The 114,337-nt window shown below is 67.2% G+C and carries 96 protein-coding genes, 2 tRNA genes, 3 rRNA genes and 1 pseudogene (1 of these 102 only partly in view); 49 read left to right on the top strand and 53 right to left on the bottom strand.

Annotated elements, in window-relative coordinates; all coding sequences use genetic code 11:
* The first annotated feature begins 19 nt into the window (after positions 1-19).
* From LPA45_RS23730 to LPA45_RS23670, 13 genes are all read left to right on the top strand, one after another.
* On the top strand, positions 20-904 hold the full coding sequence (locus LPA45_RS23730; RefSeq protein ID WP_116322659.1) for an alpha/beta fold hydrolase: 885 nt from the start codon (positions 20-22) through the stop codon (positions 902-904).
* Between the two features lie 235 nt (positions 905-1,139).
* Complete coding sequence (locus LPA45_RS23725; protein WP_376790677.1) at positions 1,140-1,445, top strand: recombinase-like helix-turn-helix domain-containing protein; 306 nt, start codon at positions 1,140-1,142, stop codon at positions 1,443-1,445.
* Positions 1,446-1,479: 34 nt separating this feature from the next.
* Entirely contained in the window at positions 1,480-2,541 is a 1,062-nt protein-coding gene (locus tag LPA45_RS23720; protein ID WP_317924843.1) for an aromatic ring-hydroxylating dioxygenase subunit alpha, read from the top strand.
* On the top strand, positions 2,534-3,307 hold the full coding sequence (locus LPA45_RS23715; protein WP_317924844.1) for an SDR family oxidoreductase: 774 nt from the start codon (positions 2,534-2,536) through the stop codon (positions 3,305-3,307). The genes LPA45_RS23720 and LPA45_RS23715 overlap by 8 nt, the downstream gene beginning before the upstream one ends.
* A gap of 43 nt (positions 3,308-3,350) precedes the next feature.
* Positions 3,351-3,887 (top strand): cupin domain-containing protein, encoded by a 537-nt coding sequence (locus LPA45_RS23710; RefSeq protein ID WP_116322663.1) that lies wholly within the window; start codon positions 3,351-3,353, stop codon positions 3,885-3,887.
* 31 nt (positions 3,888-3,918) lie between these two features.
* The gene (locus LPA45_RS23705) at positions 3,919-4,785 is read left to right on the top strand and encodes an IclR family transcriptional regulator (RefSeq protein WP_317924845.1); all 867 of its coding nucleotides are present in this window, start codon (positions 3,919-3,921) and stop codon (positions 4,783-4,785) included.
* Positions 4,786-4,790: 5 nt separating this feature from the next.
* Complete coding sequence (locus tag LPA45_RS23700) at positions 4,791-5,594, top strand: SDR family oxidoreductase (protein ID WP_317924847.1); 804 nt, start codon at positions 4,791-4,793, stop codon at positions 5,592-5,594.
* Positions 5,587-7,296 (top strand): thiamine pyrophosphate-binding protein, encoded by a 1,710-nt coding sequence (locus LPA45_RS23695; RefSeq protein ID WP_116322666.1) that lies wholly within the window; start codon positions 5,587-5,589, stop codon positions 7,294-7,296. The genes LPA45_RS23700 and LPA45_RS23695 overlap by 8 nt, the downstream gene beginning before the upstream one ends.
* Positions 7,297-7,309: 13 nt before the next feature.
* Complete coding sequence (locus LPA45_RS23690; protein ID WP_029047256.1) at positions 7,310-8,110, top strand: aspartate dehydrogenase; 801 nt, start codon at positions 7,310-7,312, stop codon at positions 8,108-8,110.
* Between the two features lie 118 nt (positions 8,111-8,228).
* Positions 8,229-9,707: an aldehyde dehydrogenase gene (locus tag LPA45_RS23685; RefSeq protein ID WP_317924850.1), complete on the top strand. Its 1,479-nt coding sequence runs from the start codon at positions 8,229-8,231 to the stop codon at positions 9,705-9,707.
* Between the two features lie 23 nt (positions 9,708-9,730).
* Complete coding sequence (locus LPA45_RS23680; protein ID WP_317924851.1) at positions 9,731-10,705, top strand: VOC family protein; 975 nt, start codon at positions 9,731-9,733, stop codon at positions 10,703-10,705.
* Between the two features lie 30 nt (positions 10,706-10,735).
* Positions 10,736-11,692, top strand: a complete 957-nt coding sequence (locus tag LPA45_RS23675) for a PDR/VanB family oxidoreductase (protein WP_317924852.1) — start codon at positions 10,736-10,738, stop codon at positions 11,690-11,692.
* A 138-nt stretch (positions 11,693-11,830) separates the two neighbouring features.
* A complete protein-coding gene (locus LPA45_RS23670) occupies positions 11,831-13,246 on the top strand; it encodes an MFS transporter (protein ID WP_376790678.1) in 1,416 nt (471 codons plus the stop codon).
* A 70-nt stretch (positions 13,247-13,316) separates the two neighbouring features.
* Here the strand turns inward: LPA45_RS23670 and LPA45_RS23665 are convergent, their stop codons facing one another.
* Together LPA45_RS23665 and LPA45_RS23660 are read right to left on the bottom strand one after the other, a co-directional pair.
* Positions 13,317-14,270 carry a tripartite tricarboxylate transporter substrate binding protein gene (locus LPA45_RS23665; protein ID WP_317924853.1) on the bottom strand — a complete coding sequence of 318 codons (954 nt, stop codon included), beginning with the start codon at positions 14,268-14,270 and terminating at the stop codon, positions 13,317-13,319.
* Between the two features lie 61 nt (positions 14,271-14,331).
* The gene (locus LPA45_RS23660; RefSeq protein WP_317924855.1) at positions 14,332-15,504 is read right to left on the bottom strand and encodes a TauD/TfdA family dioxygenase; all 1,173 of its coding nucleotides are present in this window, start codon (positions 15,502-15,504) and stop codon (positions 14,332-14,334) included.
* Between the two features lie 106 nt (positions 15,505-15,610).
* Here LPA45_RS23660 and LPA45_RS23655 point away from each other — a divergent pair, with 106 nt between their 5' ends.
* The gene (locus tag LPA45_RS23655) at positions 15,611-16,510 is read left to right on the top strand and encodes a LysR family transcriptional regulator (protein WP_317924857.1); all 900 of its coding nucleotides are present in this window, start codon (positions 15,611-15,613) and stop codon (positions 16,508-16,510) included.
* Between the two features lie 25 nt (positions 16,511-16,535).
* Here LPA45_RS23655 and LPA45_RS23650 read toward each other — a convergent pair whose 3' ends face one another.
* Positions 16,536-17,051 carry a MarR family winged helix-turn-helix transcriptional regulator gene (locus LPA45_RS23650; RefSeq protein WP_116322674.1) on the bottom strand — a complete coding sequence of 172 codons (516 nt, stop codon included), beginning with the start codon at positions 17,049-17,051 and terminating at the stop codon, positions 16,536-16,538.
* A gap of 382 nt (positions 17,052-17,433) precedes the next feature.
* On the opposite strand from LPA45_RS23650, the gene LPA45_RS23645 reads away from it, so the two are divergent.
* From LPA45_RS23645 to LPA45_RS23615, 7 genes and pseudogenes are all read left to right on the top strand, one after another.
* Complete coding sequence (locus tag LPA45_RS23645; protein ID WP_317924869.1) at positions 17,434-18,378, top strand: tripartite tricarboxylate transporter substrate binding protein; 945 nt, start codon at positions 17,434-17,436, stop codon at positions 18,376-18,378.
* A 63-nt stretch (positions 18,379-18,441) separates the two neighbouring features.
* Positions 18,442-20,751, top strand: coding sequence for a xanthine dehydrogenase family protein molybdopterin-binding subunit (locus LPA45_RS23640; protein ID WP_317924859.1), 2,310 nt, complete (start codon positions 18,442-18,444; stop codon positions 20,749-20,751).
* A complete protein-coding gene (locus LPA45_RS23635; RefSeq protein ID WP_116322676.1) occupies positions 20,744-21,610 on the top strand; it encodes a xanthine dehydrogenase family protein subunit M in 867 nt (288 codons plus the stop codon). Before LPA45_RS23640 ends, LPA45_RS23635 begins: the two co-directional genes overlap by 8 nt.
* 9 nt (positions 21,611-21,619) lie before the next feature.
* Positions 21,620-22,096, top strand: a complete 477-nt coding sequence (locus LPA45_RS23630; protein ID WP_010811673.1) for a (2Fe-2S)-binding protein — start codon at positions 21,620-21,622, stop codon at positions 22,094-22,096.
* Positions 22,086-22,832, top strand: a complete 747-nt coding sequence (locus tag LPA45_RS23625) for a CoxG family protein (RefSeq protein WP_317924860.1) — start codon at positions 22,086-22,088, stop codon at positions 22,830-22,832. Before LPA45_RS23630 ends, LPA45_RS23625 begins: the two co-directional genes overlap by 11 nt.
* 115 nt (positions 22,833-22,947) lie before the next feature.
* Positions 22,948-23,775 (top strand): IclR family transcriptional regulator, encoded by an 828-nt coding sequence (locus LPA45_RS23620; RefSeq protein WP_116322678.1) that lies wholly within the window; start codon positions 22,948-22,950, stop codon positions 23,773-23,775.
* Between the two features lie 28 nt (positions 23,776-23,803).
* A pseudogene (locus tag LPA45_RS23615) lies at positions 23,804-24,202 on the top strand (tripartite tricarboxylate transporter substrate-binding protein); the annotation flags it as partial.
* A gap of 18 nt (positions 24,203-24,220) precedes the next feature.
* On the opposite strand, the gene LPA45_RS23610 reads toward LPA45_RS23615, so the two are convergent.
* The 6 genes from LPA45_RS23610 to LPA45_RS23585 form a co-directional block, all read right to left on the bottom strand.
* Positions 24,221-25,063, bottom strand: coding sequence for an IclR family transcriptional regulator (locus tag LPA45_RS23610; protein ID WP_317924862.1), 843 nt, complete (start codon positions 25,061-25,063; stop codon positions 24,221-24,223).
* A 169-nt stretch (positions 25,064-25,232) separates the two neighbouring features.
* Complete coding sequence (locus tag LPA45_RS23605; protein ID WP_317924863.1) at positions 25,233-26,369, bottom strand: FAD-dependent monooxygenase; 1,137 nt, start codon at positions 26,367-26,369, stop codon at positions 25,233-25,235.
* Between the two features lie 156 nt (positions 26,370-26,525).
* Positions 26,526-27,869 (bottom strand): amidase, encoded by a 1,344-nt coding sequence (locus LPA45_RS23600; RefSeq protein WP_317924864.1) that lies wholly within the window; start codon positions 27,867-27,869, stop codon positions 26,526-26,528.
* Positions 27,870-27,871: 2 nt separating this feature from the next.
* Positions 27,872-28,252, bottom strand: a complete 381-nt coding sequence (locus LPA45_RS23595; RefSeq protein WP_271815870.1) for a cupin — start codon at positions 28,250-28,252, stop codon at positions 27,872-27,874.
* 44 nt (positions 28,253-28,296) lie between these two features.
* Positions 28,297-29,781: a 4-hydroxyphenylacetate 3-hydroxylase family protein gene (locus LPA45_RS23590; protein WP_367395115.1), complete on the bottom strand. Its 1,485-nt coding sequence runs from the start codon at positions 29,779-29,781 to the stop codon at positions 28,297-28,299.
* Between the two features lie 36 nt (positions 29,782-29,817).
* Positions 29,818-30,354: a flavin reductase family protein gene (locus LPA45_RS23585; RefSeq protein WP_116323874.1), complete on the bottom strand. Its 537-nt coding sequence runs from the start codon at positions 30,352-30,354 to the stop codon at positions 29,818-29,820.
* Between the two features lie 399 nt (positions 30,355-30,753).
* On the opposite strand from LPA45_RS23585, the gene LPA45_RS23580 reads away from it, so the two are divergent.
* The gene (locus LPA45_RS23580; protein ID WP_116323873.1) at positions 30,754-31,977 is read left to right on the top strand and encodes an IscS subfamily cysteine desulfurase; all 1,224 of its coding nucleotides are present in this window, start codon (positions 30,754-30,756) and stop codon (positions 31,975-31,977) included.
* Between the two features lie 13 nt (positions 31,978-31,990).
* Here the strand turns inward: LPA45_RS23580 and LPA45_RS23575 are convergent, their stop codons facing one another.
* On the bottom strand, positions 31,991-32,533 hold the full coding sequence (locus LPA45_RS23575) for a MarR family winged helix-turn-helix transcriptional regulator (RefSeq protein ID WP_116323872.1): 543 nt from the start codon (positions 32,531-32,533) through the stop codon (positions 31,991-31,993).
* Between the two features lie 113 nt (positions 32,534-32,646).
* On the opposite strand from LPA45_RS23575, the gene LPA45_RS23570 reads away from it, so the two are divergent.
* Complete coding sequence (locus LPA45_RS23570; RefSeq protein ID WP_317924311.1) at positions 32,647-33,210, top strand: nuclear transport factor 2 family protein; 564 nt, start codon at positions 32,647-32,649, stop codon at positions 33,208-33,210.
* A 39-nt stretch (positions 33,211-33,249) separates the two neighbouring features.
* On the opposite strand, the gene LPA45_RS23565 is transcribed toward LPA45_RS23570, so the two are convergent.
* Entirely contained in the window at positions 33,250-34,485 is a 1,236-nt protein-coding gene (locus LPA45_RS23565) for an acyl-CoA dehydrogenase family protein (protein WP_317924312.1), read from the bottom strand.
* A gap of 39 nt (positions 34,486-34,524) precedes the next feature.
* Positions 34,525-35,670 (bottom strand): acyl-CoA dehydrogenase family protein, encoded by a 1,146-nt coding sequence (locus LPA45_RS23560; protein WP_317924313.1) that lies wholly within the window; start codon positions 35,668-35,670, stop codon positions 34,525-34,527.
* Between the two features lie 258 nt (positions 35,671-35,928).
* Between LPA45_RS23560 and LPA45_RS23555 the strand changes: the two genes are divergently transcribed.
* Positions 35,929-37,476, top strand: a complete 1,548-nt coding sequence (locus LPA45_RS23555; protein ID WP_317924314.1) for an AMP-binding protein — start codon at positions 35,929-35,931, stop codon at positions 37,474-37,476.
* Between the two features lie 214 nt (positions 37,477-37,690).
* Positions 37,691-40,471, top strand: coding sequence for a LuxR C-terminal-related transcriptional regulator (locus LPA45_RS23550; RefSeq protein ID WP_317924316.1), 2,781 nt, complete (start codon positions 37,691-37,693; stop codon positions 40,469-40,471).
* Between the two features lie 75 nt (positions 40,472-40,546).
* On the opposite strand, the gene LPA45_RS23545 is transcribed toward LPA45_RS23550, so the two are convergent.
* Positions 40,547-41,218, bottom strand: a complete 672-nt coding sequence (locus tag LPA45_RS23545; protein ID WP_116323866.1) for a nitroreductase — start codon at positions 41,216-41,218, stop codon at positions 40,547-40,549.
* 62 nt (positions 41,219-41,280) lie between these two features.
* A complete protein-coding gene (locus LPA45_RS23540) occupies positions 41,281-42,156 on the bottom strand; it encodes a crotonase/enoyl-CoA hydratase family protein (RefSeq protein ID WP_317924317.1) in 876 nt (291 codons plus the stop codon).
* A gap of 202 nt (positions 42,157-42,358) precedes the next feature.
* Between LPA45_RS23540 and LPA45_RS23535 the strand changes: the two genes are divergently transcribed.
* The 3 genes from LPA45_RS23535 (at position 42,359) to LPA45_RS23525 (ending at position 45,150) form a co-directional block, all read left to right on the top strand.
* A complete protein-coding gene (locus LPA45_RS23535) occupies positions 42,359-43,330 on the top strand; it encodes a nitronate monooxygenase family protein (RefSeq protein ID WP_317924318.1) in 972 nt (323 codons plus the stop codon).
* 4 nt (positions 43,331-43,334) lie between these two features.
* Positions 43,335-43,796 carry a PaaI family thioesterase gene (locus LPA45_RS23530; RefSeq protein ID WP_116323863.1) on the top strand — a complete coding sequence of 154 codons (462 nt, stop codon included), beginning with the start codon at positions 43,335-43,337 and terminating at the stop codon, positions 43,794-43,796.
* Between the two features lie 178 nt (positions 43,797-43,974).
* Positions 43,975-45,150, top strand: coding sequence for an acetyl-CoA C-acetyltransferase (locus LPA45_RS23525; protein WP_317924319.1), 1,176 nt, complete (start codon positions 43,975-43,977; stop codon positions 45,148-45,150).
* A gap of 206 nt (positions 45,151-45,356) precedes the next feature.
* Here LPA45_RS23525 and LPA45_RS23520 read toward each other — a convergent pair whose 3' ends face one another.
* The 3 genes from LPA45_RS23520 to LPA45_RS23510 form a co-directional block, all read right to left on the bottom strand.
* The gene (locus LPA45_RS23520) at positions 45,357-46,031 is read right to left on the bottom strand and encodes a histidine phosphatase family protein (protein ID WP_116323861.1); all 675 of its coding nucleotides are present in this window, start codon (positions 46,029-46,031) and stop codon (positions 45,357-45,359) included.
* Between the two features lie 169 nt (positions 46,032-46,200).
* Positions 46,201-46,887 carry a TetR/AcrR family transcriptional regulator gene (locus LPA45_RS23515; RefSeq protein WP_317924320.1) on the bottom strand — a complete coding sequence of 229 codons (687 nt, stop codon included), beginning with the start codon at positions 46,885-46,887 and terminating at the stop codon, positions 46,201-46,203.
* 293 nt (positions 46,888-47,180) lie between these two features.
* Positions 47,181-48,083 carry a LysR family transcriptional regulator gene (locus LPA45_RS23510; protein WP_317924321.1) on the bottom strand — a complete coding sequence of 301 codons (903 nt, stop codon included), beginning with the start codon at positions 48,081-48,083 and terminating at the stop codon, positions 47,181-47,183.
* 98 nt (positions 48,084-48,181) lie between these two features.
* On the opposite strand from LPA45_RS23510, the gene LPA45_RS23505 reads away from it, so the two are divergent.
* Together LPA45_RS23505 and LPA45_RS23500 are read left to right on the top strand one after the other, a co-directional pair.
* Positions 48,182-48,832, top strand: a complete 651-nt coding sequence (locus LPA45_RS23505) for a glutathione S-transferase family protein (protein WP_317924322.1) — start codon at positions 48,182-48,184, stop codon at positions 48,830-48,832.
* Between the two features lie 58 nt (positions 48,833-48,890).
* Positions 48,891-49,862, top strand: a complete 972-nt coding sequence (locus LPA45_RS23500) for a pyridoxamine 5'-phosphate oxidase family protein (RefSeq protein ID WP_317924323.1) — start codon at positions 48,891-48,893, stop codon at positions 49,860-49,862.
* A 79-nt stretch (positions 49,863-49,941) separates the two neighbouring features.
* Here the strand turns inward: LPA45_RS23500 and LPA45_RS23495 are convergent, their stop codons facing one another.
* Positions 49,942-50,382, bottom strand: coding sequence for a hypothetical protein (locus LPA45_RS23495; RefSeq protein WP_116323855.1), 441 nt, complete (start codon positions 50,380-50,382; stop codon positions 49,942-49,944).
* A 122-nt stretch (positions 50,383-50,504) separates the two neighbouring features.
* Positions 50,505-52,100, bottom strand: coding sequence for a 3'-5' exonuclease family protein (locus tag LPA45_RS23490; protein WP_317924324.1), 1,596 nt, complete (start codon positions 52,098-52,100; stop codon positions 50,505-50,507).
* A 491-nt stretch (positions 52,101-52,591) separates the two neighbouring features.
* On the opposite strand from LPA45_RS23490, the gene LPA45_RS23485 reads away from it, so the two are divergent.
* The 5 genes from LPA45_RS23485 to rrf all read left to right on the top strand — a co-directional run bounded on the left by LPA45_RS23485 (position 52,592) and on the right by rrf (position 57,779).
* Positions 52,592-54,125: ribosomal RNA gene (locus LPA45_RS23485) — 16S ribosomal RNA — on the top strand.
* A 62-nt stretch (positions 54,126-54,187) separates the two neighbouring features.
* A tRNA-Ile gene (locus LPA45_RS23480) sits at positions 54,188-54,264 on the top strand.
* A 12-nt stretch (positions 54,265-54,276) separates the two neighbouring features.
* Positions 54,277-54,352: transfer RNA gene (locus LPA45_RS23475), tRNA-Ala, on the top strand.
* Positions 54,353-54,657: 305 nt separating this feature from the next.
* Positions 54,658-57,538, top strand: a 23S ribosomal RNA gene (locus LPA45_RS23470).
* A gap of 127 nt (positions 57,539-57,665) precedes the next feature.
* Positions 57,666-57,779 (top strand): 5S ribosomal RNA (gene rrf, locus LPA45_RS23465).
* The 16S, 23S and 5S rRNA genes sit together here with 2 tRNA genes alongside, the layout of an rRNA operon.
* Before the next feature lie 392 nt (positions 57,780-58,171).
* On the opposite strand, the gene LPA45_RS23460 is transcribed toward rrf, so the two are convergent.
* The 6 genes from LPA45_RS23460 to LPA45_RS23435 all read right to left on the bottom strand — a co-directional run bounded on the left by LPA45_RS23460 (position 58,172) and on the right by LPA45_RS23435 (position 67,433).
* Entirely contained in the window at positions 58,172-60,895 is a 2,724-nt protein-coding gene (locus LPA45_RS23460) for a nitrate reductase (RefSeq protein WP_317925356.1), read from the bottom strand.
* Between the two features lie 40 nt (positions 60,896-60,935).
* Positions 60,936-62,177: an NAD(P)/FAD-dependent oxidoreductase gene (locus LPA45_RS23455; protein WP_116319883.1), complete on the bottom strand. Its 1,242-nt coding sequence runs from the start codon at positions 62,175-62,177 to the stop codon at positions 60,936-60,938.
* A gap of 75 nt (positions 62,178-62,252) precedes the next feature.
* Positions 62,253-62,636, bottom strand: coding sequence for a nitrite reductase small subunit NirD (gene nirD / locus LPA45_RS23450; protein WP_116319882.1), 384 nt, complete (start codon positions 62,634-62,636; stop codon positions 62,253-62,255).
* A gap of 26 nt (positions 62,637-62,662) precedes the next feature.
* Positions 62,663-65,224, bottom strand: a complete 2,562-nt coding sequence (nirB, locus tag LPA45_RS23445) for a nitrite reductase large subunit NirB (protein ID WP_367395114.1) — start codon at positions 65,222-65,224, stop codon at positions 62,663-62,665.
* 84 nt (positions 65,225-65,308) lie between these two features.
* The gene (locus tag LPA45_RS23440; protein WP_317920006.1) at positions 65,309-66,628 is read right to left on the bottom strand and encodes an MFS transporter; all 1,320 of its coding nucleotides are present in this window, start codon (positions 66,626-66,628) and stop codon (positions 65,309-65,311) included.
* 334 nt (positions 66,629-66,962) lie between these two features.
* Positions 66,963-67,433 (bottom strand): helix-turn-helix domain-containing protein, encoded by a 471-nt coding sequence (locus tag LPA45_RS23435; RefSeq protein WP_317920007.1) that lies wholly within the window; start codon positions 67,431-67,433, stop codon positions 66,963-66,965.
* Positions 67,434-67,523: 90 nt separating this feature from the next.
* Between LPA45_RS23435 and LPA45_RS23430 the strand changes: the two genes are divergently transcribed.
* Positions 67,524-68,123: a GNAT family N-acetyltransferase gene (locus LPA45_RS23430; RefSeq protein WP_116319879.1), complete on the top strand. Its 600-nt coding sequence runs from the start codon at positions 67,524-67,526 to the stop codon at positions 68,121-68,123.
* Between the two features lie 15 nt (positions 68,124-68,138).
* Here the strand turns inward: LPA45_RS23430 and LPA45_RS23425 are convergent, their stop codons facing one another.
* Positions 68,139-68,951 carry an EamA family transporter gene (locus LPA45_RS23425; RefSeq protein WP_376790695.1) on the bottom strand — a complete coding sequence of 271 codons (813 nt, stop codon included), beginning with the start codon at positions 68,949-68,951 and terminating at the stop codon, positions 68,139-68,141.
* Positions 68,952-69,142: 191 nt separating this feature from the next.
* On the bottom strand, positions 69,143-69,577 hold the full coding sequence (locus LPA45_RS23420; RefSeq protein ID WP_116319877.1) for a Fur family transcriptional regulator: 435 nt from the start codon (positions 69,575-69,577) through the stop codon (positions 69,143-69,145).
* Between the two features lie 87 nt (positions 69,578-69,664).
* Between LPA45_RS23420 and LPA45_RS23415 the strand changes: the two genes are divergently transcribed.
* On the top strand, positions 69,665-71,827 hold the full coding sequence (locus tag LPA45_RS23415) for a TonB-dependent siderophore receptor (protein WP_233528139.1): 2,163 nt from the start codon (positions 69,665-69,667) through the stop codon (positions 71,825-71,827).
* Between the two features lie 205 nt (positions 71,828-72,032).
* Here the strand turns inward: LPA45_RS23415 and LPA45_RS23410 are convergent, their stop codons facing one another.
* From LPA45_RS23410 to LPA45_RS23365, 10 genes are all read right to left on the bottom strand, one after another.
* The gene (locus tag LPA45_RS23410; RefSeq protein WP_116319876.1) at positions 72,033-73,697 is read right to left on the bottom strand and encodes an efflux transporter outer membrane subunit; all 1,665 of its coding nucleotides are present in this window, start codon (positions 73,695-73,697) and stop codon (positions 72,033-72,035) included.
* A 38-nt stretch (positions 73,698-73,735) separates the two neighbouring features.
* Positions 73,736-75,697, bottom strand: a complete 1,962-nt coding sequence (locus LPA45_RS23405) for a glycosyltransferase family 2 protein (RefSeq protein WP_317920008.1) — start codon at positions 75,695-75,697, stop codon at positions 73,736-73,738.
* Between the two features lie 2 nt (positions 75,698-75,699).
* Positions 75,700-77,055 carry a hypothetical protein gene (locus tag LPA45_RS23400; protein ID WP_116319906.1) on the bottom strand — a complete coding sequence of 452 codons (1,356 nt, stop codon included), beginning with the start codon at positions 77,053-77,055 and terminating at the stop codon, positions 75,700-75,702.
* Positions 77,056-77,145: 90 nt separating this feature from the next.
* Positions 77,146-78,552: an HlyD family secretion protein gene (locus tag LPA45_RS23395; RefSeq protein WP_116319874.1), complete on the bottom strand. Its 1,407-nt coding sequence runs from the start codon at positions 78,550-78,552 to the stop codon at positions 77,146-77,148.
* A gap of 550 nt (positions 78,553-79,102) precedes the next feature.
* Complete coding sequence (locus tag LPA45_RS23390; RefSeq protein WP_317920009.1) at positions 79,103-80,593, bottom strand: MFS transporter; 1,491 nt, start codon at positions 80,591-80,593, stop codon at positions 79,103-79,105.
* Between the two features lie 33 nt (positions 80,594-80,626).
* On the bottom strand, positions 80,627-82,555 hold the full coding sequence (locus LPA45_RS23385; RefSeq protein WP_317920010.1) for a TRAP transporter large permease subunit: 1,929 nt from the start codon (positions 82,553-82,555) through the stop codon (positions 80,627-80,629).
* Positions 82,552-83,178: a TRAP transporter small permease subunit gene (locus tag LPA45_RS23380; protein ID WP_116319871.1), complete on the bottom strand. Its 627-nt coding sequence runs from the start codon at positions 83,176-83,178 to the stop codon at positions 82,552-82,554. The genes LPA45_RS23385 and LPA45_RS23380 overlap by 4 nt, the downstream gene beginning before the upstream one ends.
* 19 nt (positions 83,179-83,197) lie before the next feature.
* On the bottom strand, positions 83,198-84,343 hold the full coding sequence (locus tag LPA45_RS23375; RefSeq protein ID WP_116319870.1) for a TRAP transporter substrate-binding protein: 1,146 nt from the start codon (positions 84,341-84,343) through the stop codon (positions 83,198-83,200).
* A 298-nt stretch (positions 84,344-84,641) separates the two neighbouring features.
* Positions 84,642-85,334 carry an intradiol ring-cleavage dioxygenase gene (locus LPA45_RS23370; RefSeq protein WP_317920011.1) on the bottom strand — a complete coding sequence of 231 codons (693 nt, stop codon included), beginning with the start codon at positions 85,332-85,334 and terminating at the stop codon, positions 84,642-84,644.
* 77 nt (positions 85,335-85,411) lie between these two features.
* On the bottom strand, positions 85,412-85,621 hold the full coding sequence (locus tag LPA45_RS23365) for a hypothetical protein (RefSeq protein ID WP_063241939.1): 210 nt from the start codon (positions 85,619-85,621) through the stop codon (positions 85,412-85,414).
* Between the two features lie 555 nt (positions 85,622-86,176).
* Here LPA45_RS23365 and LPA45_RS23360 point away from each other — a divergent pair.
* Together LPA45_RS23360 and LPA45_RS23355 are read left to right on the top strand one after the other, a co-directional pair.
* Positions 86,177-86,848 (top strand): ankyrin repeat domain-containing protein, encoded by a 672-nt coding sequence (locus tag LPA45_RS23360; RefSeq protein ID WP_116319868.1) that lies wholly within the window; start codon positions 86,177-86,179, stop codon positions 86,846-86,848.
* A gap of 96 nt (positions 86,849-86,944) precedes the next feature.
* Positions 86,945-87,475: a MarR family winged helix-turn-helix transcriptional regulator gene (locus tag LPA45_RS23355; protein WP_317920012.1), complete on the top strand. Its 531-nt coding sequence runs from the start codon at positions 86,945-86,947 to the stop codon at positions 87,473-87,475.
* A gap of 85 nt (positions 87,476-87,560) precedes the next feature.
* Here the strand turns inward: LPA45_RS23355 and LPA45_RS23350 are convergent, their stop codons facing one another.
* The 10 genes from LPA45_RS23350 to LPA45_RS23305 all read right to left on the bottom strand — a co-directional run bounded on the left by LPA45_RS23350 (position 87,561) and on the right by LPA45_RS23305 (position 97,542).
* Positions 87,561-88,076, bottom strand: a complete 516-nt coding sequence (locus LPA45_RS23350; RefSeq protein WP_317920013.1) for a nuclear transport factor 2 family protein — start codon at positions 88,074-88,076, stop codon at positions 87,561-87,563.
* Positions 88,077-88,113: 37 nt separating this feature from the next.
* Positions 88,114-89,403, bottom strand: coding sequence for an aromatic ring-hydroxylating dioxygenase subunit alpha (locus LPA45_RS23345; protein WP_317920014.1), 1,290 nt, complete (start codon positions 89,401-89,403; stop codon positions 88,114-88,116).
* 11 nt (positions 89,404-89,414) lie between these two features.
* Entirely contained in the window at positions 89,415-90,695 is a 1,281-nt protein-coding gene (locus LPA45_RS23340; protein WP_317920015.1) for an NAD(P)/FAD-dependent oxidoreductase, read from the bottom strand.
* Positions 90,696-90,706: 11 nt separating this feature from the next.
* Entirely contained in the window at positions 90,707-91,012 is a 306-nt protein-coding gene (locus LPA45_RS23335) for a non-heme iron oxygenase ferredoxin subunit (RefSeq protein WP_116319864.1), read from the bottom strand.
* Positions 91,013-91,094: 82 nt separating this feature from the next.
* Complete coding sequence (locus tag LPA45_RS23330) at positions 91,095-92,144, bottom strand: branched-chain amino acid ABC transporter permease (protein ID WP_367395113.1); 1,050 nt, start codon at positions 92,142-92,144, stop codon at positions 91,095-91,097.
* Complete coding sequence (locus LPA45_RS23325) at positions 92,141-93,025, bottom strand: branched-chain amino acid ABC transporter permease (RefSeq protein WP_116319862.1); 885 nt, start codon at positions 93,023-93,025, stop codon at positions 92,141-92,143. The genes LPA45_RS23330 and LPA45_RS23325 overlap by 4 nt, the downstream gene beginning before the upstream one ends.
* Positions 93,026-93,037: 12 nt before the next feature.
* Positions 93,038-93,775, bottom strand: coding sequence for an ABC transporter ATP-binding protein (locus LPA45_RS23320; protein WP_317920017.1), 738 nt, complete (start codon positions 93,773-93,775; stop codon positions 93,038-93,040).
* Positions 93,772-94,545 carry an ABC transporter ATP-binding protein gene (locus LPA45_RS23315; protein ID WP_317920018.1) on the bottom strand — a complete coding sequence of 258 codons (774 nt, stop codon included), beginning with the start codon at positions 94,543-94,545 and terminating at the stop codon, positions 93,772-93,774. The genes LPA45_RS23320 and LPA45_RS23315 overlap by 4 nt, the downstream gene beginning before the upstream one ends.
* Before the next feature lie 8 nt (positions 94,546-94,553).
* Positions 94,554-95,771: an ABC transporter substrate-binding protein gene (locus tag LPA45_RS23310; RefSeq protein WP_317920019.1), complete on the bottom strand. Its 1,218-nt coding sequence runs from the start codon at positions 95,769-95,771 to the stop codon at positions 94,554-94,556.
* 166 nt (positions 95,772-95,937) lie between these two features.
* Positions 95,938-97,542 carry an MFS transporter gene (locus tag LPA45_RS23305; protein ID WP_317920020.1) on the bottom strand — a complete coding sequence of 535 codons (1,605 nt, stop codon included), beginning with the start codon at positions 97,540-97,542 and terminating at the stop codon, positions 95,938-95,940.
* Between the two features lie 451 nt (positions 97,543-97,993).
* Here LPA45_RS23305 and LPA45_RS23300 point away from each other — a divergent pair, with 451 nt between their 5' ends.
* From LPA45_RS23300 to LPA45_RS23265, 8 genes are all read left to right on the top strand, one after another.
* Entirely contained in the window at positions 97,994-98,956 is a 963-nt protein-coding gene (locus LPA45_RS23300; RefSeq protein WP_317920021.1) for an amidohydrolase family protein, read from the top strand.
* A gap of 21 nt (positions 98,957-98,977) precedes the next feature.
* Entirely contained in the window at positions 98,978-99,730 is a 753-nt protein-coding gene (locus LPA45_RS23295; protein WP_317920022.1) for an Asp/Glu racemase, read from the top strand.
* Between the two features lie 9 nt (positions 99,731-99,739).
* Positions 99,740-100,606, top strand: a complete 867-nt coding sequence (locus LPA45_RS23290; RefSeq protein ID WP_317920023.1) for an alpha/beta fold hydrolase — start codon at positions 99,740-99,742, stop codon at positions 100,604-100,606.
* A complete protein-coding gene (locus tag LPA45_RS23285; RefSeq protein ID WP_317920024.1) occupies positions 100,597-101,655 on the top strand; it encodes a 2,5-dihydroxypyridine 5,6-dioxygenase in 1,059 nt (352 codons plus the stop codon). Before LPA45_RS23290 ends, LPA45_RS23285 begins: the two co-directional genes overlap by 10 nt.
* Complete coding sequence (locus tag LPA45_RS23280; protein WP_317920025.1) at positions 101,652-102,281, top strand: N-carbamoylsarcosine amidohydrolase; 630 nt, start codon at positions 101,652-101,654, stop codon at positions 102,279-102,281. Before LPA45_RS23285 ends, LPA45_RS23280 begins: the two co-directional genes overlap by 4 nt.
* Before the next feature lie 127 nt (positions 102,282-102,408).
* Entirely contained in the window at positions 102,409-104,802 is a 2,394-nt protein-coding gene (locus tag LPA45_RS23275) for a xanthine dehydrogenase family protein molybdopterin-binding subunit (protein WP_376790694.1), read from the top strand.
* 3 nt (positions 104,803-104,805) lie between these two features.
* Positions 104,806-105,633 carry a xanthine dehydrogenase family protein subunit M gene (locus tag LPA45_RS23270; RefSeq protein WP_317925967.1) on the top strand — a complete coding sequence of 276 codons (828 nt, stop codon included), beginning with the start codon at positions 104,806-104,808 and terminating at the stop codon, positions 105,631-105,633.
* A gap of 8 nt (positions 105,634-105,641) precedes the next feature.
* The gene (locus LPA45_RS23265; protein WP_116319850.1) at positions 105,642-106,808 is read left to right on the top strand and encodes a 2Fe-2S iron-sulfur cluster-binding protein; all 1,167 of its coding nucleotides are present in this window, start codon (positions 105,642-105,644) and stop codon (positions 106,806-106,808) included.
* Positions 106,809-106,886: 78 nt separating this feature from the next.
* Here the strand turns inward: LPA45_RS23265 and LPA45_RS23260 are convergent, their stop codons facing one another.
* Positions 106,887-107,483 carry a helix-turn-helix domain-containing protein gene (locus LPA45_RS23260; RefSeq protein WP_116319849.1) on the bottom strand — a complete coding sequence of 199 codons (597 nt, stop codon included), beginning with the start codon at positions 107,481-107,483 and terminating at the stop codon, positions 106,887-106,889.
* 123 nt (positions 107,484-107,606) lie between these two features.
* Here LPA45_RS23260 and kbl point away from each other — a divergent pair, with 123 nt between their 5' ends.
* A complete protein-coding gene (gene kbl / locus LPA45_RS23255; RefSeq protein WP_116319848.1) occupies positions 107,607-108,806 on the top strand; it encodes a glycine C-acetyltransferase in 1,200 nt (399 codons plus the stop codon).
* Complete coding sequence (locus LPA45_RS23250; RefSeq protein WP_116319847.1) at positions 108,806-109,762, top strand: L-threonine 3-dehydrogenase; 957 nt, start codon at positions 108,806-108,808, stop codon at positions 109,760-109,762. Before kbl ends, LPA45_RS23250 begins: the two co-directional genes overlap by 1 nt.
* Positions 109,763-109,765: 3 nt before the next feature.
* On the opposite strand, the gene ccmI is transcribed toward LPA45_RS23250, so the two are convergent.
* The 5 genes in view from ccmI to ccmE are tightly spaced (each overlapping or abutting the next) and all read right to left on the bottom strand, a layout consistent with a single transcriptional unit that may run on beyond the window.
* The gene (ccmI, locus tag LPA45_RS23245) at positions 109,766-110,965 is read right to left on the bottom strand and encodes a c-type cytochrome biogenesis protein CcmI (RefSeq protein ID WP_317925961.1); all 1,200 of its coding nucleotides are present in this window, start codon (positions 110,963-110,965) and stop codon (positions 109,766-109,768) included.
* Positions 110,962-111,429, bottom strand: coding sequence for a cytochrome c-type biogenesis protein (locus tag LPA45_RS23240; RefSeq protein ID WP_116319845.1), 468 nt, complete (start codon positions 111,427-111,429; stop codon positions 110,962-110,964). Before LPA45_RS23240 ends, ccmI begins: the two co-directional genes overlap by 4 nt.
* Complete coding sequence (locus LPA45_RS23235; RefSeq protein ID WP_317923569.1) at positions 111,422-111,964, bottom strand: DsbE family thiol:disulfide interchange protein; 543 nt, start codon at positions 111,962-111,964, stop codon at positions 111,422-111,424. Before LPA45_RS23235 ends, LPA45_RS23240 begins: the two co-directional genes overlap by 8 nt.
* Entirely contained in the window at positions 111,961-113,988 is a 2,028-nt protein-coding gene (locus LPA45_RS23230; RefSeq protein WP_317923570.1) for a heme lyase CcmF/NrfE family subunit, read from the bottom strand. Before LPA45_RS23230 ends, LPA45_RS23235 begins: the two co-directional genes overlap by 4 nt.
* Positions 113,985-114,337 carry the 3' portion of a cytochrome c maturation protein CcmE gene (gene ccmE, locus LPA45_RS23225; RefSeq protein ID WP_116319842.1) on the bottom strand. It continues 118 nt past the right edge of the window, so the window shows 353 of its 471 coding nt (coding positions 119-471); its start codon lies beyond the right edge, outside the window; its stop codon occupies positions 113,985-113,987. Before ccmE ends, LPA45_RS23230 begins: the two co-directional genes overlap by 4 nt.

Genomic DNA, 114,337 nt, shown 5'->3' with positions numbered 1-114,337 from the left:
GCAAACCTAAGTTTTATATATGGAACAAAATCAACCCCCCATTCCTCCGCAGCCGGATCGGCAGCTACTGGAGGCCCTGAGCAGCGGGTTTGCGGAACGCGTGGTGACCGTCGATGGCGGCGCGCAGGTGGCGTACCGCAGTGGCGGAACCAGCGGGCCCGCCATCGTGCTGCTGCATGGCATCAGCTCCGGTGCGGCCTCGTGGCTGCCTTGCGCCAGCCTGCTGGCCGCGCAGGCGCGCGTGATCGCCTGGGACGCGCCGGGCTACGGCAATTCGACGCCGCTGGCGCAGCAGCGCCCCATGGCGTCCGACTACGCGCAACGGCTGGACGGCATGCTGCAGGCGCTGGCGATACAGCCCACCCTGATCGTCGGCCATTCGCTCGGCGCGCTGATGGCCGCGGCCTATGCCGCCAACGCGCGCAACCTGCCGGCGCGGCTGTTGCTGCTGAGCGTGGCCCAGGGCTACGGGGCGGCGGGCAAGGAAGCGCAGGCGCAGCAGGTGGCCCAGCAGCGGCTGGCGGCGCTGGACACGCTCGGCGTGGAAGGGCTGGCGCAACGCGGGCCGTCCCGGCTGCTGAGCGAGCTGGCCGATGCCGGCGCGCACGCGTGGGTGCGCTGGAACATGCAGCGGCTCGACCCGGACGGCTATCGCCAGGCGGTGGCGATGTTGTGCGGCGACGATATCGACCGTTATCTGTCGCGCCGTCCGGCGTCGCTGCCCATACGCATTGCCTGCGGCAGCCGCGACGTGGTGACCACCCCGCTGGCCTGCGGCACGCTGGCCGAACGCTTCGACCTGCCGCTGGCGCTGATCCCCGACGCCGGCCATGCCTGCTACATCGAGCAGGCCGCCGCGACCGCGCGGCTGATCCGCTCGGCGCTGCCCCAGGGCACCGCCTGATCCTTTCCGGCGCCGCCACCCGCGCGGCGCCGCTTGGCGCGCCGCTTGCGCCGCCTGATCTGAATTTTCGGGTTTACCCCAGTCAATTTTTACGGTTGCGTTGTCTATAGTCGTACCTGTGTTCAATATCTAAACCAGTGTTTCATTAGTAAAACACGACGGACGCAAGAGCAGGTCGCATCCGGACGGCGTCGGAACACGGTCCCCCAAGCTGCAAGACATGGAGCAAAGCGCAATGGAAAGCCTCTCGTACAACCCGAACCTGGTGCCCTGGGAGCGTCCGGCGCCGAACAACGTCGCAGGCAAGGGCCATATCGAACAACCCGGCAAGGTCGCCAACATCGTCTGGCAGACCCGTGCCGCCGCCGCGACCGCCTACGAGAACGCGCTGGGCGACGCCATCGAAGCCGCCTTCGAAGGCGGTGCCCAGAACCCGCAGGACATCGTGCGCGCGTTCAACGCCGCCGGCTTCCTGGGCGTCGACGGCCAGCCCTGGACCGAAGAGCGCTTCCTCTCCGAAATGCGCCGCCTGGGCGCCTGAACCACGCCAGAACCGCGTCCCTAGCGAGAACAAGATGGAATCGAACAAGCAAGCCCGCGCCGAAGCCCGCCTGAACACCGGCCTGCGCAACTACTGGTACCCGGTCGCCGCCTCGTGGGCGGTGAGCCATGCCCCGATCGGCATCACCCGCCTGAGCCAGAACATCGTGCTGTGGCGCGACGGCGCCGGCCAGGTCCACGCGCTGGAAGACCGCTGCCCGCACCGCGGCGCGCGCCTGTCGATGGGCTGGAACCTGGGCGACCGCGTCGCCTGCTGGTACCACGGCGTGGAAGTCGGCGGCGACGGCCAGGTCAAGAGCGTGCCGGCAGTGGAAAGCTGCCCGCTGGAAGGCCGCACCTGCGTGCGCAGCTACCCGGTGCAGGAAAAGGCCGGCGCGATCTTTTTGTGGTTCGGCGACCAGGCACCGCAGGGCGAAGGCAGCCCCGACGAGCTGCGCCTGCCGGAAGAGCTGGCCAGCGAGGAACACAGCAACTTCCTGTGCGTGGCGCACTGGGACTGCAACTACCGCTACGCCATCGACAACGTGATGGACCCGATGCACGGTGCCTACCTGCACGCGGTGTCGCACTCGATGGCTTCGGGCGAGAAGTCGGCCGTGATGCAGATCCGCGAGACCGAGCACGGCCTGGTGTTCGAGAAGACCGGCCAGCGCGGCGTCAACTTCGACTGGGTGGAATTCGGCGAGACCGGCACGCTGTGGCTGCGCCTGGCGATCCCGTACCGCGCCAAGGTCGGCCCCGGCGGCCCGTTCGGCATCGTCGGCATGGCCACGCCGGTGGATGAAGACCACTGCATGGTGTTCTTCTGGCGTACCCGCCACGTGCAGGGCTGGGAGCGCGACGTATGGCGCTTCCTGTATCGCAACCGCCTGGAGCAGCTGCACTGGGACGTACTCGAGCAGGATCGCGTGGTGCTGGAGATGATGGCCCCCAACGCCCGCGACCACGAGATGCTGTACCAGCACGATGCCGGCATCACGCGCGTGCGCCGTCTGCTGAAGCGCCGCGCCGACCAGGAAGTCGCCGACGAGCCGGTGGCGATGCTGAAGCCCGCCGGAGCCGCCAGCCATGCCTGAAGCCCTCACCAACAACACGCTGCTGGCCGGCCGCAAGGTGCTGGTCACCGGTGCCGCGCGCGGCCTCGGGCTGGCCTTCGTCAAGTCGCTGGCCGAAGCCGGCGCCAGCGTGGCGATGGCCGACATTTTGGCCGAGCGCCTGCAGCAAGAAGCCGACACACTGCGCGCCCGCGGCCTGAAGGTGGTGCCGGTGGTGCTGGACCTGGCGGATCCCGCCTCGGTGCAGGCTTGCGCCGAGGCCGCGGTCAAGGCCCTGGGCGGCCTTGACGGCCTGGTCAACAACGCCGCCGTGACCGACTCGGGCGGCCGCGATGCCAGCGCCATCGACATCGCCACCTGGGATCGCGTGATGAACGTCAACGTGCGCGGCACCTGGCTGATGACCGCTGCCTGCCTGCCGGCGCTGCGCGCCAGTGGCCGTGGCGCGGTGGTCAACCTGGCGTCGGACACGCCGCTGTGGGGCGCGCCCAACCTGCTGGCCTATGTGGCGAGCAAGAGCGCCATCATCGGCATGACCCGCTCGCTGGCCCGTGAAATGGGCAAGGACCAGATCACCGTCAACGCGGTGGCCCCGGGCCTGACGCTGGTGGAAGCCACCGAATACGTGCCGCAGCATCGCCACGACCTGTACCGCGAGCAGCGCGCGATCCCGCGCGAGCAACTGCCCGACGACGTCTGCGGCGCGGTGCTGTTCGCCCTCTCCGACCTTGCCCGTTTCGTGACCGGCCAGACGCTGGCGGTCAACGGCGGCTTTGTCATGCATTGATCCAACTGATCCAACTGATCCACTGAAAACAGAAGGAATCCAAATGAGCGATCTTTCCCAACCAGCCAACATCAAGCGTTCGTGGGACCAGCCGGACGGCGCCTCGTTCGACCAGTGGATGGAAAGCCGCGTCGCGCGCTTCTCCACGCGCAAGTACGACTGGGACGCGCTGAAGTTCCAGGCCGACTACGACCCCAAGTACCGCCGCGCGCAGATGCGCTACCTGGGCACCGGCGGCACCGGCGTGGCCGCGGACACCAACACCGTGCCGTCGGAGCACTTCACCTTCTCCACCATGATCATCCCGGCCGGCCATGAAGGCCCGTCGCATATCCACACCGACGTGGAAGAGGTGTTCTTCGTCATGCGCGGCAAGATCAAGCTGATCCTGGAAAAGGACGGCGAGCGCTTCGAGACCATCCTGACCGACCGAGACCTGGTCTCGGTGCCGCCGGGCGTGTATCGCGAGGAAATCAACATTGGCGAGGAAGACGCGCTGATGTGCGTGATGCTCGGCGCCAAGAAGCCGATCACGCCGACCTACCCGCCCGAGCACCCGCTGACGAAGATCAAGCGGTGATGCGCCATCGGCCCGTCCGCACGCACTGACCATGAGCACCAACGCCTTCCCGACGACGCCAGCCGCCAACGAGACCCAGGACAAGTACATCGTCCCGGGCCTGGAGCGCGGCCTGCGCCTGCTCAGCGAGTTCAGCAGCAAGGACCGCACCATGTCGGCCGCCGAACTGGCGCGCCGCCTCAAGGTGCCGCGCTCCACCGTGTTCCGCCTGCTGGCCACGCTGGAAATGCTGGGCTTCGTCGAGCGCGCCGATGGCGGCCGCGATTTCCGGCTGGGCATGGCGGTGCTGCGGCTGGGGTTTGAGTACCTGGCGTCGCTGGAGCTGACCGAGCTGGGCCGCCCGCTGCTGGAGCGGCTGCGCGACGAGATCGGCTACCCGACCAACCTGGTGGTGCGCGACGGGCGTTCGATCGTCTACGTGGCCAAGGCGGTGTCGCCGCGGCCCTTCGCCAGTTCGGTCAATGTCGGCACGCGTCTGCCGGCGCATGCCACGGTGCTGGGGCGCGTGCTGCTGGAAGACCTGTCGCTGGCGGAATTGCGCGCGCTGTACCCGGAGGCGCAGCTGGAAGTGTTCTCCGACAGCACGCCGCGCACGGTTGATGCGCTCTTTGCCATCGTCCAGCGCGACCGCGAGCGTGGCTACGTGCTGCAGGAAGGCTTTTTCGAATCGAGCATCTCGACCATTGCCGCGCCGGTGCGCGACCGCACCGGCAAGGTGGTGGCGGCGCTGGGGGCCACCATCCCCGCCGCGCATATCGATCCGGCGCATTTCGATCCGGATCAACTGGACGCGATGGTGGAGAAAGTGCGCAACACCGCGGGCGAGCTGTCGCGCCTGCTCGACTACCGGCCGTCGCTGTACAGCGCCGGCAAGGTCGTGAATCTGTATCGGGAGTGAGGACAATGTCCATGATTGAACTCGGCGGCAAGGTTGCCGTCGTTACCGGCGGATCCTCCGGCATCGGGCTGGCGACCGTCGAACTGCTGCTCGAAGCGGGCGCCGCCGTCGCCATGTGCGGCCGCGACGAAGCCCGCCTGCGCGGCGCCGAAGCACAGCTGCGCGAGAAGTTCGCCGGCTGCCGGCTCCATGCCGCGACCTGCGACGTGCTCAAGCCGGAACAGGTCGCCGCCTTTGCCGCCGACGTGCAGGCCACGCTGGGCAACGCCGACATGCTGGTCAACAACGCCGGCCAGGGCCGCGTGTCGACCTTCGCCAATACCGAAGACGCGGCCTGGATGGACGAACTGCAGCTCAAGTTCTTCTCGGTGATCCACCCGACGCGCGCCTTCCTGCCGCAGCTGGAGAAGTCGGCCCAGGGCGCGATCGTCTGCGTCAACTCGCTGCTGGCGCAGCAGCCGGAGCCGCACATGGTGGCGACCTCCGCCGCGCGCGCCGGCGTGCTCAACCTGGTGCGCTCGATGGCCACCGAATTCGCGCCCAAGGGTGTCCGTGTCAACGGCATCCTGATCGGGCTGGTCGAGTCGGGCCAGTGGCGCCGCCGCTTCGAGGCGCGTGCCGAAGAAGACCGCCACCTGGACTGGGCCGCGTGGACCGCGCGCCTGGCCCAGCAGAAACATATTCCCCTTGGCCGCCTGGGCCTGCCTGTCGAGGCAGCCCGCGCCATCCTGTTCCTTGCCTCGCCGTTGTCTTCGTACACCACGGGCAGCCATATCGATATCTCCGGAGGACACTCCCGTCATGCCTAATCAACAACAGTACGAACAACAGCAGGTCACCGTTGGCTGCGCCATCACGGCGTTCCTCGAGCAGTGCGGGGTCAAGGCCGCGTTTGGCGTGATCTCGATCCACAACATGCCGATCCTCGACGCCATGGGCGAGCGCGGCAAGATCCGCTTCGTGCCGGCGCGCGGCGAAGCGGGCGGCACCAACATGGCTGACGCCTACGCCCGTACCACTGGCGGCCTGGGTGTGTGCCTGACCAGCACCGGCACCGCCGCGGGCAATGCCGCCGGCGCGATGGTTGAAGCGCTGACCGCCGGCACGCCGATGCTGCATATCACCGGCCAGATCGAGACGCCGTACCTGGACCAGAGCCTGGCCTACATCCACGAAGCGCCGGACCAGCTCACCATGCTGAAGGCCGTGTCGAAGGCCGCCTTCCGCATCCGCAGCGCCGATACCGCGATCAGCACCATCAAGCTGGCCGTGCAGACCGCGCTGACGGCGCCGACCGGCCCGGTCAGCGTCGAAATCCCCATCGACATCCAGGCCGCGCTGATCGACCTGCCGGCCGACCTGCAGCCGCTGCCGGTGCCCAGGCACGTGCCGTCAGCGCACGCGCTGGACGCGCTGGCCGAGCGCCTGGCCAACGCCAGGCGCCCGCTGCTGTGGCTGGGCGGCGGTGCGCGCCACGCCAGCAAGCAAGTGCAACGCCTGCTGGACCTGGGCTTCGGCGTGGTCACCAGCACGCAGGGCCGCGGCATCGTGGCGGAAGACGATCCGCGCTCGCTGGGCGCCTACAACCTGCACAAGCCGGTCGAGGCCTTCTACCAGACCTGCGACGCGATGCTGGTGGTGGGTTCGCGCCTGCGCGGCAATGAAACGCTGAAGTACGAACTGAAGCTGCCGCGCCCGCTGCTGCGCATCGACGCCGACCCGGCCGCCGAAGGCCGCTGCTACCTGAGCGACTACTTTGTCAGCGGCGACGCCGCGCTGGCGCTGGACGCCCTGGCAGACCGGCTCGAAAAGCGCATGAAGGTCGATCCGGCCTTCGCCGCCGACCTGCGCCGCGCGCACGACGTTGCCGTCAACGGCCTGGTCGATGGCCTGGGCCCGTACTCGGCACTGGTGCAGGCACTCCAGGGCGCGGTGGGCCGCAACTTCAACTGGGTGCGCGACGTGACCGTGTCGAACAGCACCTGGGGCAACCGCGAACTGCGCATCTTCGACTCGCGTGCCGGCGTGCACGCGCTGGGCGGCGGCATCGGCCAGGGCCTGGCCATGGGCATCGGCGCCGCGATCGGCGCGGCGGCCACTGCCTCGGGCAAGAAGACTTTCACGCTTGCCGGCGACGGCGGCTTCATCCTGAACCTGGGTGAGCTGGCCACCGCCGTGCAGGAACGCGCCGACATGGTCATCGTGCTGATGAACGACAAGGGCTACGGCGTGATCAAGAACATCCAGGACGCGCAGTACGGCGGCCGCCGCCACTACGTGGACCTGCATACGCCCGACTACGCCGCGCTGGCCAAGTCGCTGTCGCTGCGCCATGCGCGCGTCAGCAGCCTGGCTGAAGTGGGCGCCGCGCTGGAGCAGGCCACGGTCGAGCCCGGCCCGTTCCTGCTGGAAATCGACATGCTGTCGATCGGCAGCTTCAAGACCGTGTTTGCCGGCCCGCCGGTGAACAAGGAAACCCCGGCTTCGGAACAGGCCACCGTCAGCGCCTGAGGAGAGCAGAAAAATGCTGCATGTGTCCATGATTGGGTGCGGTGCGATTGGCCGGGGCGTGCTTGAGCTGCTCAAGAGCGATCCCGACGTCGCCTTCGACGTGGTGATCGTGCCCGAGAGCGCGATGGACGAGGCCCGTGGCGCGCTCTCCGCGCTGGCGCCCAGCGCCCGCGTGGCCACGCACCTGGACGACCAGCGCCCCGACCTGCTGGTCGAGTGCGCCGGCCACCATGCGCTGGAAGAGCACATCGTGCCGGCGCTGGAGCGCGGCATTCCGTGCATGGTGGTGTCGGTGGGCGCGCTGTCCGAGCCCGGCATGGCCGAGCGGCTGGAAGCGGCCGCGCGCCGTGGCGGCACGCAGGTGCAGCTGCTCTCCGGCGCGATCGGTGCGATCGATGCGCTGGCCGCGGCTCGCGTCGGCGGGCTGGATGAAGTGATCTACACCGGCCGCAAGCCGGCGCGTGCCTGGATCGGCACGCCGGCCGAGAAGCTGTTCGACCTGGATGCGCTGACCGAGACGACGGTGATCTTCGAAGGCACGGCGCGCGATGCCGCACGCCTGTACCCGAAGAACGCCAACGTCGCCGCCACGGTGTCGCTGGCCGGCCTCGGGCTGGACCGCACCTCGGTGAAGCTGCTGGCCGATCCGCATGCGGTGGAGAACGTGCATCACGTGGAAGCGCGTGGGGCGTTCGGAGGCTTCGAACTGACCATGCGCGGCAAGCCGCTCGCCGCCAACCCGAAGACTTCCGCGCTGACGGTGTTCAGCGTGGTGCGCGCGCTGGGCAACCGGGCGCACGCAGTATCGATTTAAAGGACCGACCCTCCCGCTTGCGGGAGAGGGGAGTCCCGCCGCAGCAGTGGTGAGGGCATCGCAGCGAAATAACGCAGTAAGGCCGGCAGCGGCAACGACAGACACAGCAGGCAACGACATGAACCCACAAGAAGTACTCCCCATCTGCATCGCAGGCGAATGGCGCCTGGGGACCGGCGACCGCTACGGCACGCGCTACCCGGCCACCGGCGAAGTCGTCGCGGAACTCAACGCCGCCAGCCTGGCTGATGTGGAAGAGGCCGTGCAGGGCGCCCACCACGCCTTCCTCACCAGCGGCTGGGCCCAGCGCAAGCCGCACGAGCGCGCCGCCGTGCTGTACCGTGTGGCCGAACTGATCCGCGCACAAGCCGAACCGCTGGCACAACGCCAGCGCCTGGACAACGGCAAGCCGATCAGCGAAACGCGCGCGCTGGTCGCCAGCGCCGCCGGCACCTTCCAGTTCTTTGCCGCCGCCTGCGAAACGCTGGAAGAAACCATCACGCCGCAGCGTGGCGACTGCCTGACCATGAGCGTCTACGAGCCGATGGGCGTGGTCGCGGCGATCACGCCGTGGAACTCGCCGATCGCCAGCGAGGCACAGAAGATGGCGCCCGCGCTCGCCGCGGGCAACGCCGTGGTGGTCAAGCCCGCTGAAGTCACGCCGCTGATGGCGCTGGAACTGGCGCGCATCTGTGAAGAAGCCGGCGTGCCCAGGGGCCTGATCAGCGTGCTGCCCGGCAAGGGTTCGGTGATCGGCGACGCCATCACCAAGCATCCGCTGGTGCGCCGCGTGTCGTTCACCGGTGGCACCACCACCGGCAAGCACATCGCGCATATCGCCGCCGACAAGATGATGCCGGTGTCGCTGGAGCTGGGCGGCAAGTCGCCGACCATGGTGTTCGACGACGCCGACCTCGACCACGCGGTCAACGGCGTGCTGTACGGCATCTTCAGCTCGTCGGGCGAGTCGTGCATCGCCGGCTCGCGCCTGTTTGTGGCGCGCTCGCAGTACGAGCCGTTCATCGACCGCCTCGCCGCCGGCGCCGCGCACCTGCGCGTGGGCGATCCCGCCGACGAACGCACCCAGATGGGGCCGCTGATCACTGACCGCCACCGCGACAGCATCGAATCGTACGTCGCGACCGGCGTGCACGAAGGCGGGCAACTGCGCACCGGCGGCCTGCGTCCCGACGTGGCCGGCCTGCCCAACGGCTATTTCTACACGCCGACCATCATCGAAGGCCTGGATAACAACGCCCGCATCTGCCAGGAAGAGATCTTTGGCCCGGTGCTGGTGGCGATCCCGTTCGACGACGAGGACGACCTGATCGAACAGGCCAACGACAGCGTCTACGCGCTGGCCGCCGGCATCTGGACGCGCGACTACAAGCGCGCCTGGCGCGTGGCACGTGCGGTGCAGGCAGGCAATGTGTGGATCAACACCTACAAGCAGTTCTCGATCGCGACGCCGTTCGGCGGCTGGCGCGACAGCGGCCTGGGCCGCGAGAAGGGACGGCTGGGCATCCTGCAGTACATGGAGCAGAAAAGCGTGTACTGGGGCCTGAACGAACAACCGCTGCCGTGGGCCAACCACTGAACCCGGCAGGCTGGAGAGAAGCAATGATCAAGGTATTGGGAATCGACGAGATTGTCTACGGCGCGGATGACTTTGACGCCTGCCGTGGCTTTTTCTCGGACTGGGGCCTGGCCATCAAGCGCGATGACGCGCAGGGCCTGGACTTTGAAACGCTGAACGGTTGCCGCGTGCTGGTGCGCCGCATCGAGGATCCGTCGCTGCCGCCCGCGATCGAGGCCGGCCCGACGCTGCGCGAAGTGGTGTGGGGCGTCGAGTCGCCGGCCTCGCTCGATCATCTGGCTGACGCGATCGCCGATGCGCCGGGCTTTGTGAAGCAAGGCGAGGGCGGCACGCTGCGTATCGGCTGCACCGATCCGAACGGCCTGGCGGTGCGCTTCCAGGTCACGCGCAAGCATGAGGTGCAGGTCGACTGCGCGCTGATGAATACGTGGAACGACAAGCCGCGCATGAACCAGCGCAGCCCGATCTACGACCACGCCACGCCGATCGAAGTCGGCCACGTGGTGTTCTTCGTGAAGGACGTCAAGGCCACCGAGCAGTTCTACGTGGAGAAGTTCGGCTTCGTGCCGTCGGACCGCTACCCGGACCGCGGCGCGTTCCTGCGCTGCACGGCCGACGGCGGCCACCACGACCTGTTCCTGCTGCAGCTGCCGGAACCGAAGAGCGGCCTGAACCACGTCGCCTTCACCGTGCGCGATATCCACGAAGTCTTCGGCGGCGGCATGCATGTGTCGCGCAAGGGCTGGGACACGCAGCTCGGTCCGGGCCGGCATCCGATCTCGTCGGCGTACTTCTGGTACTTCAAGAATCCGGCCGGCGGCCTGATCGAGTACTACGCCGATGAAGACCAGCTCGACGAGCACTGGGAGCCGCGCGCCTTCGAGCCGGGCCCGACCATGTTCGCCGAATGGGCGATCGAGGGCGGCATCGACGGCAACACCCGCCGCCAGAAGAACGCGGGCGGCCCGGCAGGCAAGTTCCTGACCGAGAAGCGGTAAGAGAGAGAAGCGCAACAGAAGGAAGCAGCAATGAGTGCCCACCAGTCCCTGACCCTGCGCGTCCAGGCCATGCGTTTTGAAGCGCGCGGCGTGGTCAGCATCGAACTGCAAGATCCCGAAGGGAAGACCCTGCCCGAGTACAGCCCGGGCGCCCATATCGACCTGCACCTGGGCAACGGCCTGGTACGCAGCTACTCGCTGTGCGGCGCGCCGGAAGCGCGCAACCGCTACACCGTGGGCGTGCTGCTGGACCGCGGCAGCCGCGGCGGCTCGCGCTACGTGCACGAGCAGCTGCGCGTGGGTGCCACGCTGACGGTGGGCGCGCCGCGCAACAACTTCGAGCTGGACGAGAGCGCCGCGCATACCGTGCTGGTTGCCGGTGGCATCGGTGTCACGCCGATCGTCTGCATGGCGCGCCGGCTGGCGGAGCTGGGCAAGTCGTTCACGCTGATCTACTGCGCGCGTTCGCGTGCCGAGGCGGCATTCGTCGAACAGCTGTCGGCTTACGGCGACGCGGTGCGCTTCCACTTCGACGATGAAGCGGGCGCACCGCCGGACCTGAAGGCGATGCTGGGCGGACAGGACGCGCAGACGCATTTCTACTGCTGCGGCCCGGGCCCGATGCTGAATGCGTTCGAGGCCGCGTGCGAGGCGCATGCCTACCCGAACGTCCATATCGAACGCTTCGCCGCCGACCCGTCGACCGAGGCGGTGCAGGAAGGCGAATACGTGGTGCAGCTGTCGCGCACCGGCAATCTCGTCAAGGTGCCATCGGGCAAGTCGCTGCTCGATGCGCTGCTCGATTCCGGCGTGGAAGTCGAATACAGCTGCCGCGAAGGCGTGTGCGGATCGTGCGAGACCGCCGTGCTGGAAGGCTGCCCCGACCACCGCGACAGCGTGCTGAGCAACAGCGAGCGCGCCAGCAACAAGACCATGATGGTGTGCGTGTCCGGGTGCAAGGGCAGCAAGCTGGTGCTGGATTTGTAATTCCGCGCTTGTGTTCGCCCCTCTCCCGCAGGCGGGAGAGGGGAGCAACCCCCGAAGAATCAACCGAGAAGTACCGTGTTCACACAGAGACAAGACGCAGCGTCCCCCGGCGCACCGGTGGCCGCCACCGCAGGTATCGTGACCACGGCCGACAGTGCCGGCCAGGGCGCCGCCACGGCCACCGCCCGCAGCGGCCCGCCCGGTGGCGCCATCACGCGCGGCAATATCGTCGCCCGCATCGAACGCATGCCGGGCAACGCCATGCATATCCGCGCCCGGCTGCTGATCGGCCTGGCCACCTTCTTCGATGGCTTCGATGTCATCGCCATTGCCGCCACGCTGCCGCTGCTGATCGCGCAGTGGTCGCTGACGCCGGTACAGATCGGCGTCCTGATCGCGGCACCGTCGGTCGGTCAGCTGGTCGGGGCGCTGCTGTTCCCGGGGCTGGCCGAGCGCTTTGGCCGGTTGCGCTCGATCGGCTGGAGCGCGGGCATCATCGGCCTGATGAGCATCGCCTGCGGCCTGGCGCCGTCGTTCGAGATCTTCCTGCTGCTGCGCATCGTGCAGGGCCTGGGCCTCGGCGGCGAACTGCCGGTCGCCGCCACCTATATCAACGAAGTCACGCGCGCGCATGGCCGCGGGCGCTTCGTGCTGCTGTACGAGGTGGTGTTCCCGATCGGCCTGATGGTGTCCAACGGCGTCGGCGCCTGGCTGGTGCCGCACTACGGCTGGGAGGTGATGTACTTCATCGGCGGCGTGCCGCTGGTGCTGTTCTTCATTCTGAAACGCGTCATCCCCGAATCGCCGCGCTGGCTGGCCGAGAAGGGCCGCCTGGAAGAAGCGGATGCCGCCCTGCGCGCGTTCGAGGCCCGCGCCAGGGGCCCGCTGCCGCCGCCGCAGAATGCCAGCGCCTACGACCGCATGACCCAGCACCCGCGCCGCCGCGTGCGCGACCTGGTCGGCAAGGCCTATCTGGGGCGCACGATTGCGGTCTGGATGCTGTGGGCGACCTGCGGCTTTATCCAGTACGGCCTGTCGACGTGGCTGCCCACGGTCTACAAGACGGTCTACCACGCGCCGCTGCAACTGGCGCTGAACCTGGCCGCGGGCGCCTCGGTGCTGGGTGTGGTCGGCTCGCTGGTATGCGCGATGATCGTCGACAAGGTCGGCCGCAAGCCGGTGATCAACGTGTCGTTCCTGCTGTGCGCGCTGTCGCTGGTGCTGGCGGGCGTGTTCCACGCTTCGTCGGTATACGTGGTGGCGACCTTCTGCGCGCTGGCGATGGGTTTCCTGGCCAGCGGCTTCATCACCGCCTACGTCTATACGCCCGAGCTGTACCCGACCAGCGTGCGCGCGATGGGCTGTGGGCTTGGCGGCGCCTGGCTGAAGCTGGCCGCCATCTTCGCGCCGACACTGATCGCCGGCACCATCGGCAACGGCACGCTCAATGTGGCGTTCTTCGCGCTGGCCGTGGTCCCCGCGCTGGCGGCCATCACCGTTCACTTCTTCGGCATCGAGACCAAGGGGCAGGTGCTGGAGGAACTGGAGGTCTGAGCGGGCGCGTGCTCGTCCCGTTCATCTTTGAAGGCCGCGCCGGGATCCGGGGCGGCTTTTTTTCTTTGCTTCAGCTCATGCGCGTGCCGGTGACGGCAACGACCTTCGCCCACCGCGCGATCTCGCCCTGCAGGAACTGCCTGAACTGCACGGCGTCATTGCCCACCGGCACCAGGCCCTCGCCGCCCAGCCGCTTGCGCATCGCCGGCGAAGCCACCGCGGCACGCACCGCCTTCTCCAGCTGCGCCACCACATCGGCCGGCATGCCGGCCGGGCCGAGCAGGCCGTACCACGAGCTGTAGTCGAATCCGGGAACCACGTCGGCAATCGGCGCGATATCGGGAAACGCCGCCAGGCGCTTCGGGCTGCTCACCCCCAGTCCCTTGACCTTGCCGGCCAGCAACAGCGGCTGCACCGTGGCGACATTGCCCAGCAGCAGGTCCGCCTGGCTGGCGACCACGTCGGCCACGGCAGGTGCCGCGCCCTTGTAGGGCACGCTGACAAGGTCGATGCCGGCCTCATGCTTGAGCATTTCGCCGGCCAGGTGGTTGGCGCTGCCGATTCCTGCCACGGCGATGCTGAGCTTGCCCGGGCGGGACTTGGCCAGCGCGATCAGTTCGCGCACATTCTTCGCGCCCAGATCCGGCCGCGACACCAGCAGCAGCGGCGAGGTGGCGATCAGCGAGACCGGGGTGAAGTCCTTGAGCGGATCGAACGGCTTCTTCTCGAACAGCGCGGGATTGATCGCGTGGCTGGTGTAGCTGAGCAGCAGCGTGCTGCCGTCCGGCTCGGCCTTGGCCACCGCGGTTGCGGCGATATTGCCCGCCGCGCCACCGCGGTTCTCGACGATGAAGGATTGCTTGAGGCGCTGCTCCAGCTCGGCGGCCAGCGCGCGGGCCACCAGGTCGGTGCCTCCGCCGGGCGTGGCGCCGACCAGCACCCTGGTTACCGCGGGCGCGGCACGCAGGCTGGCCGGCAGCAGTGTGCCGGCAGCCAGCAGCGCGAGGAAGTCGCGTCGTTGCATGGGTTGTCTCCGTTTCTCTCGTTATGGTCCTGGCGATGGGGGGATCGCTGGCGGGCGGTGCTTATGCGGCAGCCGTCTCGGACTGGCTGGCCGCATGCCCGGCCAGGATGCGCGCCATGTCTTCCTGTTGCACCAGCGGGCGCCAGGTTTCGAACAGCATGCCGAGCGCGGCCGCCTGGCGCTTCTCATAGCCGAGGAAGGCCTGCGTGATGGCGCTGCCGCGCACGCCGCCGCGTACCGAGCCGGCGCGCACGTCGCCGTAGTACTCCTTCCAGTTGTCCGGCAGCGGCTGCGAGCCCGGCACGGCCAGCCACAGGCGGAACAGGTGGCGCTTGCGGTCCGGTTCTTCATGGTCTTCAAACGGCGTGCGCGAATGCAGCGTGACGTAGTTGTTCAGCAGCTGCATGTCGCCCTGTTCCAGTTCCATGGTGAAGCAGAGTTCGTCGCTGGGCATCAGTGCATCGAGCAGGTCCAGCGCCTCGAGCTGTGCCGGCGTCAGGCGCGGCAGTTCCGCGAAATCGCGCTGCGCGGCGTCGGTGTTCTTGCGGTTGGTGCGCGCCGAGAAGAATTCCGGGTGGCTGCCGAAGATCGGGCAGCGGTAGTACGGCGGCTGCGAGGGGTCCTGCGTGCCCTGGTAGCTGTGAAAGAACGTGCCCTTGAGCACCGCGATCAGGTCGGGGCGCCGCTGCTGCACGGCTTCATACAGCGCGATCGAGCTGATCACCTTGCTGGTGCCGCCGGACCTGGCGGTGCGGCGGCACAGCAGGCCCACCACGTCGCAAGAGTCCTGGTGGAAGTCGAGCCCGGCATTGGTGTTATAGCCGCGCCCGCCCTTGACCTTGTATTCGCCGCCCTCGTTGCGCACGTCGTTCATGAATTCGCTGGCGCGGTTCTGCGTGCGCCCCACGCCCATGTAGAGGCTCATGCCCCAGTAGGCCAGGCGCGATTCTTCCTGGCTCCACTCGTCGACAGGAAAGCCCTTGACCAGGCACATCCCCCAGCCGCCCTGCGTGATGTCGATGGCCCGCTTGAGCACGCCGCGGGCGGCCTCGTTCAGCGGGAAGTCGGCCTGTTCCATGTCCAGCAGTGGCTTGCCCAGCGTCCTCGCATGGTTGAGGGCGTCGCGCATGCCCTGGATCTCGGCTTCGCTCATGCGCACGACCCAGCTGCGGTCTTCGCGCGCCTGGCGGGCGGTCCAGGGCAGGGGGCGTTGGGATGCGGCGATGGCTGACATGTCTGGGGTCTCCTCCGTGTTTGTGCCTGATGTTGGAACCCAGTCTATCGAGCTGGCCTATCATTAGAAAAGCGAACATATTTGAGGTTCTTCGTAAGAGTTTTTGATGAAGCTTGAGACCTTCCATACGCTTGAAGCGGTCCTGCAGACGGGTACATTTGCGGGGGCAGCGCGCCAGGGCAACGTCACGCCGAGCGCTGTCAGCATGCAGATGAAGCAGCTGGAACAGTACCTGGGCAGGCCTCTGTTCGACCGCTCCGGACTGCAGGCGCGGCCGAACCAGCTGGCCCACGAGGTGGCCGACACGATGCGCCAGGCGCTGCAAAGCCTCGAGGCGTTGCGCGTCGGCGGCGGGTTGGTGGTGGAGGGGGTAGTGCGGCTCGGCGTGATCGAGTCGCTGCAGCCGGTCGTCCTGCCCGGGATCGTGCGCTATGTCCGGGAGCGTCATCCCCGGCTGGACCTGCGCCTGGTGCGCGGGCGCAGCAGCACGCTCACGGCGGCAGTCAAGGCAGGGGATATCGACGCCGCCCTGGTGGCGCAGCCGGTATCGGGCGGCTCGGCACGGCTGCGCTGGACGCCGATGATGCGGCGCGAACTGGTGATGATTGCGCCCCCTGGCGCGACCGAGACCAACGTGGCGTCGCTGTTCCGCCTGTACGACTGGATCCGCTATGACCGGAATACGGTGTCAGGTGCGATGGCGGCGCAGTACGTGCATGCGCACGTGACCGAGATCCGCGGCACGCTGGAATTCGACAGCGCGCCGGCAATCGTGGCGATGGTCAGTGGGGGGCTGGGGGTGTCCATCCTGCAGGGCCCCGATCCGACGCTGGTACAGAACTACCCCGTGCGCCTGGTAAGGCTGGGCCGCGCGGCGCCGGTGCTGACCTTGTCGATGGTGACGCGCAAGGGCGATGACGATAACCGCTCGGTGGCGGCGGTGCGCGATGCGATGCGGCTGACGCTGGCCGCCTACCAGCGCCAGCAAGTGGCCGGGCGGCACTGAGGCGCGCCGGGCGCCATTTTCTTGTTCAGGCCTGGGCGCGCAACAGCTTGCGCAGCCCCAGATACACCGCCTCCCTTTCCTCCGGCGACAGCATCCGGATCACTTCCGCCTGCCCCTTGCGTGCCAGCGGCATCACCTGGTCGTGCAGCGCCGAGCCGGCTTCCGTGATGGCGCAGATCAGCTTCTTGCGGGGGGTGTTGCCTGCCGAAGTCAGCCGGACCAGCCCGCGGTCTTCCAGCAGCCGCAGGGTGCGGCTGACCAGTGCCTTGTCCGAGGTCGATTGCGTGACCAGCTCGGAGAAGGGCAATTCCCTGGCATGCGCCAGCAGCGCCAGGATGCGCCACTCCGGCACGGTCAGGCCGAACTGCTCGGCGTAGGGCTTGGTGACCGTGCTGCGCAGCGCGGTCACCAGCTGGCTCAGCATCGTGGTCAGGAAATTGTCGACGGTCAGGCCGTTGCCGGCCTCGTCGAGGTCGGTCCAGGGGCTGGCGGTCAGGTCTGGCGCGGGCTGGCCCTGGGCGGGCGCGGCGTCACGGGGCATGCGGTCCTCTTGTCTGGTGTCTGCCGGCCGGGCTTGTTCGGGCTGGTGAGCGGGCCGGTGGGCGGGCCAGATTGTCTCATAGCCGGCAGCGAGACCGGCGCAAATGTCTCGTCATTACCACCCGGAAAAACGTTCTAGACAGACATAAAAAGTCAATTGGTGATTTCAGTAAGTTGAGTTGTCAATATTGAGGGCCTACAGTGAGTGCGTTCCTGGTGTGAACATGAGTTTTACTAATAAAACAACCGCAGCGTTGTAACCCGAGCCAACCCTGTTTTTCGCGGTGCGCACAAACAGCCCACTCCACGCCGCGAATGCGCCCCCACAGGAGCTGTTGATGAGACATGATCGCCCCCGCCGCCTTTTCCTCGCCGCCACTGCCATGGCCGCGCTCGCGCTTGCCGCGGGCAGCGCGATGGCCGCGACCTATCCGGCAAAGACCGTGACCATGGTCGTGGCCTATCCGCCCGGCGGCGATACCGACGCCATGGCACGCCTGTACGCCGACAAGCTGTCCGCGCGCCTGAAGCAGCCGGTGATCGTCGAGAACCGTCCCGGCGCCGGCGGCGTGGTCGGCGCCAGCTTTGTCAGCCGGGCGCCAGCCGATGGCTACACGCTGCTCTACACCCCCAACCCGTTCACGCTGGCGCCAATGGTGCTCAAGCTTGCGCCGGCCGCCAGCTACGACCCGCTGCATGGCTTCACGCCGGTGATCCAGACCGCCGTGCAGGCGGTGCTGCTGGTGGCCAACCCCGCGGCGGGCGTCAAGACCGTGCCGGAGATGATCGCCGCGGCCAAGGCCGGCAAGACCTTTACCTACGGCAGCCCGGGTGCCGGGTCGCCAATGCACATCGCCGGCGAAATGCTGAACCGCGCCGCCGGCGTGAAGATCCAGCACGTGCCGTACAAGGGCGTGGCGCCGGCGGTCAATGACGTGGTGGCGGGGCATGTGAACTTCGCCTACGTCACGCTGGGGCCGGTGGCGCAGTACCTCAACACCGGCCGGCTGATCCCGCTGGCGATCACCGACGCGAAGCGCTCGCCGCTGCTGCCCAACGTGCCGACGCTGGCCGAGCTTGGCTACAAGGACGTGGTGGTCGGCGCCTGGCACGGGGTGATGGCGCCCAAGGGTACGCCGCCGGAAGTGGTCAAGGTGCTGAACCAGCAGCTCAATGAAGTCATCCGCTTGCCCGACGTGGCCGAGAAGATGGCTACCTTCGGCGCCAGCCCGGTGGGCGGGGCGCCGGCCGCGCTCGACAAGGTCAACGCGGGCGACTACGAGCGCCTGGGCAAGGTGATCCGCGAGCTCGGCATCACTGCCGAATAAGGGCAGCCAGCGCATCGCATTCATGCAACACGTTATTTGCAACACGACACGCAGGAGGCCGGCATGAGCAAGGCCATCGTGGGAACCTCCACGCCGCAGGTAACCGCGCGGGAAAAGGTCATGGGGCGCGCCCAGTATGCCGGCGACATCAAGCTGCCCGGCATGCTGCACGCCAAGGTACTGCGCAGCCCGCACCCGCATGCGCGCATCGTCGGCATCGACACGTCGGCGGCGCGCGCATTGCCGGGCGTGAAGCTGGTGGTGACCGGGCACGACGTGCCCACCCGCAACTGGGGCCCGCACCGCAAGGAGCAGCGCATCCTGGCCTGCGGCGTGGTGCGCCACGTGGGCGAGGAAGTGGCCGCCGTGGTGGCCGTCAGCGACGAGGTGGCGCGCGATGCGCTGGACCTCGTCCGCGTCGAGTACGAACCGCTGCCGGCATTGCTGACGCCGGCGGCGGCGCTGGCCGAGGGCGCGCCGGAACTGCACGCCGGCACGCGCAATATCGGCCACGAGATGCGGATCGAGCGTGGCGACGTGGAAGCGGGCTTTGCCGAGGCCGCGGCCGTGTATGAAGCCACCTACGAAATGCATTCGCAATACCCGGGCTATCTGGAGCCGATGGCCTCCGTCGCGGCGCAGGACGGCAACGGCCGGCTGACGCTGTGGGCCTCGACCCAGTCGGTATTCCTCGCGCGCATGCGGCTGGCCGAGGCGCTGGACCGGCCGGTGTCGACCATCCGCGTGGTGCAGGCCACCACCGGCGGCGGCTTCGGCGCCAAGATCGTCGAGGAGAACAACAGCCTGATCTGCGCCTTCCTGGCCAGCAAGCTGGACCGGCCGGTGCGGCTCGTCAACAACCGGCTGGAGGACTTCCAGGGCGCGCGCGCCAGCGTGCCGATGAGGGTGTGGCTGCGCATGGGCCTGTCGCCTGACGGCATGATCGTGGCCAAGGACGTACGCATCATCGCCGAGTGCGGCGGGTATTCCGGCCTGGCCGGCGACGTCATGCACGTCACCGCCATGCGCAGCGACAACATGCACCCGGTGCAAAACGTGCGCTCGCACGCGGTGATGGCCTATACCAACAACCCGCCGCGCGGCGCGTTCCGCGGCTTCGGCGGGCAGCAGATGCAGTTCCCGCTGAACTGCCACCTGACCGTGCTGGCCGGGATGCTCGGCATCGACCCGATTGAAGTGCACAAGCGCAATGCGATTTCCGCCGGTGCGACCAGCGTGCATGGCTGGAAGATCAGCAGCACCGGCATGCTCGAGTGCCTGGAAATGACGCGCAAGGCGATCGGCTGGGACCAGAAGCGCGCCACCTCGAACTTCGCTGCGCGCGGCACCGGCACGCACCGGCGCGGCGTTGGCATCGCGGCGGCGATGCACGTCAGCGGCAACCGCACGCTGGGCAACTGGGACGGCTCGACCATCCTGCTCAAGGTCAACGAAGACGGCCGCGTGATGCTGCAGACCAGCGAATGCGACATGGGGCAGGGCGCCAACACCATGCTCAGCCAGATCTGCGCGCAGGAACTGGGTATCCCGCTGTCGCACGTGACCGTGATGGCGCCCGATACCGACACGGCGCCGTTCTGCCTGGGCTCGCTGGCGTCGCGCGTGACCATCATCGCCGGCAACGCGGCGCTGCGCGCCGCGCGCGAGGCCCGGCAGAAGCTGCTGGCACTGTCCGCGGAAAAGCTGGGTGTCGCGGCCGAGTACCTGACGATTGCCGATGGCCGCATCGTTGCATCCGGGCAGCCGGACAAGTCCGCCACGCTGGCCGAGATTGCGCGGCTGCATATCTTCCGCCACGGCGGCGAAGGCATCCATGTTCGCGCCACCTATGACGCGCCCACCGTGATGCACGATGCCGACTACTACGGCAACGTCGCGCCGTCGCACTCGTTCGCGGCGCATGCGGTCGAGGTGGAGGTCGATACCTGCACCGGCCAGGTCACCGTGGTCGACAGCTTTGTGGCCGACGACTGCGGCAAGGCCATCAACCCGCTCGCGGTGCACGGCCAGACCCACGGCGCCACGGTGCAGGCGATCGGCTGGACCCTGTATGAAAACCTGCACTACGAGGATGGCCGCCTGATGAACGGCAACTTTGCCGACTACACCATGCCCACCGCCGACGCCGTGCCGATGCTGCGCACCGACGTGGTCGAATCGAACGACCCCAACGGCCCGTACGGCGCCAAGGGCGCCAGCGAGACCGCGATCCTGCCCGGCGCGGCCGCGATTGCCAACGCCGTGTTCGATGCCGTGGGCGTGCGCATCCAGTCGCTGCCGATCACGCCGGAGAAGGTGCTGGCGGGCCTGCGCGCATTGCAGCAGCAAGATGGGGAGGCCGCCCATGCGTGATTTCGAATTCCTGGAGCCGGCCTCGGTGGCCGAAGCGAGCCGGATGCTGGCCGATCTTGGCGACAGCTGCCGCGTCTTTGCCGGCGGCACCGCGCTGATGCTCGGCATGCGCCAGCGCATGCTGACGCCCAGCCACCTGGTGTCGCTGGGGCGGCTGGGGGCGCTGCGCGGCATCAGCTTCGATGCCAGCGAAGGGCTGCGCATCGGCGCGCTGACGCTGCATGCCGAGGTGGCCCGTTCGCGGCTGGTGCAGGCGCATTACCCCATGCTGGCCAGCATGGCCGCGCGCGTGGCCAACCCGCAGGTGCGCAACCAGGGCACCATCGGCGGCAACCTCTGCTACGCCGACCCGGCCACCGATCCGCCGGGCTGCCTGATGGCGCTGGGGGCGCAGGTCGTGGTCAGCGGCAGCGGCGGCGAGCGCGTGATCCCCATCGAAGACTTCCTGGTCGACTACTACGTGACCGCGCTGGCGGCTGATGAAGTGGTCACGCAGATCCGCCTGCCCGCGCCGGGCGTGGGCGCCGACGGCCGCTATGCGCGCTTCCTGCGCACCGCCGCCGAGCACCGGCCGCTGGCCAGCGTGGCGCTGGCGGTGCGCCGCGAAGGCGCGTTCTGCGTGGAGGCCCGGCTGGCGGTGGGCGCGTCGACGCCGATCCCGGCGCGCCTGCGCCGCGCCGAAGCGCTGCTCGCCGGCAAGACCGTGACCGCTGAACTGGCCGCCGAGGCGGCCGCCATCGTCGCCACGGACATCAACGCGGTCTCGGACATGCGCGGCTCGGACACGTACCGCCGCGAGATGGTGCGCGTGGTCGCGCGCCGCACCATTGCCGAGCTGTTCGGCGTGGCCTCGGAGTAAGGAATCGCCATGAACCAAGTCAGTATCGAACTCACCGTCAACGGTGAAGAACACCAGGTGGAAGTGCCGGCCCGGCGCTTGCTCTCCGACCTGCTGCGCGACGACCTCAACCTGACCGGCACCAAGCGCGGCTGCGAGACCGGCATCTGCGGCGCCTGCTCCGTGCTGGTCGACGGCGAGGTGGTCAAGTCCTGCCTGATGCTTGCCGTGCAGGCACGCGGGCGCCATGTGATGACGGTGGAAGGGCTGGCCGCCGACGGCCAGCTGCATCCGCTGCAGCAGTGCTTCATGGACAACGGCGGGCTGCAGTGCGGCTATTGCACGCCCGGCTTCCTGATGGCGTCGTGCGCGCTGCTTGCCAACAATCCCAACCCGACGGAAGACGAGGTCCGCCACGGCCTGAACGGCAACCTGTGCCGCTGCACCGGCTATGTGGGCATCGTCGAATCCGTGCTGTCCGCCGCGGAGAAAATGCGTGGAAATTGAAAAGACCCTTGTGACCGCGGCCCCGCCGGCGCGCGTGTGGGAACTGCTGCTCGACCCCAACGTGATGGGCGCCTGCGTGCCCGGCATGGAATCGATCGAGGTGTTGAGCGATGTCGAGTACATCGCGCATATGGCGGTGAAGATCGCCTTCATCAACGCGCGCTTCCGGCTGCATACGAAGATCGTCGAGACCCGTGCACCGCATTACCTGCGCACCGAGGGCACCGGCGAGGATGCGTCGGTGGCGAGTTCGCTGCGCCAGTCGAGCGAAATCTTCCTGACCGAACAGGATGATGGCTCGACGCAACTGCGCATCACGGTGCAGGTGGATGTGCTGGGGCGGCTCGGTACGTTCGGGCTGAGCGTGATGAAGACCAAGGCCGACCGGATGTGGGACGAGTTCGGCGCCAACCTGCTGGCGCGGCTGTCGCCGCAAGGGCAGGGGCAAGCGCAACCGCAATCGCAACCGCAGGCAGAAGCTAAACTGCAGCCGTCCGCGCCGGTGCGCTCGCAGCCAGCCGTCGCGCCTGCCGCCAATGGGCATGCGGTGCTGCCGCCGCCGGCAGCGCCCGGCCTGTTCGCCCGCCTGCTCGGGCGCGGCGATGCCGCGCGCGGGCCGCTGAGCGACATCTGCGTCGAGCTGCGCCGCCGCGACGAGACTGTCGTGGTGCGCTGGCCCGCCGCGCAGGGCGAGCAGTGCGCGGCGTGGCTGCGCGACTACTTGCGCCAGGCCTGACGGCAGCGTCCGGCCGCCGCCGGCGCGTGGTTTGCCCGCAGAACAGGTACCCTATCGGGTTCAGGCGTGATATATGAGTGCGTTACGCCAAGACCGACACCTGCAGAGACAGACCATGACCACCGATTCGCCGCAAGAGGACGACAAGGACAGCGGCCAGGACAAGTACATCGTGCCCGGCCTGGAGCGCGGCCTGCGGCTGCTGGGTGAGTTCAGCAGCCGCGAGCGCACCCTGTCCGCCGCCGACCTGGCGCGCCGCCTCAAGGTGCCGCGCTCGACCGTGTTCCGGCTGCTGGCCACCCTTGAAATGATGGGATTCGTCGAGCGCACCGATGGCGGGCGCGAATTCCGCCTCGGCATGGCGGTGCTGCGGCTGGGGTTTGACTACCTGGCGTCGCTGGAGCTGACCGAGCTGGGCCGGCCGCTGCTCGACCGGCTGCGCGACGAGATCCACTATCCGTGCAACCTGGTGGTGCGCGACGGGCGCTCGATCGTCTACGTGGCCAAGTCGGTGGCGGCGCGGCCGTTCGCCAGCACGGTCAACGTCGGCACGCGGCTGCCGGCGCACGCCACCGTGCTGGGCCGGGTGCTGCTGGAAGACCTGACGCTGGAAGAGCTGCGCGGACTGTACCCAGAAGACCGGCTCGAAGTGTATTCCGAGAGCACCCCGCGCACGGTCCAGGAGTTGTACGAGATGGTCCAGCGCGACCGCGAGCGCGGCTACGTGCTGCATGAAGGCTTCTTCGAGGCCAGCATCTCCACCATCGCGGCGCCGGTGCGCGACCGCACCGGCAAGGTGGTGGCGGCGCTCGGCGCAACCATCCCCGCCGCGCGCATCGAACCCGACCAGCTGGACGACATGGTCGAGAAAGTCAGGCAGGCGGCCGCCGAGCTGTCGCGCCTGCTCGACTACCGTCCGGTCATGCCAAAACCGTTTGTATAGCTTGCATAGTTTGTAAGGGCAGCAACATGCGCAGCAGGCGGAAAAGAGCGGCAAGCCGCTGGGCTACGCCAGCCCCGGCGTCGGCAGCGGGCTGCACCTGGCTGGCGAGCTGTTCCGGCACAAGGCCGGCATTACGCTGCTGCACGTACCGTACAAGGGCACCACGCAGGCGCTCAACGACGTGATGGGCGGGCAGGTGCCGATGCTGTTCGGTACCTGCCCGACGCTGGCGCCGTTTATCCAGTCGGGCCAGCTGCGCGCGCTGGCCGTGACGCAGGCCAGCCGCTCGCCTGCGGCACCGGGCGTGCCGTCGCTGGCGGAGCAGGGCGTGCCCGGCATCGATGTCAGTTCCTGGTATGCGCTGCTGGTGCCCAAGGCCACGCCGCAGCCGGCGGTCGATACGCTCGGCGCCGACGTCCGGGCCTTGAATAACGCGGGGTGGGCGTCAGCGCTGGCGCTCCGGCCGATGGCCGAGCAGCGCCGACAAGTCGCGCGCCGCCGCCTTGACTTCCTTCTCTACGCGTTCGCGCAGCGTGCCATCCCGCTCGAAGCGCTGCTGCGGTCCCGCCACGCTCAGCGCCGCGACGACCTCGCCCTCGGCGCCGCGCACCGGCGCCGCGCAGGAATCGATCCCCGGCTCGTAGGCCGAAAAACTCCACGCGCAGTCGCGCTCGCGGTCGGCGCCAAGGATATCGGCCAGCCGGGCATGGGTGGCCGCGCTCTGGCCGGTCACGGTCGGCAGCGGGTCCGGGCCCAGCAATTCTTTGAGCGCTTCCGGTGGCAGGTCGGCGATCAGCATCCGGCCGGGCGTGGTCAGATGCGCGGGCACGCGGCTGCCCACCTGGATATTGCTGACCAGCGTCGCGGCCGGCATGTGGCGCAGCAGGTAGAGCGCGTCGCCGCCGTCGCGCACCACCAGGTAAGCGGACAACTGCAGCGAACCGCTCAGCGTTGCCAGCACGCGCGTGGCCAGGCTGGTCAGGTCGTTCGATGCCAGCACGCGCGACGCCAGTTTGAGGAAATTGAAGCCCACCTGGTGGCCGCCATGCGGCAGGCGTTCCACCATGCCTTCGTGTTCCAGCGTATCCAGCAGCCGCATTACGGTGACGCGGTTCACGTCGATGCGGCGTCCCACTTCGCTCAGGTTGGCGGTGGGGCCGCCTTCGGCGATATAGCGCAGCAGGCGCAGCCCGCGGATCACCGGCGAGACCAGCTGGGCTTCGCGGGCGTCTTCGGTTTCGGCGCTGTCGTCGAGATCGGGTTCGGTCGGTGGACGGGACTTGGGCATCTCAGGTTTTGCTGTTAACGGAAGACGGCCGCGCGCGCGGCCGTCAGGCTGGTGATTTCTATTGCGGGGCCCGTTGGTATGCGAGGGCGCTATGGTTTACCACCACCCCTGGCAGGCGCTCCCCTCTCCCGCGAAGTGGGAGAGGGGAGCAAGGCCGGGCGTTGGACGTTCACCCCAGCGCCACGTTCCAGGCGTCGTAATCGTACACCCAGTCGGCATTGCCGCCTTCCTTCAGCCAGGCATTGCTGCGCGAGCCGATCTGGATGCGGCTGGTGCGCTCGTGGCGCGCCGCCTGGTAGCGGGCCAGCGCGGCGGGCACGGCGGCAGCGCCATCCTTTGCCGCATCAGCCAGGCAGCGCGCCAGCACCACGCCATCCTCGATCGCCATGCCGGCACCCTGCGCCATGAACGGCATCATCGGATGGCAGGCATCGCCCAGCAGCGTGACCGGGCCGGACGACCACTGCGGCAGCGGGTCGCGCACGTACAGCGCGGAAATCAGCACCTCGTCGCAGGCATCGAGCAATGCGCGCGCCTCCGGATGGAAGCCGGCATACGCGCTGCGCAGGTCCTCCACGCGGCCTGGCGTGGTCCACGACTCATGCCGCCATGCCTCCTGCGCCACCGTGGCAAAGACAAAGATGTCGCGGCCGCGGTTGAGCGGGAAGGTGACGATCTGCGTGGCGGCATCCGGCCCCCACCACTTGGTGAAAGCGTTCAGGTTCGGTGCGCCGGCCAGCTTTTCGGCGGGCACCACGGCGCGGTATGCCACCACGCCGGTGAAGATCGGGCTTTCCTGGCCGAGCAGCGCGGTGCGCACAGTGGAGTGGATGCCGTCGGCGCCGACCAGTACGTCGGCACGCACTTCCGCGCCGTTGGCAAAGCGCAGCGTGGCGCCGGCGGCGTCCGGGATGATCGCCACCGCCTTGTGATCCAGGCGCACGTTCGCTGCGGGCACCGCGGCCTCCAGCGCAGTCATCAGGTCGGCGCGGTGCATGGTGAGCTGCGGGGCGCCGTAGCGGCGCTCGGCGTCCTCCTGCATCGGCAGGCGCGAAGTTTCTTCGCCGGTATCCCAGATACGGCTGATGCGGTGGGTGGGGCGCGCGGCGGTCTCGCGCAACGCGTCGCCGACGCCCAGGCCGTCCAGCGCGCGCACCGCGTTGGGCGTGAGGTTGATGTCCGCGCCGACGCGGGCAAAGCGCGACGCCTGTTCATAAACCACCGCGTCCAGGCCGAGCTTGCGCAGCGCAATGGCCGCGGCCAGCCCGCCGATGCCGGCGCCGTTGATGGCGATCTTCAAAGTCATGTTGCCGTTCCGGTAACGCCAGCGAGGCGTTCCGGAACCGGTGGGGCGCGCGCTGACTTGTTATGTTCATAAATGAACGATATGTTCATAAAAAGTCTATGCACGAGGGGGTGGAGCGTCAACCAAGGGTTAACGCGTAGCGAAAGCCTCGCCGGGCTACCGGTGCTTCTGCCGCAGCGCTGCTTCCACGGCCATGCCGATCGCCAGCAGCCTGCGGTCGGCGCCGTGCCGTCCGAACAGCATCAGGCCCACCGGCGCCTCGCCGGGGCGATGGCAAGGGACCGACAGCGCGCACAGGTCGAGCATGTTGGCGATGGCCGGGTTGCGCAGCAGCAGACGGTTGGTGGCGAAGAAGGCATCGTCCTCGTCGAGGTCGGCGATGCGCGGCGCTACGATCGGCACGGTCGGCAGCACCACGGCGTCGAAGCCCGCCAGTTCGGCATCCGCCTGCCGGCACAGCGCCGCGCGGTGCTCGCGCATGCGCAGGTAGTCGGCGGCGAGCTGCCCGTCGGCCAGCCGGATGCGTGACAGCACGCGCGGGTCGTAGCGATCGCCGTGCGCCGCTATCAGCCTGCCGTGCCAGGCGCTGGCCTCGGCGGCTACCAGCCCGCCGCCGTGGCCGAGGTCGCCGAGCTGGCCCCAGCTGTCGAAGTCCACGTCCTGCAGCAGCGCGCCCGCGGCGGAAAGCCGGCGCAGGGCGTCGCTGAACGTCTGCGCGACCACATAGTCGATGCCATCCAGCACCATCCCGCCGGGCACGGCCAGCCGCAGTCCGGCGAGGCTGGCCGGCGCCGCGGGCGGCGCTTCGCCGGCCATCACCGCGTCGACAGCGGCGCAGCACGCCACGGAATTGGCCAGGCATCCGACCGAGTCGTAGCTGGGCGACAGCGGCACGGTCCCCTGCAGCGGCACCCGGCTGGCGGTGGGCTTGAAGCCGACGATGCCGCACAGCGCCGCCGGGATGCGGCAGGAGCCACCGGTGTCCGAGCCGATCGCGGCCAGCGCCATGCCGTCGGTCACCGACACCGCAGCGCCGGACGACGAGCCGCCCGGAATGCGGCCGCCCTGCCGGTCGAACGGGTTGCGCGGCGTGCCATAGTGGGGGTTGATGCCAACCCCCGAGTAGGCAAACTCGGTCATGTTGGTCCGCCCGACGAAGACCGCGCCCGCGGCGCGCAGCCGCGCAATCGCCGGGGCATCGGCGCTGGCGGTACGCTCGGGCAGCACCTGCGCGCCGGCGCGGGTGATATCGCCCTGCACGTCGAACAAGTCCTTCACCGACACCGGCACCCCGGCCAGGGCACCGGCCACGCCCTGTTCGCGCAGCATGTCGCTGGCCTGCGCCTGCTTGCGGGCGGCCATGCTGACGCCGTGCGGGAAGACGCGCGCGCCCTCGCCGCCGGGATTGCAGATGCGTTCGACACACGAGGCCAGCAGGGACAGCGCGTTGGCGCTGCCGTCGGCGAGCTGGCGCCTGGCGGTGGCTACGGTGGTTTCCATGATCAGGCCGGGTCGTAGTAGTGAATTTCCAGCAGCATGCAGCCGCCGTTGGACCGGAACGGGCCGTGGAACGCGCCGGGCGGGCGGCAGGCGTAGGTGTTGGGCTCGAAGGCTTCGCCACCGTCGCCGTTGGCATCGTTGCCGACGGTCAGGTCGCCGCTGAGCAGGTACACCTCCTCCCAGTACTCGTGGACGAACGGGGCCTTGGTGAAGATGCCCGGGTCGAAGCGCAGCAGGCGGGTACGGCTGCCGCTTCGGCCGCCTTCGTCCAGCGCGCCGGACAGGATCTTCTGCTGGATGCCGGCGGGGTAGCCCTCCGGCACTTCCCAGCCGGAGGCCAGGTCCAGGGTATGGAACTCGTCGTGAAGCTTGTTGATTGCCATTGCTGATCTCCGTCTTCGAGGCAAGGGTGGGGACAATTGGAGCGTCAGGCCGCCTGCGGCAGGCGGGCCAGTTCGTCCTGCAGGGAATAGCTGCCGAGCATGTTGTCGACCAGGCCCGACGCGCGCTTCCAGTCATAGGTGCGGTAGGCGTGGCCCTTGGTGACGAAGGTGGCACCGGCGTAGAACATCTCGTACTGGTTGTGGCGCGAGGCAAACTCGGAACCCACGGCATCCCAGGCGAGCTTGAAGAACTTGACGCGCTCCTCCGGGCTGCAGACCGGCGATTTCTGCGTCTTGGCGATGATGTCGGCCAGCGTCGGGTTGGCGAAGTCCTCGATGCTGGAGGGCAGCATGATCATGCCGCCGCCGGCCAGCTCGCGCAGCGTGTTGAGGACCTTGGCGTAAAGCTGCTGCGTCACCACCTGCGAGCCGTACAGCATGCCGCGGTCGGGGATGAAGTAGCCGTTGTGGTTGACCTGACCTTTGGCTTCCATGCCATAGACCCACGCCTCGACCATGCCCGCCTCGGCGGCGAGCTGGCCCAGCAGTTCCTTGACCTGCGGGAAGCCGGCAGTGCCGTTGATCTCGGTGATGCGGTGCGCCAGGCCGACCAGGAAGCGCAGCTTGACCATCAGCCGCACCTGGCACTGGTAGTTCTGGTACACATGCGCCGGCGTGGCATGGAACTGCTTTGCGCACATGCCGACGTCGCCCGCGACGAAGATCCGCTCCCACGGCACCTTGACGTCGTCGAAGTAGAGCACCGCATCGTTCTCGTCGAAGCGGCTGGCCAGCGGGTTGTCGAAGACCGAGGTGGCGCTGGCCTCGTAGGACTTGCGCGACATTACCTTCAGGCCCTTGGTGTTCATCGGCACCGCGAAGGACAGCGCGTACATCTCGTCGCCCTCGCGCAGCGGCTGGATGCAGCTGCAGAAGACCTCGTTGGCCATGATGCCGCTGGTGGCGAGCATCTTGGCGCCGCGCACGGTAATGCCTTCCGCGTCCTGGTCGACGATGCCCACCGCCAGGTACTTGTCTTCCTGCTCGTGCGCGGCCTTGGCCTGGTTGGCCTGCGGATTGACGATCACATAGGTGAGGAACAGGTCGTTGTCGCGGGCATAGCGGTAGTAGTCGCGCAAGGCGCCGGCGCGTGCCGGGTCGGCCTGCTCGAACACTTCTATCCCCATGTACATGCCGGAGATGCAGGACGCGACATGATCAGGCGAGCGGCCCATGAAGCCGTAGTGCAGGGCGGTCCAGGCTTCCAGCATCTCGCGGCGCCCGACCAGTTCGTTGTAGCTGGTGGGAAGCTCCCAGATGCGGCTGACGCGCCGGTCGCCGCCTGCCGGCTGGAAGGTCATCTTGTCGACGTTCTCGGGCCGCGCCTGGAAGTCATAGAGATTGGCGTAGCTGCGGATCGAGTTGCGGAAGGCGGGATGCGCCGTGACGTCGGTGACGCGCGTGCCATCGAGGTACACTTCGCGCCCATCGCGCAGCATGGCGATGTGCTGGTTGCCGTTCTTGATCATGTCGTTCTCCTGTGCTGACTGCTTGTGTTGTGGGATTTAAGCGGCGGCGGCGCTGTCTTCCAGCGCCCTGTATTTGCCGCCGAAGAAGATCAGCGGCCGGCCGCCGTGGCAGGCCTGATGGCGCACCACCCGTCCGATGAAAATCACGTGGTCGCCGCCGTCGTGCTGCGCATAGGGCTCGCATTCAAAGGTCGCCAGCGTGTCCGGCAGCAGCACGTGGCTGTCGCCGCGGTCGCCGGTGTCGCCAAAGTCGATGCCTTCCCACTTGCCCGAGTTGGCGCGGGCGAAGCGGTTCGAGATATCCTGCTGCGCCTCGGCCAGCACATTGACCGCGTAGCGCGGCGCGCTGCACAGGTCAGCCAGGCTCAGGCAGCGGCGATCGACCGAGAACAGCACCAGAGGCGGATCCAGCGATACCGAGTTGAACGACGCCACCGTGATGCCGACCGGGACCTCGCCGGCGCGCGGCGCGGTGATCACGGCGACGCCGGTTGCGAACATGGCCAGCGCGTTGCGGAAACGGCGCTGCGCGTCAGCGTCCATCACGTTCTGATCGACAGATGATTCAGCCATCACGACTCCTACGCATGTTTGGGCAACCGGTCCGGCCGCCTCGGTTCGCATGCATGTTGTTTGCTTAATTAGCTTTGTAACTTAGGTTTAATTGAATGCTAAGAAACTGCGGTATTCAAGTTGGTGGAAACCCTAGGCGGGGGGCTTGGCGCGCACGCCGGGCCGCCGCGTGAATGCCGAAAAGCCTTGTGGCGCAACGGTTTGCGGGAGGCGGGGGAAGAGAGTGGGGGTGTTGCGATGGCGCGTGCGACAGCACGGAGCAACCCTATCGGCAGCATGGAGGCCGGCCCAGGGGCGCGCTGCGCGGTGCTAGACTCGGTCGCACTTTCCCTGACCAGCGGGTTTGCGCGGGTTCGCTTCCCCCCGGTCGTACTCTCTCCGCAGCCAGGAATGCGCCCCATGCAAAACGAGCAAGACAACCTCCCCATCTACATGGACTACAGCGCGACGACGCCGGTGGACCGCCGCGTCGTCGACAAGATGGTGCCTTTCCTGCACCAGCAGTTCGGCAACCCGGCATCGCGCAGCCATAGCTACGGCTGGCAGGCGGAAGCAGCGGTGGAAGCCGCCCGCGCGCATGTCGCGGCGCTGCTCAATGCCGACCCGCGCGAGATCGTCTGGACCTCCGGCGCCACCGAAGGGAACAACCTTGCAATCAAGGGCGCGGCGCATTTCTACCGCGGCAAGGGCAATCACATCATCACGGTCAAGACCGAGCACAAGGCCGTGCTCGATACCTGCCGCGAACTGGAGCGTCAAGGCTTCGTCGTCACGTATCTCGATGTGGGAACGGACGGCCTGATCGACCTCGATGTCCTGCGCGCGGCGCTGCGGCCGGACACCATCCTGGTGTCGGTGATGATGGTCAACAACGAGATCGGCGTGATCCAGCCGGTCGCGCAGATCGGCGAGATCTGCCGCGCGGCGGGCATCGTGTTCCACTGCGACGCGGTGCAGGCCGCGGGCAAGATCCCTGTCGACCTGGCGGCACTGAAGATCGACCTGCTGACCGTGACCGCGCACAAGGTCTACGGGCCGAAGGGGATCGGCGCGCTGTACGTGCGCCGCAAGCCGCGCATCCGGCTGGAGGCGCAGATCCACGGCGGCGGCCATGAGCGCGGCATGCGATCCGGCACGCTGCCGACGCACCAGATCGTGGGCATGGGTGAGGCCTTCCGGCTGGCGCGGCTGGAACTGGAAGAGGAGGGCCGCCGTGTCGGCACGCTGCGCGACCGGCTGCTGGCGGGGCTGTCGCGGCTGGACGAGGTCTACGTCAACGGCAGCCTGGCGCACCGCATCCCGCACAACCTGAACATCAGCTTCAACTACGTTGAGGGCGAATCGCTCATCATGGGCATCAAGGACGTGGCGGTGTCGTCCGGTTCGGCCTGTACCTCGGCATCGCTCGAACCCTCATTCGTGCTGCGCGCGCTGGGCCGCAGCGACGAACTGGCGCACAGCTCGATCCGCTTTACGCTGGGCCGCTACACCACCGAGGCCGAAGTCGACGAAGTCATCCGTCAGGTCAGCGGCACGGTGTCGAAACTGCGCGAGCTCAGCCCGCTATGGGAGATGCACCAGGAGGGCATCGATGTCGGCACCGTGCAATGGGCCGCGCATTGACGGCGGCGTGCCGCTAGCCTTTCAGCCGGCGCGCCTGCAGGTGCTCCAGGTCGAGCGCGGCACGGTCGCCGTTGGCGACGAGGCGGTCGACCACCGAGCACAGCACCTTGAACTCGGTGCGGGTGACGCCGTCGAACAGCACGTCGTTGATCTGCTGCTGCACCGGCAGCAGTTCATTGAGCAGCTTGTTGCCCGCCGTGGTGATGGTCAGGCGCATCTTGCGCTTGTCGTCGGGATGCGCTTTCTTGTCGATCAGGCCGAGCTTCTTCAGCTTGCCGGTCTCGATGGTGATGAACGGCCCGCTCAGGTGCAGGTGGTCGGCCAGCTGGTTCACCGTCACCTCGCCTTGCTGCGACAGGTGGGCGATCGAGCGGATCAGCGAATATTGCACGCCGGTCAGCCCGACCAGGCTGCCAAAGCCGTCCCGCACCGACAGCAGCCGCGCGGCGAACGGCAGCAGGCCATTGACGAGGTGTCGGAACTCGCGGTCCGAGCCATCGACCAGGCAAGCCGGATGCGTGATTGTCAGGGTCTTGTTTGCAGGAGTCGTAGCCATCGGCGGATTGTTCAGTTAGCTTGTAATGCAAGCTTTGTGCCAAATTCTACCAAACTCGTCGCGCGGCCTGCCGTGCTGTCCGGTCCCACTTTTTACGCCAACGCGTTGCCTGTATGAACCCGATCTCCCTACCCGAAGCGCAAACGCTGCTGGCCCGCTATGTCGAGGCCAAGGACAACAACCGTCCCGCGCTGATCCACGAGGCATTCGCGCCGGATGCGACGCTGACCTTCTCGATCGACACCGACACCATCAGCTTTCCGGCAAAGACGGAAGGTGCCGCGGCGATCGCTGCGACGCTGGTGACCGACTTCGCAAAGACATTTGACCGCTGCCGGACCTACTATGTCGGTGATTTGTCGCCCGCGGCGGATGGGACCACGCTGACGGTGCCGTGGCTGGTGCTGATGCGCGAGACGGCGGTCCACACCTTGCGCGCGGGGAAGGGCATCTACCGCTGGGGCTTCGCCCGGCAGCCGGATGGCTTGTACCGCATCCGCAGCCTGCACATCCATATCGAGCGGATGGACGTCGTGCCGGATGCCGGCGCGGCGATGCTGGCGGGCTTGCAGGCCGCGCTGCCGTATCCCTGGCTGCCGTCCCCCACGCTGCAGGCCGCTGTCGCCGCCCAGGCAGCGGCGGATGCCAGGCTGGCGTTCCTGAAGGAATTCGTCTAGGCGGTCTTGCCGGCAGGACGAACCTGCCGGCCTGCCACGTCAAAGCCCCAGCACCAGCTTGGCGATGATATTGCGCTGGATCTCGTTCGATCCGCCATAGATCGACGCCTTGCGATAGTTGAAGTAACGCGGCGCCAGCACGGCGGCATAGTCAGGTCCCACGCGCGGCGGGGCCTCGCGGCCCTGGATACCGGCCCAGGTGTCCTGCACGAACGGCAGAGCCGCGGGACCGGCGGCCTCGACCGCCAGCTCGCTGACCGCCTGCAACGTCTCCGTGCCGGTGAGCTTCAGCATGCTCGACGCCGCCCCGACCGACGTGCCCGATTCCACGCCCGAGAACACGCGCAATTCCACCGCCTCGAGCGCGGCCGTACGCACATGCAGCGCCGCCAGCTTGCGCCGGAAGGCGGGGTCGTCGAGCAACCGTCCGCCATCGTCGGCGGCCTGCTCCGCGGCGATGTGCGCGACCTTGGCCAGCTGCTTGCGCAGCATCGGGCTGTAGGTCCCGCCGCGCTCGAACTCCAGCAGGTACTTGGCATAGGTCCAGCCCTTGCCTTCCTCGCCGATGCGGTTCTCCGCGGGCACGCGCACGTTCTCGAAGAAGACCTGGTTCACTTCCTGCTGCCCGGGCATGGGACCGTCCAGTGTCGGCAGCGGCGACACCGTGATGCCGGGCGCATGCATGTCCAGGAGCAGGAACGAGATGCCTTCCTGTCGCTTCGATTCTCGGCTGGTGCGGACCAGGCAGAACATCCAGTCGGCCCATTGCGCATGCGTGGTCCAGATCTTGGAGCCGTTCAGGATGTAATGCTCGCCCTCGCTGTCGGTGCCATGGTCGGCGCGCAGCTGCAGCGAGGCGAGGTCGGAGCCTGAATTGGGCTCCGAATAACCCTGGCACCACCACACGTCCGAAGCCAGGATCGGCGGCAGGAAGCGCGCCTTCTGCGCGGACGTGCCGTATTTCATCAGCACCGGCGCCACCATCTTCAGGCCCATCGGCGACACCGGCGGGCAGCCCGCCGCGGCTAGTTCGGACTGGAAGATAAAGCGTTGCGTCGGCGTCCAGCCCGGGCCGCCGTATTCCTGCGGCCAGTTGGGCGCGGCCCAGCCGCGCGCATGCAGCGCCTTCTGCCAGCGCACCTGGCCGGCCTTGTCCAGGTAGCCGTTCTTGGACTGCGCCATCATCGCGCGCAGTTCGCCGTCATACGCCTGGGCGATCCAGGCGCGCACGTCTTCACGGAATTGCTGGTCTTGCGGGGAGAAATCGAGATGCATCGACGGGCCTCGCTGGGGTAGTCGTCAGGGATTTGCGATTCAGGCGGCGGCGGGATAGAGCAGGTCGGCGTAGCGGCGCAGGTGATGCTCGGCCGAGCCGAACTGCAGGTCGATCGCGGTGACGCGCTTGAAATAGTGGCCGACGGCCAGCTCATCGGTGACGCCCATGCCGCCGTGGATCTGCACCGCACCCTGGCCGACGAAGGCACCGGCCTGGCCGGCCTGGACCTTGGCCGCGCACGCCGCCTGCGCGAAGGCTGCCGGCGCGCCGCCGGCCTGCATCGCGGCGACCTGTGCAAGCGCCACGGATTGCTCCAGCTGCATATACATGTCGGCCATACGGTGCTGCAGCACCTGGAATGTGCCGATCGGCACGCCGAACTGCTTGCGCTGGCGCGCGTAGTCGATGGTGTCGGCCAGCATGCGCGCCATCGCGCCGTTGGCTTCGGCGGCCAGTGCGACCATGGCGTGGTCGCACAGTCGATCGATCAGCGCGAAAGCCTCGCCTTCGGCGTCGATGCGCTGGCTGGCCGGCACCTGTACGTTGTCGAGCAGCACTTCGGCCGCGCGCAGGCCGTCGAAGGTCGGGTATTCGCGCAGTGTCACGCCTGGCGTGTCCCGTGCGACCCAGAACAGGCTGATGCCGTCCCGGTCGCGGCGCGCGCCGGCGGTGCGGGCGCTGACCACCAGGTGCGAAGCGAAGGGCGCGCCGACCACGGCATGCTTGTGCCCGCTCAGCTTGTAGCCGTTGCCCGCGCGCGTGGCGCTGGCCTGCACGTCATGCCGGCAATAGCGGCTGCTGGGTTCGGCATGCGCCCACGCGGCGGTGGCCTCGCCGCCGATGATGGCGGGCAGCCATTGCGCCGCCAGCTCCGGGCTGCCCTGCGCCAGGGCGCCGCCGCCCAGCACCACGGTGCCCAGGTACGGCTCCAGCACCAGGTGGCGGCCGATCTGTTCCATCACGATCATGTGCTCGGCAGCGCCGCCGCCGAGCCCGCCGAGTGCCTCCGGAAAACCGGCGCCCAGGATGCCGAGGTCGCGCGCAAGGGCACGCCAGCAATCGGGGCGCCAGCCCGCGGTGGACTGCACCGCGGCACGGCGCGCTTCAAACTCGTAATGGTCGGCCAGGTAACGCGCGAGCGTGTCGCGCAGCATCGATTGTTCTTCGCTGAACTTGAAATCCACCTCGGCTCCTTCGGGAATGGGGGAAGGCGTGGTTGCGGTAGCCCTGCGACAGCATGATCCGGGCACGCTGGCGGGCGGCGCATCGTCGCATCGGACGAAGGTGCGCAGGCGCCGCACACGGTCGATTCATGCGGCGCCGCATCAAAATTCCGGTGCCGCGCTTCGTCGCTTCCGACGATGGTTGAACCGGCAGGTCCTTCACAGAATGCGGGATCACCCATCCCAATCCAGCGAACCCATGTCGAGGAGCCCAACGCCATGCATCCGTCCATCCACGCGCAACGCACGCCAGAGAAGCCGGCCGTCATCATGGGCAGCAGCGGCGCAGTCGTCACGTATCGCGAACTGGACGAGCGTTCGAACCAGGTGGCGCACCTGTTCCGCGCAATGGGCCTGCGCCCGGGCGACCGGGTGGCCTTCATGCTGGAAAACCATCCGCGCATGTTCGAGCTGTGCTGGGGCGCGCAACGCAGCGGCATCGTCTATATCTGCCTGAGCACCAGGCTGAACGCGTCCGATGCCGCCTACATCGTCAACGACAGCGCTGCGCAGGTGCTGGTGACCACGCACGCCCAGGCGGAAATCGCGGCAGCGCTGGTGGCGCAGACGCCGGCGTTGAAGCGCCGGCTGATGCTCGACGGCACGGTGCCCGGCTACGACGCTTATGAACCGGCTTTGGCAAGCTGCCCTGCCACGCGTATCGTGGAGGAAGTGACCGGCGGCGACATGCTCTATTCGTCCGGCACCACGGGCCGGCCCAAGGGCGTGTATGCGCCGCCGGGCAGCCCGCGCATCGAGGATCCCACCACGCTGACCAGCCTGTGCCAGCGGCTTTATGGCTTCGACGCCGACACCCGCTACCTGTCGCCGGCGCCGCTGTACCATGCCGCGCCGCTGCGCTACAACATGTCGGTGCAGGCGCTGGGCGGCACCGCTGTGGTGATGGAGCATTTCGACGCGGAGCGGTACCTGGAGCTGGTGCAGCAGCACCGCATCACGCATACGCAGCTGGTGCCGACGATGTTCTCGCGCATGCTCAAGCTGCCCGAGGCGCAGCGCCAGGCCTATGACGTGTCGTCGCTGCGCGTGGCGATCCATGCCGCCGCGCCGTGCCCGGTGCAGGTCAAGGAGGCGATGATCGCCTGGTGGGGGCCGGTGATCTGGGAATACTACGCCGGCACCGAAGGCAACGGCGTGACCGTGGTCAGCACGCAGGAATGGCTGGAGCGCAAGGGCACCGTGGGCCGGGCCATGGTCGGCAAGCTGCGCATCTGCGGGCCCGACGGCGAATTGCAGCCTCCGGGCGAGCCGGGCACGATCTATTTTGCCGAAGGCCGCGCCTTCGAATACCACAACGACCCGGCCAAGACGGCCGAATCGCGCCATCCCCGGCATCCGGACTGGAGCACCATCGGCGACGTCGGCTATGCCGATGCGGACGGCTACCTGTTCCTGACCGATCGCAAGGCCAACATGATCATCTCGGGCGGCGTCAACATCTATCCGCAGGAGGCCGAGAACCTGCTGATGACGCACCCCAAGGTGCTGGACGTGGCGGTGATCGGCGTGCCCAACGAGGATTTCGGCGAAGAGGTCAAGGCCGTGGTGCAGCCGGCCGACATGGCGCAGGCCGGGCCGGAACTGGCGGCCGAGCTGATTGCGTTCTGCCGCGCCAACCTGTCCACCATCAAATGCCCGCGCTCGGTCGACTTCGAGTCCGAGCTGCCACGCTTGCCGACCGGCAAGCTGCTCAAGCGGTTGCTGCGCGACCGTTACTGGACCGGCCACGGCAACAAGCTGGTGTGACGGCTGCGCTGGCCCCCGGCCGGCGGGCCCTTAATCCAGCCGGAAGGCCGCCTGAAGAGACCCTGAACCCTCGGCGGCGCGCGTCCGCTTGCGTTTACGCCATAATTCCGTGTTCCATCACAGTCACGCCGGCCCGCCTGCGCCGCAGTGCGGGCGGGCGCATCGCTTCGCATTGCCGCTCCGCCGGTGCTGCGCGGAAGACGACAAAAGGCCAATGGCAAGTATCGAGGAGACCGGGCGGCGCATGCCGTCTGCCACCGGCGCCGGCGCCGCAGCGCTGGCCGCCAAGCTGCGTCCGCCGCTGCTGACGCCGTTCCAGGTCGAGCGCACGGCGATCTGCGACACCGTGTGCGCCGCGGACTTCGTCAAGCTCGTGCTGGTGCGCGCGCCCGCGGGCTTTGGCAAGACCACCGCCATGCTGCAGTGCCGTGCGCGCCTGGAAGCCGCCGGCGGGCGTACCGCCTGGCTCACGCTTGACCGCTCCGACAACGATGCCACGCGCTTCCTCGGCTCGATCGAGGCCGCCATCGCGCAGGCACTCGGCGCCGCCGCCCAGCCGCCCCGCTCGGGGCTGGTGCAGGATCCCGGCGAGCAGGCGCTGGCGCTGATCGACCGGCTGGCCAGCCACAGCGGCGCCTTCACGCTGTTCCTCGACGATTTCGAATCGATCCAGAACGCCGCCGTCAGCGGCCTGGTGTGGCAGATGGTCGAAAGCCTGCCACCGGGCTGCCGTGTCGTGATCGGCACGCGCTGGGTGCCGGAGAGCGGCCTGGGACGGCTGCGCGCGCGTGGCGAGCTGCTCGAGATCGAGCCGGCGCAACTGCGCTTCAGCGCCAGCGAGACCGAATCCTTCTTGCGCCATGCGCGCGGGCTCAAGCTGCAGCCGTCCGCCATCAGCGCGTTGCACCGGCGTACCGAAGGCTGGGCCACGGCGCTGTGGCTGGCCTCGGTGGCAATGGAGCGGCGCAGCCAGCCCGAGGGCTTCATCGCCGGCTTTTCCGGCTCCAACGCTGCGATTGCAGACTACCTGGTCGAAGATGTCTTCCTGCACCTGCCCGAGGCGGTGCGGGATTTCCTGTTGCGGACCTCGATCCTGGACCAGCTCTGCGGCCCGCTGTGCGACGCGGTCTGCCAGGCCACTCCGCCATCCGCCGGTGGCGCCGGCAGCAGCGACGAGATCCTGGCCTGGCTGGAGCGCGCCAACCTGTTCCTGCTGCCGCTGGAGAGCGAACGCTACGGCGAGCGCGGCACCGGCGCGGCGCCGGAGCAGTGGTACCGCTATCACAGCCTGTTTTCCGGCTTCCTGCGCGGCCAGCTGGCGCAGTCGATGCCGGAGGCCGTGCCCCAATTGCACCTCGCCGCCTCGCGCTGGTATGAAGCGCAGGGCCGCCCGGTGCCCGCCATCGAGCACGCGCTCGCGGCCGGCGCGCTGGGCCACGCCCTGGAATTGCTGGACGGCGCCGTCGACGACCTGCTGGGGCAGGGCCGCATGCGGCTGCTGACGCGCTGGCTGGAGGCGGTGCCGGCGGAGGAGCTCGCGCGCTGGCCGAAGCTGCAGATCGCGCATGCGTGGGCGGTGTCGTTCACGCGCGGCCCGGCCGACGCGATCGCGCTGCTGCAGGCGATCCCGACCGAGGGTGCGGCCGGCGACCTGCTCGCGCATATCCGCGCGCTGCGCCACGTGCTGCTCAACATGATGGACCGCTTCGACGACGCCCGAGCCTTCGCCCGCAACGAAGTCCCGCCGCTGCCGATGGGCTACGCTTTTCCGGACGCGATCCTGGGCACGTCCATGGCGCGGCTGGCCGCCGTCATCGGCGACTATCCCGAGGCTCGCCGGCTGCTGCAGATCGCGCGCCAGGCGGTGCGTGGCTCGGACAGCAACTTCAACAAGATCTTCTCGGAATCGGTGGAGGGCCTGATCGACCTGCGCCAGGGCCGGTTGCAGCAGGCGCTGGCGCGCTTCCGCATCGCCGCGCGCACGATGCTGCCGAACCGCTTCGGCCCGACCAACGGCAATGCCATGGCCGGCATCCTGCTCGCCGAAGGGCTGTACGAGAGCGGCGATACCGAACGCGCCAGCCGGCTGCTTACCGTGTATTTGCCGCTGTCGCGCGACCTCGGCCTGCCGGACCAGATCATCACCGGCCACACGGTGCTGGCCCGCATCGCCTTCGAGCGGGGCGAAGCCGACCAGGCGCACGAATGGCTGGCGCAGCTGGAGGCGCTCGGCCACCACCGCGGGCTGACCCGGCTGGTGATGGCGGCAATGCTGGAGCGCGCGCGGCTGGCACTGCGCCAGGGCAATGTGCACGCCGCGCAAGAGGCGATCGAGCGCGCCGCCGATCCGGCGCTGTGGCGCACGCGTCCGGGCGTCAGCTCGTTTGCCAGCGATGTCGAGGACATCTTTGTCGGAAGGCTGCGGCTGGATGTACACGCCCGCCCCGGGGCACAGGTGCGCGAGGCGATCGAGCGCGAACTGGCGGCCGCGACCAGCAACCAGCTGATGCGCCGCGCGCTCAAGCTGCGCATCCTGCTGGCGCACGCGTGCCAGCGCAACGGCGACGGCGCGCATGCCCTGGTGGTGATGGGGGAGGCGTTGCGCTTCGGCGCGGCCGAGGGCTTTGTGAGGATTTTTGCCGACGAAGGCGACGACGTGCGCCGGCTGGTGGCCGATGCCTGCGCTCGCCAGGGCGCCAGCCTGCCATCCGCCTACGTGGAAAAACTGCTGCAGGCATGCGGCCAGCAAGCCGGTGACACGCCGGCCGGCGCGACCGGACGGCCCGCACCGCCGGCACTGGTGGAGCCGCTGACGCCCAAGGAGCAGAAGGTGCTGCAACTGCTGGCCGAGGGCTTTTCCAACGTCGCCATGGCCGAGCGCCTGTTCGTGTCCGAGACCACGGTGCGCACGCACCTGCGCAATATCAGCGCCAAGCTGCACGCCAGCAACCGCACCCAGGCAGTGGCGATCGCGCGGCAGCTGGGCCTGCTCTGAGTCGGGCGCCGCGCGCGTGACTGCGCGCGGCGCCTGGGCCCGGATGCCGGCTCAGATGCCGACTCAGATGCCGACTCAGATGCCAATGAACTCGGCGAACTCCGTCAGCGGCGCACGCGCCGCGCGCAACTGGTTGGCCGGCGCCTCGGGATCCTCGTAGCCGATCGCCATGCCGGTGAACAGCATGCGCTCGGCAGGCAGTTGCAGGAAGCTGCCGATGGTCTCCGGATACATCGCCCAGCATTCCTGCGCGCAGCTGTCGAGCCCTTCTTCGCGCAGCAGCAGCATCACGGTCTGCAGGTACATGCCAAGGTCCGACCACTGCGGCGGGCCCATGCGCCGGTCCACGGTGCAGAACAGCGCCAGCGGCGCGCCGAAGAAGGTGAAGTTGTTGGCAAACTGCGCCAGCCGCCGCGCCTTGTCTTCGCGCGGGATGCCGAGGTAGTGGTAGAGCGCCTCGCCCACCTCGAAGCGCCGGTCGCGGTAGGGCGCAACCAGCTCGGGCGGGTAGACGTGGTATTCGCGGTCTTCGCCCTTGGGCGTGTGCGCGATGCGCTCGCGCATGATGCCGCGCAGGCGCTCCAGCGCCTCGCCGCCGATCACGTGGACATGCCACGGCTGCAGGTTGCCGCCCGACGGCGCGCGCGCCGCGGCATCGAGCACGCGGCGGATGGTGTCGGCTGGCACGGGCTTGTCCAGGAAGCCGCGTACGGACTTGCGGCTGGCGACGGCTTGACTGACTTTCATGCTGACTCCGGAAGGGTACGGTGGGGGCGCTGGCTTCAGGCGCTTCAGGTGCTTCAGGCGCTTCAGGCGAACGGCGGTTCGCCGCACCAGTCGAAGAAGTCCGGCAGGTCTTGCGAGACGGTGTCGGGGAACGCGGCAGGTCGCTTCTCCAGGAACGCGCTGACGCCTTCCTTGACGTCGGCGGAGCGCCCGCGCGACTGGATCGCCCGGCTGTCGAGCTTGTGCGCCTCCATGGGGTGGCTGGCTCCGGCCATGCGCCAGATCAGCTGGCGCGAGATCGCGACCGACACCGGCGCGGCGTTGTCGGCGATCTCCCGCGCGATCGCCCGCGCTGCCGGCAGCAGGTCTTCGGGCGCATGCAGCGAGCGCACCAGCCCGCGTTCATGCGCCTCCTGTGCCGAGAACACCCGGCCGGTATAGCACCATTCCAGCGCCGTCGAAACGCCGACCACGCGCGACAGGAACCACGACGACGCGGCCTCCGGCGTAATGCCGCGGCGCGCGAATACGAAGCCGAACTTGGCGTCGGTCGACGCCAGCCGGATATCCATTGGCAGTTGCATGGTCACACCCACGCCGACCGCGGCGCCGTTGACCGCGGCAATCACCGGCTTGAGGCTGCGGAAGATGCGCAGCGACACGCGGCCGCCACCGTCGCGGTGCGCCGTGTCCGGGCTGGCGCCATAGCGCTTCTCGAAATCGAAGGTCGAGCCGCCGCCGGACAGGTCGGCGCCGGCGCAGAAGGCGCGGCCCGAGCCGGTGACGATCACCGCACGGACGTTGTCGTCGGCATCGGTGGCGTCGAAGGCGGCAATCAGGTCCTGCATCATCTGCGCGGTGAAGGCGTTGAGCTGGTCCGGGCGATGCAGCGTGATGGTGGCGACACCGTCTTCGACGGCGTAGCGCAGGGTTTCGAACGAAGGCGTGGCTTGCGTCATGGCGACTCCTGCTGGGGAAGGGGGGGCGAGAAATGCCGGGCCCCGGGGCCGCGAGGGTGCGGGCCGGCGTGCGGGGACAGCCAACACTAGTGCAGAATGCGCCGCCCGCAATCGTCGCTTCCGACGAAGCCTCGCGCAGGCCCGCGCCGTAGACTGGCCCGAACGCCGGCAAGGCCCGCTAGCTGACAGCAAAAGGACAATCATGAAGACTCGAATCACCGAACTGCTTGGCATCCGCTACCCCATCATCCAGGGCGGCATGCAATGGGTCGGCTATGCGGAAATGGCCGCGGCCGTCTCCAACGCCGGCGGGCTGGGCATCCTCACCGCGCTGACGCAGCCGACCCCCGAGGCGCTGGGCGAAGAAATCCGCCGCTGCCGCGATATGACCGACAAGCCATTCGGCGTGAACCTGACGCTGCTGCCTTCGATCAACCCGCCGCCCTACGCGCGCTACCTCGACGTCATCATCGAGAACGGCGTCACGGTGCTGGAGACCGCGGGCAACAACCCGAAGGAACACATCGCCCGCGCCAAGGCTGCCGGCATGAAGGTGATCCACAAGTGTGTGGCGATCCGCCATGCGCTGTCGGCCGAGCGCCTGGGCGTCGACGCGGTGTCGATCGACGGCTTCGAGTGCGCCGGCCACCCCGGTGAGGACGATGTCCCGGGCATGGTGCTGATCCCGCTGGCGGCGCGCAAATTGTCGGTGCCGGTGATCGCCTCGGGCGGCATTGCCGACGGCCGCGGCATGGCCGCCGCGCTGGTCCTGGGCGCCGAGGGCGTGAACATGGGCACGCGCTTCTGCGCCACCCAGGAAGCGCCGATCCACGACAACGTCAAGCAGGCGCTGGTGCAGGCCAGCGAGCGCGACACCAACCTGATCTTCCGCACGCTGCACAACACCGCGCGCGTGCTGAAGAACGCCGTGTCGGATGAAGTCGTGAGCATCGAGCGCCGCCCCGGCGGCGCGCAGTTCGAAGACGTCAAGCACCTGGTTGCCGGCGTGCGCGGCAAGGCCGCGCTGAAGGCGGGCGAGACCGATGGCGGCATCATCAGCGCCGGCCAGTGCGTGGGCCTGATTGACGACGTGCCGAGCTGCGAGGAACTGCTTGCGCGCATGGTCCGCGAATGCCGCGAGCACCTTGGCTCCGCCTCGCGCTGCTTCGCCTGACGCCATGGCCGAAGCCGGAATCGAGGCGGCAATGCCGCAAGCGGCCGACAGCACCGGTGGCATGGCCGTGCCGGAGGGCTTCGTGCCGCTGCCGCAACCGGGCGGCTACATGGCCAACTTCGGCCAGCTCTACCTGAACCGCGAACGCCGCACGCTGGCGGTGCGCATCGACGAGAGCCATCTCAACAACCTGGGCATCCCGCACGGCGGCATGCTGGCGACGCTGGCCGATACCGCCATCGGCATGATGATGTCGCTGGAGACCGGCCGCGAGAAGAGCGCAGTCACCGTCAACCTGAGCCTGGACTTCCTGGACTCCGCGCGGCTGGGCGACTGGGTCGAGGCGCGCGTGGAGTTCGACAAGCTCGGCTCGCGGCTGCGCTACGGCACTTGCCGGCTGGTCAGCGGCGAGCGCTGCCTGCTGCGCGCCACCGCGATCTTCGCGGTGCTCGGCCCGCGCAGCTGACACCGCCCTGAGTTCGCCCTGAGTTCGCCCTGAGGCGGCCGGCTAACTTCGTCGCTTCCGACGACGCTGGCAGGCCGGCCCGGGACAACAATACGGGCCAACCCTGCCGGCAGTCGCCGGCACCCCGCATCAAGCACCGGCCGGTCGCGGGGCGGCTGGCACCGAACAAGGAGATCACATGGCAGAGGCATATATCGTCGCCGCGGCACGGACCGCCGGCGGGCGCAAGGGCGGCAAGCTGTCGGGCTGGCATCCGGCCGACCTCGCCGCGCAGGTGCTCGATGCGCTGGTCGAGCGCACCGGCGCGGATCCCGCGCTGGTCGAAGACGTCATCATGGGCTGCGTCAGCCAGGTCGGCGAGCAGGCCGGCAACGTGGCGCGCAACGCCATCCTCGCCTCGCGGCTGCCGGAAAGCGTGCCGGGCACGTCGGTCGACCGCCAGTGCGGCTCGTCGCAGCAGGCGCTGCACTTTGCCGCGCAGGCGGTGATGTCGGGCGCGATGGATATCGTGATTGCGGCCGGTGTGGAAAGCATGACGCGCGTGCCGATGGGCCTGTCGTCGCAGCTGCCGGCCAAGAACGGCTTCGGCGTGCCCAAGAGCGCGGGTATCGAGGCGCGCTACCCCGGCGTGCAGTTCAGCCAGTTCACCGGCGCCGAGATGATCGCGCGCAAGTACAACCTGTCGCGCGAGCAGCTCGATGCCTACGCGCTGCTGAGCCACCAGCGCGCGGCGGCAGCGACCAAGGCGGGTCGCTTCAATGCCGAGATCATCCCGGTCGAAGTGCGCACCGCCGACGGTGCCAATGGCGAAATGCATACCGCCGACGAAGGCATTCGCTATGACGCCACGCAGGAAAGCATCGGCGCGGTCAAGCTGATCGCCGAAGGCGGCCGCGTGACCGCTGCCTCCTCGAGCCAGATCTGCGACGGCGCCGCTGGCCTGCTGGTGGTCAACGAGGCTGGCCTGAAGAAGCTCGGCGTCAAGCCGCTGGCGCGCGTGCACCATATGACCGTGATCGGCCACGACCCGGTGGTGATGCTCGAAGCGCCGCTGCCGGCCACCATGCACGCGCTGAAGAAGGCCGGCATGAGCATCAACGAGATCGACCTGTTCGAAGTCAACGAAGCCTTCGCGCCGGTGCCGCTGGCCTGGCTGCAGGCGACCGGTGCCGATCCGGAGCGCCTCAACGTGCATGGCGGCGCGATCGCGCTGGGCCATCCGCTGGGCGGCTCGGGCGCCAAGCTGATGACGACGCTGGTGCATGCGCTGCATACGCACGGCAAGCGCTACGGCCTGCAGACCATGTGCGAAGGCGGCGGGCTGGCCAACGTGACCATCGTCGAACGCCTGTAAGGCGTGGGCGCCTGTGTCGGGCGCCTGAGGCAGGAATGCAGCAGTAACAGGTAGTAAAGGGAGAAGGACCGGCGGCGCGGGCATGTCAAACTGCCCGCGCCAGTTGCCGGAGCGCAGTTGTTGGAGCGATTACCACCGCGTTCACGCCAAAGAGAAAACCCGCCGTCAGGCGGGTTTGTCGTTGTTGCGCGGGGTGCCTGTGGCTTTCAGGCAAAGGTCAGTGCGCTACGGCGTTCCGGCCGATCCAGGTGCGGGATGTTGTTGAAGCTCAGCAAGCGCTGCACCCCGCGGCCGACGATGATTTCGCAGAACGCGGTATTGCGGAACTGCAGGTTCATTTCGATGGCGCTGGCCGCGGGGGCACCGAGCAGGTCGGCCGTGGCGCGGCCGATGGCGCCGCCGGAACTGACCACGAGGATGGCGTCTTCACGTGTGGTGCCCTCGCAGGCCTGCGCCAGTGCGCCGGAGATGCGTGCGCCGAAATCTCCCCAGCTTTCGGTCATGTCGGCCAGGCCATCCTGGGTCCAGGCGTGGTAGGCGGCGCGGAACGTGCGCCAGTAGTCGTTGTAGTCCCCGTTCTGGTGGGCGCGGTGGTCGGCGCCGCCGGTGTGGCAGCGGTATAGCGCCTCACCGTCGTATTCGTTCAGGCCCACATGGGTCGCGATCTGCGTTGCCGGCTCGCCCATCGCCGTCAGGATTTCACGCGCAGTGTCTTGCTGGCGCACCAGGCTGCCAGCCGCCACGCGCGCGAAACGGACGCCGCGCTCGCTGAAGTACTCCCCCAGCCAGCGCGCCTGCTGGCGGCCGGTCTCCGACAGGCAATCGTAGTTGGCGGCGCCAAACGAGGCTTGTCCGTGACGGACGAGGAAAAGCGTGGCCATGTGCGGTCTCAGTAGGCATAGAAGCAGTCAGCATGGACGCATTCTAGAGAGACCGTGCGCCGCCGCCAAGCAAGCCCTACGGAATTCATAGCCGCCATGGGCGCGCTGCATTACCGCGCTGTTTTACTGCATCAAGCGGCGTCGGCGGCATTCGGCGGCGGTAGCGGCGTCATGCCAGCGCGTTGTCAGTGACGCCGAGGTAGCCCGCCATCATGCGGCTCAGTTCGGGGATCATCCGTTCATCGTCGAGATGCAGCGGCCCGGAATCATTCAGCAGGGCATTGACCAGCACGCTGAAAACGGCCTGCATGGCAAAGCGCACGCGCAGCTCGGCGATATCCGCGGGCAGCGACAGCCGTGGCACCAGCAGTTGCACCATGCGCTCGACGATCGCTTCGCCGCTCTGCCGGTGGGGCTGCCACTCTTCCGGCTTTGTCGACGCATGCCGCAGCGAAGCGCGCATCACGCCGCGATTGGCCAGCGTGCCCAGCACCATGAAGCGCGCGGCCTTGTCCAGCAGCACGGAGGTCGGCACGTCTTCCCAGCGCTCCTGTGCGAGGTAGCGGTCGATCGATGCCGACGTTTCCTCCATTACCAGCGCGCGCAACGCCTCGAAAAAGGCCATCTTGTCGCGGAAACGGCCATAGAAGGCGCCGACCGACACCTGGCACGCAGCGGCGATCTGGGCCACCGAAACCGCGGCGAAATCGCGCTTCGCCAGCAATTCGCGGCCTGCGCCGAGCAGGGCCTGCTCGGTTTCGCGCGCGCGCCGCTGCCGTGGCGGCTGCAGGATCGAAGGCGTATCGATACGGGGAAAGGAGGAGGTGGCCGAAAGGCCGGACGACGTCGCTGGCATAGGGATTTTCCGTATTCGAATTCGGATTCGCTTTTGAAAAATACCGGTGTGCGCCGCGCTGCGTCAAGGCTTTTGTCGGGTGGCCGGTTGCTGCCAACGGGTGGGTGGCCACACATGCGCGCACGGCACGCATGCCCGTTGCACCGCGTCGCGGATGCCCTGGCGGGCAGCATCAGAGCGAGCCGAACACCACGCCGAGACCATATGTGAACGAAGCGGCCATGCCGCCGATCAGGATCTGCCGCTGCGCTGAAAACCGATGTTTCGGCGTTTTGGTCGTGTCACCGCAATTGTCAGCGGAAGCGCGGACTGAGGTCGTCGCGCATCCAGTCGATAAACGCGCGCGTGCGCGCCGGCAGCAGGCGCGCGTGGGGATAGATCAGCGACAGCGGCCAGGCCGGCTGCTCGAACGTCTCTAGCACGATGCGCAGCTTGCGCGCCTGGACCAGCTCCACCACCTGGTACGAAAGAAAGTTGCCAAAGCCGGCGCCCTCCGCGCAAGCGGCCACGGCGGGCGCGGTCTGGTTGAACTCGAGGTTACCCGTCACCTGCACCTGGAACGGCTTGCCGTTTTCCTGGAACGTCCACCAGTGCGCGGCATTGCCGGTGAAGTGCACGCAATTGGCGCGCGCGAGGTCGTCGGGGTGGCGCGGCATGCCATGCTTGCGCAGGTAGGCGGGGGTGGCCACGACCACGCGGCGGATATGGCCGACCGGCTGCGCCACCAGTGTTGAATCCGCCAGCGGGCCGATGCGTACGCCCACGTCGAGTTCTTCTTCCAGCAGGTTCACCACGCGGTCGGTGAATTCCATGCGGCAGCGCACGCGCGGATAGCGCTGCACGAAGCGCGTGACCGCCGGCGCGATATACATCTGGCCGAACAGCACTGGCGCGGTCAATGTGAGCTGGCAGCTGGGCTCGACATGGCTGGCGGTCAGGCCGGCCTCGACTTCATCGATGGTGGCCAGGATGCGGCGGCAGCTGTCCAGGTAGCTGCGCCCTTCGCCGGTCAGCGACAGCCGCCGCGTGGTGCGGTTGAGCAGCCGCACCTGCAGCTCGGATTCGAGCGCGGCCAGTGTGCGCACCACCGCGGGCAGGGAGGTGTGCAGCGTCGCCGCGGCGGCCGTCAGGCTGCCCGCGTCGACGATCCGCACGAAGGTCTGCATGGCTCGAAGCTTGTCCATGGCGCCACACATTACTCCAATTTTTGGAGTAGTCAAATATCAAGTACCCCATTTATTGCATCGCCTTCCGCGTCCAGAATCCGGCTATCCCAACCCCCGAGGAGTGTGTCATGCAAGCCGCCAGCCATCCCGCCGAGCCCCGCGTTCCGCTCGTCCTTTACCGCTCGCCGCTGTCGGGCCACGCCCATCGCGCCGAGTTGTTTCTGTCGCTGCTGGGATTGCCGTACCGGCTGATCGACGTCGACCTGCGCGGCGGCGAACAGCATCGCGAGCCGTTCCTGCGGCTCAACCCATTCGGCCAGGTGCCGGTGCTTGACGACAACGGCGTGGTGCTGGGCGATTCCAACGCGATCCTGGTCTACCTGGCCTCGCGCTACGACGATGGCCGCTGGCTGCCGCGCGACCCGGTCGGGATGGCGCGGGTGCAGCGCTGGCTGTCGGTGGCCGCTGGTGAAATCGCCTTCGGTCCCAATGCTGCGCGCCTGGGCGTGCTGTTCGGCCGGCCGGTGCCGCTGGAGGACGCCATCGCCCGCGCGCAGCGGTTGTTCGTGCTGATGGAATCCCTGCTGGCCGAGCAGCCGTTCCTGGCCGCGGCCCATGCCACGGTCGCCGACGTCGCCGCCTACAGCTACATCGCCCGCGCCGAAGAAGGCAACGTGCCGCTGGCGCCGTACCCCGCGCTGAATGCGTGGCTACGCCGCATCGAAGCGCTGCCCGGCTTCGTGCCGATGATCGTATCCCGGCCCGGCCGGGCTGCCTGAGGCCGGCTAAACCCAGGGCCGCCGCGCGAGCGCCGGCCGCACTGCCAAGGAGTCCATCATGGAACTGCCCGTCTGGCCGCATGCCGGCCTGCCTTTCCACTCTGGGGAACTGGTCGCGCAGGAGCGCGCCGGCAAGCGCGAACGCATGGCGACGGCCGGCGGGCGGGTGATCCGCGGCGAGATGCCCGAACAGCATCGCGACTTCTTTGCCCAGTTGCCATTCCTGCTGGTCGGCGCGGTCGATGCCGTCGGCCTGCCGTGGGCATCGGTGCTCGCCGGCGCGCCCGGGTTTGCTCACAGCCCTGACTCCACGCACTTGCGCATCGATGCCCTGCCACTGCCCGGCGATCCGCTGGAACATGCTCTGGAACACGGCGCCCGCATCGGCTTGCTTGGCATCGAGCTCCCCACGCGCCGGCGCAACCGCATGAATGGCATCGTGGTCGCGCTTGACCAGGGCGGGTTCACGGTCGAGGTCGAGCAAAGCTTCGGGAACTGCCCGCGTTATATCCAGCTGCGCGAAGCCACCGCGGCCGTGCCGGGAACGCCCATGCCGGCCTCGCACGGCACGACGCTGGATGACGAGGCGGCAGCATCGCTGCGCGCGGCCGATACGCTTTTCATCGCCACCAGCCATGCCGCCTCGGCGGAGGAGGGCGAGCACACCGGCGGCGTCGATGTGTCGCATCGCGGCGGCAAGCCGGGCTTTATCCGCGTGGACGACGGTGGCACGCTGACCTTCCCGGATTTCAACGGCAACAACTTCTTCAATACTGTTGGCAACCTGCTGGCGAACCCGCGCGCCGGGCTGGTGGTTCCCGATTTTGCCGAAGGCGCACTGCTCCATGTCGGCGGGCATGCCGAAGTGATCTGGGACGGCGCCGAGCTGGCAGCGTTCGCCGGGGCGGAGCGGCTGGTGCGGCTGCATGTCGAGCGGGTGGTGCGGCGCCCGTCGGTGCTGCGGACGCGCTGGCAGTTGCGCGAATACTCGCCGGTGCTGGCTGCCACGGGAGACTGGCCGGCGGTTTGAGCGGTGCGCCCCACTCTGCGACGGGCGGGCGGACCCGATCCCGCTGGCCGTGGGGCATCTAAAGGCGCCGTGCTGCCGGTCAGCCGTGTCTGCGGTATTTCAGTGCGGCACAGTGGCCGACCAGTGTGCTGATGCAGCAGGCATCGCCGCTCCATTCGCCGCCGATGACGATGCCGTCCGGGCCCGCGATCAGCTTGCGCTGGCAATGGCCCGGCACCGGCGTGCGCTCCATCCCGGCATCGCGGGGGCCGCTTCCTGGCGGGCGCGCTGCCGGGATGGTCTCGTTCCAGACGTAGGCAGTGCCGGACGGCATCGCCTGAACCGCCTGTGGCGGTCCCCACTGGCGCTTGGCCTCGTCGACAGATACGTTCTTCCAGGAGTCGAAGATGTCCTGCATCGCGCCGCCGCCCAGGCTGGCACACGCGCCGGTGAAGGCCCCGGCCCAGAGGATGGCCAGGCACGCGCGCAAGCGCACAGGGCCACGGGCCGTTTCGGCAGGTCGGAACAGGTTGGCAGGCATGGACACTCCGCATCGGCGCGCCCGGCGGCAAGGGCAGGTCCGTCGAGACTAACGGAAGGGCGCGCTTGCTCACAAGCACGGTCTGCGCGCCAGCACACACACCCGGCAGCCGGCGGCGCGGTTCAGTCGGCGAACAGGTCCAGGGTTTGCTGTCCGGCCACGCGGGTGGGCCTGCGTGGGGCGGGCCCGGATGCGGCGCGCGCCGGCCGCACCACGTCCTGCGGCATGGCCGGCGGAGTCAGCTCGAACAGGCTCGCTACCGGCAGCGGGACCGTTTCCGGCATCCACTGTGCCATGCGCGGGGCCAGGATATGGTAGGTGTCCAGGTCGAAGTGCGCCGGTGCATCGGCCAGTGCGCGGGCCTCGTCCAGCGTGGCTGCGCAACCCAGATAGCACCAGTCGCTGGCGACATGCCACCACGCGCGTCCGGCATGTTCCTCGCGCCATGCCACGGGGCCATCGAAAGGCCACGCCACCAGTGCCAGCGTTTCCAGTGCGGTGGCCAGCCGGGCGCGGTGCGCGGCGGACGGCTCGGCGCCGACGCATGCGCCGGCGCAGCGGTGGACCTGCCGCGCGAAGCAGGGGCTGCCCCGGCGCGTGGTCTTTTCCAGTGACAGCGTTGCCATGCACAATCCGTGTTCTTCGGCCAGCGCACGCAAGCGCGCCTCGGCCGCGCCGCGGCTGCCGAAGGCGCCGAACAGATCGCGGTGCCGGCAGAAATCGGTGTCACGGCTGGTGCGCAGGCGCGGCACTGGCAACTGCGGCGGCAGCTCCCATGCGTAGAGCCGGGCATTGCTGCGCAGCAGCTGGTTATGGACAGGCTGCATCGCCTTGACCAGCCTGGCTTCGAGCAGCAGCGCGCCGGTCTCGCCGCCGGTCTCGCGCCACTCGACCCGGCGCACCAGCCGCGCCAGCCGCATATCCTTGCCGTAGCGGTAGTCCCCGGAGAAATGGGCGCCGATGCGCTGGCGCAGGTGCACGCTCTTGCCTACGTACAGCGGGACGTCGTCGTCGCCATAGAAGATATAGACACCCGGGGTGGCAGGCACGTCTTCCAGCGCGGTCTCGTCCAGACCTGCGGGCAGGCTGGCGCGTCGTACCAGGGAGCGCACTGCGGATTCGACCAGTTCGACCGAATAGGTGTCGTGGATCTTCTGCCAGAACTGCCAGAGCAGTTCGGCATCGGCCAGGGCGCGGTGGCGGCCCTTGGGCGTCAGGCCAAAGCGGGCAATCAGCGCATCGAGGCCATGGCGTTCCACGGATGGGTACAGCGAGCGCGACAGGCGTATCGTGCACAGCACATCCGCACGGAATGTGACGCCGGCGCGCCGGAAGGCATTCTTCAGGAAGCCATAGTCGAAGCGGGCGTTATGGGCCACGAAAAGACGGCCCTGCAGGCGCTCTGCAAGTGGCTCGGCGAGTGACTCGAACGTTGGCTGTCCGCGCACCATTTCGTCGGAGATGCCGGTCATGCGCTGGATAAACGGCGGGATCCCCATGCCGGGGTCCAGCAACGTGTCCCATTCTGTAATCCCGTCCGGGCCGACCTCGACGACGCCGATCTCGGTGATCCGGTCACGCTGGGCATCGGCACCGGTGGTTTCCAGGTCGACGAAAACGATCGGCCGCGACAGCGCCGTGGCGAGCGCCAGGGCATCTGCAAAGTGTTTGCCATCCGCGGGCATGCGCGACGGCAGGTAAGTAGGCATATCCGGCATCAGCCGATTTTAAGTGCCCAGCGATGGCGGCACGAAGAAGTTTTCCGAAACCCCTTGCCAAGCCCGTTGGCGTCGCTTAATATTCGCCCCCTCGCAACACAACGCGGCGCTGCAAAGCAGCACTGGCAAGGGTTGCGGGGTCGACCGGGAGGTTGGCGCAGCGAAGTTTGCAGCGCTGACCGCAGCAAAAAAAGCTTGCTGAAACGGTTGACGAAACGAAGAAAGCTCTGCATAATCTCGTTTCTCTGCTGCAGACAACGCAGCGCGCTGAACGGCGAAGCCGGGAAGCGAAGTTCTTTAACAAACAAACAACCGATAAGTGTGGGCGCTGGGTAGCGGACGCCACTGTCTTCGGACGGTGCTGCTTCACAAGTTATACAGTGCTCGCACAGCAAAACGTGACTGGGTCTTCGGATCTGGTCAGTCAGTTTTCTGAGAGTGAGCGACCGCTCGAAAGAGCGAGGGAGCCGCGAGGCTTCCACACAGAGATTGAACTGAAGAGTTTGATCCTGGCTCAGATTGAACGCTGGCGGCATGCCTTACACATGCAAGTCGAACGGCAGCACGGGCTTCGGCCTGGTGGCGAGTGGCGAACGGGTGAGTAATACATCGGAACGTGCCCTGTCGTGGGGGATAACTAGTCGAAAGATTAGCTAATACCGCATACGACCTGAGGGTGAAAGCGGGGGACCGGTAACGGCCTCGCGCGACAGGAGCGGCCGATGTCTGATTAGCTAGTTGGTGGGGTAAGAGCCTACCAAGGCGACGATCAGTAGCTGGTCTGAGAGGACGATCAGCCACACTGGGACTGAGACACGGCCCAGACTCCTACGGGAGGCAGCAGTGGGGAATTTTGGACAATGGGGGCAACCCTGATCCAGCAATGCCGCGTGTGTGAAGAAGGCCTTCGGGTTGTAAAGCACTTTTGTCCGGAAAGAAATGGCTCTGGTTAATACCCGGGGTCGATGACGGTACCGGAAGAATAAGCACCGGCTAACTACGTGCCAGCAGCCGCGGTAATACGTAGGGTGCGAGCGTTAATCGGAATTACTGGGCGTAAAGCGTGCGCAGGCGGTTTGATAAGACAGGCGTGAAATCCCCGAGCTTAACTTGGGAATGGCGCTTGTGACTGTCAGGCTAGAGTATGTCAGAGGGGGGTAGAATTCCACGTGTAGCAGTGAAATGCGTAGAGATGTGGAGGAATACCGATGGCGAAGGCAGCCCCCTGGGACGTCACTGACGCTCATGCACGAAAGCGTGGGGAGCAAACAGGATTAGATACCCTGGTAGTCCACGCCCTAAACGATGTCAACTAGTTGTTGGGGATTCATTTCTTCAGTAACGTAGCTAACGCGTGAAGTTGACCGCCTGGGGAGTACGGTCGCAAGATTAAAACTCAAAGGAATTGACGGGGACCCGCACAAGCGGTGGATGATGTGGATTAATTCGATGCAACGCGAAAAACCTTACCTACCCTTGACATGCCACTAACGAAGCAGAGATGCATCAGGTGCCCGAAAGGGAAAGTGGACACAGGTGCTGCATGGCTGTCGTCAGCTCGTGTCGTGAGATGTTGGGTTAAGTCCCGCAACGAGCGCAACCCTTGTCTCTAGTTGCTACGCAAGAGCACTCTAGAGAGACTGCCGGTGACAAACCGGAGGAAGGTGGGGATGACGTCAAGTCCTCATGGCCCTTATGGGTAGGGCTTCACACGTCATACAATGGTGCGTACAGAGGGTTGCCAACCCGCGAGGGGGAGCTAATCCCAGAAAACGCATCGTAGTCCGGATCGTAGTCTGCAACTCGACTACGTGAAGCTGGAATCGCTAGTAATCGCGGATCAGCATGCCGCGGTGAATACGTTCCCGGGTCTTGTACACACCGCCCGTCACACCATGGGAGTGGGTTTTGCCAGAAGTAGTTAGCCTAACCGCAAGGAGGGCGATTACCACGGCAGGGTTCATGACTGGGGTGAAGTCGTAACAAGGTAGCCGTATCGGAAGGTGCGGCTGGATCACCTCCTTTCTAGAGGCTTGTGTCTCAAGCCTAGCGTTCACACTTATCGGTTTGTTTGCTGTTACAGCCAAGGGTCTGTAGCTCAGGTGGTTAGAGCACCGTCTTGATAAGGCGGGGGTCGTAGGTTCAAGTCCTACCAGACCCACCAAGTTATCCATGCGGGGGATTAGCTCAGCTGGGAGAGCACCTGCTTTGCAAGCAGGGGGTCGTCGGTTCGATCCCGTCATCCTCCACCATCGCTTCGATGGGCCTGGTTACCTTGGATTGGTGGTCAAATGCAAGCGCTTAGGATTGAGCGTTTGCATTTGGCATTGCCAAGCGATCGCAAGATCGGCTGTTCTTTAACAATATGGGATGTAGTAAAGGTGTCGCGCGAGCGTTGATGAGACGCTGCAGTACCAACGCGATACCGGGTTGTGATTGTATCAACCAAAATGTATTTAAGTGATCGAAAGATGACTTGGAATACGGCACAAATGCGAGAACTCAACCTGTAGTGAGCGGTGTCATAGAGCGCAAGCTTGAGACACACTTGTTATAGGGTCAAGCGAACAAGTGCATGTGGTGGATGCCTTGGCGATCACAGGCGATGAAGGACGCGGTAGCCTGCGAAAAGCTTCGGGGAGCTGGCAAACAAGCTTTGATCCGGAGATGTCCGAATGGGGAAACCCGGCCCGAATGGGTCATCCCACACTGAATTCATAGGTGTGGGAAGCGAACGCGGCGAACTGAAACATCTAAGTAGCTGCAGGAACAGAAATCAACCGAGATTCCCAGAGTAGTGGCGAACGAAATGGGAACAGCCTTGTACTCTTTAGCAGCATTGTTAGCAGAACGGGATGGAAAGCCCGGCCGTAGCAGGTGATAGCCCTGTATGCGAAAACAGCGTTGTGGAACTAGGTGTACGACAAGTAGGGCGGGACACGTGAAATCCTGTCTGAAGATGGGGGGACCATCCTCCAAGGCTAAATACTCGTGATCGACCGATAGTGAACCAGTACCGTGAGGGAAAGGCGAAAAGAACCCCGGGAGGGGAGTGAAATAGATCCTGAAACCGCATGCATACAAACAGTCGGAGCCTGGCAACGGGTGACGGCGTACCTTTTGTATAATGGGTCAGCGACTTACATTCAGTGGCAAGCTTAACCGATTAGGGCAGGCGTAGCGAAAGCGAGTCCGAACAGGGCGTTGAGTCGCTGGGTGTAGACCCGAAACCAGATGATCTATCCATGGCCAGGTTGAAGGTGCGGTAACACGTACTGGAGGACCGAACCCACTAACGTTGAAAAGTTAGGGGATGAGCTGTGGATAGGGGTGAAAGGCTAAACAAATCTGGAAATAGCTGGTTCTCTCCGAAAACTATTTAGGTAGTGCCTCGTGTCTCACCTTCGGGGGTAGAGCACTGTCATGGTTGGGGGGTCTATTGCTGATTACCCCGCCATAGCAAACTCCGAATACCGAAGAGTGCAATCACGGGAGACAGACATCGGGTGCTAACGTCCGGTGTCAAGAGGGAAACAACCCAGACCGCCAGCTAAGGTCCCCAAATATAGCTAAGTGGGAAACGAAGTGGGAAGGCTAAAACAGTCAGGAGGTTGGCTTAGAAGCAGCCACCCTTTAAAGAAAGCGTAATAGCTCACTGATCGAGTCGTCCTGCGCGGAAGATGTAACGGGGCTAAGCTATATACCGAAGCTGCGGACGCACAGCAATGTGCGTGGTAGGAGAGCGTTCTGTAAGCCTGTGAAGGTGTCTTGTAAAGGATGCTGGAGGTATCAGAAGTGCGAATGCTGACATGAGTAGCGATAAAGGGGGTGAAAGGCCCCCTCGCCGTAAGCCCAAGGTTTCCTACGCAACGTTCATCGGCGTAGGGTGAGTCGGCCCCTAAGGCGAGGCAGAGATGCGTAGCTGATGGGAAGCAGGTTAATATTCCTGCACCGTCGTATGATGCGATGGGGGGACGGATCGCGGAAGGTTGTCCGGGTGTTGGAAGTCCCGGTCCCTGCATTGGAGAAGGCGCTTAGGCAAATCCGGGCGCGGAATTCAAGGATGTGGGGCGAGCGGCCTAGTGCTGCGAAGCAATTGGAAGTGGTTCCAAGAAAAGCCTCTAAGCTTCAGTCATACGAGACCGTACCGCAAACCGACACAGGTGGGCGAGATGAGTATTCTAAGGCGCTTGAGAGAACTCGGGAGAAGGAACTCGGCAAATTGGTACCGTAACTTCGGGATAAGGTACGCCCTGGTAGCTTGACTGGCCTGCGCCAGAAGGGTGAAGGGGTTGCAATAAAATGGTGGCTGCGACTGTTTAATAAAAACACAGCACTCTGCAAACACGAAAGTGGACGTATAGGGTGTGACGCCTGCCCGGTGCCGGAAGATTAAATGATGGGGTGCAAGCTCTTGATTGAAGTCCCGGTAAACGGCGGCCGTAACTATAACGGTCCTAAGGTAGCGAAATTCCTTGTCGGGTAAGTTCCGACCTGCACGAATGGCGTAACGATGGCCACACTGTCTCCTCCCGAGACTCAGCGAAGTTGAAGTGTTTGTGATGATGCAATCTCCCCGCGGCTAGACGGAAAGACCCCATGAACCTTTACTGTAGCTTTGCATTGGACTTTGAACCGATCTGTGTAGGATAGGTGGGAGGCTTTGAAGCGTGGACGCTAGTTCACGTGGAGCCGTCCTTGAAATACCACCCTGGTTTGTTTGAGGTTCTAACCTTGGCCCGTGAATCCGGGTCGGGGACAGTGCATGGTAGGCAGTTTGACTGGGGCGGTCTCCTCCCAAAGTGTAACGGAGGAGTTCGAAGGTACGCTTGGTACGGTCGGACATCGTACCTAAAGTGCAATGGCAAAAGCGTGCTTAACTGCGAGACCGACAAGTCGAGCAGGTGCGAAAGCAGGACATAGTGATCCGGTGGTTCTGAATGGAAGGGCCATCGCTCAACGGATAAAAGGTACTCTGGGGATAACAGGCTGATACCGCCCAAGAGTTCATATCGACGGCGGTGTTTGGCACCTCGATGTCGGCTCATCTCATCCTGGGGCTGTAGCCGGTCCCAAGGGTATGGCTGTTCGCCATTTAAAGAGGTACGTGAGCTGGGTTTAAAACGTCGTGAGACAGTTTGGTCCCTATCTGCCGTGGGCGTTGGAATCTTGACGGGGGCTGCTCCTAGTACGAGAGGACCGGAGTGGACGTACCGCTGGTGTACCTGTTGTCTCGCCAGAGGCATCGCAGGGTAGCTATGTACGGAAGAGATAACCGCTGAAAGCATCTAAGCGGGAAACTCGCCTGAAGATGAGGATTCCCTGGAGGCTTGACCTCCTTGAAGGGTCGTTCGAGACCAGGACGTTGATAGGCTGGGTGTGGAAGCGCAGTAATGCGTTAAGCTAACCAGTACTAATTGCCCGTAAGGCTTGATCCTATAACCAGTGTGTTTCACCTGGTGTGTGTGATCGTGTCGGTGCCCTCGGTTGGCACAATACGCACAACCCAAGACTACATCCCGATTCGCAGCGTTGACCTCAACCTCAGCGCTGCACCCCCTTATGCCTGGTGACCATAGCGAGCTGGAACCACCCCTTCCCATCCCGAACAGGACCGTGAAACAGCTCCGCGCCGATGATAGTGCGGACTACCCGTGTGAAAGTAGGTCATCGCCAGGCTCTTATTGTGCAAAACCCCTCGACAGCGTGTGCTGCGAGGGGTTTTTGCTTTGGGATTTTCGAATTGGATTCTGGGCGGTTTTGCGGAGACATGTCGTATTTGGTGATTTGGTGACATGTTGTCGGCCGTTGAGCCGCCTGAGCGCGGGTGCCCGTTCGAACTTGCTACGCTCCCGGGAGGGTGCCTGCGGCAACGGACTATTGAACGAACCCGAAGCAGGGTGGGTGGTGGCCACCTGCTAACGAGGGCGTCGGTGGGACGCCTTCGGCTGCGCTACGCGCGGGTTCTGGTTGGGCAGCCAGGCTTGGCGACCAGGGCGATCGACTACGAAGGTCTTGGCGTGGCAGAGTCCAAAAGCCAAAAAGCATCTCGCCAACAGCGACCAAAGCCCTCAGGCCGTTTCAACCACCCGAATCTCCACCAGCAACTTCTTGAGTTCCGGCACACAAGATCCACAGTTGCCGCCGGCCTTGACGCAGGCGGTGATCTCAGCTGGCGTCTTCAAATCGTGCTTCCGGACAGCATCGCAAATGGTGTTACGCCCCACGCCAAAGCACGAGCATACCGTCGGCCCTGCATCGGCACCTTTCTCCATCGGCTGGCCGAGCAGCAGGCCGATGCGATCCGCATCTTCCAGCCGCTCGCGACCAAACAAGCCTGACAGCCATGACCGCGACGGCAATTCGGGCCGGGTCGACACATAGACGCAGGCTTCAAGCCGGTCGTTGACGACATAGCCAGCGTGGTAGACGCCCGCAGTGCGGTCTTCATATTCGAGCCAGTCCGCGTCCGGATCCGCCACGCCGAGCAGTTCACGCGCCCACGAGGCACGGTCGGCAACGGCTTCGCGGCCGGCAAATTCGTAGCGCTGGAATTGGCGGCCTTGCACGCGCGTCCAGTATGTCAGCGCCTCGGCCGGCAGCTCGCTCCGGCTCAGCACGAAGCCGTGCCAGCTGACGCCAAACGGCTCAACCCGCACGGGCGTGTGCTTGAATTCCGGCTCGCCGGAAACCGGATCGACCACCGGATTGACCAGCGCACCCACGCGCGCATCGGAACTGAACTGCCCGTTCCAGTGGATCGGCACGAACACGCTGCCACGCGGAATACCGCCGCCATGGCGTACGCGCGCCACCATCGCGCCCCAGCGGGTGCTGACGCGCGCCAGTTTGCCTTCGCCCACGCCGCACAGCAGCGCATCCTGCGGGTGCATGTCGACAAAGGGCTCGGGCAGGTGGTCGGCAAGCCGCGCCGACTTGCCGGTACGCGTCATGGTGTGCCACTGGTCACGCACGCGGCCAGTGTTCAGGATCAGCGGGAATTCGTCGTCCGGCGCGTTGGCGGGCGCGCGCGTCGGCGTGGCGACAAAGTGGGCCAGGCCGTCAGCGTGCGCATAGCGGCCATCGCCAAACAGTCGTTGCGAATCGGCCGCGCCATTGGCAGGGACTGGCCATTGGACCGGCTCCAGACTGTCATAGCGGGCCTTGTCCAGGCCGGCCAGTCCGCCGATATCGAACACGCGCGGCGCGTCGTCGTTGCGCCAGGCGCTCAGGCGTGCGTGCTCGTCAAAGATCTCGTGCGGCCCGGCATAGTCGAAGCCGTTGAAGCCCATGCGGCGTGCCACGTCGCACAGGATGTCCCAGTCGGCGCGGGCTTCGGCCGGTGCGGCCAGGAAGGCGCGCTGGCGCGAAATGCGGCGTTCCGAGTTGGTGACGGTGCCGTCCTTCTCGCCCCAGCCCAGCGCGGGCAGCAGCACGTGCGCGCCTGCGTTGGTGTCGGTGCGTTCGATGATGTCGCTGGCCACTACCAGTTCGCACTTGGCGAGTGCGCGGCGCACCTGGTCGGCGTCGGGCAGGCTGACCACCGGGTTGGTGGCGATCACCCAGACTGCCTTGACGCGGCCGGCTTCGATCGCTTCGAACAACTCCACCGCCTTCAGGCCGGTGCGGTCCGCCACCACTGGCGACTGCCAGAAGCTCTGCACCACGTCGCGATGCAGCGGGTTGGCCAGCTCCATATGCGCGGCCAGCATGTTGGCCAGGCCGCCGACCTCGCGCCCACCCATGGCGTTGGGCTGCCCGGTCAGCGAGAACGGGCCCATGCCGGGCCGGCCGATGCGGCCGGTCAGCAGGTGGCAGTTGATGATGCTATTGACCTTGTCTGTGCCGGCGGAGGACTGGTTGACGCCTTGCGAGAACGCGGTCACGGTCTTTTCCGTGCCGGCGAACAGGGCATAGAAGTCCAGCACGTCCTGCACGCCGAGCTTGCAGGCGCGGGCGACGGCGGCCGGATCGGCGCAATCGACATCGGCAGCCTGCAGGGCCTGGTCCAGTCCGGCAGTGCTTGCGGCGATGAAGGCCGCATCGGCGCGGCCTTCGCGCGCCAGGTAGCTGAGCAGACCATTGAACAGCCATACGTCAGTGCCCGGGCGAACCGCCAGGTGCAGGTCGGCCAGTTCGCAGGTGGCGGTGCGGCGCGGGTCTATCGCCACGATCTTCATCTCGGGGCGCGCTTCCTTGGCCTTGGACAGCCGCTGGAACAGGATCGGGTGGCACCACGCGGTGTTGGAGCCCACCAGCACCACCAGGTCGGCCAGTTCCAGGTCTTCATAGCTGCCCGGTACCAGGTCTTCGCCGAATGCGCGCTTGTGGCCGGCGACGGCCGATGACATGCACAGGCGCGAGTTGGTGTCGATGTTGGCGCTGCCGATGAAGCCCTTCATCAGCTTGTTGGCGACGTAGTAGTCCTCGGTCAGCAACTGGCCCGAGACATAGAGCGCGACCGAGTCGGGACCATGGCGGCGGATGATGTCGCTGAAGCCCTGCGCCACGGTATCGAGCGCATGGTCCCAGGATACCTGCTGCAACTGGCCATTGGCATCGCGCAGCTTGGGATGGAGCAGGCGGCCTTCCAGGTCCACGGTCTCGCCCAGCGCCGAGCCCTTGACGCAGAGCCGGCCCTGGTTGGACGGATGCTGCGCGTCACCCGCGATCTCGACCTGGCCGTCGGCGCGCACGGTGGCACGCACGCCGCAGCCGACGCCACAGTACGGGCAGGTCGTGGCGGTGGTAGTGGTCAGGGTTGCAGATACAACCGGGATGTCGGACAGGTTCACGCGTTCTCCGTGCGGGGGCGTTATATAGCTTTGTTCATGCTCAGGCAGCGAGCGCTTCGCACTGCGCCTTGCCAAACAGCAGGCGCTGGCGCAGCGCGCCAACCGGCGTGCGGCGCTGGATCATGTCGAAATACCACGGGCCGTCCTGCACGTCGCCGTACAGCACGGCGCCGACCAGGCAGCCGTCCTGCAGCACCAGGCGCTTGTAGACGCCGCGGCGCGCGTCGCGCAGCACCAGGTCTTCGGAGCCTTCAATACCGATGAAATCGCCAGCGGAATACAGGTCGACGCCGGTCACTTTCAGTTTAGTCGCGGTGGCCTGCTGCACATAGCGGCGATGGCCGGCGCCGGCGAGATGGGCAGCGCACACGCGCGCCTGGTCCCAGATCGGCGCGACCAGCCCGAAGGTGGCCTGGCGATGCTGCACGCACTCGCCGACGGCATAGATGCGCGGATCGTAGGTCTGCAGCGTGTCGTCGACGACGATGGCGCGCTCGCAGTGCAGGCCGGCACTGGCGGCCAGTTCGATGTTGGGCTTTACGCCGGCGGTCATCACCACCAGGTCGGCGGGGATTTCGGTGCCGTCCTTGAAGCGCACGCCGGTGACGCGCTCGGTACCGAGGATTTCCGCCGTCTGCGCGCCTAGCAGGAAACGCAGGCCCTTGCGTTCCAGCGCTCCCTTGAGCAGCGTGGCGGCGGGCTTGTCGAGCTGGCGTTCCATCAGGCTGTCGGCCAGGTGCACCACGGTCACGTCCATGCCCTGGCGCAGCAGGCCGTTGGCCGCTTCCAGGCCGAGCAGGCCGCCGCCGATCACCACCGCGTGGCGATGATTGCGCGCGGCATGCAGCATGGTCTCGACGTCCTGGATGTCGCGGAAGGCGATCACGCCCTCGAGCTGGTGCCCAGGCACCGGGATGATGAACGGCTTGGAGCCGGTGGCCAGCAGCAGGCGGTCATAGCGCACTTCGCGTCCCGAGGCGGAACGCACCACGCGGCGCGGGCGGTCAATCGACACCACGGGGTCGCCGGCGAGCAGCTCGATGCCGTTTTCCTCATACCACTCGCGCGTGTTGAGCATGATGTCCGCCACCGTCTTCTCGCCAGCCAGCACCGGCGACAGCAGGATGCGGTTGTAGTTGCCGTGCGGCTCGGCGCCGAACACCGTGATGTCGTACAGGTCCGGGGCGAGCTTGAGCAGTTCCTCGACGGTACGCATGCCGGCCATGCCGTTGCCGACGACGACCAGGCGCGGACGGGCTTGGTTGGAATCGGATGGCGTCATGCCGGTATCTCCGTGGCTGGGCTGGAAGGCGTTGGGGAACATTCGGGGGCGCGACGTAAGGGTGGGTAGAAGGGATCAGGCGGCCAGCTCTTCCTCGGCCTCGCGCATCACCACGCTGGCCGCGACCCACACTTTGCCGTCGTAGACGCGCGCGCCGTAGGCGTTGACCGACTGCTCCGGCGCTTCCAGGCATTCGCCGGTGCGCAGGTCGAAGTGGTGCTTGTAGATGGGCGATGCCACTACCAGGCGCTCGCCCAGGTTGCCAACCAGCCCGCGCGACAGCACCGCGGCTTGCGAGTTGGGATCGAAGTTATCGATGGCGTAGACCTCTTCGCCGCGGCCGATGCGGAACACAGCGATCTGCTTGTCGTCGACCAGTGCGCATACACCAGTATTGGGCACGATATCGCGAACGGTGCAGACCGCGGTCCAGGTTTCGGGATGGTGGGGATGGCTCATCACGTTCTCCTTGAATGCTTGCACGATCAGGCTGCTTTTGCGGGCACGGCGACCACGGGAATGTGGCCCAGCCGGGAGCGCTGCAATTTCCGTTCCTCCGGCGATGCCGGGCGGATCTGGCCGCGTTCTTCGATAAAGACCAGGTTGTCGTCGCGGCGGTCGCTGTTGACGAAATGGCGGAAGCGCTTGCGCGTTTCGGGATCGGTCACGGCCTTCTTCCACTCGTCTTCATAGGTGTCGACCACGTGCTGCATTTCGGTCTCCAGCTCGGCGGCGATGCCGAGCTTGTCGTCCAGCACCACGGCCTTCAGGTAGTCCAGGCCGCCTTCGAGGTTGTCGCGCCAGACGCTGGTGCGCTGCAGTCGGTCGGCGGTGCGCACGTAGAACATCAGGAAGCGGTCGATGTAGCGGACCAGCGTGTCGTGGTCGAGGTCGCTGGCCAGCAGTTCGGCGTGGCGCGGCTTCATGCCGCCGTTGCCGCACACGTACAGGTTCCAGCCCTTGTCGGTGGCGATCACGCCCACGTCCTTGCCCTGCGCCTCGGCGCATTCGCGGGTACAGCCGGACACGCCGAACTTGATCTTGTGCGGCGCGCGCAGGCCCTTGTAGCGGTTCTCCAGCTCGACGGCGAGGCCGACCGAATCGCCCACGCCATAACGGCACCATGTGGAGCCCACGCACGACTTCACCGTGCGCAGCGACTTGCCGTAGGCATGGCCCGATTCAAAGCCGGCGGCGATCAGCTCTTCCCAGATATAGGGCAGTTCCTCGGCGCGGGCACCAAACAGGTCCACGCGCTGGCCGCCGGTGATCTTGGTGTACAGGCCATATTTCTTGGCCACCTGGCCTACCGCGATCAGGCCCTCGGGCGTGACTTCGCCGCCCGGCATGCGCGGGACCACCGAATAAGTGCCGTCCTTCTGGATGTTGGCCAGGTAGTAGTCGTTGGAATCCTGCAGGCTGGCGTGCTCTTCCTTCAGCACGAACTCGTTCCAGCACGAGGCCAGGATGCTGCCCACCGTCGGTTTGCAGATATCGCAGCCCATGCCCTTGCCGTGCGCTTCCAGCAGCGCATCGAAGGTCTTGAACTTGCCCACGCGCACCAGGTGGTAGAGCTCCTGGCGCGAGAAGGGGAAGTGCTCGCAGAGGTGGTTGTTGACCGCCATCCCTTGCTTCTTCATCTCGGCCTTCATGATCTGCGTGACCAGCGGCACGCAGCCGCCGCAGGCGGTGCCGGCCTTGGTGCAGCTCTTGAGCGCGCCGATGCTGGTGGCGCCGTCGCACACGGCGCCGCAGATCTCGCCCTTGGAGACGTTGTTGCACGAGCAGATCTGCGCGGTGTCGGGCAGCGCGTCGGCGCCCAGCGCCGGCTTGGCCTTGCCGCTGCTGTCCGGCAGGATCAGGAATTCCGGCGACTCGGGCAGCTCGATCTTGTTGAGCATCATCTGCAGCAGCGTGCCGTATTCGCTGGCATCGCCGATCAGCACGCCGCCCAGCAGGTACTTGCCGCAATCAGACACCACCAGCTTCTTGTAGACCTCCTTGCGGTCGTCGCTGAACTGGTAGATGCGCGCGCCCGGCACGGTGCCGTGCGGGTCGCCGATGCTGGCCACGTCTACGCCCATCAGCTTGAGCTTGGTGCTCATGTCGGCGCCGGCAAACTCGGCGGCTTCGCCGCGCAGGTGGCGCGCGGCCACGCGGGCCATGTCGTAGCCCGGGGCCACCAGGCCGTAGATCTTGCCGTCCCACAGCGCGCATTCGCCGATCGCGTAGATGTCCGGGTCGGAGGTGCGGCAGTTGTTGTCGACCGAGATGCCGCCGCGCGCACCGACTTCCAGGCCGCTGGCGCGCGCCAGTTCGTCGCGCGGGCGGATGCCGGCCGAGAACACGATCATGTCGGTGTCGAGATGCGTGCCGTCGGCGAACACCATGCGATGGGTGCCGTCCTCGCCGTCGACGATCTCGACGGTGTTCTTGCCGGTGTGGGCGGTCACGCCCAGGCCTGCGATCTTCTGGCGCAGCATGCGGCCGCCGCCTTCGTCGACCTGCACCGCCATCAGGCGCGGCGCGAATTCCACCACATGCGTCTCCAGGCCCATGTCGCGCAGCGCCTTGGCGCATTCCAGGCCGAGCAGGCCGCCGCCGATCACCACGCCGGTTTTCGAGCGCGCGCCGCATTCCTGCATCGCTTCCAGGTCTTCGATGGTGCGATAGACGAAGCAGTCCTTGCGGTCCTTTCCTGGCACGGGCGGCACGAACGGGTAGGAGCCGGTGGCGAGGATCAGCTTGTCATAGGACAGGGTCTCGCCGGTGGAGACCTTGACCGTGCGCGCGGCGCGGTCGATCTCGACCGCACGGGCGTTCAGGCGCAGCAGCATGTTGTTGTGCTGCTCGAAGAAGCCTGCCGGCACCAGCGACAGGTCTTCGGCCGACTTGCCGGAGAAGAACTCGGACAGGTGCACGCGATCGTAGGCGGGACGCGGTTCTTCGCACAGGACGGTCACTTCCAGGTTTTCTGCACCGGCTTCCGCCAGCGATTCCAGGAACTTGTGACCTACCATGCCGTGGCCGACGATGATCAGTTTCATGATGCTTTCCTTGTCCGGTAGTCAGTCTTTGCTGCTTGAAGTGCTGTGGGGTGCCGTGGGGTGCCGTGGGGGCGATGCTTGAAATCAGTTGGCCAGCGCGCTGTCGTACAGCGCCTGCTCCTGGGCCTTGTGCTCGGCGCTGAAGCGGATGGCGATGGCGCACAGGGCAGCGATGGTGGCCAGCACGCCCAGCACGGTCAGCGTGTGCTGCAGGTCGCCCAGGCCCTTGAGCAGGAAGCCCGCGGCGACGGCGCCAACGTTGCCGCCCGCGCCGATGATCCCGGCCACGCCGCCAAGCGCCTTGCGGTCGATAAAGGGCACCAGGGCGTAGGTCGCGCCGCAGGCCATGTGGGTGAACAGGCCGAACAGCAGCATCGCGACCACGGCCAGCGTCACGCTGCCGGCCTGCGCGAACCACAGCAGGCCCAGGCCTTCGCCCATGATCAGGACGAACAGCAGCGTGGCGCGTGCATCCAGGCCGCGGCGGCGGGCTGCCTTGTCCGACAGCCAGCCACCCAGGGCGCGGGCAAACAGCGCCAGCAGGCCGAAGCTGGCGGCAGCCATGCCGGCGGCCTTCAGGCTCAGGCCGAAACGGTCCACGTAGTAGGAGGCGGCAATGTTGTGGATAAAGATTTCCACGCCGAAGCAGGCACCGTAGGTGATGAACAGCAGCCACACGCGATAGTTGGCGCTGGCGGCGCGGAAGCTGGCCCAGCCGCCCCCCTTGCCGCCATCCTTGCCGCTGATGGCAATGCCACGAGCGCGCAGGTCCGAGTAGTTGCCTTCCGGGCAGTCCTGCGTGAAGCGCCAGTAGACGACGGCCATGATCAGCATCAGCACGCCCGGCACCACCAGCGCGAAGCGCCAGCCGAGTGCATGGTCAGCGCCCAGCATCAGCACCGCGGCCAGCAGCAGCGGCATGATGGCCTGCGCGGCACCACCGCCGGCATTGCCCCAGCCGGCCGAGGCCGCGTTGGCGGTGCCGACCACGTTGGGCGCGAACATCACCGAGGTGTGGTACTGCGTGATGACGAAGCTGGCACCGACCGCGCCGATCAGCAGGCGGAACACCAGGAAGGTCTCGTAGTTCTGCGCCAGCGCCACGCCCAGCACGGGCAGCGCGCCCACCAGCAACAGGCCGGTATAGGTCTTGCGCGGGCCGAAGCGGTCGCACATCGGGCCGATCACCAGCCGCACCAGGATGGTCACGGCCACCGCCGCGATATTGATGTTGGCGATCTGGCCCGGGGTCAGGCCGAACTCGCCCTTGAGGACCGGCATCAGCGGCGCGCAGGCAAACCACGCGAAGAAACAGACGAAGAACGCCATCCAGGTCAGGTGGAAGGCGCGCATCTGCGGGGTGCTCAAGCTCAGCAGCTCGATGCGGGTGGCTTTGCCGGTCATCGTCACTTGCTCCAAAAAAACAAATGGCGTCCCGCGAGCCGACACATCGATAGTCTGATGAGCCAGTTCAGGGGACGCCGTTGTCCTGACAGCCGCTACATGGGATAGCCGCTGCGTTATGTGGGGTGGGCCGGTCGCCGTTGACGGGCCCGGACTACATTACGCAAGGGGTGTGCCAGAGCGTGAAGTGACGGCGGATAGGGGTTTCGTGCGCGCAGTGGCGCTGGCGGCAAGTTCCGATGCGCTGTGCTGGGGCGACCGGCGGATCGCCGGCACAGTCATGGTGCAGTGCAGTGTGCCGCGCCGGTGCGGCGCAGCAAGCGGCGCATGCGGCTTACGGTTCGCCTTCGGTGCGGCGGGGGCCGACGGGGGTGATCTGCATGTCGCGCGGAGACACCAGCGCGCCGTCCTCGTCGACCAGGGCCGCGCGTACCAGCTTGCCGCTGGCCTGCGAGCGGATCTGCACCGGGCCTTCGCCGCAGGACGTCATGTGGCTGTCGCCCCACTGCATCAGGCCGATCAGCACCGGCAGCAGTTCCACGGCCGCACGGGTGGGACGGTACTCGAAGCGCTCGCGCTCGCCCGGCTCGCGGTAGCCGACCTTGCGCAGCAGGCCGGCGTCGGTCAGCGTCTTGAGCCGCGTGGAGAGCACTGCAGGGGAGCACTCCAGCCTGCGCAGGAATTCGTCGAAGCGCGTCACGCCGTGGAAGACGTCGCGCAGGATCAGGATCGTCCACTTTTCACCGATCAGCGAAAGCGTGGCAGCGATCGAGCATTGGCGGAGGTCGGACGCAGTGACGTTCATGATGCAGGCAGCATAGCATGCTGACTTCATTTGCAAAAGTCAGGTTGTCGCCTATACTCTGGCTACAGATAATGTATTCAGGGGTGTGGCATGACAGGCAGGACCGGAGCGACGACAGGGCACGCAGCCAGCGAACCACCCGCAGAAAGCTGGCCGGTGGGCCGGGGCGGGCAGGTGATGGTGCGCCGCACGCATGAGCAAGATCGCGGCGCACTGCGCGCCATGATCGACGGACTGTCGCGTGAAAGCCGTTACTTCCGCTTCCTGACCGGTGGGCGGGTGGTCGACGAGGTCGTCGACGGGCTGGCCCGGCCCGTGCCGGGTGGCATGGCGCTGGTGGTGGTCGCGCCCGACGCGCAAGGGACGCCGGCCATTGTCGCCAGCGCCGAATACGTGGTGACTGGCCGCGTGGCCGAGTTTGCGGTGGTCGTCGCCGATGGCTGGCAAGGGCAGGGCCTGGGCCGGCGCCTGATCACGCGGCTGCGCGAGCACGCCCGCGCGGCTGGCCTGCGCGCCATGCGCGGCGATGTGCTCAGCGAAAACCGCCGCATGCTGGCGATCCTGCGGGACCTGGGCTTCAGCAGCCGCCGCAATCCCGAAGACAGCTTCCTGCACGAAGTCTCGATGACGCTGCGGGAGGAAGCCAGCAGCGGCCAATGGTTGCCGGCGGACTGGTTTGGCGCGTCCTGAGCCCTACGTCATGCCTCAGCCGGCGTCGCGTTTCCCGCGCGAAGTCGCGGTGCAGCCGACTGAAGCGGTGATGATGCTGGCGATTGCCAGCCACTGCATCGGGCTCAGTTGCTCATGCAGGAACACCAGCCCCGCGAGCGCGCCCATGGCCGGCTCCATGCTCAGCAGGATGCCAAAGGTGCGCCGGTGCAGGCGCTTGAGCGCCACCATTTCCAGCGAATAGGGAATCGCGCTGGACAACACGCCCACCGCCAGTCCCGCCAGCAGCAGCGGCGGGCTGAGCAGCGCGCTGCCGGCATGCGCCACCCCGAACGGCAGCACCACCAGCGCCGCCATTGTCAGCCCCAGCGAGGTAGCCTGGCCGCCATGCGCGTTGCCGGCCTTCTGCCCGAACACGATATAGAGCGCCCAGCCCACGCCGGCAGCGAGCGCATAGCCGATGCCGACCGGGTCGAGCGTGCCTGCCGCCTCGCCCACCGGCAGCAACAGCAGCAAGCCCGCCACCGCGCACGCAATCCAGAGGAAGTCGATGGCGCGCCTTGACGACAGCACCGCCACCGCCAGCGGCCCGGTGAATTCGATCGCGATCGCCAGCCCGAGCGGCACCGTGCGCAGCGACATGTAGAAGAGCAGGTTGGTCGCGCCAAGTGCCGCGCCATACAGCGCGATGGCCAGCGCATTGGCCCGCGTCAGCGGGATGCGCCATGGCCGCCATACGCACAGCAGGATCAGGGCCGAGAAGCTGACCCGCAGCGCCGTGGTGCCTTGCGCGCCGAGCGCGTCGAACAAATGCTTGGCGAACGACGTGCCCACGCACAGCGAGGCCATCGAGCCGGTCAGGGCCAGGACGGCGATCAGGGTCGTGCTTTTTCCGGAGGCGGTGTGCGGCAATTGGAATCCTGAGGGGGAAGCTCGCGTCTGGTGCGCGATGCAGCCGCATCATGCGGCAACTCCCGCCGTGGCGCCATATACAGGTCGCGATGCGCGCCGCTGTACAGTTGTTCCGGCCTGCCCGGGTTTCAGTGGCTGTGCGCCGCCACCTTGCGCCGCTTGCCGGGCTTGCGCGCGCAGTCGGGGCAGCGTCCCAGCAGCGTCAGTTCGTGGTGCTCGACCTCGAACCCCGGCGGCGTGATCTCCTCCAGGTGTCCCGGGCACCCCTCCAGCGGAAACACACGGTCGCACGACAGGCACTGGAAGTAGTGCCGGTGGTGCCGGTGCGTGACCGCCTCGCCCGGCTGGTCCGCCAGTTCGTAGCGGTCCGCCTGGCCGGGCAGCTCGACCGCATGCAGCTGCGCATCCTCCAGCAACGCGCGGATATTGCGATAGACGGTGGCGAGTCCCAGCGACGGCACCTCGCGCTGCGCCGCCTCCAGGATCTCCGCCGGGCTCAGCGGCCGGCCGGCTTCCTTCAGCGCCGCCAGCACGGCGCCACGTTGACGGGTCATGCGTTCCATGACTAAAATCTTAATGAGAAATTATTATCATTAAAGCGCGTGCCGGTGCCAGCCGCCATGCGCTGCTCTTACGGGGTGTCAGACATCATGCTGCCTTCGCAGCCAATCCTTGCCGGGCGTACCCGCATCGCCGGTCCTGCCGCGCCACTGCGGCCGCTTGCCGCGCTGATGCTGGCGTGGTCCGCACTGGCGGATGCCGCCGATGCTACCAAGGCCACCAAGGCCACCGATGCGCCCGATATTACGCTGCCGGCGGTCTCGGTGGTCGGCACCGCATCATACAACCCGCCAGACGCTACGGGCGCCACCCGCACCGACACCCCGCTGCGCGAGATCCCGCAATCCGTGCGCGTGGTGCCGCGTGCCATGCTCGACGATATCGGCGCGACCCGCTTCGACCAGACCTTCGACTATGTCAGCGGCGTGGCGCGCCAGAACAACTTCGGCGGCCTGTGGGACAACTTTGCCATGCGCGGCTTCACCGGCCACGAGAACACCGGTGCCGGCTATCTCGTCAACGGCTTCGCCGCCAACCGAGGCTATACCGCGCCGATGGACGCGGCCACCATCGATCGCGTCGAAGTGCTCAAGGGTCCCACCTCGTCGCTGTACGGCACCAGCGAGCCCGGCGGCACCTTCAACGTCGTGACGCGCCAGCCTCAGTTTCGGCCGGCGCAGGTCTATTCGATGGAGCTGGGCACGCGCGACGGCTACCGGGTGGGCGCGGACATCACCGGCCCGCTTGGCGAGAACCTGGCAGGCAGGCTGGTCGCCGTGGCCGACCACCAGGGCAGCACGCGCGACTTCATCCACAGCCAGCGCTACCTGGTGGCGCCGTCGTTCACATGGGCGCCGGGCAACGACACCATCCTGCAGTACGCGGCGGAATTCCAGCGCTACACCACGCCGATGGACCGCGGCGTGGTTGCGGTCGACGGGCAGCTCGGCCGGATCCCGCGCTCGCGCTTCCTGGGGGAGCCGGGCGACGGCGACATGCGGCTGGACAGCCAGTCGCACCAGCTCAGCGTGGAGCACCAGTTCTCCGGAAACTGGAAAGGGCGGCTCGCGCTGTCGTACCGCGGCGGCGCGCTGACCGGGCATTCGAGTGAAGCGGCAACACTGGCCGCCGATGGCCGCACGCTGTGGCGCCAGCATCGCTACCGCGATTTCCAGTCGGACGATGTCTCGCTGCAGGCCAGCGTGACCGGCAAGTTCACCACCGGTCCGGTCGGGCATGAACTGCTGCTGGGCATGGACGCCTACCGCTTCGGCAATACCATGGCGATCCTGCGCAAGAACCCCAGCGCTGCCGCGCCCTATGCGATCGATATCTACGATCCGGTCTATGGCCAGCCGGCGCCACCCATGCCTTGGAACACGGACACGTACGAGCGCCAGCGCAATCTCGGCGCCTATCTGCAGGACCAGCTCAGCCTTGGCGAGCGCTGGCGCGTGCTGGCCGGGGCGCGTTTCGACGCCTTCGACCAGTCGCTGGACAACTACCTGAACGGCACCCGCACCACGCAGCACCAGAACGCGGTGTCGCCGCGCGTGGGTGTGAGCTACCTCGCCAGCCACAACGTCTCGCTGTTTGCCAATGCGAGCCAGTCGTTCCGTCCCAATGCCGGCACGGATGCCGCGGGCCAGCCGTTCGACCCGGAGCGCGGCCGCGCCGTCGAGGCCGGCGTCAAGTTCGACAGCGATGACCGCCGCACCGGCGCCACGCTGGCGGTGTTCGAGATCCGCAAGCGCAACGTGCTGGCCACCGACCCGAGCGACCCGTCGTACTACATTGCCGCCGGCGAGGCGCGCAGCCGCGGCGTGGAACTTGATGTGGCGGGGCAATTGGGCAAGCACTGGCGCGTCTCGGGCAGTTTTGCGCTGACCGATGCCGAGATCACGCAGGACACGCGCTTCGCACCGGGCACGCCGCTGACCAATGTGCCGCGCACCAGCGGCAGCCTGCTGGCGGTCTACGAAGACGCGGCGCCGGTGGGCCAGCGCTATGGCATCGGCGCGGGCTTGCGCTACGTGGGGCGGCGTTCCGGCGATGTGCGCGATTCGTTCTCGCTGCCCGCCTACGTGGTGGCGGATCTGCACGGCTACTGGCAATACAGCCGCAAGCTGCGCGTCACGTTCAACGTGGGCAACCTGTTCGACAGGACTTACTACGCCAGCTCGTACAGCAGCCTGTGGATTGCCCCGGGCGCCGGCCGCAGTGCGCGGCTCGGCGTGCAGCTGAGCTATTGACCCTGCACGGCCTTGGCCCGTGCCATTGTTTTTGCCGCGGACCGCGCGGCCGGCTCCCCCGCCGGCCGCGGTCCCTTGATGTACTGCATGGACGCGTCATCGCGATTCATCGGCAACGCGCATGGACTCCCCTCATGTTCGCGTGGCAGGTCGCACGGATGGCGTAGCGGTCTCGCGGCGCTCTTACTCTGCCGGCGTGTGCTGCTCAGCGAGGCGCGGCTGCTACCGGCGCCGGCACCGGCGCCTGCGCCGCGCCGGGCGCTGCCGAAGCCGGCGTGCGCGGCGCGGCCGGTGCCGCCGGTGCCGCTGGTCCGGCTGGCGCAGGGCGGGTGCCATTTCCCGCGTTGTCCGCCACTTCGCGCCAGCCGCCGCCGAGCGACTTGTACAGCGACACCCGGCTGGTCAGCCCGGCCAGCTTGTACGTGACCAGCGACTGTTGCGCGGCGTAGAGCTGGCGCTGCGCATCGAAGACGCCGAAGTAATCATCGACTCCGTTCTTGAAGCGCATTTCCGACAGCCGCCGGGTCTCGCTGCCTTCGCGCACCAGCGCTTCCTGCGCCTTGACCTGGCGCTCGTAGGTGGCGCGCGCCGCCATGCTGTCGGCCACTTCGCGGAAAGCGGTCTGGATGGTCTTTTCGTAGTTGGCCACGTTGATGTCCTTGCGCACGTTGGCGGCATCCAGCCCGGCACGGTTGCGTCCCGCATCGAAGATCGGCACCGTCAGCTGCGGCGCGAACAGCCACGCCATGCCGCCGGAGAACAGCCCGGCCAGGCTGGTGCTGGCTACGCCCAGCGCGCCGGTCAGCGAGATGCGCGGGAAGAACGCCGCGCGCGCGGCGCCGATATTGGCGTTGGCGGCCTTGAGCTGGTGCTCGGCGTCGAGGATGTCGGGGCGCCGCTCCAGCAGGCTCGATGGCAGCCCCTCCGGGAACTCTTGCATCAGCGTGCGCGGTTCGAGCGGATCCGCGGTCGCGCCCGCCGTAGTGTTGCCATCCTCGGCCACCGACTTCGGCAACTGGGTGCCGACCAGCAGCGTCAGCGCGTTCTCATCCTGCGCCACCTGCCGCGTGTACTGTTCCACGCCCACCTGCGCGGTCTGGACCTGGGTTTGCGCGCGATGCTGGTCCAGCTGCGCCATCGCGCCCACCTGGCGCCCGCGCCGCACCATCTCGGCCGCTTCCTGCTGCGTCTTCAGCGTGTCCTGCGACAGCCGCAGCAGCTCGCGGTCGGCGCGCAGCGTCAGGTAGGCGTTGGCGACCTCGGCCACCAGCGCGATCTGCGCGCTGCGGCGCGCCTGCTCGGTCGCCAGGTATTGCTCCAGCGCCGCATGCTTGAGGCTGCGCACCCGGCCGAAGAAATCGAGTTCGAAGGCGGTGAAGCCGATACCGGCGTTGTAGGTGGTGATCTGCTGCGACTGGCCCGGCGCGCGCAGCCGCGGCGACAGGCGCTGCGACACCATGCCGGCGTTGGCTTCCACCGTCGGGAACTGCGCCGCACGTTCGATCTGGTAGAGCGCGCGGGCTTCGTCGATGGCCAGGGTGGACATGCGCAGGTCGCGGTTGTTCGCCAGCGCAAGTTCGATCAGCTGGCGCAGTTGCGGGTCGACGAAGACATCGCGCCAGCCGAGATCTGCGGCGGAAGGGCCGGGCGGCTGCACCGCCTGGCCAGGCTGGCCAGGCTGGCCGGCGGCGGTGCGGGCCTGCGGCGTGCGGTAGGCGGCACCCTCCGGCCACGCCGAAGCGATCGGCGCGTCGGGCCGCTGGTATTGCGGCTCCAGCGTGCAGGCTGCCAGCGCCAGCGACAGCGCCAACACCGAGGTGCGGGGCAGCAGGCGTTGTGCGGGGAAAGAGTGGCGGCTCAGGCTTGGCATGACGGGTTCCCGGAGAGTCAGTGAAAGGCGGTTTTTGTTCAGCCCAGCAGCGCGCGCCGCATGAAGCGCGAGATCGCCAGCCGCGGCTGGCCCTGGCGGGCGATGTTATGCGCGGGATCGCTGAACAGCAGGCGGATCAGGCTGTGGCGCGCCGCCATGTCGGCATGCAATGCGATACCAAGCAGCTGTCGATCGCGCCGTACCACGCGGCAAGGAATCCAGCCGGTCTGGGCCAGCCACATCGCGCCCTCGGCGCCCGGACGGAAGGCGGCTGCCAGCGGCGTCGTCACGCCCGCGCCGTTGCAAGAGAGGTCGCGCGTGTTGACGCGGTACTCGCGCCCGTCCACGCGCAGCAAGGCCGCGGCGCGATGCGGGAATCGCTCTTCCTTGCGCGGCCGCGGCAGTTCCACGCACACTAGGAACGAAGCCAGGTACAGCATCAGCGCTACGCCCGTCCATACCGTATTGAAGGCCAGCCCCTGCGCATCGGCATCGACCACCAGCGCGCGGCCCAGCCCCAGCGCCGATAACGCCAGCAGGCCCGCGTACAGCGCCGCGAACTTGCCGTGGATCACCAGCTTCGATCGGTCCAGCCCCTTGTTGGTGACCTTGAACGGCCGTCCGAACGGCTTGAACATCGCGCTGACCAGCGACGCCGTCACCGCGAGCGACGCGACGATCTGCGTGACTTCGGTAAAGATCGGCAGCGCGCGCTGGCCCGTGATCCAGATGCTGTAGGCCCAGTACGCCACCAGCGCGGGCAGGCCGTACGCGAGGAACTGCAGCGGCTCGCCGTACAGCGTAGAGACGCCGAAGTACCAGTACAGCAGCGGTCCCGCCAGCAGCATCAGCGTGAATGGCCGCGACAGCCAGTGCAGCAGGCCATGCACGTAGTGCAGCCGATGCACCGCGGCATAGCCGCGCCCGCGCAGCGGCCCGTCGGCGGTCAGCGCCACCTGCACCGTGCCCAGCCCCCAGCGGCTGCGCTGGCTGATGTACTCGGGCAGGCCTTCGGCGGACAGCCCCACGCTGAGCCGCTCGTTGAGCCAGCGCGTGATATAGCCGTGCCGCAGCAGCCGGTAGGTGAGGTGGATGTCTTCGGTGACCGTGCCGGTAGGAAAGCCGCCGATATGCTCGACCAGGTCGCGCCGCACCACGAACGAGGTGCCGATGCAGAACGCCGTGCCCCACGCATCCTTGGCCGGCTGCATCACGTCGAAGAAGGCGCGCTGCTCGTCGACCCAGCACTCGGTGGCGCGCAGGTTGTACTGGATCGGGTCGGCGTTGTAGTAGAACTGGGGCGTCTGCACCACGCCCACGCGCGGGTCGCCGAACAGGCCCACAGTGCGCAGCAGGATGTTGCGGTGAGGCGCGAAGTCGGCGTCGAGCACCAGGATGTAGGGTGCGCCGCCGGCTTCGGCGCTGTGGCGCAGGCCGTTGTTGAGGTTCCCTGCCTTGGCGTGGGTATTGTCCGGGCGGGTCACGTAGTACGCGCCCACGCGGCCGCAGAACTCGCGCAGCCAGTCGCGGCGCGTGTCGTCGAGCACCCAGACGCGGAAATCGGGATAGTCGATTGCCAGCGCCGAGACGATGGTCTTCTCCAGGATGTCCAGTCCTTCGTTGTAGGTGGCGATGAAGATGTCCACGCGCGGCACTTGCGTGGCGCGGCGCAGCGCGGCTTCGCCGGCGTCGGCGGCATGCGAGTGGTTGCTGTTGCGGCCGAGCACCACGATCGACAGCAGCGTGTAGGTCAGCGTCATGCATTCGAATGCAAAGAACACATGCGCCCATGCGCTGGCGAAGGTCGGCTGCCACGGGGGCAGCGTCTCGCGGACGCGCCACGTCAGGTACACCAGCAGCAGCAGGAAGGTGATGCCGCCGAACAGCATGCGGTCAGCGGGCCGGTCCTGACGGCACAGCAGCGTCAGCAGCACCATCGCGAGCAGCACGCCGCCGTTAATGGCCAGCAGCGACTGGTTCTCGAGGAAGAGGGTGAACATCGTCACTCCTTGCCGGGGGCGGCGTTGGGGGCATTGGAGGCGTTGGCGTTGGCCGCGGCAATGGCTGGCGGCGGGCACGACGGGTCCAGGCAGCCGCCGGGACGGAACGGGTTCCAGCGCGCTGCCGCGAGCACGGCCCACGCGGTGGCACCAAGGTGCGGCAGGTGGAAATAGTAGAAGTCCTCCGTGGTCGACGTGGGCCCGATCGACAGCCCGGTGCTGATGCGCGCATCGGGCGTGGCGTAGAGCATGCCGGACGGGGCGCGCTGCGACAGCAGCAGCGGCCACAACGGCTGCGCCTGCTGCGCGCGCCCGGCTGCCTGCAGCACCAGCGCGGCCTGTCCGGTGCCTTCGGTCCAGATGCCGTCGGGACTCGCCTTGAAGCCGTAGCCCGCGCCGGCGCGATGGCGCGCGTCGACCCAGCCGAGGCCGCGGTGCCAGTCCTTGGGCGGATCGGGCAGGGCGATCAGCGGCCACAGCACGGCATCGAGCGCGGACGGGGCGGCATTGAGGGCACGGCCGTCATCGCGTGTTCCGATTGCGAAGCGGCCCTCGCGCGCTTGCCACATGGCGTCGACAAAGCCGCGCGAGCGCGCCGCGCCGTCGCGCCAGCGCGGCTCGTTGCGCCGGCTGGCGAGCCAGCTGAAGGCGGCATAGGTATCGACGTTATGCTCGGTCGACTTCCAGCCCTGGCGGATCTGCTTCGGCTCGTGGCCGAAGAAGCCGCCGGTATAGCCCGCGGGCGCGCCGGTATCCGGCACGGTAGCGTGCACCCAGCCCATCAGCGCCGCGGCCCCGTCCAGGTAGCGTGCGTCGCGCGTGGCCTCGTGCACCGCCAGCAACAGCAGCGCGGCCCAGGCGACGTTGCCGGTGGCGGTGCCGGCCTGGTAGGCGTCCTCGAACCAGCGCTTGCTGGGCTCGTCCCACCAGCCGGGTAACGGTGCCGGCCCTGCGGGCAAGGGGCCGGCGCGATAGGCGTTGCGCAGCCGCGCGTCCCGGTAATGGCGGTCCTGCCGGCTCGCCTGCAGCACCGCGTCGGCAATGCGGCGCGCTTCGGCGGGGCGCTTGCACGCGACCAGCGCGATGCCGGCCAGCGCGTTGTCGTAGACGAAGGCGGCGTTGCGCAGCGCCGGCATCAGCGGCTCGCCGCCCGGCGTGGGCTCGTAGCTGGCGAGGAAGACCGGGCCACTGCCGGGTTCACGGCCGACGCGCTCGGCCAAGGCCTTGCAGCCTTCGGCCAGCAGGGTTTGCTGCGACGCCTGCGCATGCGCGGCGGCAGGGGCGAGCGCCAGCGCTGCCGGCAGCAGCAGCGCAGCGGCGAGCCGGCGCAAGCGCGGCGGGGACAACGGTGGTCGCATCATGCTCGTCTCCGTGGTGTCCGGTCAGGTCCGTTCGGGTTCCGTTCGGGTTCCGTTCGGGTCCGTTCGGGTTCGTTCAGGCCAGCGCGCTCAGGTCAGCGATGCCCGCAACTGGCCCAGCCAGCTGCGGTCCAGCGTCACGCGCGCCCAGCGGCCCATGCCGCAGTGCCCCGAGGTCGCCGGCGCGGCACCGCCGGCGCTGGTCGTGGCTGCCGATGCCGCGGCATTCGGCTTGTCCGGCAGCTTGCCCAGCGGACGGTCGAGCTTTGCGATGACGTAGATCTCGTTCTTCTCGATCGGCGGGAACGGCACGAAGTAGCGCGCCTGGTCGCCGTCGGGCGCGCGCGGCAGGATCTCCGCCACCGATGCCGGCAGCGCCGCAGGCAGCCCGTCGACATGCACGTTCAGGCGCGCCCCCGGTAGCAGGTTGTCGCTGAGGCTGCGCGGGAACACCGCCACCACGCGCGTCTGCGCGCAGTTGCTGGCGCGAGCCAGCGTGGCGCCCGCTGCCACGCGCATGCCGGGCTGCGCCACCAGGTCTTCGATGGTGCCGGGCTCGGTCGCGCGGATCTCCAGGTTGGACAGGCGGTCGATGCGCTGCTGCTCGGTGGCGATCAGCTCGTCGACGGACTTGCCGTACGTTTCCAGTTGTTCGAGTTCGGCGGTCAGCTGCGCGGATTCGGCGCTCAGCGTCTGGCGCCGCTGCGCCAGCGTGGCACTGGGCCCGTCCGCGGACGAGGCGTAGACCTTGTTGCGTGACGCCTCGCTGTCGCCGACGGCGCTGTCCAGTTCGGCTTTGACCGCGGCCTTGGCGTTGGTCAGCATCGACAACTGGTAGCGAGAGGCGTTGGTATAGGCCTCGCTCACCGCGCCCGCCCACTGCATGCTCTGGTTGCGGTTGACGATCTCCTGCTGCTGGTCCTCCTGCGCGGCCGCCGACGCCAGCCGTGCCTGCAGCGCGCGTACACGCGTGGCGTGCTCGCGCTGCGCGGCGCCGTTATAGCGCTGCAGGTCCTGCTCGGTGGCGGCCGTCAGCCGGCGGTTCGATTCCAGCCGTGCGCGCGCGGAATCGTACCGCTGCTGCGTATCGAGCTTCTTGCCGGTCAGCTCGACCAGCAGCGAGCGGTCGATGTTCGGGTTCTGCACCATCATCAACGGCTGGTTGGCGGTGACGCTCTGGCCCGCGGCCACCTTCTGCTGCACGACGATGCCTTCGACCGGCGAGGTCACCAGGCTGACGGGACTGTTGATCACGGCCCGCTCCGACGAACGCGTAAACACATTCGGAAACATGATCGTCAGCACCGCCCACACGATGAACAGCACCACGCCATAGCCGGCCATGCGCGGCACGATATGCCACAGCGGTACGGCGACTGGCTGCTGGCGCTGGACCAGGCCGTCGCCGTGCGGCTGGCGCTGCGGCGCCGGGGCCAGCGTCTGGCGTGGTGGCGGGGATGATCGCGGGGGCGGTGGGTTATTGCGCTGGTCGGCCATGGTCGTTGTTCTCCGGCAAGCAGGTCAAAAACATCCCTTCCGGCTGCTGGCACCGCAGGCCGGACGAGCAAAATCCCAGGCAAGCGCGCGGCGTCGCGCAAGAGCTGTCGCGCGATGCCCGGCCTGCTAGTCCCCAATTCAGCTTGTTGTCTGCAGCACGCGCGCTGCGGCAGTCAGCCGCCGCGGCGTACTTTGCATCGGACCTCGGTCCGGTCCGTGGATTTGTCCGTTTTGTTTCGGACAGCGTTGAACAATGGCCGATCGCTGTTGCGAGCAGCAAGCCGATGGCCACGAGGTGGCAGCCTGTTGACGCTAAGAATCTTGCAGTCAGGCCGCCGCGAGTGAGTTAAGGCTAGTCAGTTGCCCCTTGGCTTGCTGTAAGAATGTGTAAGGGGAGGTCCTTGTCTTGCTTAATACGGCCTTAATACTGGCAGTGCGAAAGCAGGACGCGAGGGGTGCACAGAGGGGCCAGGAACGTTGTCCGGCGCGGGCTGCAGACTGGCGGACAGACGCCGACTATTCGCTCACTATTCGTCGACTATTCGCTTACTTATCGTTGCGCATGATCGTCCGCAGCAAGCGGCGGCGCGACTTGTTCCAGCGGACGGCGTTCGGCGTCGATGCCAAAGCGCAACGCCAGCAGGCCCGCGATGATGACGAGTGCCGCACCGAGGCCATAGCCCGCTGCCACCGCCTCGCGGCTGCCGCTTTCGATCAGCGCGCCCAGCAATAGCGGCGCGATGAACCCACCGGAGCCTGTGCCGAGGGCGTAGAACACCGAGATCGCCAGGGCACGCATTTCCAGCGGGAATACCTCGCTGGCGGTGAGATAGGCGGAGCTGGCCGCAGCCGAAGCCAGGAAGAACACGGCGGACCAGCACAACGCCTGCGAGCGCGCATCGAGCCAGCCCTCGACAAAGGCCCAGCCGGTCAGCGCCAGCCCGATGCCGGACAGCACATAGGTCGCGGCGATCATGCGGCGGCGCCCGATCTGGTCGAACAGCGGGCCGAGCAGGAAGGGCCCGGCGGCATTGCCCAGCGCGAACGGGAAAATGTACAGCGCCACGCGCGCATCCGGCACGTGGTAGAAGCGGGTCAGCACCAGCGCATAAGTGAAGAAGATAGCGTTGTAGAAGAACGCCTGCGCCACCATCAGCGCCAGCGTGATCGTGCTGCGCTGGCGATAGCGCCGCAGCAGCAGGCGCATGACCTCGCCCACGCCGGGGGCGGCACGCCGGCGCATCGCCACCGCGGCGCAGTCCGATGCGACCGGCGGCAGCGGCCCGTGGCTCGCGCGCACCTCCGCCTCGATCGCGGCGACCACGCGCTCGGCTTCGTCCAGCCGCCCGTGCGTGGCCAGCCAGCGCGGGCTCTCGGGCACGTGCCGGCGCACCAGCACGATCGCCACCGCCAGCACCGCACCCAGCGCAAAGCACGCGCGCCAGCCCCATACCGGCCCCAGCACGCGTGGATCGAGCACCACCAGGCTCAGGCCCGCGCCCAATGCCGCGCCAAGCCAGAAGCTGCCGTTGATCGCCAGGTTGACGCGCCCGCGCACGCGCGCGGGAATCAGTTCGTCGATGGCGGAGTTGATTGCGGCGTATTCGCCGCCGATGCCCAGCCCGGTCAGGAAACGGCAGGCGGCAAAGAAGGCAAAGCCCGGCGCGAACGCAGTGGCCAGCGTCGCTACCATGTAGACGGCGAGCGTGGCCAGGAACAGCCGCTTGCGCCCGAGCCGGTCGGCCATGCGCCCGAATACCAGCGCGCCGATGACCGCCCCGAGGATATAGAGCGAGCCGGTCCAGCCGACCTGCGTCGCACTCAGCGACAGCGTGTCGGGCCGCTCCAGCACGGCCCCGACCGAGCCGACCAGCGTGACCTCGAGCCCGTCGAGCACCCAGGCAATGCCCAGCGCGATGGTGACGCGCCAGTGCCAGCGCGACCACGGCAGGCGGTCCAGCCGCCCGGGGATGTCGGTGCGGAATGCGGTATCGAGCGGAAGGGTGGCGAGCGCGCTATCGGCTGGCGTTGCGTTCGGCATTGCCAACCAGTATAGGCGCCGTGGCGCCCGGCTTCAGCGGTACAGCACCGTGGGCAGCCAGAGGCCGATGCCGGGGAAGACGTACAGCAGCACCAGCGCGATCAGCTGGATGCCCATGAACGGCAGCATGCCGAGAAAGATCTGGTTCAGCGTCACGTGCGGCGGCGCCACGCCTTTCAGGTAGAAGGCGGCCATTGCCACCGGCGGCGACAGGAACGCGGTCTGCAGGTTCAGCGCCACCAGCAGGCCGAAGAACAGCGGATCGATGCCGAAGTTGTCCAGCAGCGGGATGAAGATCGGCATGAAGATGATGATGATCTCGGTCCATTCCAGCGGCCAGCCGAGCAGGAAGATGATGACCTGCGCCAGGATCATGAACTGCACCGGCGACAGGTTCAGCGACAGCACCCATTGCTCGACCAGCGCCTGCCCGCCCAGCAGCGCGAACGCCGCCGAGAAGATCGACGAGCCCACGAACAGCCAGCACACCATGGCGCTGGTCTTGGCCGTCAGCAGCACCGACTCCTTGACCACGCGGAAATTCAGCTGGCGATAGGCGGCCGCCAGCAGCGCGCCGCCGAGCGATCCCACCGCCGCAGCTTCGGTCGGCGTGGCCAGCCCGAACACGATCGAGCCCAGCACGGCCAGGATCAGCAGCGCCAGCGGGAAGAACGATGCCAGCAGCATCTTGAAGATCTCCAGCCGCGCGAAGCTGAAGCGCCAGTAGAAATAGACCATCAGCACCACCACCACGCCAAGCGTGATCCAGAACCAGCGCGGCGCGGGCGATGCCGCGGCTGCCGGCTGAGTATCGGGCGACGCGGTCGCCGTTGCCGGCGCCGAAGGCGCGGCGGCTGGCGCATCCGGTGCCGGCGCCGGCACTGTTCCCACCGGTGGCGCCGGCGTTTCCTCCGGTGGTGCCTGCAGATCATCCAGCGGCGCGCTGCTTTCCTCGGCCGAGCCAAGCGACAGCGGCGCTTCGACAGCGACGGTGGCAGCCGGCGCGGTCACTGCCTCGTACAACGTGCCCATGATCACCGCCACGGCCAGCGCGGGCAGCAGCACGATGCCTAGCTGGCGCGCGAACGCGGCGGTGGGCATGTCCGCATTGCGCGGCCCTTTGAGCGCGCGCAGCATGCCGGTGCCGAAGGCCGGTAGCGCGCGTACCGCGCCGCCGGCCTGCAGCGTGTTGGCCAGCGCCGGTAGTGGTACGACCCGCTCGGCTTCGGGCAGCGGCGGTGCCAGCGAAGGCTTCAGCTTGGCGATGATCAGGATGTAGACGATGTAGAGGCCAGTCAGCATCAGCCCCGGGAAGAACGCACCGGCATAGAGCTGCACTACCGACACACCTGCCGTGGCGCCATACACGATCAGCAGTACCGAGGGCGGGATCAGGATGCCCAGGCAGCCGCCGGCGGTGACCGCGCCGGCCGACAACGCCGTGTTGTAGCCCGCGCGCAGCATCGCGGGAAACGCCAGCAGGCCCATCAGGGTGACCACCGCGCCGACAATGCCGGTGGCGGTGGCAAAGATCGCGCACGTCACCAGCGTGGCCACCGCCAGCGAGCCGGGGATCCAGGCCAGCGCCAGGTGCAGGCTGCGGAACAGCTTCTCGATCAGGTTGGAGCGCTCGACCAGGTAGCCCATGAAGACGAACAGCGGGATCGAGATCAGCACGTCATTGGTCATGACGGCATAGGCCCGCTGCACCATCAGGTCCAGCGTCTGCTGCACCGCGATCTCGGGATTGGCGTGGCGATAGGCCAGCCATGAAAACAGCACGCCCATGCCCATCAGCGTGAACGCGGTAGGGAATCCCAGCATGATGGCCACCACGATCAGCGCGAGCATCAGCAGGCCGAGATGCCCGTTGGTCCAGTCGCCCGGCGCGGGCATGAACCAGATCACCGCGCCGACAATCAGCGCCATCAGCGTGACGCCGAACCAGAGTTCCTTTCTCATCGCGCGGCGTCCTCGCGGTGGGGTGGTGGGGGCGTGTCAACGAGCTCTGCTGTCGGCGTGCCTTGCACCATTTCCTTGAGCTTGTCGACGTCAACTTCCTCGACATCGCCCTCGCGCGGCGGCCAGTGGCCGCGCTGCAGGCACAGCACGCAGCGGATGGTCTCGGCCAGTCCCTGCAGCAGCAACAGCGCGCCGGCAATCGGGATGACCGCCTTGAACGGGTAGATCGGCGGGCCATCGGCGGCGATCGACGAATGTTCGTTCTGCGCCAGCGAGATCTCGAAGAAATCGATGCCGGCCCAGGCCAGCGCGATCACGCCAGGAAAGAAGAAGGCCAGGTAGAGCACCAGGTCGATTCCCGCCTGCATGCGCGGCGACAGGAAGCCATAGAGGATATCGCCGCGCACGTGCCCGCGCTTGGCCAGCGTGTAGGCGCCCGCCAGCATGAAGAGCGTGCCGTACAGCATGTTGCTGGCATCGAATACCCACGCGTGCGGCGCGCCCAGCGCGTAGCGCGAGAACACCTCGTAGCTGATCATCAGCGTCAGCGCGATGATCAGCCACGAGCCGGCCTGGCCCACGAATGTGCTTACCCGGTCGATGCCGAACAGCAGGCGTTGCACGACGGTACCCCCGCGCTACTCAGGTGCGCTTGGCGAAGTAGTGGTTCGTTGCCAACCGGAAGTCGACGTTGGTGTCGTTCTGCCAGCGGGTGGCGCGCTGCGCGAAGGCCTTCATCGAGTCGTTGACCTTCTTGAACATCGGGTTTTCCTTTTCCTTGCGCGCCACGATCTCGTCCCAGACCTTGAGTTGTGCCTGCAGCACCGAGTTGGGCGTGGCGTAGAACTTCACGCCCTGCGCCTGCAGCGCCTGGTAGTCCTTGGAATAGCGGTCGATTGCCTTCATCGACATATCCGCCGAGGCCGCCTCCACCGCGTTGGCGATCAGCGCCTTCATCCTGGCGGGCAGCGCGTCATAGCGCTTCTTGTTGAACAGGATCTCGAACTGCTCCGAGGACTGGTGGAAGCTGCGCAGCATGCAGACCTTGGACACGTCCTGGAAGCCCAGCGCACGGTCCGAACTGGCATTGTTGAATTCGGCGGCGTCGAGCAGGCCCCGGTCCAGGGCCGGCACGATCTCCGCGCCCGGCAGCGCGTTCACCGCGGCGCCCAGCCCGGTGAAGATATCGATCGACAGGCCGACCGTGCGGAACTTCAGCCCCTTGAAATCCTCCGGCTTGGTGATGGGCTTCTTGAACCAGCCCAGCGGCTGCGTCGGCATCGGCCCGTACAGGAACGAGACCACGTCGAGATTCAGGCTGCGATAGATCTCTTCCTGCAATTGCTTGCCGCCGCCGTACTTGTGCCATGCCAGCAGCATGTTCGGGTCCATGCCCCACGCGGGGCCGGAACCCCACAGCGCCAGCGCGGAGTTCTTGCCGTACCAGTACGCAATCACGCCATGGCCGCCGTCGAGGGTGCCCTTGCTGACGGCGTCGATCAGGTCGAACGCCTTGACCACCGCGCCGGCGGGCAGCAGTTCGATCTTCAGGTCGCCGCCCGACATGCCGTTCACCTTCGCGACAAAGTCGCCGGCAAACTCGTGGAAGATGTCCTTGGTCGGCCATGTGCTCTGCCAGCGCATGGTGATGGGGCCCTGCGCCTTCACGATCGCAGGGAATCCCATGGCTGCTGCACCAGCTGCCGCGCCGGCGGCACCGCCCAGAAAGCCGCGCCGCGAGACGTCACCCCTGACACCCGCGCCACTCGAGGCACCACCCTCGGCCATCGCCTGCTTCGCCTGTGTTTTCCTCGTCCTGGATGCCATGATTGCCTCCATCTGTGGGTGGGGTGGGCGCGAGCGCCGGCAATGGGCCGAGGCAGCTCGCCGCCGTCTTGAATACCGGAAAAGTCGGGAAAATCGGGAAACGGTGGACCGGCAGGCTGCGCGCGCTGCGCAGGGTGGTCCTTGATTCCCTTCATGGTAGGAAAGGGACAGAGAACCACAATCTAGGGATTACCCGCGCGGTGTGGGCCGCCGCACTTTGGTTTCGTCGCGCGGGCGTGATGCGGCAATGCCGCAGAGTTCAGGCGCGCGCGATGCCTACCGTGAATTCGCCGTCGATCGCGCCGCCGGGTTCCGCGGGTTGGCTCACGCGCACCGTGCTGGGCCGGCTGCCGGCGATCGGATCCCGTGTGGTCGGCCGTGTCGGCACGCCGTGTGCGCGGTAGGCAGGGTGGCTGCCGAGCACCTGGCGGCTGAGCGCATCGTCGAAGTACAGCTGGCTGGTCAGGATTTCCGACTGCGCCAGCAGCACCTTGTAATGGATATGGATGGCGCGCGCCGGATACCAGCCGGGATAGATGGTGGTGAACGTCGCGACGCCGTCGGCCCCGGTGGCCTGCACGCCGCGCAGGTAGCGCGCTTGCCGGTTGGCGGCGCTTTCGCCGCTGTAGCTGCCTTCGGCGTCGCAGTGCCAGACGCTGACCAGCGCGCCCTGGACGGGCGCACAGTTGCGTTGCGCCTCGACCACGCGCAGGCGCAGCCGCAGCGGCTGGCCGGGGCGGCCGTCGCGGATGTCGGCGCGCACCAGCGCGTCGTCCAGGTAGAAGGGCCCTTCGGTGGCCTCAGGGGTGAGCAGGCAGGCCGCCGGCGCCTGCGCTTGCGCGGTGCCGATGCCGGCGAGCGCAAACAGGCCGCCCAGTTCTTGCAGGAAGCGGCGGCGTGCGGCGTCGGGATGGGCTGTCCCGACAAAGCCGGCTGCAGGGCGCACGTCCATGTGGGTCTCCGAGGGATGCGGGGTGCGCGCTGCTGCGCGAGTCGCGGGTCAGCCGGTTGGGTAATGGGCGGGACGCCTCAGCGTCCCATCGCTTTCAGCATGGAGTAGCCATGGCTGGTGATGCGGGGTTCCTGCCGGCAACCGTGCAGGACTTCAAGCTGGACCAGTTGTTTTTCGACCAGGGCCTTCAGGTCGGTGGGATCGATCTGGCGGGAATCGCTCGAATCGAGGGAGTCGGGGCCATCGCTCAAGAGCAATAGCGTGGCAAGTTCATGCGGGCTCAGCACGTTCATCTCCTTGGCTAGAAGGGGGCGTTTGCTGGGAGTCTGCAGGGCGCACGCGGCGCCCGCGCGAAGAAGCGCACCGTGGAGACCAATGCACTTGCGGCGGCGCGTGCTGCGCTGCGGCACGAATGCTGCAGTGCGGTGCGCGTTCGCATGCCCGGTCTCAGGCGGCTAGCTTCTTTGACGGCACCGCTGGCGCGCGGTTCCTTGCCAGGCTCTCGCCGTTACAAGTTGCCCCGCTGCGTGGCGGTGTCGGAGCCATTATCAGCCAGCAACGATGACAGTGTGATGGCCATGCCGGCGGCGTGGGCTTGGCCGGCGGCGCGCGCGGCTGGTCGCTCGCGGTCGGCCATTAGCGGTCGGCCATTAGCGGTCGGCCATTAGCGGTCGGTCATTAGCGGTCGGTCATTAGCGGTCGGTCATTCGCTTTGGCACTGAATGCTATTCGAAACCTTAACTTCCGGTGCGCGGCGCCGGCGTGACAGAATGCCGCGACCAGGCCGGTCGGCCTGCGCGGCCCTGTTCTTCCTCACACGCATCCCGCACGGAGATCCTTGCATGCTGGCGGCGCGCCTGCTCCTCTGTCTTGCCTTTGTCATGGCCATGCTGACCCACGTTTCCTCCGCAGCCGGCGGCTCGCCGGCCACCGAACTCCACGCCGCCGCGGCAAGCGGTGACGCCGCACGGGTCGGCGCGCTGCTTGCCAGCGGCGCCGCCATCGACGCGCGCGATGCGCAGGGACGTACCGCGCTGCTGGTCGCCGCGCACCGCAACCAGGTGCAGGCGGCAAAGGTCCTGATCGAGGCCGGCGCCGACGTCAATGCCAAGGATGCGATCCAGGACAGCCCCTACCTCTACGCCGGCGCGCGCGGCCACAACGAGATCCTGCGCCTCGCGCTGGCCCACGGCGCGGACCTGCGCAGCACCAACCGCTACGGCGGCACCGCGCTGATCCCCGCCGCCGAGCGCGGGCATGTCGAAACCGTGCGCATGCTGATCGCGGCGGGCGTGGACGTCGACCACGTCAACCGGCTGAAATGGACGGCGCTGCTCGAGGCCATCATCCTCGGCAACGGCGGCACCGCGCATACCGAGATCGTGCGGCTGCTGGTGCAGGCGCGCGCCGACGTGAACCTCGCCGACGGCGAGGGCGTTACTCCGCTGCAGCATGCGCGCCAGCGCGGCTACGTGCAGATCGAGCGCCTGCTTGCTGCTGCGGGCGCGCGCTGACGCGCCATCGACGCGACGGGCAGTGACCCGTTCAGGCGAATCGCCGTCACCGTGCCTCATATATACTGTCAGTATGCATACAAAATGGTGAAGGCGATGTCTCCGAGAGCAAAGCGCAGCACAACGAGTGAAAGCGGCCGTACGGCAACCGCGGAGCCGGAAGCGGATCCGGCCAAGGAACTGCTCTGGGCCCGTCCGGGGTTTCTTGTGCGGCGGCTTCACCAGATCCACGTGGCGATGTTTTTCGAGGAATGCAAGGCGCCCAACATCACGCCGGTCCAGTACGCCATCCTGACCGTGTTGTCGGTGCTGCCGGGGCTGGACCAGACCTCGCTGGGGCAGGAAGTGGGGCTGGACCGCACCACGACCATGGACGTGGTGCGCCGTCTGGAAGACCGCGGTCTGGTCGAGCGCCATGAAAACCCCGCAGACCGGCGTACGCGTCATGTCCACCTGACGCGCGAAGGCAAGAGCGTGGTCACGTCGCTGCGTGCCGACATGGCACGCGCGCAGGAACGCATGCTGGCGCCGTTGAAGCCCGCGCAGCGGGAGGTCTTCATGGAGTTGCTGGCGACGCTGGTGGAAGCCAACAACCAGTACAGCCGCACGGTGCTGCGGAGCATGTAAGCAAATCGGCGGGCTTCGTTTGCTCCCCTCTCCCATTTATGGGAGAGGGGAGGCCACCATCGCGGGGTTTGACCGGTCAGTCGCCTCAGACCGGATAAACCAGGTCGTTCGCAATGATGGTGGTGTCATACACCACCTGCCGCTCGCGCAGCAGCAGCTTGCCGCCCTGGCGGCGGAAGCGGTCGTGATAGGTGCCGGCGAGGTGGATCGTGGTGGGGCCCTCCACCAGCGTCTGCAACAGCATGAAATTGGCCTGCGCCACGATATCGCCTTCGGCCGTTTCAGCGCTGACCCGCGTGTTGGTCACCAGGTGCAGGTTGTAGCGCGGCGCGAACATCTGCGTATTGGCGATCGCCGCGGCGCGGTCGCGCATCATGCCGATGCCTTCGGCATACACCAGCCCTACGGGCAGGTTGCGTTCGGCGTTCTCGCGCGCGGTGATACGGTAGAGCGCGTCCTCGGTGAAGAAGCCCGGCCATTGCTCGACCATGCCGGCGTCGAGCACCGCGCAATAGTCCGCGTGGAAGGCATCGATCTCCAGCCGCAGTTCGATCGCGCGCGCGGTGCCGAGGGTGCTCTCGCGATAGAGGGAGTAGTTCATCGGTTTCATATTGCTTTGGATTCCCGTCAGGCGGCGTTCAGAACCCCATCACGCCGCGGTAGTACTGGTACATTGCGCGGATCGCGGATTCGGAGATCAGGGAGCTGGAAGTGCCGATCTGCTGCGCGTCCAGCTTGAGCACGTTGAGGTCGCTGCTGGAGCGGCGCACGCCTTCCTGCACGAATTTCATCGCCTCGTTGTCTTCCAGCCCAAGGAAGCCGGCGGGGCCCATCAGGTTGCCCTGGCGCAGGCGGTGCTGCGTCATTTCCTCGGAATCGTCCTCGTAGCCGAACATGGTCCACAGCATCAGCATGCTGTCAGGGCCATTGGGCACGATCTGGCGCACGCCCAGGGTGTTCATCTCGCGCTGCACGATCAGGTTCGGCCAGATCGTCTGCATCGTCACCGACCACGGCGAGTCGAACTCGCGCACGTATTCCAGGAAGCGTTCGTCCTCCAGGCGCATGCCTTCGTGGTACGAGCGCATCTCCTTCTTGTTTTCGTCGCTGACGGCCGCATACTTGTCTTCCTTCTTGGCCGATGCCATGGTGCCATGGCGGCCATGCACGGGATCGGCGATCATCGCCGACTCGTTACCCGCCACCAGCAGGCCGAACACCACCAGGAAGGAGTGCAGCAGTGTGGCGTGGTACGGGTCCTTCAGGTTCTCGTGGTACATCTTCCAGTTGCACGGCAATTCGTTCTTGTAATAGCCGAGTACCTTGAGCGGCTTGCCATTGAAGACGATGTCGAAGTCCTTCAGGATCTCCGGCGTCATGTAGTCTTCCAGGCTTTCCATGTCGGGCGCGTAAGAGGCAAAGATCGCGCCGTTGCGCGTTGCCACGTGCAGCTTCACCAGGCCGTGGTCTTCGTTGCGGAAGTCCTTCGGCATGCCGCCGGCGCGATTGACGCCGCGCTTGAACGGAACGCCCTGCAGGTTGCCCTTCAGGTCGTAGGACCACTGGTGGTACGGGCAGACGAATTCCTTGGTGTTACCCTGGCTGTGGCGGCAGAACTCTGCGCCGCGGTGCGCGCACCGGTTCTCGAACACGTTGATCGAGCCGTCCTCGGCGCGCGACACGACCACCGGCGTCGCGCCGACATATGAACGCTTGAAGTCACCGGCGTGCGGGATCTCTGCTTCGAGTGCGACGTAGTTCCACGAGCGGCCGCGGAAAATCTTCTGCAGCTCCAGATCATGGACGGCCTGGCTGGTGTAGACCCAGTCCGGGATGTAGTGGAGGCCGTCCTCGGGCCAGCGGCATTCATCCAGTCCCGGGTTCTTCTTGCCCAGCGTGTGCTGGATCACCGCTTGTGTCTGGTACATGTGGGGTCCTCTCAGAGTGTGATGGAGCTGTCTGCTTCTGCCTGCCGTTCGCGCACAACCTGCCGCAGCGGCAGGGTGTCGTCGCACAGGCGTGCGAAATGTGCCGAGACGTCGTGTCCGACCAGTGAGCGCAGCTGGCGCAGGTCGCCGCCGGCATTCACGGCAATGGCATGGCTCAGGCGGCCGTGGCGGGTGCCGAGCAGCATGAACTTCGGGGCGGCATCGTCGTGGGCCGCGATGCCGCGCCAGGCATAGCGGATGTCCGGATGCGCCGCGCCGAGCATCTGCACGTTGCAGCCGAACTGGTCGGTCCAGAACCACGGCAGTGCCGCGGGTTCCGCATCCACGCCCAGCATGGACGCCGCCGCGATGCGTGCCTGTTCATTGGCGCTTTGCCAGGACTCAAGCCGCATCTCGGTGCCGAACAGCGCCTGGTACTGGCTGCAGCAGTCGCCAGCGGCGTAGATTCCTTCCGCGCTGGTACGGCACCGTTCGTCGACCTGGATGCCGCCATTCTGCGGGTGCAGCGCCAGGCCAGCGCCGGCGGCGAGTGTCACTTCCGGGGTCAGGCCAATGGCGACCACCACCAGCGGTGCGTGCAGCGCGGAGCCGTCCTCGAGCCGCATCTGCACGGCATCGCCCTGCACATCGCAGTGAGCGATGCCGCAGCCAAGGCGCAGGGTCACGCCTTGCGCCCGCACCCGGTCTGCCAGCCACGTGCCAAGCTCCGCCGGCAGGGCGCGGCCAAGCAGGCGGTCCGCGCTCTCGACCAGTGTGACCTTCAGGCCCATGCCTGCAGCGGTCGAAGCGGTCTCCAGGCCAAGGAAGCCGCCGCCGACCACCACAAGTTCGCCAACGCGCCGCATGGCGTCGCGCAGGTGCGCCGCGTCGTCCAGCGAACGCAGGTAATGCACATGCTGCGTGCCGCGCGGCAGCGCCGGCAGCGCGCGGGCATTGCCGCCGGTGGCGAGCAGGCAGGCGTCATAGCCGATGGCGCTGCCGTCGGCCAGGTGCGCGACATGCCGCGCGGCATCGAGCGCGGTGACGCAGGCGCCCAGCCGCAGATCGATGCCTTGGTCGGCATAGTAGCTGGCGGGGTGCACGCCGATCTTGCCGTCCTGCCCGGCGTCGGCAAGCACGGACTTGGACAGCGGCGGGCGCTCGTACGGCGCGTGGCGCTCGCCGCCGGCCATGACGATGCGGCCGGCGTAGCCAAGGCCGCGCAGCGAGGCGGCGGCCATGGCCCCGGCCTGGCCGGCGCCGACGATCAAAAAGGGCGTGTGCTGTGTCATGACCGGCTCCCTTACAGCTCGACCCACACCCGGCTGTCTTCGATCTTGACCGGATAGGTGCGGATATCGCCGGTGGCCGGCGCGCACATCGCCTTGCCGGTGCGGATGTCGAAGCGGGCCTGGTGCAGCGGGCATTCGATGCAGCCGTCTTCCAGGTAGCCGTCCGACAGCAGGGCGTACTGGTGCGTGCAGACGTTGTCGGTGACAAAGTACGCGTCATCGCTGCGATAGAGGGCAAGCTGGCGATCGCCCAGCGTCAGCGGCATCACCTCGTCGTTCTGCAGCGTATCGGCCGCATCGATGTGAATCCATGCCATGGTCATCTCCGTAAATCTAATTTGTCAGTATGCTGAATATATAAGATCAGTGTACTGATGTTTATGGCGCGAAATATCCTCGTTAACCCTGGCTGGCGCGGGCGGTGCCGGGCGTTGCCGTTGCCGCACTGTGCTGCGACGCCGGACGTGCCTGCCAGCGCGCCTGGATCTCGCCCATGATGCCGCGGCGGAACGTCAGCACGCAGACCACGAAGATCAACCCGGTCACCATGCTGACCGATTCGCCCAGCGTATCGAACCAGCCGATCCCGGTCATGGCCGCCAGCGCGTTGCCCGCATCCCCCAGCTTGTTCTCCAGCGCAACAATGACCAGCGCGCCGACCAGCGGGCCGGACAGCGTGCCCATGCCGCCGACCAGTGTCATCAGGATCACCGAGCCCGACATCATCCAGTGGACATCGGTCAGCGTGGCGAAGCCCAGCACCAGGGTCTTGAGCGCGCCGGCCAGCCCCGCCAGCGCAGACGACAGCACGAACGCCAGCAGCTTGAACCGATCCGCGTCATAGCCCAGCGAGACCGCGCGCGGCTCGTTCTCCTTGATCGCACGCAGGATCTGCCCGAAGGGCGAGTTGACGATGCGCATGATGCCAAGGAAGGCCGCGGCCGTGATCGCCAGCACGACGTAGTACATGGTGTGGTCGGACGTCAGCGGCAGCACGCCGAACAGCTCGCCGCGCGGCACCGCCTGCATGCCGTCTTCGCCGCCGGTCACCGGTGCCTGCAGGCAGAAGAAGTAGAACATCTGCGCCAGCGCCAGCGTGATCATGGCGAAGTAGATGCCCTGGCGGCGAATCGCCAGCGCGCCGAACACCAGCCCCAGCAAGGCGCCGAAGGCGGTGCCGGCCAGCAGCGCCAGTTCCGGTGTCAGGTGCAGCGACTTCATCGCATAGCCACAGGCGTAGGCCGCGCCGCCGAAGAAGGCGGCATGGCCGAACGACACCAGGCCGGTATAGCCCAGCAGCAGGTTGAAGGCGCAGGCAAACAGCGCGAAGCACAGCAGCTTCATCACCAGCACGGGGTAGGCACCCAGCCAGGGCGCGAGCAGCAGGGCTGCCAGCAGCAGTCCGTACGCGAGCAGCGGCCGCGTTGCGTAAGTGGGGCTTGCCATCATTTCTCCTTTCCAAACAGGCCGGCCGGTCGCACCAGCAGCACGCAGACCATGGCGACGAAGACCACGGTCGCGGAGGCTTCGGGGTAGTAGACCTTGGTGATGCCTTCGAACACACCCAGCCCCAGGCCGGTAAAGATCGAACCGAGGATCGAGCCCATGCCGCCGATCACCACCACCGCGAACACCGTGATGATCAGGTTCTGCCCCATCAGCGGCGACACCTGCATCACCGGCGCGGCGAGCACGCCCGCGAGCGCCGCCAGGCCCACGCCAAAGGCATAGGTCAGCGTTACCAGCAGGGGCACGTTGACGCCGAACGCCTCCACCATGCGCGGATTCTCGGTGCCGGCGCGCAGATAGGCGCCCAGCCGGGTCTTCTCGATCATGTACCAGGTGACGAAGCACACCGTCAGCGAAGCCACTACCACCCAGGCACGGTAGTTGGGCAGCACCATGAAGCCCAGCTGGCTGACACCGGTCAGCGCTTCCGGGGTGGGGTAGGTGAGGCCGGAGACACCATAGACCGAGCGCAGCAAGCCTTCGATCAGCAGGCAGATGCCGAGCGTCAGCAGCAGCCCGTACAGGTGGTCGAAGCGGTACAGGTGACGCAGCATGGTGCGCTCCAGCACCACGCCCAGCGCACCGGCCACCAGCGGCGCCAGCAGCAGCATCAGCCAGTAGTTGATCCCAAGGTAGTTCAGGCCCATCCACGCCAGCACCGCGCCCAGCATGAACAACGCGCCATGCGCGAAGTTGATCACGTTGAGCAGGCCGAAGATCACGGCCAGCCCCAGGCTCAGGATCGCGTAGAACGATCCGTTGACCAGCCCCAGCAGCAGCTGGCTCAGCAGCGCGGGCAGGGGCACTCCAAACAATTCCATGACAAGGTCTCCTTACACGCCCAGCAGGGCGTTGAGCGCGGGCATCTTCCGTTCCAGCTCGTTGGCGGCGAAGGCCTCCACGATGCGGCCGTGCTCCATCACGAAGAAGCGGTCCGCCAGCGGCGCCGCGAAGCGGAAGTTCTGTTCCACCATGACGATGGTGTAGCCCCGGCGGCGCAGCGTGGCGACCATCTTCGCCAGCTTCTGCACGATCACCGGCGCCAGCCCTTCCGAAATCTCGTCGAGCAGCAGCACGCTGGCGCCGGTGCGCAGGATGCGCGCCACCGCCAGCATCTGCTGCTCGCCGCCCGACATGCGCGTGCCCTGGCTCTTGCGCCGCTCGTGCAGGTTGGGAAACATCTCGTAGATCTCGGCAACGGACATGGGCTCGCGCAGTCCCGTCGCGCCCGGCGCTGCCTCGAAGGCTGGCGGCAGCATCAGGTTCTCTTCGCACGACAGGCTGGCGAAAATGGCGCGCTCCTCGGGGCAATACCCCAGCCCCAGCGGCGCGATGCGGTGCGTCTTCATGCCGATGGTTTCCTGGCCGAACACGCGTACCGAACCTTTGCGCGTGCCGACCAGTCCCATGATGGCGCGCAGCGTGGTGGTGCGACCCGCGCCGTTGCGCCCGAGCAGCGTCACCACTTCGCCCGGCTGGACCGCCAGGTCCACGCCGTGCAGGATGTGCGATTCGCCGTACCAGGCCTGCAGGCCCCGCAACTCCAGGGCCGGTGTGGCGGTTGCGGTCATGCGGCCTCCTGCTGGTCTTCCGTGGTTCCCATATAGGCTTCCTTCACCTGCGGATTGCGGGATATTTCGTCATACGTGCCCTCGGCCAGCACTGCGCCGCGCTGCAGCACCGTGATGCGATCGACGATCGACGACACCACGCCCATGTTGTGCTCCACCATCAGCACGGTCCGTCCCGCCGACACGCGCTTGATCAGCGCGGTCACGGTCTCGACGTCCTCATGGCCCATGCCCTGCGTGGGCTCGTCCAGCAGCATCAGCTCGGGATCGGTGGCGAGCGTGGTGGCCAGTTCCAGCGCGCGCTTGCGCCCATAGGCCAGTTCCGCCGTGCCGAGATGGGCGAAGCCCGCCAGGCCCACGTCGTCCAGCAATTCCATGGCACGCGCATCCAGATGCGACAGCGAGCGCTTGCCGCGCCAGAAATGCCACGACGTACCCAGCTTGCGCTGCAGTGCGATGCGCACGTTCTCCAGCACGCTCAGCTGTGGGAACACCGCCGAAATCTGGAACGAGGGGATCACGCCCATGCGGGCGATCTGCGCCGGCCGCAGCGCGGTGATGTCGGCACCGTTGAAATGGATGGAGCCGGACGACGGGGCATGGAACTTGGTCAGCAGGTTGAAACAGGTGGTCTTGCCGGCGCCATTGGGGCCGATCAACGCATGGATCGAGCCACGCCGCACCGACAGGCTGACATCGCTGACGGCGGTAAAGCCCTTGAACGCCTTGGTCAGCCCCTGCGTGCGCAGGATTACGTCTTGCTCAGGCATTGGCGCGCTCACTTCTTGACCAGCTGGCATTCGCTGGCGGAGAGGGGACGGAAGGCCTCGTCGCCGGGGATCGTGCCGATGTACTTGACCAGGTCCCACGGGCCTTTCGATTCCGCCGGCGTCTTGGCCTGGGCCAGGTACATGTCGTGCACCATGCGGCCATCGATACGGACCTTGCCATTGCGCACAAAGGCGTCGTTGACGGGCAGGGCGCGCATCTTGTCCGCCACCGCCGGGCCCTCGACAGTCTTGGCGGCTTCCACGGCCTTCAGGTAGTGCAGCACGCCCGAATAAACGCCGATCTGCCCGTGCGTGGGATACGCCTTGTGGCGCTTGTAGTAGCGCTCGACGAAGTCCTTCGACTGCGCGTCGAGGTCGAGCCTGAACGGATCGACATAGGTCAGGCCCTGCGCGGCGGGCAGCCCCAGGCTCTTGAGATCGGTGATGAAGGTCGACGGCGTGATGACGGTCTGGCCCGCCTTGATCAGCCCGAACTCGCCGGCCGCCTTGACGCCATTGATCATGTCGTTGCCGGCATTGGCCAGCACCACCACCTTGGCCCTGGAGGCCGAGGCCGCGACCACCGGGCTGCTGAAGTCGCTGGCATTGAGCGGATGGCGCGTGCTGCCTACGTTCTTGCCGCCGCCGGCATCGACCGCCTTGCGGAAGTCGGCTTCCAGCGACTGGCCAAAGGCGTAGTCCACGGTGATGTAGTACCAGCTGTTGCGGCCCTGGTCGATCAGGCGCCGGACCAGCGGATACGACACCGAGTAGGTGTCCCACGCCCAGTGGAAGCCGGTCGGCGAGCAGTTCTGGTTGGTCAGCGCCATGGCGCCGCCGGTGGAAACGATATCGATCTTCTGCTTCTGGCGCGCGACTTCCTGCACCGCCAGCGCGGTCGACGAGTTGGGGAAGTCGATCACCATGTCGACGCCGTCGGTATCGAACCAGCGGCGCGCCAGCGACGACGCGATATCGGCCTTGTTCTGGTGGTCAGCGGACAGCACCGTGACGGGCTTGCCCAGCGCCTTGCCGCCGAACTCCTCGACGGCCATCTGGGCGGCGACGACCGAGCCCTTGCCGGACAGGTCGGCATAGGAGCCGGACATATCGGTGATGACGCCGATCTTCACGCCGCTGGCGTCGGCCAGGGCGGGAGTGGCCTGCGCCAGGCCGAGCAGGGCGGACGACGCGGCAAGGGTGCGGAGGATGCGAGAGGAGGACATGGGGGCTCCAGGTTGTCTGCGCGAAGGGATGGAAGTTGGCGATGGCTGCATTCGCCCGACGCGGACGCCATCGCTGCGCTCGCTCGGGAAACAAATCAGTATGCTGAAGTTATGCTCAGGAAAAGGGCGGATTTCTCCGCCCTGAAAGTGCGCCGGGGTGCAGCGCTCAGGTGGACAGGTCGCGTCCGCGCGTCTCTGGCACGAACACCATGCCGATGACGAAGGCGAGTCCGGCGATGACCACCGGATACCACAGGCCAAAGTACAAGTCGCCGCTGGACACGTTCATCGCCGTGACCACGAACGACAGCATGCCGCCAACCCATCCGGCACCAAGATGGAAAGGCAGCGACAGCGAGGTGTAGCGCACCCTGGCCGGGAACAGCTCGACCATGAAGGCGGCCATCGGGCCATACACCATGGCCAGGAACAGGATCGGCACCAGCAGCAGCACGAACACCATCGGCGTATTCATCCTGGCGGGATCGGCATGCTCGGGCCAGCCGGCCGCGAGCAGTGCGCCCTTGATGGCTGCGCGGTCGAAGCCCTGCAGGGTACGATCGCCGATCCGCACTTCCGCCTGTGCCGGGTCGCTGGCCGGCACGAAGGTGTAGCCCACGCCCAGGTCGGTCAGGTAGCCGCGGATCTTGTCGCAGGCCGACACCGGTTCGCCGAACAGGCGCGCCTTGCAGTCGCCGGCGGTCACCTGCACCGTGCCTTGCCGCTGGAACTGCTCCAGCGCGGGATTGGCGTAGTGGGTCAGTCCCTTGAATACCGGCTGGGTGCAAAGCGCAGCCAGCAGGCAAGCCGCCATCATGATGTACTTGCGGCCGATGCGGTCCGACAGCCAGCCGAAGAACAGGTAGCACGGCGTGGCCACGACCAGTGCGACCGCGATCAGCTTGTGTACGGTTTCGATCGGCACGTGCAGCGTCTTGTTCAGGAAGAACATGCTGTAGAAGTGGCCAGTGCCGAAGATCGCGCCGAGTCCGGCTGCCACCACGAACAGCAGCAGCACCGACTTCAGGTTTTTCCACTGGGTGAAGCTCTCGCGGATGGGGGACTTCGAGGTGGCATTGCCCGCCTTCATGCGCGCGAACACCGGTGATTCATGCAGCTTGCCGCGGATGTAGACCGAGATCACCAGCATGACCAGCGACACGATGAACGGGATGCGCCAGCCCCATGCACGGAATTCCGCTTCGGTCAGGAAGGTCTTGAGCAGGTAGACCACGAACAGCGAGGCCAGCAGCCCCAGCGTGGCGGTGGTCTGCAGCGAGCTGGTGTAGAGGCCGCGCTTGCTGGCCGGCGAGTGCTCGGCGACGTACGTGACTGCGCCGCCCACTTCGCCGCCAAGCGCCAGGCCCTGCAGCAGCCGCAGCAGGACCAGCAGCACCGTGGCGGTGATGCCGATCTGCTCGTACGTCGGCAGCACGCCCACGCCCACCGTGGCCACCCCCATCAGCAGGATGGTGACCAGGAAGGTGTACTTGCGCCCGATCAGGTCGCCCAGGCGCCCGAACAGCAGCGCCCCCACGGGGCGGATCAGGAAGCCGGCGCCAAAGGTGGCCAGGCTGGCCAGGAAGGCGGCGGTTTCATTGCCCGGCGGAAAGAACAGTGCGCCGAAGTACACCGCCAGCGCCGCGTAGATGTAGAAGTCATACCACTCCATCAGGGCGCCGAAGGATGAGGCAAGGATGACCTTGCGTTCTTCGGCAGTCATGCCGGAGGTTGGGGCGCGCGTCTCCGCGCGGGTCAGGCTGATCGTCATGGCGGGGGTCCTCTTGGTCAGGCCGTTGTCTCTGTTGTTTGTCTGCTTCCCGGTGGTGCCGGCGCCGGTAGTGCGGGTCGTTGATGACCCGCCACTGTGCAGCGCCGCATCCTGCCGGTGCATCAGTCAGTATGCTGATGAGAAACGCAGTATGCTGAGCAAAATGCGGGCCAATGCCAGCGCCACATGGTGTCTTGCGACGGCGCTGGAAAGCCCGATTTAAACGGCTATTTCATATTGTCAGCATACTGAGCATCTGAAATCAGTGTACTGAGCGTCCCCGGCCATCGTTATAGGTGTTAACCCTCCGCGCGGCGTCTGGACTTTTGAATTTCCGCTGACTAGAATCCGAAACTAATCAGTGTACTGAGTAATTAACAAGACCACGCGTTTGCGCACGCGAGACAAGCTCGGCACGACGCGATTCAACCCATCAGGAGCCCCCACCAGCATGACCTACGTGAAGAAGATCGCCCTGGAAGAGCATTTCATGACCCCCGGCTTCCAGGCTTATTCCAAAGGGTTCACGCAGCATATCGACCCGGCGGTGTTCGCCGAGCTCGGTCGCCGCCTTGCCGATTTCGACGAAGAGCGCCTGGCCGAGATGGACCGCTGCGGCATCGACATCACCGTGCTGTCGCAAACCGGACCCGGCGTGCAGGGCGAACCAGACGCCGGCCTGGCGCTGGCGCGGGCGCGAGAGAGCAATGACTTCCTGGCGGCGCAGATCGCCCGTCATCCGACGCGCTATGCCGGCTTTGCCGCGCTGCCGATGCAGGATCCCGTGCAGGCCGCCGCAGAACTGGAGCGCACCGTGCTGCAACTCGGCTTCAAGGGCTCGCTGGTAAACGGCCATACGCATGGTCGCTACTACGACGACCCTGCGTATGACGCGTTCTGGGAACGCATGCAGGCGCTGGATGTGCCGATGTACCTGCATCCGACCGATGCCTTCGTGTCGCCGCAGGTGCTCGCCGGCCATCCGGAGCTCGCCGGCGCGGCGTGGGGGTGGGGCGTGGAAACCGCATCGCACGCGCTGCGCCTGCTGTTCAGCGGCGTATTCGACCGCTTCCCGCGGCTGAAGCTGATCCTCGGCCATATGGGCGAGGGCCTGCCGTACCAGCGCTGGCGCTTCGACAGCCGCTTCGCGGTCTATTCGCACGGCGTCAAGCTGGAGCGCGCGCCTTCCGAGTACATCGGCACCAATATCGTCATCACCACCTCGGGCGTGTGCTCGCACGGCGCGCTGATGGGCGCCATCGCCGAGCTGGGACCGGAGGCGGTGATGTTCTCGGTCGACTATCCCTATGAATCCACTGAAGTCGCCGCGCAGTTCATCGACAGTGCGCCGCTCGACGACACCACGCGCGCGCTGGTCTGCCATGGCAACGCGCAACGCCTGCTCAAGCTCTGATCGCACAAACCGGGAACCCCCATGCAAAAAGCCTTTCGTATCGGCCAGATCGTCCCCAGCTCTAACACGACGATGGAAACCGAAATCCCCGCCATGCTGATGGCGCGCCAGCAGATCCGCCCGGAACGCTTCACTTTCCATTCGAGCCGCATGCGGATGAAAAGGGTTGTCAAGGAAGAGCTGGCGGCGATGGATGCCGAGTCCGACCGCTGCGCGGTGGAGCTCAGCGATGCCCGCGTCGACGTGCTCGGCTATGCCTGCCTGGTCGCGATCATGGCAATGGGCCACGGCTACCACCGGCAGTCCGAACAGCGCCTGAAGGCGCACACCACGGCCAACGGCGGCGACGCGCCGGTCATCACCAGTGCCGGCGCACTGGTGGATGCGCTCAAGGTGATGGGCGCAAAGCGCATTGCGGTGGTCGCGCCCTACATGAAGCCGCTGACCGAACTGGTCGTGGACTACATCCGCAACGAGGGCTATGAAGTCGTGGACTACCGCGCGCTGGAAATCCCCGACAACCTGGAAGTCGGCCGCCACGATCCCGCGCGCCTGCCCGGCATCGTCGCGCAGATGAACACAAGGGACGTGGATGTGATCGTGCTGTCGGCCTGCGTGCAGATGCCGTCGCTGCCGGCGGTGGCCAAGGTCGAGGCGATGACTGGCAAGCCGGTGCTCACCGCCGCCATTGCTACCACCTACGCGATGCTCAAGGCGCTGGATCTGGAGCCCGTGGTCCCCGGCGCGGGCGCGCTGCTGTCCGGTGCCTACTGAGGAGCGGCCATGAGCACCTTCCTGTATGGGGGCCACGTCTACGCCAATGGCATCCGCCAGCATTACTTGCGCTACGGCGGCAATGTGGACGAGCGTGCGGCGCGCGACGCTGTCATTATCGTGCCAGGCATCACCAGCCCAGCGGTCACCTGGGGCTTTGTCGGCGAACGCCTCGGCACGTGCTTAGACACCTACATCCTCGACGTGCGCGGCCGCGGGCTGTCGTCGGCGGAGCCGGAACTCGACTACGGCCTCGATGCACAGGCGCGCGACGTCGTGGCCTTTGCGGAAGCACTGGGCCTGCAGCGCTACAGCGTGGTCGGCCATTCGATGGGCGCACGGATCGGCCTGCGTGCCGCGGCGGGGCGGCCGGGGGGGCTGGCGCGGCTGGTAATGGTCGATCCGCCCGTCTCGGGGCCCGGGCGTCGCCCGTATCCGGCGCAACTGCCGTGGTATGTCGATTCGATCCGGCTGTCCCGGGACGGTACCGACCTGGAAGGCATGCGCCGCTTCTGCCCGACCTGGACCGACGAGCAGCTGCGCCTGCGCGCCGAATGGCTGCACACCTGCAATGAAGACGCGGTGGTGCGCAGCTTCGAGGATTTCCACCGCGACGATATCCACGCCGACATGCCGAAGGTCAGGGTGCCAACGCTGCTGGTGACTGCCGGCCGTGGCGACGTGGTGAAGCCTGAAGACGTCGCGGAAATCCGCACGCTGCTGCCCGGCGTGCTGGTCAGCCACGTCGCCAATGCCGGCCACATGATCCCGTGGGATGACGAAGCGGGCTTTTACGCGGCGCTGGGGGATTTCCTCGGTGCGCCGCTGGCGCAATCGCTGGCGCAACCTGCGAGCAAGGAGCCGACATGCCAGTAAGTGACCACCAGATGATCGAGGCCTGGTGCAAGGTGCTGCGGCTGTCCCGGCTGGCGCCGGGCCAGACCGTCACCATCCTGACCAGTGCCGCCACCCACCCGCAGACGCTGTCCACCGCGCTCACCGCCACGCAGTCGATGGGCGCGATCGTCAACCGGCTCGACCTGCCGCCCGTCAACGGCGAAAAGGCGCTGAGCCGCGATGCGCTCGCCTACCTCGGTACCACGCCGCTGACCGGCAACCCGGCCGCCATCGCCGCGCTGAAGGCGAGCGACCTGGTGCTGGACCTGATGACGCTGCTGTTCTCGCCCGAGCAGCACGAGATCCTGCAGGGCGGGACCAAAATCCTGCTGGCCGTCGAGCCGCCCGAGGTGCTGGCGCGCATGGTGCCCTGCGAGGCCGATCGCGAACGCGTGAAGGCGGCCTCGCAGCGGCTGGCAAGCTCAAGGGAAATGCACGTCGTCTCGCCCGCCGGCACCGACCTGCGCTGCCCGCTGGGCGAATTCCCTGCGATCAGCGAGTATGGCTTTGTCGACGAGCCCGGGCGCTGGGACCACTGGCCCAGCGGCTTCGCACTGACCTGGCCGAACGAAGGCGCTGCAAGCGGTACCATCGTGCTGGACAAGGGCGACATCCTGCTGCCACAGAAGACCTACGTCACCGAGCCGATCCGCCTGACGGTGGAAGCGGGCTTTGCGACGCGCATCGAAGGCGGACTCGATGCCGAACTGCTGAGCGAATACATGGCGTCATTCAACGATCCGGAAGCGTATGCGATCTCGCATATCGGCTGGGGGCTGCAGCCGCGCGCGCACTGGTCGACGCTGGGCCTGTACGACCGCGAGGCCACCATCGGCATGGATGCGCGCGCATTCGAGGGCAATTTCCTGTTTTCGCTCGGCCCCAACAACGAGGCCGGCGGCCATCGCACCACGGCCTGCCATATCGACATCCCGGTGCGCCGCTGCACCGTGCGCCTCGACGGCGTCGACATGGTGACCGCAGGCAAGGTGACCGACGGTTTCCGCTATCCGGAGGACAAGTCGTGACGCACAAGGAAATCGGCGCGTACCAGCGCCAGGGCTTCGGCAATGCGCTGGAGCTGGCCGGCCCCTTCGGGCTGCTGATCGTGGACTTCGTCAACGGCTTTGCCGATCCGGCGGTGTTCGGCGGCGGCAATATCCGCGACGCCATCGCCAACACCGTGCCGCTGCTCGCGGTGGCGCGGCGCGAAGGCTGGCCGATCGCGCACAGCCGCATCGTGTACGCCGATGACGGGGCCGACCACAACGTCTTCTCGATGAAGGTGCCGAACATGCTGACGCTGAAGGAGCACGCTTTCAACAGCGCCATCGTGGAAGAACTGGCGCCACACCCGGGCGAGCTGGTGGTGCGCAAGACCGTGCCATCTGCGTTCTTCGGCACGTCGCTGGCGGCCTGGCTGACGCAGCGCGGTGTGCGCACGCTGGTGGTGGCCGGCGCCGTCACCAGCGGCTGCGTGCGGGCCAGCGTGGTCGATGCGATGCAGTACGGCTTCCGCCCGCTGGTGCTGTCCGACTGCGTGGGCGACCGCGCGCTGGGGCCGCATGAGGCCAACCTGTTCGACATGGCGCAGAAGTACGCAACCGTCGCCACGCGGGCGGAGGGGCTTGCCGCCATCGGCGTGCGGGAATAGGCGCCTGAAGGGCCGGGATGCGGTAAAGCCGCAATTGACAGTGGCGGCGGCATTTTCATAGGATTTTGGTCAGTATGCTGAATAAACCACGCTTATCATCGGAACGGACAGGGCAATGACATCGTCGATGGAACCGGATCACCCGGAAAGCTCGCGCGGCCAGGGGGTCGGCGCCCGCGTGGCGCGCAAGGAGGACGCGCGGCACCTGCATGGCAAGGGCCGCTTCGTCGCGGACATTGCCATGCCGGACCTGCAGGAAGTAGCGTTCCTGCGCAGCCCGGTCGCGCACGCCCGGCTGCTGTCGGTGACCAAGCCGTCCGGGCACGCCACCGCGGTGATTGTGCGCGAAGACATGACGGCCGCCAGCGACATCGTCGCCGATTCGGCCTTCCCGTCCTACCAGCCCTCGGCGCAGCCGCCGCTGGCCAGCGGCAAGGTGCGCTTCGTCGGCGAACCGGTGGCGATGGCGTTCGCGCCCACGCGGGCGGAAGCCGAGGACATCGCCGAGCAGGTTGCCGTGTCGTTCGACGAACTGCCCGCGCTGGCCGACGTGACCCAGGCCCGCCAGCTTGCCGGCGAGGTGCGTGTGCATGAGCACTGGCGCGACAACACCTTCCTGACGCTGACCGCCGACAAGAACTTCGAGGCGCGCCAGCGCGAGGCCACGGTCGTGGTGCGCCGCAAGATCGACCTGGCGCGCCAGTGCATGGTGCCGATGGAAGGCAAGGCGGTGCTGGCCTACTGGGACCACCAGTTCGACCAGCTGGTGGTCTACAGCGCGACGCAGGTGCCGCACATGATCCGCACGATCCTGGCGCACTGCCTGGGGCTTGAGCAAGAGCGCGTGCGGGTGATCTCGCCGGACGTGGGCGGCGCCTTCGGCTACAAGTGCGTGCTGCAGCAGGAAGAACTGTGCATCGCCTGGCTGGCGCTGACCTACAAGCGCCCGTTCCGCTTTATCGAGGACCGCCGCGAGCACCTGACCGCCGGCGCGAACTCGCGCGAGCATCACTACGACCTGACCGCTTATGCCGATGCGCGCGGCCGCCTGCTGGCGCTGGATGCAAAGATCGTGATCGATGGCGGCGCCTACTCGGTGTGGCCATTCACCATCGGGCTGGAGCCGGGGCAGGCGATCGGCAACCTGCCGGGGCCGTACGCCTTTGACGGCTACCGCTGCGAAACCGCTTGCGTGGCGACGAACAAGCCGGGCTTCGTGCCGTATCGGGGCGTGGCGCGTACCGGCGTCTGCTTTGCGATGGAACTGATGATCGACGCCATTGCCCGCAAAGTCGGGCGCGAACCCTGGGAAGTGCGCTGCGAAAACCTGGTGCCCCCGGAGGCCATGCCCTATGTCAACGTCACCAACAAGCACTTCGACGGTGGCGACTATCCCGCCAGCGTACGCAAGGCCATGGAAATGATTGACCTGCCCGCGATCCGCGCGCGCCAGCAGGCGGGGCCGCAGGGAAGCACCTATGTCGGCGTGGGCTTCGGTACGTACACCGAGCAATCGGCGCACGGTACATCGGTGTTCGCCGCGTGGGGCACGCCGGTGATCCCCGGCTTCGATTCGGCGACAGTGCGGATCACGCCGGACGGCGGGCTGGAAGTGCGGGTCGGCGTGCATTCGCACGGGCAGGGCATGGAGACCACCTTTGCGCAGATCGCCAACGAGATCCTCGGCATCGATATCGCGCGGATCAAGGTGGTGCATGGTGATACCGGCCTGACGCCGTTCTCGACGGGCACGTATGCGTCGCGCTCGCTGGTGATGTCGGGCGGCGCGGTGTCGCGCGCGTGCAAGGCGCTGTTGCCCCGCCTGCTGAAGATCGGCGCGCACATGCTCGGCCAGCCGCAGGACGCCGTGGCGTTCCGTGCTGGCGCCGTGCCGGCGGGGGAGGCGGGGGAGGGGGGTACCGCCGATATCGCGCGCATCGCCAACGCCTGGTACATCAACCCGCATCTGCTGCCCCCGGACGTCGATGCGCAGGGGCTGGAAGTCACGATGGGCTTCAAGCCCGCCGTCGATACCGGCAGCTTTACCTACGCCACGCATGCGGTGGCGGTGGAAGTCGATATCGATTCCGGCCACGTCGAGATCCTCGACTACGTGGTGGTAGAGGACTGCGGCACCATGATCAACCCGATGGTGGTGGAAGGGCAGACCTACGGCGGCGTGGCGCAGGGCATCGGCACCGCGATGTTCGAAGCCATGCACTACGACGGCAACGGCCAGCCGCTGGCTTCGACGCTGGCGGACTACATGCTGCCGGGTCCGACCGAGATCCCGTCGATCCGCATCCACCATTTCGAGACGCCGTCGCCGCATACGGAGTTTGGCGCCAAGGGCATGGGCGAGGGCGGGGCGATCGCGCCGCCGGCGGCCATCTTCAATGCCGTCAACGACGCGTTGCGCGATTTCGGCGTAGAGCTGAAAGAGACGCCGCTGACGCCGCGCAAGATCCTGGAAGCGCTGGAGACGGCCGAGGCCGATGCGCATAAACGGAAGGCAGCCTGACCGATGAAAGCTGTTGCATTCTCCTACCATGCGCCCGGCTCGCTGCCGGAGGCGCTGTCCCGCCTGGGCGCGGGCACCGACATTTCCAAGGCCATGGGCGGCGGGCAATCGCTCGGGCCCATGCTGAACCTGCGCCTGACCCGGCCCGATACGGTGGTCGATGTGTCGGCGCTGCGTGAATTGCGCGAAGTGACCGCGACCGCCGACGGCATCCGCATCGGCGCCTGCGTGACCCACGCGCAGATCGAGGACGGCGTGTTCGAAGCGCTGCGCGGCACCATGCTGCAGGGAGTTGCCGGCGGCATCGCCTATCGGGCGATCCGCAACCGCGGCACCGTCGGCGGCAGCCTTGCACATGCCGATCCGGCTGCCGACTGGGTCGTGGCGATGACCGCGCTGGGTGCGCGTATCGAGATCGCCTCCGCGGCCGGCATGCGCGAAGTACCGATGGAGTCGTTCATGCTCGGCGCCTACACCACGGTGCTGGCCGACGGCGAGCTGATCGCCGCGGTGCGGGTGCCGCCGCACACCGCGCACAGCCGCTGGGGCTACCACAAGCTGTGCCGCAAGACCGGCGAATTCGCCGAAGCCAGCTGCGCCGCGTACTTCGACGCGAGCCGCCGCTTCGCCCGCATCGTGCTCGGCGCGCTGGACGGCCCGCCGATGGTGCTGCCCGGCCTGACCCGCGCCGTCGCGGCGCAGGGCGCCGCCGCGCTGACGGCCGATGCCGTCGCCGAAGCTGTCGCCCAGGCCGCGCCGGGCAAGGACGCCATCGACCGCAAGCTGTACCGAACCGTCGTGATGCGCTGCGTCACGCAACTGCTGAACTGAGGAGCGCCGTGCAGACCATCGAATTCACCGTCAACGGCCGCCTGGTATCCGGCGCGTGCGCGGACCGGACGCACCTGGGCGACTACCTGCGCGATACGCATCGCCTGACCGGCACTCACCTTGGCTGCGAGCACGGCGTGTGCGGCGCCTGCACCGTGCTGGTCGACGACAAGCCGGTGCGCTCGTGCATCACCTTTGCCGCCGCCTGCCAGGGCGCCGACATCGTCACGGTGGAGGGCTACGAGGACGACGCGGTCATGGCCGACCTGCGCGTCGCCTTTAACCGGCATCACGCGCTGCAATGCGGCTTCTGCACGCCGGGGATGCTGGCCACCGCGCGCGATATCGTGCTGCGCCTGCCCTACGCAGACGAGGCCACCATCCGCCATGAACTGTCGGGCAACCTGTGCCGCTGCACCGGCTATATGGGCATCGTCGCCGCCATCCGTTCGGTGCTGGACGCGCGCCGCGCGGCCGCCGGCGTGATTGCACGGCATGCCGGTGCTGCCACAGCCACCGAGCCGTTCGCAAGCTTCACGGTCGCGGACGAGGCGCTTGGCACGCAGCCGCACCTCGCGGCGGCCGGCAGCGCCGAGCCGGAACGCTCGGCCGACCGCAAGGGCTGGTCGCGCATCGAGGGCGGCTTCACCGTGCCTTATGCGTTGGACCAGGTATGGGCCTTCATGGCGGACCTGCCGGCCGTGGCGGGATGCCTGCCTGGCGCCGTGCTGACTGAAGTGGCCGGGGAAAAGGTCAAGGGCCATATCGCCATCAAGTTCGGCCCCATGTCGGCAAGGTTCGAAGGCGCCGCGCGCCTGCAGCGCGACGACGCGAACAAGCGCGGCGTGCTGAAGGGTGCGGGACAGGACTCTCTCAGCAACTCCAAGGCCGCGGGCGATATTGCCTACCAGCTCAAGGCCTTGGCCGCCGCCGAGACCGAAGTCGCGGTCGACCTGCAGTATTCGCTGCAAGGGCCGCTGGCCCAGTTCTCGCGCTCGGGGCTGGTGCGCGACTTCGTGCGGCGGATGATCGCCGACTTCGGCAAGTCGGTGGCACGCAGGATGGACCCGACGCTATCCGACGCCGAACGCAATCAGGCCGTGCGCCTGAACCCGGTGGCAATGTTCTTCGGCGTGCTGTGGGAGCGTGTGAAGCGCTTGTTCGGCGCCCGCTGAACAACGCTGGCCGGCCAGGCGGGAGGAGTAGAGGAGTAGAGGAGTAGAGGAGTGGAGGCGCGGCCTCCCTTGCCCGCCTTACCCCGGATGCACTACAACCAGTAGTGCGGTGGCAGTGGTCTTGCCGCCATTGGAGATCGCATGTGCGACATCAGCCGCATAGCGCGCGGTCTCGCCGTGCCGCAACTTCTTCTCGTCGGCGCCGGCGCGCACCGTCATCGACCCGCCCAATACCGTCAGGTGTTCCTGCGTGCCGGCCTCGTGCGGCTCGGAGGCCAGCACGCCGCCGGCCTGGATGGTCAGCTCATACCACTCGAAGCGCCCGGCCAGATCGATCGGGCCCAGGATGCGCAGGTCGCAGCGGGTATCGGGGCTTTTCAGCGACGGGATCGCGTGCGGCTGGACCACGGTGATGCCGCCCCCGGGGCGCTCCGCGGCGCCGCCGGCGAGGAAATCGGTCAGGCTCACGCCGAGCGCATTGGCCAGGCGCCACAGCACCGCTACGGTGGGGTTGGCCAGGTTGCGTTCGATCTGCGACAGCATCGACTTGGATACGCCGGCGCGGCGCGACAGCTCGTCGAGCGACAGGCGCTGCTGCTGGCGCAAGGCCTGCAGCGCCAGGCCGACGGCCGGCGGACCCTCGGCCTGCGGGGCCTGGAGCGGGGCTTGCGTCATGGATGGATGTTCGTTATATTGCGCAAAACGTTCGATATAAAGAACGTGTTCGATTTATCGATCGAATCGTAGCACACCACAGCACATCCCCAGCACACCACTGCACACCACCGGGAGCCAGCCATGTCGAATGCCGAGGCATTCTACGCATCCATCCGCACCGAACTCGACACGATCCGCGAGGCCGGGCTGTTCAAGCAGGAGCGCGTGATCGCCACGCCGCAGGGCGCGCGGGTGCGCACCACCGATGGCCGCGAGGTGATCAATTTGTGCGCAAACAACTACCTTGGACTGTCGTCGCACCCGCAGGTGATCGAGGCCGCGCACGAGGCGCTGCGCACGCATGGCTTCGGCCTGAGCTCCGTGCGCTTTATCTGCGGTACGCAGGACCTGCACAAGACGCTGGAAGCGCGGCTGTCGGCGTTCCTGGGCACCGAAGACACCATCCTCTACGGCTCCGCGTTCGATGCCAACGGCGGGCTGTTCGAGACGCTGCTGGGCGCCGAGGACGCGGTCATCAGCGATGCGCTCAACCATGCGTCGATCATCGACGGCATCCGCCTGAGCAAGGCGCGCCGCTACCGCTACCAGCACAACGATCTCGACGATCTGCGCGTGCAGCTGGCGCAGGCGCGCGCGGACGGCGCGCGTTTCATGCTGGTGTTTTCCGACGGCGTGTTCTCGATGGACGGCACCATCGCGCGGCTGGACGAGATGCGCGCGATCTGCGACGAGTACGGCGCGCTGCTGGGCATCGACGAATGCCATGCGACGGGCTTCCTCGGAGCGCGCGGGCGCGGCACGCATGAGCTGCGCGGTGTGTTCGGCAAGATCGACATCATCACCGGCACGCTGGGCAAGGCGCTGGGCGGCGCTTCCGGCGGCTTTACCAGCGCGCGCAAGGAAGTGGTGGCGCTGCTGCGCCAGCGCTCGCGCCCGTACCTGTTCTCCAATACGGTGGCGCCGGCGATCGTCGGGGCATCGGTCGCGGTGCTCGATATCCTCGAAGCCAGCACCGAGTTGCGCGACCGGCTGGAACGCAACACGAGGTTTTTCCGCGCGGGCCTGGACAAGCTGGGCTTCGACGTCAAGGCCGGCGAACACCCGATCATCCCGATCATGGTCTACGACGCCGACAAGGCGCAGCAGCTCGCGCAGCGGCTGCTGGAACTGGGGGTGTACGTGGTGGGCTTCTTCTACCCGGTGGTGCCCAAAGGGCAGGCCCGCATCCGCGTGCAGATGAGCGCGCTGCATGACGAGGCCGCGCTGCAGGCGGCGCTGGATGCGTTCGGCCAGGCCGGCCGCGAGCTGGGGCTGATCTGATGGCCGACGGCACTCCCAGAATCCTGATCGTCGGCGCCAACGGCCAGATCGGCTCGGAACTGGCACTGGCGCTGGCCGAACGCTACGGCCGCACCAACGTCATCACCTCCGATGTGGTGCCGACCGGCCGCCACGTGCACATCACGCACGAGATGCTCAACGCCACCGACCGCGGCGATCTGGCCACCGTGGTCGAGCGCCATGGGATCACGCAGGTCTACCTGCTGGCGGCGGCGCTGTCTGCCACTGGCGAGAAAGCGCCGCAGTGGGCCTGGAACCTGAACATGACCAGCCTGCTCAACGTGCTGGAGCTGGCGCGGCAGACCGGGCTGGAGCGCGTGTTCTGGCCCAGCTCGATCGCGGCGTTCGGCCCGACCACGCCGTCGGTGGATACGCCGCAGAAGACCGTGATGGAGCCGACCACCGTCTATGGCATTTCCAAGCAGGCGGGCGAGGGCTGGTGCCGCTGGTACCACGCCAACCATGGCGTCGACGTGCGCAGCGTGCGCTATCCGGGGCTGATCTCGCACAAGACGCCGCCGGGCGGCGGCACCACGGACTATGCGGTCGACATCTTCCATGCAGCCGTGAAGGGCGAGCCTTACACCTGCTTCCTGAAGGAAGACGAGGCCCTGCCGATGATGTACATGCCCGACGCGCTGCGCGCCACCATCGAGCTGATGGAGGCGCCGGCCGAACGGCTGGGCGAGCGCGGCAGCTACAACATCGCCGGCACCACCTTCACGCCCGCGCAGATCGCCGCGGCGATCCGCGAGCACGTGCCCGGCTTCGAGATCCGCTACGAGCCCGACTACCGCCAGGCGATCGCGCAAGGCTGGCCGGATTCGATCGACGATTCGGTGGCGCGCGCGGACTGGGGCTGGAAGGCGCAGTACGGACTGAAGGAAATGGTCGCGGACATGCTGGCCAACCTGAGGGCGACACTGGCCGCCTGAGCGCTACGGCACGGCAGCGTCGATCGCGATCCGCACGCCTTCGCTGCCGACCGCGAGCGGGCCGCTGCGCCCGACCAGGTCGCCCGACTGCGGCATGGCATTGCCGCTCGCGGAAAGGCGCGCTTCCACCACTACCTGCGTGTGTCCCGACAGCTTGCGGTCGGGCCGCATCGCCATTGCGTCGTCCAGCGTGAACGTCAGCGGCAGGTCGCGCGCCTGCCGGCGCAGCACCGCCAGCGGCAGGCGCGAGCCATCGACAGGAAGGGCGTAGACGAAGAGGGTGTCGCCCGGCTGCGGCGTGCGCCCCGCCTTTTCACTGAGCGTGACCATGCCGGTAATCCTCGCCGGCTGCGCGATGGACGTGCCGCGCGCCGCGGCAAGGTTGGCGGCAACGCGTGCCGCGGTCTGCGAGTCCGGCGGCAGCAGCCGGTACAGGTGTTCCCAATAGCCGATCGCCGCTGCCGTGTCGCCACGTTCCACCGCCGCGCTGGCCGCCAGTGCCAGCGCCTTGGGGTCATCCGGATCCAGCGCCAGTGCCCGGCTGATCTCCGCCATTGGCAGACCTTGCAGTGAGCCATTGCTGAGACTGGCCAGCACATCGGCGTAATCGGAGCGCAGCGAGGCCACGTCGGGCGCCAGCTCCACGGCGCGGGCGTAGGCCGCGGCGGCGTCGGCATACCGCTCCAGCACAGCGTAGGATCGCGCCAGCATGGCCCAGCCTTCGGGATCGGCCGGGGCTTCGCGCAGCCGCTGGGCCAGCTGGTTGACCATGCCTTCGACCTGCGCGCCGCTGAGCTGGTGCTGGCTGCCGGTCGCTTGCGGCATGTCGTCGGCGCGCCAGAGCGCGACCGGGTTGCCCAGGTGCAGGTAGAGCAGGATGGCGGCGCTGGGCAACGCCGCCAGCAGCGTGGCGGCGAGCAGCGGCGAGGTGCCGGCCCGGCGCGTGCCGGTGGCGGTGTCGGCGGTCTCGTCCAGCAGCCGGCGGCCGAGTTCGTCGCGGGCTTCCGCGTGCCGGGCCGCGCTCAGCGTACCGACACGCAGGTCGGCGTCGAGTTCGCGCAGCTGGTCGCGGTACAGGTCGACCAGCAGCGTGCGCTCCGGCATGGCGGGATCGGCGGGGGCGTGGCGGCGCAGCAGCGGCCACAGCAGCCCGGCCATGGCGGTGGTGATCATTGCGGCGGCGAGCAGCCAGAAGGTCGTCATGGTTGTCGGGGGGCGGCAGGATCGGCGGCGTCGTTGAGCAGGCTTTCCAGGTCGCGCCGTGCGCCGCCGTCGAGTGGAGTGTCCGTGCCGCCATGCCTCGCGCGGGCGCGCACGATCGCCCAGGCAACACCGGCAACCAGAAGCAGCGGGCCAAACCACAACAGCCACGTCAGCGGCCGCAGCGGCGGCTTGTACAGCACGAAGTCGCCATAGCGTTGCGCCAGGTAATCCTTGACCGCCTGGTCGCTGGCGCCGCCGCGCAGTTGCTCGCGGATCTGGCGGCGCAGGTCGACGGCCAGGTCGGCATTGGAATCGGCCAGCGTCTGGTTCTGGCACACCAGGCAGCGCAGTTCGTTGGAGAGCGCATGCACGCGCGCATCGAGCTCTGCCTCGGTCGGAGCTGCGGTCGCCTGCAGCGACAGGCAGCATAGCCACAGTGCTAGCGCTGTCCGTAGCCTACGCATGGCTGCCTCCCTGCCGCTGCAGGCGCTCGATCAGCGGGATCAGCTTCTGCTCCAGCACCTCGCGCGTGACCGGGCCGACCTGGCGGTAGCGCACCACGCCCTGCTGGTCGATGACAAAGGTTTCGGGCACGCCATAGACGCCGTAGTCGATGCCCACGCGCCCGTCGGCATCGACCAGCGATGCCGTGTAGGGATTGCCCAGCCGCTGCAGCCAGTCGCGCGCGGCGCCGGCCTCGTCCTTGTAGTTCAGGCCGTACAGGGGCACCGGCGCGCGCGCGGCGAAGTCGACCAGCACCGGGTGCTCGGTGCGGCAAGCCGCGCACCACGACGCCCACACGTTCAGCAGCCACACCTTGCCGCGCATGTCGGCGGACGCCAGCGTGCGGCCTTCCGGCTCCAGCAGCGGCAGCGTGAAGGCTGGCGCGGCCTTGCCGACCAGCGGCGAGGGCAGCTCGCGCGGATCGTGGCGCAGGCCCGCGGCCAGCGCGACGGCCAGCGCGAGGAAGGCGGCGAGCGGCAGCAGGAAGCGCGTCATGCCGGCGTCTCCTCGCGCGTGGAGGCCAGTGCGGGCGCGGCAGGGGCATTCGCAGGCGCAGGAGCGGCTTCGGCCGCGGCGAGGCGGCGCAGCCGGTAGCGCTTGTCACACGCCGCCAGCACGCCACCCAGCGCCATCAGCACGCAGCCAGCCCAGATCCAGTCGACAAAGGGCTTGACGTGGATGCGCACGGCCCAGGCGCTGCCGTCGACGCCGTTGGCCACGTTCTCGCCCAGCGCCACGTACAGGTCGCGCGTCAGGCCGCTGTCGATCGCAGCTTCGGTGGTCGGCATGTCCTGGCTGCGGTAGATGCGCCGTTCGGGATGGAGCACCGCCACGCGCTTGCCGTCACGCGATGCGGTCAGCGTGCCGCGCAGCGCGTCGTAGTTGGGGCCGGCGGCCTGCCTCACGCCGGCGAAGCGGAAGTCGTAGCCGCCGACGCTGACGGTATCGCCCGCGCGCATCGGCAGTTCGCGCAGGCTTTCCTGCCCGGTGACCAGCGTCACGCCTGCGATGAAGATGCCGACGCCGGCGTGCGCGAGCAGCATGCCCCAGTAGCTGGGCGCGAGCTGGCGCAGCGCAACGAGCCGGCGTCCCTGCTGGTGGCGCAGCCGTGCCGCCAGGCTCGCCACCGCGCTCAGCACGCACCACGCCGCCAGCAGCAGCCCCAGCCCGGTCATGGCGGAGGCGTTGCGCAGCACCAGCAACAGCCCCAGGCCGATGGCCACGCTGGCAATGCCGGCCCAGCGCAGCCGCCGCGCCATGTCGGGCAGGCCGCCATGGCGCCAGCGCGCCAGCGGCGCCGCGCCCATCAGCAGCACCGCGGGTGCCATCAGCGGCACGAACACCTGCTCGAAGTAAGCGGGGCCGACCGAGATCTTGCCCAGCCCCAGCACATCGACCAGCAGCGGGTAGAGCGTGCCGAGCAGCACCGTTGCCGCCGCCACCGCCAGCAGCACGTTATTGGCCAGCAGCAGCGATTCACGCGAGATCGCGGCAAACTCGACACGCCGCGACAAGCGCGGCGCGCGCCATGCGTACAGCGCCAGCGCGATGCCGGTGACGAGGCCGAGCAGGGCCAGGATGAAGACGCCGCGCTTCGGATCGACCGCGAACGCGTGGACCGAGGTCAGCACGCCGGAGCGGACCAGGAAGGTACCGAGCAGGCTCAGCGAGAACGTGAAGATGGCGAGCAGCACGGTCCACGCGCGGAACGCCCCGCGTTTCTCCGTGACCGCCAGCGAATGCATCAGCGCGGTGCCGGCCAGCCATGGCATGAACGAGGCGTTCTCGACCGGGTCCCAGAACCACCAGCCGCCCCAGCCCAGTTCGTAGTACGCCCACGCGCTGCCCAGCATGATGCCCAGCGTCAGGAACGCCCACGCCACCGTGGTCCACGGCCGCGACCAGCGCGCCCAGGCGGCATCGACGCGCCCGGCCAGCAGCGCCGCCACGGCAAAGGCAAAGGTCACCGAGAAGCCGACATAGCCCATGTAGAGCAGCGGCGGGTGGAATACCATGCCCGGGTCCTGCAGCAGCGGATTGAGGTCGCGCCCGGCCATTGCCGGCGGCAGCAGCCGCACGAAGGGGTTGGAGGCAAACAGCAGGAACAGCAGGAAGCCCGCGCTGATCGCGCCCATCACGCCCAGCACGCGAGCCACCGCGGCCAGCGGCAGCTGGCGGCTGTAGTGCGCCACCGCCAGCGACCACAGCGCCAGCATCAGCGTCCACAGCAGCATCGAGCCTTCATGCCCGCCCCATACCGCTGCCATGCGGTAGGCCAGCGGCAGCGCGCTGTTGGCGTTGGCGGCGACATAGCGCACGCTGAAGTCGTTGGCGACGAAGCTCCATGTCAGCGCCGCGAACGACGCTGCAACCAGCGCGCATTGCACGCGCGCCGCCGGCCGTGCCACTGCCATCCACGCCAGCCTGCCGCGCGCCGCGCCGGCAAGCGGCACCACTGCCTGCACCAGCGCGACCAGCAACGCGACGATCAGCGCGAAATGTCCCAGCTCGGCAATCATTGGCGCGCTCCCTGCGCCGGCGCCCCGGCCATGCGGCGGTTCACCTGTTCAGCCTGCTTCAGCGCATCGGCGGCTTCGGGCGGCATGTAGTTCTCGTCGTGCTTGGCCAGCACCTCGCTGGCGACGAAGGTGCCGTCGGCTTCCAGCTTACCGCGCGCGACCACGCCCTTGCCCTCGCGGAACAGGTCGGGCAGCAGGCCGCGGTAGCGCACCGGCACCTGCCGCGCGGTGTCGGTGACGACGAAGCGCACGGTCATGCCGTCGCCTTCGCGCCGGATCGAGCCGGGTTCGACCAGTCCGCCGAGCCGGAAGCTGCGCGCCACCGGCGCCTCCTGCGCGGCCACCTGGC

Origin of the sequence: Cupriavidus sp. Agwp_2, from assembly GCF_040784895.1 — a bacterium.
Lineage (GTDB): Bacteria > Pseudomonadota > Gammaproteobacteria > Burkholderiales > Burkholderiaceae > Cupriavidus.
Note: the sequence above shows the minus strand (reverse complement) of the source record. Positions and strands in the feature narration are given on the sequence as shown.

Excerpts from the sequence above, each read along its gene's own strand:
- LPA45_RS23335 (WP_116319864.1), bottom strand. The coding sequence starts at position 91,012 with ATGGCATGGATTCACATCGATGCGGCCGATACGCTGCAGAACGACGAG.
- LPA45_RS23240 (WP_116319845.1), bottom strand. The coding sequence starts at position 111,429 with ATGCGTAGGCTACGGACAGCGCTAGCACTGTGGCTATGCTGCCTGTCG.
- LPA45_RS23505 (WP_317924322.1), top strand. The coding sequence starts at position 48,182 with ATGCAAGCCGCCAGCCATCCCGCCGAGCCCCGCGTTCCGCTCGTCCTT.
- LPA45_RS23600 (WP_317924864.1), bottom strand. The coding sequence starts at position 27,869 with ATGGAAACCACCGTAGCCACCGCCAGGCGCCAGCTCGCCGACGGCAGC.
- LPA45_RS23405 (WP_317920008.1), bottom strand. The coding sequence starts at position 75,697 with ATGTTCACCCTCTTCCTCGAGAACCAGTCGCTGCTGGCCATTAACGGC.
- LPA45_RS23300 (WP_317920021.1), top strand. The coding sequence starts at position 97,994 with ATGACCTACGTGAAGAAGATCGCCCTGGAAGAGCATTTCATGACCCCC.
- LPA45_RS23325 (WP_116319862.1), bottom strand. The coding sequence starts at position 93,025 with ATGGAATTGTTTGGAGTGCCCCTGCCCGCGCTGCTGAGCCAGCTGCTG.
- nirB (WP_367395114.1), bottom strand. The coding sequence starts at position 65,224 with ATGAAACTGATCATCGTCGGCCACGGCATGGTAGGTCACAAGTTCCTG.
- LPA45_RS23295 (WP_317920022.1), top strand. The coding sequence starts at position 98,978 with ATGCAAAAAGCCTTTCGTATCGGCCAGATCGTCCCCAGCTCTAACACG.
- LPA45_RS23390 (WP_317920009.1), bottom strand. The coding sequence starts at position 80,593 with ATGCCGAACGCAACGCCAGCCGATAGCGCGCTCGCCACCCTTCCGCTC.
- LPA45_RS23315 (WP_317920018.1), bottom strand. The coding sequence starts at position 94,545 with ATGCCTGAGCAAGACGTAATCCTGCGCACGCAGGGGCTGACCAAGGCG.
- LPA45_RS23610 (WP_317924862.1), bottom strand. The coding sequence starts at position 25,063 with ATGCCCAAGTCCCGTCCACCGACCGAACCCGATCTCGACGACAGCGCC.
- LPA45_RS23585 (WP_116323874.1), bottom strand. The coding sequence starts at position 30,354 with ATGGCTGAATCATCTGTCGATCAGAACGTGATGGACGCTGACGCGCAG.
- LPA45_RS23575 (WP_116323872.1), bottom strand. The coding sequence starts at position 32,533 with ATGGCTACGACTCCTGCAAACAAGACCCTGACAATCACGCATCCGGCT.
- LPA45_RS23705 (WP_317924845.1), top strand. The coding sequence starts at position 3,919 with ATGAGCACCAACGCCTTCCCGACGACGCCAGCCGCCAACGAGACCCAG.
- kbl (WP_116319848.1), top strand. The coding sequence starts at position 107,607 with ATGTCGAATGCCGAGGCATTCTACGCATCCATCCGCACCGAACTCGAC.
- LPA45_RS23375 (WP_116319870.1), bottom strand. The coding sequence starts at position 84,343 with ATGGCCGAGGGTGGTGCCTCGAGTGGCGCGGGTGTCAGGGGTGACGTC.
- LPA45_RS23550 (WP_317924316.1), top strand. The coding sequence starts at position 37,691 with ATGGCAAGTATCGAGGAGACCGGGCGGCGCATGCCGTCTGCCACCGGC.
- LPA45_RS23595 (WP_271815870.1), bottom strand. The coding sequence starts at position 28,252 with ATGGCAATCAACAAGCTTCACGACGAGTTCCATACCCTGGACCTGGCC.
- LPA45_RS23680 (WP_317924851.1), top strand. The coding sequence starts at position 9,731 with ATGATCAAGGTATTGGGAATCGACGAGATTGTCTACGGCGCGGATGAC.
- LPA45_RS23690 (WP_029047256.1), top strand. The coding sequence starts at position 7,310 with ATGCTGCATGTGTCCATGATTGGGTGCGGTGCGATTGGCCGGGGCGTG.
- LPA45_RS23640 (WP_317924859.1), top strand. The coding sequence starts at position 18,442 with ATGAGCAAGGCCATCGTGGGAACCTCCACGCCGCAGGTAACCGCGCGG.
- LPA45_RS23420 (WP_116319877.1), bottom strand. The coding sequence starts at position 69,577 with ATGGAACGCATGACCCGTCAACGTGGCGCCGTGCTGGCGGCGCTGAAG.
- LPA45_RS23650 (WP_116322674.1), bottom strand. The coding sequence starts at position 17,051 with ATGCCCCGTGACGCCGCGCCCGCCCAGGGCCAGCCCGCGCCAGACCTG.
- LPA45_RS23260 (WP_116319849.1), bottom strand. The coding sequence starts at position 107,483 with ATGACGCAAGCCCCGCTCCAGGCCCCGCAGGCCGAGGGTCCGCCGGCC.
- LPA45_RS23345 (WP_317920014.1), bottom strand. The coding sequence starts at position 89,403 with ATGTACCAGACACAAGCGGTGATCCAGCACACGCTGGGCAAGAAGAAC.
- LPA45_RS23525 (WP_317924319.1), top strand. The coding sequence starts at position 43,975 with ATGGCAGAGGCATATATCGTCGCCGCGGCACGGACCGCCGGCGGGCGC.
- LPA45_RS23555 (WP_317924314.1), top strand. The coding sequence starts at position 35,929 with ATGCATCCGTCCATCCACGCGCAACGCACGCCAGAGAAGCCGGCCGTC.
- LPA45_RS23425 (WP_376790695.1), bottom strand. The coding sequence starts at position 68,951 with ATGGCCTCGCTGTGCGTGGGCACGTCGTTCGCCAAGCATTTGTTCGAC.
- LPA45_RS23320 (WP_317920017.1), bottom strand. The coding sequence starts at position 93,775 with ATGACCGCAACCGCCACACCGGCCCTGGAGTTGCGGGGCCTGCAGGCC.
- LPA45_RS23700 (WP_317924847.1), top strand. The coding sequence starts at position 4,791 with ATGTCCATGATTGAACTCGGCGGCAAGGTTGCCGTCGTTACCGGCGGA.
- LPA45_RS23620 (WP_116322678.1), top strand. The coding sequence starts at position 22,948 with ATGACCACCGATTCGCCGCAAGAGGACGACAAGGACAGCGGCCAGGAC.
- LPA45_RS23440 (WP_317920006.1), bottom strand. The coding sequence starts at position 66,628 with ATGACCGGCAAAGCCACCCGCATCGAGCTGCTGAGCTTGAGCACCCCG.
- LPA45_RS23275 (WP_376790694.1), top strand. The coding sequence starts at position 102,409 with ATGGAACCGGATCACCCGGAAAGCTCGCGCGGCCAGGGGGTCGGCGCC.
- LPA45_RS23510 (WP_317924321.1), bottom strand. The coding sequence starts at position 48,083 with ATGTGTGGCGCCATGGACAAGCTTCGAGCCATGCAGACCTTCGTGCGG.
- LPA45_RS23330 (WP_367395113.1), bottom strand. The coding sequence starts at position 92,144 with ATGATGGCAAGCCCCACTTACGCAACGCGGCCGCTGCTCGCGTACGGA.
- LPA45_RS23410 (WP_116319876.1), bottom strand. The coding sequence starts at position 73,697 with ATGCCAAGCCTGAGCCGCCACTCTTTCCCCGCACAACGCCTGCTGCCC.
- LPA45_RS23500 (WP_317924323.1), top strand. The coding sequence starts at position 48,891 with ATGGAACTGCCCGTCTGGCCGCATGCCGGCCTGCCTTTCCACTCTGGG.
- LPA45_RS23730 (WP_116322659.1), top strand. The coding sequence starts at position 20 with ATGGAACAAAATCAACCCCCCATTCCTCCGCAGCCGGATCGGCAGCTA.
- LPA45_RS23305 (WP_317920020.1), bottom strand. The coding sequence starts at position 97,542 with ATGACGATCAGCCTGACCCGCGCGGAGACGCGCGCCCCAACCTCCGGC.
- LPA45_RS23725 (WP_376790677.1), top strand. The coding sequence starts at position 1,140 with ATGGAAAGCCTCTCGTACAACCCGAACCTGGTGCCCTGGGAGCGTCCG.
- LPA45_RS23235 (WP_317923569.1), bottom strand. The coding sequence starts at position 111,964 with ATGACGCGCTTCCTGCTGCCGCTCGCCGCCTTCCTCGCGCTGGCCGTC.
- LPA45_RS23340 (WP_317920015.1), bottom strand. The coding sequence starts at position 90,695 with ATGACACAGCACACGCCCTTTTTGATCGTCGGCGCCGGCCAGGCCGGG.
- LPA45_RS23400 (WP_116319906.1), bottom strand. The coding sequence starts at position 77,055 with ATGCGACCACCGTTGTCCCCGCCGCGCTTGCGCCGGCTCGCCGCTGCG.
- LPA45_RS23455 (WP_116319883.1), bottom strand. The coding sequence starts at position 62,177 with ATGACGCCATCCGATTCCAACCAAGCCCGTCCGCGCCTGGTCGTCGTC.
- LPA45_RS23435 (WP_317920007.1), bottom strand. The coding sequence starts at position 67,433 with ATGAACGTCACTGCGTCCGACCTCCGCCAATGCTCGATCGCTGCCACG.
- LPA45_RS23520 (WP_116323861.1), bottom strand. The coding sequence starts at position 46,031 with ATGGCCACGCTTTTCCTCGTCCGTCACGGACAAGCCTCGTTTGGCGCC.
- LPA45_RS23590 (WP_367395115.1), bottom strand. The coding sequence starts at position 29,781 with ATGATCAAGAACGGCAACCAGCACATCGCCATGCTGCGCGATGGGCGC.
- LPA45_RS23605 (WP_317924863.1), bottom strand. The coding sequence starts at position 26,369 with ATGACTTTGAAGATCGCCATCAACGGCGCCGGCATCGGCGGGCTGGCC.
- LPA45_RS23290 (WP_317920023.1), top strand. The coding sequence starts at position 99,740 with ATGAGCACCTTCCTGTATGGGGGCCACGTCTACGCCAATGGCATCCGC.
- LPA45_RS23720 (WP_317924843.1), top strand. The coding sequence starts at position 1,480 with ATGGAATCGAACAAGCAAGCCCGCGCCGAAGCCCGCCTGAACACCGGC.
- LPA45_RS23360 (WP_116319868.1), top strand. The coding sequence starts at position 86,177 with ATGCTGGCGGCGCGCCTGCTCCTCTGTCTTGCCTTTGTCATGGCCATG.
- LPA45_RS23695 (WP_116322666.1), top strand. The coding sequence starts at position 5,587 with ATGCCTAATCAACAACAGTACGAACAACAGCAGGTCACCGTTGGCTGC.
- LPA45_RS23495 (WP_116323855.1), bottom strand. The coding sequence starts at position 50,382 with ATGCCTGCCAACCTGTTCCGACCTGCCGAAACGGCCCGTGGCCCTGTG.
- LPA45_RS23250 (WP_116319847.1), top strand. The coding sequence starts at position 108,806 with ATGGCCGACGGCACTCCCAGAATCCTGATCGTCGGCGCCAACGGCCAG.
- LPA45_RS23565 (WP_317924312.1), bottom strand. The coding sequence starts at position 34,485 with ATGCATCTCGATTTCTCCCCGCAAGACCAGCAATTCCGTGAAGACGTG.
- LPA45_RS23545 (WP_116323866.1), bottom strand. The coding sequence starts at position 41,218 with ATGAAAGTCAGTCAAGCCGTCGCCAGCCGCAAGTCCGTACGCGGCTTC.
- LPA45_RS23635 (WP_116322676.1), top strand. The coding sequence starts at position 20,744 with ATGCGTGATTTCGAATTCCTGGAGCCGGCCTCGGTGGCCGAAGCGAGC.
- LPA45_RS23675 (WP_317924852.1), top strand. The coding sequence starts at position 10,736 with ATGAGTGCCCACCAGTCCCTGACCCTGCGCGTCCAGGCCATGCGTTTT.
- LPA45_RS23660 (WP_317924855.1), bottom strand. The coding sequence starts at position 15,504 with ATGTCAGCCATCGCCGCATCCCAACGCCCCCTGCCCTGGACCGCCCGC.
- LPA45_RS23630 (WP_010811673.1), top strand. The coding sequence starts at position 21,620 with ATGAACCAAGTCAGTATCGAACTCACCGTCAACGGTGAAGAACACCAG.
- LPA45_RS23535 (WP_317924318.1), top strand. The coding sequence starts at position 42,359 with ATGAAGACTCGAATCACCGAACTGCTTGGCATCCGCTACCCCATCATC.
- LPA45_RS23710 (WP_116322663.1), top strand. The coding sequence starts at position 3,351 with ATGAGCGATCTTTCCCAACCAGCCAACATCAAGCGTTCGTGGGACCAG.
- LPA45_RS23430 (WP_116319879.1), top strand. The coding sequence starts at position 67,524 with ATGACAGGCAGGACCGGAGCGACGACAGGGCACGCAGCCAGCGAACCA.
- LPA45_RS23490 (WP_317924324.1), bottom strand. The coding sequence starts at position 52,100 with ATGCCGGATATGCCTACTTACCTGCCGTCGCGCATGCCCGCGGATGGC.
- LPA45_RS23530 (WP_116323863.1), top strand. The coding sequence starts at position 43,335 with ATGGCCGAAGCCGGAATCGAGGCGGCAATGCCGCAAGCGGCCGACAGC.
- LPA45_RS23655 (WP_317924857.1), top strand. The coding sequence starts at position 15,611 with ATGAAGCTTGAGACCTTCCATACGCTTGAAGCGGTCCTGCAGACGGGT.
- LPA45_RS23230 (WP_317923570.1), bottom strand. The coding sequence starts at position 113,988 with ATGATTGCCGAGCTGGGACATTTCGCGCTGATCGTCGCGTTGCTGGTC.
- nirD (WP_116319882.1), bottom strand. The coding sequence starts at position 62,636 with ATGAGCCATCCCCACCATCCCGAAACCTGGACCGCGGTCTGCACCGTT.
- LPA45_RS23310 (WP_317920019.1), bottom strand. The coding sequence starts at position 95,771 with ATGTCCTCCTCTCGCATCCTCCGCACCCTTGCCGCGTCGTCCGCCCTG.
- LPA45_RS23570 (WP_317924311.1), top strand. The coding sequence starts at position 32,647 with ATGAACCCGATCTCCCTACCCGAAGCGCAAACGCTGCTGGCCCGCTAT.
- LPA45_RS23395 (WP_116319874.1), bottom strand. The coding sequence starts at position 78,552 with ATGGCCGACCAGCGCAATAACCCACCGCCCCCGCGATCATCCCCGCCA.
- LPA45_RS23355 (WP_317920012.1), top strand. The coding sequence starts at position 86,945 with ATGTCTCCGAGAGCAAAGCGCAGCACAACGAGTGAAAGCGGCCGTACG.
- LPA45_RS23515 (WP_317924320.1), bottom strand. The coding sequence starts at position 46,887 with ATGCCAGCGACGTCGTCCGGCCTTTCGGCCACCTCCTCCTTTCCCCGT.
- LPA45_RS23645 (WP_317924869.1), top strand. The coding sequence starts at position 17,434 with ATGGCCGCGCTCGCGCTTGCCGCGGGCAGCGCGATGGCCGCGACCTAT.
- LPA45_RS23665 (WP_317924853.1), bottom strand. The coding sequence starts at position 14,270 with ATGCAACGACGCGACTTCCTCGCGCTGCTGGCTGCCGGCACACTGCTG.
- LPA45_RS23370 (WP_317920011.1), bottom strand. The coding sequence starts at position 85,334 with ATGGACGTGCGCCCTGCAGCCGGCTTTGTCGGGACAGCCCATCCCGAC.
- LPA45_RS23580 (WP_116323873.1), top strand. The coding sequence starts at position 30,754 with ATGCAAAACGAGCAAGACAACCTCCCCATCTACATGGACTACAGCGCG.
- LPA45_RS23285 (WP_317920024.1), top strand. The coding sequence starts at position 100,597 with ATGCCAGTAAGTGACCACCAGATGATCGAGGCCTGGTGCAAGGTGCTG.
- LPA45_RS23715 (WP_317924844.1), top strand. The coding sequence starts at position 2,534 with ATGCCTGAAGCCCTCACCAACAACACGCTGCTGGCCGGCCGCAAGGTG.
- LPA45_RS23685 (WP_317924850.1), top strand. The coding sequence starts at position 8,229 with ATGAACCCACAAGAAGTACTCCCCATCTGCATCGCAGGCGAATGGCGC.
- LPA45_RS23270 (WP_317925967.1), top strand. The coding sequence starts at position 104,806 with ATGAAAGCTGTTGCATTCTCCTACCATGCGCCCGGCTCGCTGCCGGAG.
- LPA45_RS23385 (WP_317920010.1), bottom strand. The coding sequence starts at position 82,555 with ATGAGAAAGGAACTCTGGTTCGGCGTCACGCTGATGGCGCTGATTGTC.
- LPA45_RS23350 (WP_317920013.1), bottom strand. The coding sequence starts at position 88,076 with ATGAACTACTCCCTCTATCGCGAGAGCACCCTCGGCACCGCGCGCGCG.
- LPA45_RS23415 (WP_233528139.1), top strand. The coding sequence starts at position 69,665 with ATGCTGCCTTCGCAGCCAATCCTTGCCGGGCGTACCCGCATCGCCGGT.
- LPA45_RS23540 (WP_317924317.1), bottom strand. The coding sequence starts at position 42,156 with ATGACGCAAGCCACGCCTTCGTTCGAAACCCTGCGCTACGCCGTCGAA.
- ccmI (WP_317925961.1), bottom strand. The coding sequence starts at position 110,965 with ATGACGACCTTCTGGCTGCTCGCCGCCGCAATGATCACCACCGCCATG.